This window comes from Martinezella rhizogenes, from assembly GCF_027460065.1.
Taxonomy (GTDB): Bacteria; Pseudomonadota; Alphaproteobacteria; order Rhizobiales; family Rhizobiaceae; genus Agrobacterium; species Agrobacterium rhizogenes_C.
The window spans coordinates 113582-227260 of sequence record NZ_JAPYZZ010000002.1 but is presented as its reverse complement, the minus strand read 5'-3'; the positions used below and the strand labels follow the sequence as shown (position 1 = coordinate 227260).

General features: G+C 60.4%; 107 protein-coding genes and 1 pseudogene (1 of these 108 running past the window's edge). 63 read left to right on the top strand and 45 right to left on the bottom strand.

Annotated elements, in window-relative coordinates; translation table 11 throughout:
• The 7 genes and pseudogenes from O8B93_RS05830 to O8B93_RS05800 form a co-directional block, all read left to right on the top strand.
• Positions 1-652, top strand: the 3' portion of a protein-coding gene (locus tag O8B93_RS05830) for a DUF2189 domain-containing protein (protein WP_269708883.1). Its footprint begins 164 nt before the window's first position; 652 of the gene's 816 nt are visible here — the last part of the coding sequence; its start codon lies beyond the left edge, outside the window; the stop codon is at positions 650-652.
• A 104-nt stretch (positions 653-756) separates the two neighbouring features.
• Complete coding sequence (locus O8B93_RS05825) at positions 757-1143, top strand: c-type cytochrome (RefSeq protein ID WP_006315939.1); 387 nt, start codon at positions 757-759, stop codon at positions 1141-1143.
• Between the two features lie 127 nt (positions 1144-1270).
• A complete protein-coding gene (locus O8B93_RS05820; protein ID WP_269708882.1) occupies positions 1271-2086 on the top strand; it encodes a cytochrome c oxidase subunit II in 816 nt (271 codons plus the stop codon).
• Between the two features lie 56 nt (positions 2087-2142).
• Positions 2143-3921 carry a cytochrome c oxidase subunit I gene (locus O8B93_RS05815; RefSeq protein ID WP_269708880.1) on the top strand — a complete coding sequence of 593 codons (1779 nt, stop codon included), beginning with the start codon at positions 2143-2145 and terminating at the stop codon, positions 3919-3921.
• Positions 3918-4622, top strand: coding sequence for a cytochrome c oxidase subunit 3 (locus O8B93_RS05810; protein WP_269708879.1), 705 nt, complete (start codon positions 3918-3920; stop codon positions 4620-4622). Before O8B93_RS05815 ends, O8B93_RS05810 begins: the two co-directional genes overlap by 4 nt.
• Positions 4623-4632: 10 nt before the next feature.
• A pseudogene (locus O8B93_RS05805) lies at positions 4633-5354 on the top strand (heme-copper oxidase subunit III family protein).
• 14 nt (positions 5355-5368) lie between these two features.
• Positions 5369-5701 carry a cytochrome C oxidase subunit IV family protein gene (locus tag O8B93_RS05800; protein WP_269708878.1) on the top strand — a complete coding sequence of 111 codons (333 nt, stop codon included), beginning with the start codon at positions 5369-5371 and terminating at the stop codon, positions 5699-5701.
• Positions 5702-5712: 11 nt separating this feature from the next.
• On the opposite strand, the gene O8B93_RS05795 is transcribed toward O8B93_RS05800, so the two are convergent.
• Positions 5713-6759: a GlxA family transcriptional regulator gene (locus O8B93_RS05795; RefSeq protein WP_269708877.1), complete on the bottom strand. Its 1047-nt coding sequence runs from the start codon at positions 6757-6759 to the stop codon at positions 5713-5715.
• An 85-nt stretch (positions 6760-6844) separates the two neighbouring features.
• Here O8B93_RS05795 and O8B93_RS05790 point away from each other — a divergent pair, with 85 nt between their 5' ends.
• The 6 genes from O8B93_RS05790 (at position 6845) to purU (ending at position 14283) form a co-directional block, all read left to right on the top strand.
• Positions 6845-8098 carry a sarcosine oxidase subunit beta family protein gene (locus O8B93_RS05790; RefSeq protein ID WP_269708876.1) on the top strand — a complete coding sequence of 418 codons (1254 nt, stop codon included), beginning with the start codon at positions 6845-6847 and terminating at the stop codon, positions 8096-8098.
• 12 nt (positions 8099-8110) lie between these two features.
• Positions 8111-8431, top strand: a complete 321-nt coding sequence (locus tag O8B93_RS05785; protein ID WP_269708875.1) for a sarcosine oxidase subunit delta — start codon at positions 8111-8113, stop codon at positions 8429-8431.
• Positions 8428-11418, top strand: a complete 2991-nt coding sequence (locus O8B93_RS05780; RefSeq protein WP_269708874.1) for a sarcosine oxidase subunit alpha — start codon at positions 8428-8430, stop codon at positions 11416-11418. Before O8B93_RS05785 ends, O8B93_RS05780 begins: the two co-directional genes overlap by 4 nt.
• 13 nt (positions 11419-11431) lie before the next feature.
• The gene (locus O8B93_RS05775) at positions 11432-11986 is read left to right on the top strand and encodes a sarcosine oxidase subunit gamma (protein WP_269708873.1); all 555 of its coding nucleotides are present in this window, start codon (positions 11432-11434) and stop codon (positions 11984-11986) included.
• A gap of 17 nt (positions 11987-12003) precedes the next feature.
• A complete protein-coding gene (glyA, locus tag O8B93_RS05770; RefSeq protein ID WP_269708872.1) occupies positions 12004-13272 on the top strand; it encodes a serine hydroxymethyltransferase in 1269 nt (422 codons plus the stop codon).
• 126 nt (positions 13273-13398) lie between these two features.
• Entirely contained in the window at positions 13399-14283 is an 885-nt protein-coding gene (purU, locus tag O8B93_RS05765) for a formyltetrahydrofolate deformylase (protein ID WP_269708871.1), read from the top strand.
• Between the two features lie 73 nt (positions 14284-14356).
• On the opposite strand, the gene O8B93_RS05760 is transcribed toward purU, so the two are convergent.
• On the bottom strand, positions 14357-15586 hold the full coding sequence (locus O8B93_RS05760) for an MFS transporter (RefSeq protein WP_269708870.1): 1230 nt from the start codon (positions 15584-15586) through the stop codon (positions 14357-14359).
• 123 nt (positions 15587-15709) lie between these two features.
• Here O8B93_RS05760 and O8B93_RS05755 point away from each other — a divergent pair, with 123 nt between their 5' ends.
• The 6 genes from O8B93_RS05755 (at position 15710) to O8B93_RS05730 (ending at position 22144) form a co-directional block, all read left to right on the top strand.
• Positions 15710-16303, top strand: a complete 594-nt coding sequence (locus tag O8B93_RS05755) for a TetR/AcrR family transcriptional regulator (RefSeq protein ID WP_269708869.1) — start codon at positions 15710-15712, stop codon at positions 16301-16303.
• Positions 16304-16425: 122 nt separating this feature from the next.
• Entirely contained in the window at positions 16426-18180 is a 1755-nt protein-coding gene (locus tag O8B93_RS05750) for an alkaline phosphatase (RefSeq protein ID WP_269708868.1), read from the top strand.
• A 115-nt stretch (positions 18181-18295) separates the two neighbouring features.
• Entirely contained in the window at positions 18296-18760 is a 465-nt protein-coding gene (locus O8B93_RS05745; protein WP_269708867.1) for a hypothetical protein, read from the top strand.
• A 4-nt stretch (positions 18761-18764) separates the two neighbouring features.
• Complete coding sequence (locus O8B93_RS05740) at positions 18765-19454, top strand: ABC transporter ATP-binding protein (protein ID WP_269708866.1); 690 nt, start codon at positions 18765-18767, stop codon at positions 19452-19454.
• Positions 19451-20743, top strand: coding sequence for an ABC transporter permease (locus O8B93_RS05735; RefSeq protein ID WP_269708865.1), 1293 nt, complete (start codon positions 19451-19453; stop codon positions 20741-20743). The genes O8B93_RS05740 and O8B93_RS05735 overlap by 4 nt, the downstream gene beginning before the upstream one ends.
• Positions 20744-21091: 348 nt before the next feature.
• Positions 21092-22144 carry an NAD(P)-dependent alcohol dehydrogenase gene (locus O8B93_RS05730; protein WP_269708864.1) on the top strand — a complete coding sequence of 351 codons (1053 nt, stop codon included), beginning with the start codon at positions 21092-21094 and terminating at the stop codon, positions 22142-22144.
• Here O8B93_RS05730 and O8B93_RS05725 read toward each other — a convergent pair.
• On the bottom strand, positions 22116-22427 hold the full coding sequence (locus tag O8B93_RS05725; protein WP_269708863.1) for a hypothetical protein: 312 nt from the start codon (positions 22425-22427) through the stop codon (positions 22116-22118). The genes O8B93_RS05730 and O8B93_RS05725 overlap by 29 nt on opposite strands.
• Before the next feature lie 89 nt (positions 22428-22516).
• Here O8B93_RS05725 and O8B93_RS05720 point away from each other — a divergent pair, with 89 nt between their 5' ends.
• The 7 genes from O8B93_RS05720 (at position 22517) to O8B93_RS05690 (ending at position 30204) form a co-directional block, all read left to right on the top strand.
• Positions 22517-23401, top strand: coding sequence for a helix-turn-helix domain-containing protein (locus tag O8B93_RS05720; protein WP_269709030.1), 885 nt, complete (start codon positions 22517-22519; stop codon positions 23399-23401).
• Between the two features lie 97 nt (positions 23402-23498).
• Positions 23499-24410 carry an ABC transporter substrate-binding protein gene (locus O8B93_RS05715; protein ID WP_080820364.1) on the top strand — a complete coding sequence of 304 codons (912 nt, stop codon included), beginning with the start codon at positions 23499-23501 and terminating at the stop codon, positions 24408-24410.
• A 71-nt stretch (positions 24411-24481) separates the two neighbouring features.
• Entirely contained in the window at positions 24482-25984 is a 1503-nt protein-coding gene (locus tag O8B93_RS05710) for a sugar ABC transporter ATP-binding protein (RefSeq protein ID WP_269708862.1), read from the top strand.
• Entirely contained in the window at positions 25974-26951 is a 978-nt protein-coding gene (locus tag O8B93_RS05705) for an ABC transporter permease (protein ID WP_269708861.1), read from the top strand. Before O8B93_RS05710 ends, O8B93_RS05705 begins: the two co-directional genes overlap by 11 nt.
• A gap of 39 nt (positions 26952-26990) precedes the next feature.
• Positions 26991-27722, top strand: coding sequence for an SDR family oxidoreductase (locus O8B93_RS05700; protein WP_269708860.1), 732 nt, complete (start codon positions 26991-26993; stop codon positions 27720-27722).
• Positions 27723-27810: 88 nt separating this feature from the next.
• Positions 27811-29421 carry an FGGY-family carbohydrate kinase gene (locus O8B93_RS05695; protein ID WP_269708859.1) on the top strand — a complete coding sequence of 537 codons (1611 nt, stop codon included), beginning with the start codon at positions 27811-27813 and terminating at the stop codon, positions 29419-29421.
• A gap of 57 nt (positions 29422-29478) precedes the next feature.
• Entirely contained in the window at positions 29479-30204 is a 726-nt protein-coding gene (locus O8B93_RS05690) for an SDR family oxidoreductase (protein ID WP_269708857.1), read from the top strand.
• Positions 30205-30519: 315 nt separating this feature from the next.
• Here the strand turns inward: O8B93_RS05690 and O8B93_RS05685 are convergent, their stop codons facing one another.
• Positions 30520-30816 carry a PRC-barrel domain-containing protein gene (locus O8B93_RS05685; RefSeq protein ID WP_269708855.1) on the bottom strand — a complete coding sequence of 99 codons (297 nt, stop codon included), beginning with the start codon at positions 30814-30816 and terminating at the stop codon, positions 30520-30522.
• 264 nt (positions 30817-31080) lie between these two features.
• On the opposite strand from O8B93_RS05685, the gene O8B93_RS05680 reads away from it, so the two are divergent.
• On the top strand, positions 31081-32217 hold the full coding sequence (locus tag O8B93_RS05680; RefSeq protein WP_269708853.1) for a polysaccharide biosynthesis/export family protein: 1137 nt from the start codon (positions 31081-31083) through the stop codon (positions 32215-32217).
• Between the two features lie 8 nt (positions 32218-32225).
• Here the strand turns inward: O8B93_RS05680 and O8B93_RS05675 are convergent, their stop codons facing one another.
• The 14 genes from O8B93_RS05675 to tssA all read right to left on the bottom strand — a co-directional run bounded on the left by O8B93_RS05675 (position 32226) and on the right by tssA (position 50930).
• The gene (locus tag O8B93_RS05675; protein WP_269708851.1) at positions 32226-33131 is read right to left on the bottom strand and encodes a protein kinase domain-containing protein; all 906 of its coding nucleotides are present in this window, start codon (positions 33129-33131) and stop codon (positions 32226-32228) included.
• The gene (tagF, locus tag O8B93_RS05670; RefSeq protein WP_269708849.1) at positions 33118-34533 is read right to left on the bottom strand and encodes a type VI secretion system-associated protein TagF; all 1416 of its coding nucleotides are present in this window, start codon (positions 34531-34533) and stop codon (positions 33118-33120) included. The genes O8B93_RS05675 and tagF overlap by 14 nt, the downstream gene beginning before the upstream one ends.
• 82 nt (positions 34534-34615) lie before the next feature.
• Positions 34616-38125, bottom strand: coding sequence for a type VI secretion system membrane subunit TssM (gene tssM, locus O8B93_RS05665; protein ID WP_269708847.1), 3510 nt, complete (start codon positions 38123-38125; stop codon positions 34616-34618).
• Positions 38122-39627 carry a type VI secretion system protein TssL, long form gene (gene tssL / locus O8B93_RS05660; RefSeq protein WP_269708846.1) on the bottom strand — a complete coding sequence of 502 codons (1506 nt, stop codon included), beginning with the start codon at positions 39625-39627 and terminating at the stop codon, positions 38122-38124. The genes tssM and tssL overlap by 4 nt, the downstream gene beginning before the upstream one ends.
• On the bottom strand, positions 39624-40964 hold the full coding sequence (tssK, locus tag O8B93_RS05655) for a type VI secretion system baseplate subunit TssK (RefSeq protein ID WP_269708845.1): 1341 nt from the start codon (positions 40962-40964) through the stop codon (positions 39624-39626). Before tssK ends, tssL begins: the two co-directional genes overlap by 4 nt.
• Positions 40954-42153 carry a type VI secretion system-associated FHA domain protein gene (locus tag O8B93_RS05650; protein WP_269708844.1) on the bottom strand — a complete coding sequence of 400 codons (1200 nt, stop codon included), beginning with the start codon at positions 42151-42153 and terminating at the stop codon, positions 40954-40956. The genes tssK and O8B93_RS05650 overlap by 11 nt, the downstream gene beginning before the upstream one ends.
• A gap of 10 nt (positions 42154-42163) precedes the next feature.
• On the bottom strand, positions 42164-43168 hold the full coding sequence (tssG, locus tag O8B93_RS05645; RefSeq protein WP_269708843.1) for a type VI secretion system baseplate subunit TssG: 1005 nt from the start codon (positions 43166-43168) through the stop codon (positions 42164-42166).
• A gap of 9 nt (positions 43169-43177) precedes the next feature.
• Positions 43178-44959 (bottom strand): type VI secretion system baseplate subunit TssF, encoded by a 1782-nt coding sequence (gene tssF / locus O8B93_RS05640; protein ID WP_269708842.1) that lies wholly within the window; start codon positions 44957-44959, stop codon positions 43178-43180.
• Complete coding sequence (gene tssE / locus O8B93_RS05635) at positions 44952-45461, bottom strand: type VI secretion system baseplate subunit TssE (RefSeq protein ID WP_269708841.1); 510 nt, start codon at positions 45459-45461, stop codon at positions 44952-44954. The genes tssF and tssE overlap by 8 nt, the downstream gene beginning before the upstream one ends.
• Positions 45454-46278 (bottom strand): type VI secretion system accessory protein TagJ, encoded by an 825-nt coding sequence (locus tag O8B93_RS05630; protein ID WP_269708839.1) that lies wholly within the window; start codon positions 46276-46278, stop codon positions 45454-45456. The genes tssE and O8B93_RS05630 overlap by 8 nt, the downstream gene beginning before the upstream one ends.
• Entirely contained in the window at positions 46275-47669 is a 1395-nt protein-coding gene (gene tssC, locus O8B93_RS05625; protein WP_269708838.1) for a type VI secretion system contractile sheath large subunit, read from the bottom strand. Before tssC (O8B93_RS05625) ends, O8B93_RS05630 begins: the two co-directional genes overlap by 4 nt.
• A 55-nt stretch (positions 47670-47724) precedes the next feature.
• A complete protein-coding gene (gene tssC / locus O8B93_RS05620) occupies positions 47725-49206 on the bottom strand; it encodes a type VI secretion system contractile sheath large subunit (RefSeq protein WP_269708837.1) in 1482 nt (493 codons plus the stop codon).
• A gap of 93 nt (positions 49207-49299) precedes the next feature.
• Positions 49300-49809, bottom strand: coding sequence for a type VI secretion system contractile sheath small subunit (tssB, locus tag O8B93_RS05615; protein ID WP_010973761.1), 510 nt, complete (start codon positions 49807-49809; stop codon positions 49300-49302).
• Between the two features lie 65 nt (positions 49810-49874).
• The gene (tssA, locus tag O8B93_RS05610; RefSeq protein ID WP_269708835.1) at positions 49875-50930 is read right to left on the bottom strand and encodes a type VI secretion system protein TssA; all 1056 of its coding nucleotides are present in this window, start codon (positions 50928-50930) and stop codon (positions 49875-49877) included.
• Between the two features lie 219 nt (positions 50931-51149).
• Between tssA and tssH the strand changes: the two genes are divergently transcribed.
• From tssH to O8B93_RS05565, 9 genes are all read left to right on the top strand, one after another.
• A complete protein-coding gene (tssH, locus tag O8B93_RS05605) occupies positions 51150-53828 on the top strand; it encodes a type VI secretion system ATPase TssH (RefSeq protein WP_269708834.1) in 2679 nt (892 codons plus the stop codon).
• Positions 53829-53885: 57 nt separating this feature from the next.
• Positions 53886-54362: an Hcp family type VI secretion system effector gene (locus O8B93_RS05600; RefSeq protein ID WP_003504561.1), complete on the top strand. Its 477-nt coding sequence runs from the start codon at positions 53886-53888 to the stop codon at positions 54360-54362.
• 106 nt (positions 54363-54468) lie between these two features.
• A complete protein-coding gene (locus tag O8B93_RS05595) occupies positions 54469-54858 on the top strand; it encodes a Rap1a/Tai family immunity protein (protein ID WP_269708828.1) in 390 nt (129 codons plus the stop codon).
• An 11-nt stretch (positions 54859-54869) separates the two neighbouring features.
• The gene (locus O8B93_RS05590; RefSeq protein ID WP_269708826.1) at positions 54870-55370 is read left to right on the top strand and encodes a type VI secretion system amidase effector protein Tae4; all 501 of its coding nucleotides are present in this window, start codon (positions 54870-54872) and stop codon (positions 55368-55370) included.
• 14 nt (positions 55371-55384) lie between these two features.
• Entirely contained in the window at positions 55385-57835 is a 2451-nt protein-coding gene (gene tssI / locus O8B93_RS05585) for a type VI secretion system tip protein TssI/VgrG (RefSeq protein ID WP_269708825.1), read from the top strand.
• 2 nt (positions 57836-57837) lie between these two features.
• Positions 57838-58794: a DUF4123 domain-containing protein gene (locus O8B93_RS05580; protein WP_269708824.1), complete on the top strand. Its 957-nt coding sequence runs from the start codon at positions 57838-57840 to the stop codon at positions 58792-58794.
• Positions 58795-58934: 140 nt separating this feature from the next.
• Complete coding sequence (locus O8B93_RS05575) at positions 58935-59627, top strand: polymorphic toxin type 15 domain-containing protein (protein ID WP_269708822.1); 693 nt, start codon at positions 58935-58937, stop codon at positions 59625-59627.
• Between the two features lie 27 nt (positions 59628-59654).
• Complete coding sequence (locus tag O8B93_RS05570; protein WP_269708820.1) at positions 59655-60329, top strand: GAD-like domain-containing protein; 675 nt, start codon at positions 59655-59657, stop codon at positions 60327-60329.
• A gap of 12 nt (positions 60330-60341) precedes the next feature.
• A complete protein-coding gene (locus tag O8B93_RS05565) occupies positions 60342-60647 on the top strand; it encodes a PAAR domain-containing protein (protein ID WP_269708817.1) in 306 nt (101 codons plus the stop codon).
• Positions 60648-60785: 138 nt separating this feature from the next.
• Here the strand turns inward: O8B93_RS05565 and O8B93_RS05560 are convergent, their stop codons facing one another.
• Positions 60786-62732, bottom strand: coding sequence for a putative bifunctional diguanylate cyclase/phosphodiesterase (locus O8B93_RS05560; RefSeq protein WP_269708815.1), 1947 nt, complete (start codon positions 62730-62732; stop codon positions 60786-60788).
• A 262-nt stretch (positions 62733-62994) separates the two neighbouring features.
• On the opposite strand from O8B93_RS05560, the gene O8B93_RS05555 reads away from it, so the two are divergent.
• The gene (locus tag O8B93_RS05555) at positions 62995-64665 is read left to right on the top strand and encodes a metallophosphoesterase family protein (protein ID WP_269708814.1); all 1671 of its coding nucleotides are present in this window, start codon (positions 62995-62997) and stop codon (positions 64663-64665) included.
• A 3-nt stretch (positions 64666-64668) separates the two neighbouring features.
• On the opposite strand, the gene O8B93_RS05550 is transcribed toward O8B93_RS05555, so the two are convergent.
• Positions 64669-66225 (bottom strand): TerC family protein, encoded by a 1557-nt coding sequence (locus O8B93_RS05550; RefSeq protein ID WP_269708812.1) that lies wholly within the window; start codon positions 66223-66225, stop codon positions 64669-64671.
• Positions 66226-66600: 375 nt separating this feature from the next.
• Positions 66601-67617 carry a DUF1402 family protein gene (locus O8B93_RS05545; protein ID WP_269708811.1) on the bottom strand — a complete coding sequence of 339 codons (1017 nt, stop codon included), beginning with the start codon at positions 67615-67617 and terminating at the stop codon, positions 66601-66603.
• A gap of 233 nt (positions 67618-67850) precedes the next feature.
• On the opposite strand from O8B93_RS05545, the gene O8B93_RS05540 reads away from it, so the two are divergent.
• Positions 67851-68519 carry a transglutaminase-like cysteine peptidase gene (locus O8B93_RS05540; protein ID WP_269708810.1) on the top strand — a complete coding sequence of 223 codons (669 nt, stop codon included), beginning with the start codon at positions 67851-67853 and terminating at the stop codon, positions 68517-68519.
• A gap of 46 nt (positions 68520-68565) precedes the next feature.
• Here O8B93_RS05540 and O8B93_RS05535 read toward each other — a convergent pair whose 3' ends face one another.
• Both O8B93_RS05535 and phnF read right to left on the bottom strand, forming a co-directional pair.
• Entirely contained in the window at positions 68566-68790 is a 225-nt protein-coding gene (locus O8B93_RS05535) for a hypothetical protein (protein ID WP_269708809.1), read from the bottom strand.
• Between the two features lie 16 nt (positions 68791-68806).
• The gene (gene phnF, locus O8B93_RS05530) at positions 68807-69529 is read right to left on the bottom strand and encodes a phosphonate metabolism transcriptional regulator PhnF (protein WP_269708808.1); all 723 of its coding nucleotides are present in this window, start codon (positions 69527-69529) and stop codon (positions 68807-68809) included.
• Positions 69530-69635: 106 nt separating this feature from the next.
• On the opposite strand from phnF, the gene O8B93_RS05525 reads away from it, so the two are divergent.
• Both O8B93_RS05525 and O8B93_RS05520 read left to right on the top strand, forming a co-directional pair.
• A complete protein-coding gene (locus O8B93_RS05525) occupies positions 69636-70355 on the top strand; it encodes an HAD family hydrolase (protein WP_269708807.1) in 720 nt (239 codons plus the stop codon).
• The gene (locus O8B93_RS05520) at positions 70352-71032 is read left to right on the top strand and encodes a pyridoxine/pyridoxamine 5'-phosphate oxidase (RefSeq protein WP_269708806.1); all 681 of its coding nucleotides are present in this window, start codon (positions 70352-70354) and stop codon (positions 71030-71032) included. Before O8B93_RS05525 ends, O8B93_RS05520 begins: the two co-directional genes overlap by 4 nt.
• Positions 71033-71085: 53 nt before the next feature.
• Here the strand turns inward: O8B93_RS05520 and O8B93_RS05515 are convergent, their stop codons facing one another.
• The 6 genes from O8B93_RS05515 to O8B93_RS05490 all read right to left on the bottom strand — a co-directional run bounded on the left by O8B93_RS05515 (position 71086) and on the right by O8B93_RS05490 (position 77255).
• Positions 71086-72171 carry an ABC transporter ATP-binding protein gene (locus tag O8B93_RS05515; protein ID WP_269708805.1) on the bottom strand — a complete coding sequence of 362 codons (1086 nt, stop codon included), beginning with the start codon at positions 72169-72171 and terminating at the stop codon, positions 71086-71088.
• Positions 72168-72995: a carbohydrate ABC transporter permease gene (locus tag O8B93_RS05510; protein WP_269708804.1), complete on the bottom strand. Its 828-nt coding sequence runs from the start codon at positions 72993-72995 to the stop codon at positions 72168-72170. Before O8B93_RS05510 ends, O8B93_RS05515 begins: the two co-directional genes overlap by 4 nt.
• Positions 72992-73894 carry a carbohydrate ABC transporter permease gene (locus tag O8B93_RS05505; protein ID WP_269708802.1) on the bottom strand — a complete coding sequence of 301 codons (903 nt, stop codon included), beginning with the start codon at positions 73892-73894 and terminating at the stop codon, positions 72992-72994. The genes O8B93_RS05510 and O8B93_RS05505 overlap by 4 nt, the downstream gene beginning before the upstream one ends.
• A 115-nt stretch (positions 73895-74009) precedes the next feature.
• Positions 74010-75242, bottom strand: coding sequence for an ABC transporter substrate-binding protein (locus O8B93_RS05500; RefSeq protein ID WP_269708801.1), 1233 nt, complete (start codon positions 75240-75242; stop codon positions 74010-74012).
• A 63-nt stretch (positions 75243-75305) separates the two neighbouring features.
• Positions 75306-76208 (bottom strand): sugar phosphate isomerase/epimerase family protein, encoded by a 903-nt coding sequence (locus tag O8B93_RS05495; protein ID WP_269708799.1) that lies wholly within the window; start codon positions 76206-76208, stop codon positions 75306-75308.
• A 12-nt stretch (positions 76209-76220) separates the two neighbouring features.
• Positions 76221-77255, bottom strand: a complete 1035-nt coding sequence (locus O8B93_RS05490) for a Gfo/Idh/MocA family protein (protein ID WP_269708798.1) — start codon at positions 77253-77255, stop codon at positions 76221-76223.
• 139 nt (positions 77256-77394) lie between these two features.
• On the opposite strand from O8B93_RS05490, the gene O8B93_RS05485 reads away from it, so the two are divergent.
• Entirely contained in the window at positions 77395-78459 is a 1065-nt protein-coding gene (locus tag O8B93_RS05485) for a LacI family DNA-binding transcriptional regulator (protein ID WP_269708797.1), read from the top strand.
• On the opposite strand, the gene O8B93_RS05480 is transcribed toward O8B93_RS05485, so the two are convergent.
• A complete protein-coding gene (locus O8B93_RS05480) occupies positions 78449-79324 on the bottom strand; it encodes a hypothetical protein (protein ID WP_269708796.1) in 876 nt (291 codons plus the stop codon). The genes O8B93_RS05485 and O8B93_RS05480 overlap by 11 nt on opposite strands.
• A gap of 158 nt (positions 79325-79482) precedes the next feature.
• Complete coding sequence (locus tag O8B93_RS05475) at positions 79483-79878, bottom strand: (R)-mandelonitrile lyase (protein WP_269708795.1); 396 nt, start codon at positions 79876-79878, stop codon at positions 79483-79485.
• A 295-nt stretch (positions 79879-80173) separates the two neighbouring features.
• Here O8B93_RS05475 and O8B93_RS05470 point away from each other — a divergent pair, with 295 nt between their 5' ends.
• The 11 genes from O8B93_RS05470 to O8B93_RS05420 all read left to right on the top strand — a co-directional run bounded on the left by O8B93_RS05470 (position 80174) and on the right by O8B93_RS05420 (position 91838).
• A complete protein-coding gene (locus tag O8B93_RS05470; RefSeq protein ID WP_269708794.1) occupies positions 80174-81196 on the top strand; it encodes a substrate-binding domain-containing protein in 1023 nt (340 codons plus the stop codon).
• A 103-nt stretch (positions 81197-81299) separates the two neighbouring features.
• A complete protein-coding gene (locus O8B93_RS05465) occupies positions 81300-82793 on the top strand; it encodes a sugar ABC transporter ATP-binding protein (RefSeq protein WP_269708792.1) in 1494 nt (497 codons plus the stop codon).
• Positions 82790-83734, top strand: coding sequence for an ABC transporter permease (locus tag O8B93_RS05460; RefSeq protein ID WP_065117787.1), 945 nt, complete (start codon positions 82790-82792; stop codon positions 83732-83734). The genes O8B93_RS05465 and O8B93_RS05460 overlap by 4 nt, the downstream gene beginning before the upstream one ends.
• 1 nt (position 83735) lies before the next feature.
• Positions 83736-84704 carry an ABC transporter permease gene (locus tag O8B93_RS05455; RefSeq protein ID WP_080820458.1) on the top strand — a complete coding sequence of 323 codons (969 nt, stop codon included), beginning with the start codon at positions 83736-83738 and terminating at the stop codon, positions 84702-84704.
• Positions 84705-84707: 3 nt separating this feature from the next.
• Positions 84708-85730 (top strand): LacI family DNA-binding transcriptional regulator, encoded by a 1023-nt coding sequence (locus O8B93_RS05450; protein WP_174032376.1) that lies wholly within the window; start codon positions 84708-84710, stop codon positions 85728-85730.
• Between the two features lie 33 nt (positions 85731-85763).
• On the top strand, positions 85764-86813 hold the full coding sequence (locus O8B93_RS05445; RefSeq protein ID WP_269708791.1) for a sugar phosphate isomerase/epimerase family protein: 1050 nt from the start codon (positions 85764-85766) through the stop codon (positions 86811-86813).
• Between the two features lie 11 nt (positions 86814-86824).
• Positions 86825-87994, top strand: a complete 1170-nt coding sequence (locus O8B93_RS05440; RefSeq protein ID WP_269708790.1) for a Gfo/Idh/MocA family protein — start codon at positions 86825-86827, stop codon at positions 87992-87994.
• A gap of 129 nt (positions 87995-88123) precedes the next feature.
• A complete protein-coding gene (locus O8B93_RS05435) occupies positions 88124-88978 on the top strand; it encodes a sugar phosphate isomerase/epimerase family protein (protein WP_309568493.1) in 855 nt (284 codons plus the stop codon).
• Between the two features lie 148 nt (positions 88979-89126).
• Positions 89127-90812, top strand: a complete 1686-nt coding sequence (locus tag O8B93_RS05430; protein ID WP_269708788.1) for a GMC oxidoreductase — start codon at positions 89127-89129, stop codon at positions 90810-90812.
• Positions 90812-91372 carry a gluconate 2-dehydrogenase subunit 3 family protein gene (locus tag O8B93_RS05425; RefSeq protein ID WP_269708787.1) on the top strand — a complete coding sequence of 187 codons (561 nt, stop codon included), beginning with the start codon at positions 90812-90814 and terminating at the stop codon, positions 91370-91372. Before O8B93_RS05430 ends, O8B93_RS05425 begins: the two co-directional genes overlap by 1 nt.
• A 70-nt stretch (positions 91373-91442) precedes the next feature.
• Positions 91443-91838 carry a c-type cytochrome gene (locus tag O8B93_RS05420; RefSeq protein ID WP_269708786.1) on the top strand — a complete coding sequence of 132 codons (396 nt, stop codon included), beginning with the start codon at positions 91443-91445 and terminating at the stop codon, positions 91836-91838.
• A 33-nt stretch (positions 91839-91871) separates the two neighbouring features.
• Here the strand turns inward: O8B93_RS05420 and O8B93_RS05415 are convergent, their stop codons facing one another.
• The 3 genes from O8B93_RS05415 to nirK all read right to left on the bottom strand — a co-directional run bounded on the left by O8B93_RS05415 (position 91872) and on the right by nirK (position 94892).
• A complete protein-coding gene (locus tag O8B93_RS05415; RefSeq protein ID WP_080820468.1) occupies positions 91872-92573 on the bottom strand; it encodes a Crp/Fnr family transcriptional regulator in 702 nt (233 codons plus the stop codon).
• 149 nt (positions 92574-92722) lie between these two features.
• A complete protein-coding gene (locus O8B93_RS05410) occupies positions 92723-93640 on the bottom strand; it encodes a formylglycine-generating enzyme family protein (RefSeq protein ID WP_269708785.1) in 918 nt (305 codons plus the stop codon).
• A gap of 109 nt (positions 93641-93749) precedes the next feature.
• A complete protein-coding gene (nirK, locus tag O8B93_RS05405) occupies positions 93750-94892 on the bottom strand; it encodes a copper-containing nitrite reductase (protein WP_269708783.1) in 1143 nt (380 codons plus the stop codon).
• 236 nt (positions 94893-95128) lie between these two features.
• Here nirK and O8B93_RS05400 point away from each other — a divergent pair, with 236 nt between their 5' ends.
• Positions 95129-96361: an NnrS family protein gene (locus O8B93_RS05400; protein ID WP_269708782.1), complete on the top strand. Its 1233-nt coding sequence runs from the start codon at positions 95129-95131 to the stop codon at positions 96359-96361.
• Positions 96362-96444: 83 nt separating this feature from the next.
• Here the strand turns inward: O8B93_RS05400 and O8B93_RS05395 are convergent, their stop codons facing one another.
• The 8 genes from O8B93_RS05395 to O8B93_RS05360 form a co-directional block, all read right to left on the bottom strand.
• Positions 96445-96978, bottom strand: coding sequence for a DUF2249 domain-containing protein (locus tag O8B93_RS05395; RefSeq protein WP_269708780.1), 534 nt, complete (start codon positions 96976-96978; stop codon positions 96445-96447).
• Between the two features lie 78 nt (positions 96979-97056).
• Positions 97057-97362: a DUF2249 domain-containing protein gene (locus tag O8B93_RS05390; RefSeq protein ID WP_269708779.1), complete on the bottom strand. Its 306-nt coding sequence runs from the start codon at positions 97360-97362 to the stop codon at positions 97057-97059.
• A gap of 145 nt (positions 97363-97507) precedes the next feature.
• On the bottom strand, positions 97508-99406 hold the full coding sequence (locus O8B93_RS05385; protein ID WP_269708778.1) for a nitric oxide reductase activation protein NorD: 1899 nt from the start codon (positions 99404-99406) through the stop codon (positions 97508-97510).
• Between the two features lie 67 nt (positions 99407-99473).
• Positions 99474-100286 (bottom strand): CbbQ/NirQ/NorQ/GpvN family protein, encoded by an 813-nt coding sequence (locus O8B93_RS05380; protein ID WP_269708777.1) that lies wholly within the window; start codon positions 100284-100286, stop codon positions 99474-99476.
• Positions 100287-100351: 65 nt separating this feature from the next.
• Positions 100352-101698, bottom strand: a complete 1347-nt coding sequence (locus O8B93_RS05375; RefSeq protein ID WP_065117772.1) for a nitric-oxide reductase large subunit — start codon at positions 101696-101698, stop codon at positions 100352-100354.
• 24 nt (positions 101699-101722) lie between these two features.
• Positions 101723-102175: a c-type cytochrome gene (locus tag O8B93_RS05370; RefSeq protein WP_046800955.1), complete on the bottom strand. Its 453-nt coding sequence runs from the start codon at positions 102173-102175 to the stop codon at positions 101723-101725.
• A 178-nt stretch (positions 102176-102353) separates the two neighbouring features.
• Complete coding sequence (locus O8B93_RS05365) at positions 102354-102644, bottom strand: hypothetical protein (RefSeq protein WP_269708776.1); 291 nt, start codon at positions 102642-102644, stop codon at positions 102354-102356.
• A gap of 5 nt (positions 102645-102649) precedes the next feature.
• Complete coding sequence (locus tag O8B93_RS05360; RefSeq protein ID WP_269708775.1) at positions 102650-103183, bottom strand: cytochrome c oxidase subunit 3; 534 nt, start codon at positions 103181-103183, stop codon at positions 102650-102652.
• Positions 103184-103320: 137 nt separating this feature from the next.
• Between O8B93_RS05360 and O8B93_RS05355 the strand changes: the two genes are divergently transcribed.
• On the top strand, positions 103321-103476 hold the full coding sequence (locus O8B93_RS05355) for a hypothetical protein (RefSeq protein WP_003520964.1): 156 nt from the start codon (positions 103321-103323) through the stop codon (positions 103474-103476).
• Positions 103477-103488: 12 nt separating this feature from the next.
• Positions 103489-104166: an NnrU family protein gene (locus O8B93_RS05350; RefSeq protein WP_269708774.1), complete on the top strand. Its 678-nt coding sequence runs from the start codon at positions 103489-103491 to the stop codon at positions 104164-104166.
• Between the two features lie 4 nt (positions 104167-104170).
• On the opposite strand, the gene O8B93_RS05345 is transcribed toward O8B93_RS05350, so the two are convergent.
• From O8B93_RS05345 to O8B93_RS05335, 3 genes are read right to left on the bottom strand one after another with little or no spacing between them, the layout of a single operon-like run.
• Positions 104171-104761, bottom strand: a complete 591-nt coding sequence (locus O8B93_RS05345) for a UbiX family flavin prenyltransferase (protein ID WP_269708773.1) — start codon at positions 104759-104761, stop codon at positions 104171-104173.
• Positions 104758-106284, bottom strand: coding sequence for a UbiD family decarboxylase (locus O8B93_RS05340; protein ID WP_269708772.1), 1527 nt, complete (start codon positions 106282-106284; stop codon positions 104758-104760). The genes O8B93_RS05345 and O8B93_RS05340 overlap by 4 nt, the downstream gene beginning before the upstream one ends.
• Positions 106285-106340: 56 nt before the next feature.
• Positions 106341-106691: a DUF488 domain-containing protein gene (locus O8B93_RS05335; protein WP_269708771.1), complete on the bottom strand. Its 351-nt coding sequence runs from the start codon at positions 106689-106691 to the stop codon at positions 106341-106343.
• A gap of 149 nt (positions 106692-106840) precedes the next feature.
• On the opposite strand from O8B93_RS05335, the gene ubiT reads away from it, so the two are divergent.
• From ubiT to O8B93_RS05295, 8 genes are all read left to right on the top strand, one after another.
• A complete protein-coding gene (gene ubiT / locus O8B93_RS05330; protein WP_269708770.1) occupies positions 106841-107356 on the top strand; it encodes a ubiquinone anaerobic biosynthesis accessory factor UbiT in 516 nt (171 codons plus the stop codon).
• Positions 107347-108324, top strand: a complete 978-nt coding sequence (gene ubiU / locus O8B93_RS05325; RefSeq protein WP_269708769.1) for a ubiquinone anaerobic biosynthesis protein UbiU — start codon at positions 107347-107349, stop codon at positions 108322-108324. Before ubiT ends, ubiU begins: the two co-directional genes overlap by 10 nt.
• A 5-nt stretch (positions 108325-108329) precedes the next feature.
• The gene (ubiV, locus tag O8B93_RS05320; RefSeq protein WP_269708768.1) at positions 108330-109268 is read left to right on the top strand and encodes a ubiquinone anaerobic biosynthesis protein UbiV; all 939 of its coding nucleotides are present in this window, start codon (positions 108330-108332) and stop codon (positions 109266-109268) included.
• Positions 109265-109642, top strand: a complete 378-nt coding sequence (locus O8B93_RS05315; RefSeq protein WP_269708767.1) for a hypothetical protein — start codon at positions 109265-109267, stop codon at positions 109640-109642. The genes ubiV and O8B93_RS05315 overlap by 4 nt, the downstream gene beginning before the upstream one ends.
• Before the next feature lie 150 nt (positions 109643-109792).
• The gene (locus O8B93_RS05310; RefSeq protein WP_269708766.1) at positions 109793-110776 is read left to right on the top strand and encodes an ABC transporter substrate-binding protein; all 984 of its coding nucleotides are present in this window, start codon (positions 109793-109795) and stop codon (positions 110774-110776) included.
• A 5-nt stretch (positions 110777-110781) separates the two neighbouring features.
• Entirely contained in the window at positions 110782-111591 is an 810-nt protein-coding gene (locus tag O8B93_RS05305) for an ABC transporter permease (RefSeq protein ID WP_269708765.1), read from the top strand.
• Positions 111588-112340 (top strand): ATP-binding cassette domain-containing protein, encoded by a 753-nt coding sequence (locus O8B93_RS05300; RefSeq protein WP_269708763.1) that lies wholly within the window; start codon positions 111588-111590, stop codon positions 112338-112340. Before O8B93_RS05305 ends, O8B93_RS05300 begins: the two co-directional genes overlap by 4 nt.
• On the top strand, positions 112337-113524 hold the full coding sequence (locus O8B93_RS05295) for an NnrS family protein (protein ID WP_269708762.1): 1188 nt from the start codon (positions 112337-112339) through the stop codon (positions 113522-113524). The genes O8B93_RS05300 and O8B93_RS05295 overlap by 4 nt, the downstream gene beginning before the upstream one ends.
• Positions 113525-113679: the final 155 nt, after the last annotated feature.

Here is a 113679-nt window from a genome sequence, read left to right as displayed (position 1 = left end):
CGGTGTTTTTCTGGTGATGTGGAGCTCTGGAGCAAATCTGCTGCCGCTGATTTATCCGCTGATGTCGGGTTTTGCGCTGATCGGGCCGATCGCGGCCATCGGTCTTTACGAGATCAGCCGGCGGCGCGAGCAGGGGCTGGATAGCTCTTGGCGCCACGCGCTGGAGGTTCGTCACTCTCCGGCCATGCCGTCGATCATTGCGGTCGCCGTCATGCTGCTTGCGCTTTTCGTGGTGTGGCTGATTGTTGCGCAAAGCATCTATACCGCGACTTTCGATGCGGCTGGTCCCGCCTCGCTCTCGACATTTGTGTCGGATGTGATGACCACTTCGCAGGGTCTTTCCCTCATCATCTGGGGCAATCTGGCCGGTTTCGTGTTCGCGGTCATCGTGCTGGCGACAACGGTAGTGACGTTCCCGCTGCTGCTTGACCGGGATGTCGGTGCAGTCGCAGCGGTGGATGCGAGCATACGCGCCACCCTTGCCAATCCGGTTCCGGTGGCACTTTGGGGCCTGATCGTCGCAGCACTGCTTTTCGTGGGCACGATTCCAGCCTTTGTCGGCCTTGCGGTCGTCATGCCCATCCTCGGACATTCGACCTGGCACCTCTATCGAAAATTGATCGTTCCAGGTTATCCAGGCCATAGGCCTTGAATTCATAAAGGAAATCTATCCGTAGATCATCCTCCTTGCCGTTACGGTCCCCACTCAAAGGGAGCCGTCACGGTCGGGATGGCCATGAAGAGTGCGAGGATGTCATGTGGTATCGTTTTCTTCCGATCTGTCTGCTTTTCGCCATTGCTTTCCCGATCGAGGTCGGCGCACAGGAGGGCGATCCTGCCGCCGGGGCCACCGTTTTCAAAAAATGCGGCATCTGCCATGTCGCTGAAACGGACCAGAACAAGGTCGGCCCCTCGCTGAACGGCCTGTTCGGCAGAACTGCCGGCACCCACCCGAACTTCGCCTATTCGCAGGCGATGCAGGATGTGGGAAAGGCTGGTCTGGTCTGGAACGAGACGTCGCTGCGTGATTATCTGCACGACCCCAAGGCGAAGGTGAAGGGCACGAAAATGGCTTTTGTCGGACTGAAGGACGACACCGACATTACCAATCTGATCGCCTATCTGAAGCAATATTCGAAGTAGCGGGATAAAATGGGCAGGACGAGCCGCTGCCTACCGCAATTGCCCGTCTGGCCAGTTAATGAGATAATGCTAATATACTTCGCGACAGGCTCGTGGAGATATTCGCGGCCGGGTCAGGGAGGAGACGATGGCTGTCGTTGTGGTTCTCGTTCTGCTGGTGGTGGGATCGATCGCATTCCACCTGCTGAGCCCCTGGTGGTGGACGCCGATCGCCTCCAACTGGAGCTATATCGACAATACGATCATCATCACTTTCTGGATCACCGGCTTTGTTTTCTCCGCCATCGTCCTGTTCGTAGCCTATTGCGTGTTTCGCTTCAGGCACCGCGCCGGAAACCGGGCGGCATACCAACCGGAGAACAGGCGACTGGAAGCATGGCTCGCGGGCGGCACCGGGGTCGGGGTGGCCGCAATGCTTCTGCCTGGCCTTTTCGTGTGGAACCAGTTCGTAACGGTGCCTGATGGTGCCAGCGAGGTGGAAGTTGTCGGCCAGCAATGGCAATGGAGTTTCCGGCTGCCAGGCGCGGACGGTCGGCTCGGGCGGGCGGATACGCGGGCGATCACGTCGGAAAATCCGCTCGGTTTGAACAAAAACGATCCCGCCGGAATGGACGATGTCATCGTTGAAGGCGGTGAGTTGCATTTGCCCGTCGGCAGGCCGGTGAAAATGCTGCTGCGGGCGATTGATGTCGTCCATGATTTTTACGTGCCGGAGTTCCGGGCCAAGATGGACATGATCCCCGGTTCGGTCACCTATTATTGGTTCACCCCCACACGGACGGGAACCTTTGAGGTTCTCTGCGTGGAATTGTGCGGCGTCGGACATCCGCAGATGCGTGGCACCGTCATCGTAGATACCGAGGTCGACTATCAGGCCTGGCTGGAGCAGCAGCCGACTTTTTCGAAATTGCTGGCCTCGGTGGAAATACCGGCGGCGAGATGAGCACCATGCATATCGGAAGGAAAAAGCCGTATCGGAGGGAATAGGGAGGATGGAATATGGTCGAGACTGGTTCCGTTGCCGGGCAGGTCATCGAGCCCGCTGAAGTCGAGGACGTCGAGCTTTATCACCCGAAAAGCTGGTGGACGAAATATGTCTTCAGCCAGGATGCCAAGATCATCGCCATTCAATATTTCCTGACGGCGACGGCAATTGGCCTGGTGGCGCTGGTGCTGTCTTGGCTGATGCGGCTGCAGCTCGGCTTTCCCGGCTATTTCTCCTTCATCGACGCGGAGCATTATTATCAGTTCATCACCATGCACGGCATGATCATGGTGATCTACCTGCTCACCGCGCTCTTTCTCGGCGGTTTCGGCAATTACCTGATCCCGCTGATGCTCGGCGCCCGCGACATGGTCTTTCCTTATGCGAACATGCTGAGCTACTGGCTCTATCTCTGCGCAGTCCTCGTGCTGGTTGCCGGTTTCTTCGCGCCCGGTGGGCCGACGGGGGCCGGCTGGACGCTTTATCCGCCGCAGTCGCTCCTGTCGGGAACGCCCGGCGGGCGCGACTGGGGCATCATCCTGATGCTGTCTTCCTTGATCCTGTTCATCATCGGCTTCACGCTGGGCGGGCTGAATTACGTCGTCACCGTGTTGCAGGGCCGCACGCGCGGCATGACGCTGATGCGTATGCCGCTCACGATCTGGGGCATTTTCACGGCGACCGCCATGGCGCTGCTCGCCTTTCCCGCACTCCTCGTCGCCGCCGTCATGATGTTGTTCGACCGGCTGCTCGGCACCAGCTTCTTCATGCCCTCCATCGTCGAGATGGGCGAACAGTTAAAGCAGGGCGGCGGCAGCCCCATCCTGTTCCAGCACCTGTTCTGGTTCTTCGGCCATCCGGAAGTCTATATCGTCGCGCTTCCGGCGTTCGGCATTGTCTCGGACCTCATAAGCACCCATGCGCGCAAGAATATCTTCGGTTACCGGATGATGGTCTGGGCGATTGTCATCATCGCGGCGCTGAGCTTCGTCGTCTGGGCGCATCACATGTATGTCAGCGGCATGAACCCGAATTTCGGCTTCTTTTTCGCAACCACGACGCTGATCATCGCCGTCCCGACGGCGATCAAGGTCTATAATTGGGTGCTGACGCTGTGGCGCGGCGATATCCATCTGAACCTGCCGATGCTGTTTGCGCTCGCCTTCATCGTCACCTTCATCAATGGCGGCTTGACCGGTCTCTTCCTCGGAAACGTCGTTGTCGACGTGCCGCTTTCCGATACCATGTTCGTCGTCGCCCATTTTCATATGGTGATGGGGGTCGCGCCGATCATGGTGATCTTCGGGGCGATCCACCATTGGTATCCGAAAGTCACGGGCCGGATGCTGAATACGGCGATGGGGCATATCCATTTCTGGATCACCTTTCTCGGCGCCTATGCCATCTTTTTCCCGATGCATTATCTCGGGCTGATGGGCGTGCCGCGCCGCTATTACGAGCTGGGCGAAACCGCTTTCATTCCACCATCTGCGCATACCCTGAACATGTTCATTTCCGTTGCAGCACTCATCGTCGGCGCAGCGCAGCTGTTGTTCCTGTTCAATCTCGCCTGGAGCCTGCGCTCAGGCAAACCGGCGGGCGGCAATCCATGGCGGGCAACGACGCTGGAATGGCAGACGCCGCAGACCCCGCCCGTCCACGGAAACTGGGGCAGGGACCTGCCTGTCGTTTATCGCTGGCCCTATGATTACAGCGTGCCCGGCGCGGATGAGGACTTCCTGCCGCAAAACCAGCCGGTGGCAACCGGGCCGTCCGCGAGGGCCTCGCCATGATCGCCATTCTCATTTTCATGTCAGGGATCGCCGGCATCATCGGCTGGTGGATGGCAGGACAGCGGTTGACCTCCAAACCCTGGCTGGAGGCGGGATCGGCAGGCGATACGCCGCAGCTGCAGGGATCGCCTGTTGTGATCGCCAAGCTCGGGCTCGGCGTTTTTCTGGGTGTCGTCGGTGCGTTATTCGCGCTGCTCATCAGCGCCTATCTCGGCCGCATGGGCGGCGCAGACTGGTGGGGTATCCCGATCCCCGGACTGTTATGGGCAAACACCGCCGCTCTTGCCGCCAGTAGTCTGGCGTTGCAATGGGCTAAGACCGGAGCCGGTGCCATTCACCGCGACAGGCTGAACGCGGCGCTTGCGATGGCTTTCGTCACGGGCCTTCTCTTCGTCGCCGGACAGTTCATGGCCTGGCGGCAACTGACCTCCGCAGGTTACGTACTGGCGGATAATCCATCAAATAGCTTCTTCTACATGATAACGGGGCTCCATGGCCTGCATATAGTGGGTGGGCTTTTCGTGCTTGGACGCGTCGCGATCCGTGCCCGGGTCGCGCCCCTATCGGCACGGATACGCCTCAGCGTGGAGCTGTGCGCCATCTACTGGCATTTCATGCTGGTCGTCTGGCTCATCCTTTTTGCGCTTTTCACCGGCTGGGCGAACAGTTTCGTCGATCTCTGCCGTCAACTGGTCAGTTAAGGAGCCGATCATGACCGTATCCGTGGAAAGACCAGCAAGCGATCCGCATCTGCGGCCCACGGGACTGCGCGGCGTCGCCGCCGATCTGTCGTCGGACCAGCGGGCGTTCAAGAACGTCTCCTGGGGCAAGGCGATGATGTGGATCTTCATCCTGAGCGATATCTTCATTTTCGGCTGCTTTCTGCTGGCCTATATGGCGGCACGCATGTCGACCACCGTCACCTGGCCCAATCCGAGCGAGGTTTTCGCCCTGACGATCGGCGGCAGGGAGATTCCGCTGATCCTGATCGCCATCATGACCTTCGTCCTCATCAGCAGCAGCGGCACGATGGCCATGGCCGTCAACTTCGGATACCGCCGCGATCGCCGCAAAACCGCGGCGCTGATGGTCGTCACGGCCGCACTCGGTGCGACATTTGTCGGAATGCAGGCCTTCGAATGGAGCAAGCTGATCGCAGAGGGCGTGCACCCTGGGAAAACCCGTGGGGTGCGGCGCAATTCGGCTCGTCCTTTTTCATGATCACCGGCTTTCACGGCACCCATGTCTCGATTGGCGTGCTGTTCCTCCTCATCATCGCGCGAAAGGTATGGCGGGGAGATTTCGATGAGGGAAGGCGCGGATTTTTCACCAGCCGCAAGGGGCACTACGAGGTCGTCGAGATCATGGGGCTCTATTGGCACTTCGTGGATCTGGTGTGGGTCTTCATCTTTGCATTCTTTTATCTGTGGTGAGTGAGGATGGCATCATGGCGGAGCAACAGACACAACAGGGACAGCAGCATCCGATCAGGCTTTATATGGTGGCCTGGGGACTGCTTTTCGTCCTCAGCACCTTCTCCTACCTGGTCGATTATCTCGGCATTCAGAGCTATCCCCGATGGTCGCTGATCATCCTGTTCATGCTGCTGAAGGCGGGGCTCATCATCGCGATCTTCATGCATCTGGCCTGGGAAAGGCTGGTCCTGATCTATGCCATCCTGCTTCCCCCGGTCCTCGTGCTCGTCTTCGCCGCCTTGATGGCCTCGGAATCGAGCTATACCGTCCTTACCCGGCTGACCTTCATGGGCACCGGTTCGTAGAACCCGGCCACTCAGGACTGGGGAAGCAGCACGCCGACGGCGAATTCCTCATCGGTTGCCGTGTGGCCCGCCTGGGTCTTGCGATATTCGCTGGGAGTAAAACCGCGCTCGGTCCGCAGTGTGCGGGAAAGATGCGGCGCGTCGCAGAAACCGGTGGCGAGAGCGATCTGGGTGATCGGATCATGCGTCGTGCGCAGCAGTGACAGGGCACGGTCCAGCCGCAGTTCGAGATAGACCTTTGATGGTGTCGCCTTCAGGTCATTGAGAAAACGACGTTCGAGGCTGCGGCGGCCGAGGCCAAGGTCATGGGCCAGTTCCAGCACGGTCCTCGGAACCTCGATATTCTGCTGCATCCGCAGGATCGCCTTCTTGACCAGCGGGTCATTGGCCTTGCGCGCGCTCTGCTGGCCGGGCTGAGGCTTTTCACCGCTCAGAGCGCTGTCGATCATCATGATGTTGAGGCTTTTGATGGCGGCGGACTGGCCGACATGGCGCTCGACAAGGAAGGCGGCCAGATGCGCGGCGCCATGGCCACCGGAACAGGTCAACCGGTCGCGGTCGATGACGAAAATCTGGTCGGAGACCATTTGCACGGTGTCGAAACGGTCCAGAAAATCCTGGCGATGGAACCAGCTAACACAGCAGCGATAGCCGTCGAGCAGACCCGCTTCGTGCAGAATGAAGACGCCGGTGCAGAGCCCGACAATGGGAATGCCCGCCGCGGCGCGATCCTTCAGGAAACGCAGCGCTTCCGGCGGCAGGGCACTATGGTCGCTGATCAACCCGCCGACAACGACAATATAATCGTAGTGCCCGGCATCGATCAGCCGTGTATCGGGCTGCACCTTCACGCCGCAACTCGATTGCACGTTTGCGAGTGTTGCCGAGAGCACCGACCATTCGCACAGGATCGGCCGGGAGCGGTCCGCCTCGTCGGCGGCAAGGCGCAGTACATCGACGAAATTCGCGAAGGCCGACAGCGTGAAGCGGTCAGCAAGCAGGAAGGCGACGCTGAGGCGTTTTCTGGTTCGATGTGAGGTCATGGCGCAAATATTCATGCAAACAGACGCGATTGTCCAGCCGGGGTGCGACAAATGCTCTTAGCTTTTATGACACGAGATTTTCCAACCATCGGGTCCGCTCATGACGCGTTTTAATGCTTTCAATCTTTTGAAGAACGCCCTGACCGGCCACAAGAACTGGGACGAGCAATGGCCCGATAGCCAGCCGAAAGCCGAATATGACGTGGTCATCGTCGGCGCCGGCGGCCATGGTCTGGGTGCGGCCTATTATCTGGCCAGCCAACACGGTATCACCAATGTCGCCGTCATCGACAAGGGCTGGCTCGGCGGCGGCAATACCGGCCGCAACACGACGATCATCCGCTCCAACTATCTCTACGACGAGAGTGCCCGTCTTTATGACCACGCCGTCGATCTGTGGGAAAATCTCAGCCAGGAACTGAACTACAACGTCATGTACTCCCGGCGCGGCGTGCTGATGCTGGCGCATAATGTGCACGACGTGCAGAGCTTCAAGCGCCATATCCATTCCAACCGCCTGAACGGCGTCGACAATCGCTGGCTCACCCCACAAGAATGCAAGGACTATTGCCCGCCCTTGAGCCTTGCGCCTGGCGCCCGTTACCCTGTCATGGGCGGCGCATTGCAGGAACGTGCGGGCACGGCGCGCCACGATGCGGTCGCCTGGGGTTATGCGCGCGGCGCCGCTGCCCGTGGTGTCGATATCATCCAGAACTGCCCGGTCACCGCCATTCGCCGTAATGCCGATGGTTCCGTGGCAGGTGTCGAAACGGCGCGCGGCTTCATCAAGGCGAAGAAGGTCGCGGTCTCCGCCGCTGGTCACACATCTGTCGTCATGGATACGGCCGGCGTCCGTCTGCCGCTCGAAAGCTATCCGCTGCAGGCGTTGGTGTCGGAGCCGATCAAGCCGATCTTCCCCTGCGTCGTCATGTCGAATGCGGTTCACGCCTATATCAGCCAGTCCGACAAGGGCGAACTGGTGATCGGTTCGGGCACGGACCAATATACCTCCTATTCGCAGCGCGGCGGCCTGCCGCTGATCGAACATACGATCGCGGCCATCGTCGAGATTTTCCCGATCTTCAACCGCATGCGGATGCTGCGTAAATGGGGCGGCATCGTTGATGTCACGCCGGATCGTTCGGCTATTCTCGGCAAGACGCCGGTCGACGGGCTTTACGTCAATTGCGGCTGGGGCACGGGCGGCTTCAAGGCCACGCCGGGCGCGGCACACACCTTCGCCTGGACCATCGCCAAAAACGAACCGCACCCGATCAACGCGCCGTTCACGCTGGAACGCTTCCGCTCCGGCCGCCTGATCGACGAGGCCGCCGCCGCCGCCGTGGCGCATTGAGGAGCTGACCCCATGCTTTTGATCCGCTGCCCCTATTGCAACGAAACGCTGCCCGAAGCCGAATTCACCTATGCCGGACAGGCTCATGTCGTCCGCGCCGCCGAGCCGTCTTCGCAGACCGATGAACAATGGGAGGAATTCCTGTTCATCCGCGAAAACGTCAAAGGTCCGCATTTCGAGCGCTGGCGGCACCTGCATGGTTGCGGTCGCTTCTTCAACGCCGTGCGCGATACGGTGAGCGACCGTTTCCTCACGACCTATCGCGCGGGGGAGCCGCGCCCTGAACTGTCTTCCCTGACACGCGCACCAGCAAGCTCCGAGGTGTCGAAATGAACTCCTATCGCGTTTCCGGCCGTGGCCGGGTGGATGCTTCCCGCTCCGTGAGCTTCACCTTCGACGGCAAGACCTATCGCGGCGTCAAGGGCGACACCGTCGCTTCCGCGCTTCTTGCCAATGGCGTACATCTGATGGGCCGCTCGTTCAAATACCACCGCCCGCGCGGCCCGGTGGCGGCGGGTTCCGAAGAGCCGAATGCGCTGATCGGCACCCGCCGCAGCGCCGGCCGATTCGAGCCGAATACCCGCGCCACGGTGCAGGAAATCTGGAACGGGCTGGAAACCACCTCGCAGAACAAATATCCGAGCCTGAAATTCGATATCGGCGCCGTCAACGACATGGCCTATATGCTGTTTTCGGCCGGTTTCTACTACAAGACCTTCATGTGGCCGACGAGCTTCTGGAACAAGGTCTATGAGCCTTTTATCCGCGCGGCCGCAGGTCTAGGCGTGTCTCCGACAGAAGAAGACCCCGATACCTATGCCTCGCGCAACCTGCATTGCGACGTGCTGATCGTCGGTGCCGGTCCCGCGGGTCTTGCAGCCGCGCGCGCGGCGGCGGTCGATGGCCTCAAAGTCGTGCTGGTCGATGAAAATGCAGAAGCCGGCGGCACGCTGCTGTCCGAACCCCAGGCAAAGATCGACGGCAAGCCCGCATGGACTTGGCTTGCGGATGAATTGAAGACGCTGAAGGATCAGGGCGTCAAGGTGATGACGCGCACGACGGCGATTGCCTATTATCACCAGAACATGATCGGCCTTTGCGAAAAGCTGACCGACCATCTCGAAACCGTGCCGAAGGATACGCCGCGCGAGCGCCTGTGGCGCGTTCGGGCGCGTCAGGTGGTGCTGGCGCAGGGCGCACTGGAAAAACCGCTGGTTTTCCACGGCAATGACCGGCCGGGCGTGATGCTTGCAGGTGCGGCCCAGACCTATCTCAACCGCTATGGTGTCAAGGTCGGCAACCGCCCGGTGATCGTGACGAGCCATGACAGCGCCTGGTATGCCGCTTTCGATCTTCAAGGCGCCGGCGCGCGTGTTCAGGCGATTGTCGATACCCGTGCCAGGGTGCGCGAGGAACTGGTGAATGAGGCGCGTGCGCTCGGCATTCCGGTCAAGCTGTCGCATACCGTCACGGCGACGTCGGGACGGCTGCGCGTCAAGTCGGCTCGCGTCAATCCGGTGAATGGTTCCACCGTCGCTGCGGGACAGGAGATCGCCTGCGACGCGGTGCTGATGTCGGGCGGCTGGACACCGTCGCTGCATCTCTTTTCCCACACGCAGGGCAAGCTTGCCTGGGACGACGAGCGGACGACCTTCCTGCCCGCCCTCACGAATGAGGATTGCTTGATTGCCGGCGCCGGGCGCGGGCTCTGGGGCCTCGCGGCCGCGCTGAAGGATGGCGCAGAACGGGGCCGCGAAGTCGTCGCGGCACTCGGCAAGACCGCTAACGCTTCCAGCCATGCGGTGGATCATGATCGCACCGGCAGCGGCGTCTCGCATACGGAGCTTCCGAGTGACCGCGATGCCGGTAAGGCCAAGGCTTTCGTCGATTACCAGAATGACGTGACCGCGAAGGATCTACGGCTCGCCGTGCGTGAAGGCATGCGCTCCATCGAACACGTCAAGCGTTATACGACCAACGGCATGGCCACCGATCAGGGCAAGATGTCCAATATCAACGGCCTGAACATCGCGGCGGAAGCGCTTGGCAAACCCCAACCGCAGGTGGGGCTGACCACCTTCCGCCCGCCTTACACGCCGACAACCTTCGGAGCCTTTGCCGGCTATCATCGCGGCGAGCATTTCGAGGTGACGCGCAAGACGCAGATCGACAGCTGGGCGAAGGAGCATGGCGCGGTCTATGAGCCCGTCGGGCAATGGCGTCGCGCCTGGTATTTCCCGAAGCCGGGCGAAGACATGGATGCGGCCGTCGGCCGCGAATGCCGGGCGGTGCGCCAGAGCGTCGGCATTTTCGACGCCTCGACGCTCGGCAAGATCGAGGTGGTCGGTCCCGACGCGGTCGAGTTCATGAACCGCATGTATACCAACCCATGGACGAAGCTCGCGCCCGGCCGCTGCCGTTATGGCCTGCTGCTCGGTGATGACGGCTTCATCCGTGATGACGGCGTCATCGGCCGCATGACCGAGGACCGTTTCCATGTCACCACCACGACGGGCGGTGCAGCCCGCGTGCTGAACATGATGGAGGATTACCTCCAGACGGAATGGCCCGATCTCAATGTCTGGCTGACCTCGACAACAGAACAATGGTCGACCATCGCGCTCAACGGTCCGAATGCGGCCAAGCTGCTCGCACCGCTGGTGGAAGGCATCGAGCTGACGGAAGAGGCCTTCCCGCATATGTCCTGCGTGGAATGCACGGTGGCCGGCATGCCGGCGCGGCTGTTCCGCGTCAGCTTCACCGGTGAGATCGGCTTCGAGGTCAACGTGCAGGCACCTCTCGGCCGCAAGCTCTGGGAAATCCTGTGGGAAGCCGGCCAGCAATATGGCATCACGCCCTATGGCACCGAAACCATGCATGTGCTGCGCGCCGAAAAGGGCTATATCATCGTCGGTCAGGATACTGACGGCACGGTCACGCCTTATGACGCCGCGATGGGCTGGGCCGTGGGCAAGAGCAAACCCGATTTTGTCGGCAAGCGCGGCCTTGCCCGCCCTGATCTCGTCGCCAAGGACCGCCGCCACCTCGTCGGCCTTCTGACCGAAGACCGCTCGAAGCTCGAAGAGGGCGCGCAGATCGTCTTCGATGCGAAACAACCGATCCCGATGAAAATGGTGGGACATGTGACCTCGTCCTATCATTCGGATGCGGCCGGCCAGCCGATCGCGCTGGCGCTGGTCGAAGGCGGGCATGAGCGGATGGGCGAAACCGTCTATATTCCGATGCTCGACCGCACCATCGCCGCGAAAATCACCGGGATGGTCTTTGTCGATCCCGAAAACACCCGCCTGAAAATCTGACCCGGAGATGACAATGAACATGCGCGTTTCCTCCCCCGTTGCCGGCACGCTGGCCGAGAGCAAAGCAGCCCGGGTCAGCATCCTGGCCGCGCAGGCGCGGCTGTCGCTGCGCGCGCGCGGCGATCTGGTGACGCTCAACGCCGCCCTTGGCCTCACCTTGCCCGACCGCATCGGTGCCCGCGCCGCTTCCGGTGAAAACGAGGTGCTGCGGCTCGGTCCCGATGAGTGGACCATCCTTGCTCCAGTTGGTGAGATCGACCGGCTGATCGCCGCCTGCGCGGGCGTCTATGCGAGCTATCCGCATAGCCTCGTCGATATTTCCGGACGCGAGGTGACACTTCTGATCGAAGGCCCGCAGGCCGCCGAACTGCTGACGCTAGGCTGCGCCCGCGACATCGAGACGATTGGCGTCGGCGAGGGACGCCGGACGATTTTCGACGGCGTGACCGTGGTGCTGTGGCGCGATGCGGAGAACCGTTTCCGCATGGATGTCTGGAACAGTTTCGTATCGCATCTTGGCCATTTGCTTGAAACCGGCTGCAAGGAACTTGCAGCCGACATCACTTGATCCTGGAGGGGAAAACAATGCTCAACCGCCTGTCACACAATACAGTTTCGGACACGGTGATCGCCGACGCCATCGCCGAGGAACTTGACCGCCAGAAGACGCAGATCGAGCTGATCGCCTCGGAAAACATCGTTTCCGCCGATGTTCTGGCCGCGCAAGGATCGGTGCTGACCAACAAATATGCCGAAGGTTATCCCGGCAAGCGTTACTACGGCGGCTGCGAATTTGTCGACAAGGTTGAACAGGTCGCCATCGACCGGTTGAAGCAGCTGTTTGGCGCGGAATTCGCCAATGTGCAGCCGCATTCCGGCGCACAGGCCAACCAGGCAGTGTTTCTGGCGCTGTTGCAGCCAGGCGATCGGATCATGGGCATGTCGCTCGCCCATGGCGGCCACCTGACCCACGGTTCGCCGGTGACGATGTCGGGCAAGTGGTTCGACGTCGTTTCCTACGAGGTCGATGCCGATACGCATCTGATCGACATGGAAAAGGTGCGCGCGCGGGCGTTGGAAACCAAGCCGAAGCTGATCGTGGCGGGCGCATCGGCCTATCCGCGCCAGATCGATTTTGCCGGTTTCCGTGAGATCGCCGATGAAGTCGGCGCCTATCTGATGGTCGACATGGCCCACTATGCCGGCCTGATCGCCGGCGGCAAATATCCGAACCCGGTGCCGCATGCCCATGTCGTTACCTCGACCACACACAAGACCCTGCGCGGCCCGCGCGGCGGCGTTATCCTGACCAATGATGCCGATCTCGCCAAGAAGCTGAACTCGGCCGTCTTCCCCGGCAATCAGGGAGGCCCGCTGATGCATGTCATCGCTGCCAAGGCCGTGGCTTTCGGTGAGGCGCTGCGCCCGGAATTTTCCGACTACGCCGGTCAGGTCATCGCCAATGCACAGGCGCTGGCCAAGGTGCTGACGCAAGGTGGTCTCGGCATCGTCTCGGGCGGAACCGACAGCCATATGGTGCTGGTCGATCTGCGCCCGAAAGGCGTCACCGGCAAAATTGCTGAAATCGCCCTGGAACGGGCAGGCCTCACCTGCAACAAGAACGCCATTCCCAATGACCCGGAAAAGCCGTTCGTCACCTCGGGCATCCGTCTCGGCAGCTCGGCCGGCACCACACGCGGCTTCGGCGTGGCCGAATTTGAGCAGATCGGCACGCTGATCCTGCGTGTCATCGACGCACTGGCGGTGAATGCCGAGGGCGACAGCGCGGTCGAGGCTGAGGTGCGGGGAGAGGTTGCCGCTCTTTGTGAAGCCTTCCCGATCTACGTCTCGTAAATCACTTTGCCGGTCCTGAATGTAGTCGGGACCGGCATCCAGTTTACGGCCGCAGCGCCGTTTTTGGACGATCTGCGCCGCGGCGCGGGCGATCTGTCCGTGCGTGCATCAGTCAGGGAGCAGGATTTGAACACCTATATCATGAAAGTTTCATGCCCGGCCCGCAGCGGCATCGTTGCCGCCGTCTCAGGTTATCTCGCCAGGTCCGGCTGCAACATCAACGACAGTTCGCAATTCACCGATCAGGAGACCGGTCGGTTTTTCATGCGGCTGAGCTTCGTTTCCGAGCAGGGATCGGGACGGGAAGCGCTGCTTGACGGGTTCGGTCCCGTCGCGGCCGATTTCGACATGGACTATGACATTCACGATCTTTCGCAAAAAAAGAAGGTCGTGATCATGGTCTCGCGGTTTGGTCATTGCCTGAACGATCTGCTTTATCGCTCCCGCATCGGCGCGTTGCCGGTAGAGATCGTCGCAGTGATATCCAATCACCTCGACTACCAGAAACAGGTGGTGAACGAGGATATTCCTTTCCATCACATTCGCGTCACGCCGGAAACCAAGCCCGAGGCGGAAGGGGCGATCCTGCAGGTGGTGCGGGATACGGGCGCCGAACTCGTGGTGCTTGCGCGCTACATGCAGGTTCTGTCGGACCGGCTGTGTCAGGAGATGTCGGGTCGCATCATCAATATCCACCATTCCTTCCTGCCGTCTTTCAAGGGTGCCAACCCATACAAGCAGGCCTATGAACGCGGGGTGAGACTGATCGGCGCGACCGCGCATTATGTCACCGCCGATCTCGATGAAGGGCCAATCATCGAGCAGGATACGATCCGCGTGACCCATGCCCAGAGCGCAATGGATTATGTGAGCCTGGGACGGGATGTGGAAAGCCAGGTTCTGGCCCGTGCCATTCACGCCCATATTCATCAGCGGGTCTTCCTCAACGGCAACAGGACGGTCGTCTTTCCCGCATCACCCGGGGAACATGTGTCCGAGCGAATGGGCTGATCGCGCAGCATCAGCCCATACAGTTCCGGTTGTTTGCGGGGCTCTTTGCCCGGCAGACTTCAATTGTCTCTTCTTATTCCGCAGGCTGCTGTACGGCAGGTGCCGAGCCCGAATCCCGTGTTTCTCCCGACAGGATGCGCTGACCAAGGCCGATGATGGCGACTGTGGTCAGGCTCGCGACAACCGATACCCAGAAGCCGTTGTTGGGGCCGAAATTGTCGATCACCCAGCCGGAGATGAAGGCGCCGAACGCCATGCCGATGCCAATGCCGGTCATGACCCAGGTGACACCCTCCGTCAGCATCGATTCCGGCACGCGGCGCTCGATCAGGCCGAATGAGGTGATGAAGATCGGCGAGATTGCCACGCCGCTGAGGAAGACTGCAAAGGCGAGCAGCGCGACGCTGGTATTGGCGACGAGAAGTGGCAGCGCGGTGAGCGCGAGTATGCTGACGGCGATCAGCAGTTGCCGCTGCAGCGGCATTTTCGGATTGATCGCGCCGAGAATGAGGCCAACCACGAAGGATCCGATGGCATAAACGCCGATGACGAGGCTGGCGGCTTCCGGCTGGCCAAGCTGCTTGGTGATCGCGACGGCGCTCACTTCGGCCGTGGCGAAGGTTGAACCGACGCAGATCAGGGCGAGCGTGATGATCTGAACCGGACGCAGGAATATGGCCGAACGCTGGCTGTGTCCGCTTTCGATCGGCCGCACTTTCGGTTCGGTCGAGCGTTGCAGCAGGAAGGCGAAGCTACCAAGTGCCAGGAAGGTGGTGCTGATCATCATGCCGGCTTCCGGAAAGAGGGAAACCGCAAGGCCGACGGAAAGCGAAGCGCCGGCGATATAAACAAGTTCGTCGGCGGCGGATTCAAAGGCGAAAGCCGTATTGAGTTCCGGCCGGTCGCGGAAGATTTCCGTCCAGCGGGCGCGCATCATGGCTGGAATGCTCGGCATGGCAGCCGCGAGGAAGGCGGAAAGGAACAATGTCCAGGCCGGCCATCTCTGATTTGTCGCGATGATCAATGCGGCAAAGGCGATGACCGAGACGATGGTGGCGGGGATGAGGACGCGGCTCTGCCCCATGCGATCCACCAGCCGGGAGATTTGTGGTGCCACGGCGGCATTGGTCAAGGCGAAGGTGGCCGAAACGGCGCCGGCCAGCCAATATTCCCCATGGGTCTGCGAAAGCATGGCGACGATACCGATCGGGGCCATGGCGATGGGAAGACGGGCGAAGAAACCGGCGGCGGAAAAGCCTTTTGCACCTGGAGCGCGGAAAATTTCTCTATATGGATTAGACATCGGGATGCACCTTGTTCAACGGGTGTCCGCCACATACATACGTGACGTATGTGAATGAGATAATTGCATACGGAGCGTATGTCAACTAATATACGCCTCGTATGTAAAGATTGGAGAAAAAGAGTGCGTAAACCTCGCAGTGAAATGATTGCCGAGACGCGGGCGAAGCTTCTGGCTGCTGGCCGTGAGGCCTTTGGCAGCATCGGTTATGCCGAAGCCTCGATGGACGACTTCACCGCCGGGGCAGGTCTCACGCGCGGCGCGCTCTATCATCATTTTGGCGACAAAAAGGGCCTGCTGATGGCCGTTGTGGCCGAGATCGACGCGGAGATGACAAAGAGACTCTGTGACATCTCCTCAAGTGCCGAGACCCGGTGGGAGGGTTTTGTCGAAGAGAATGTCGGTTATGTACGCATGGCGCTCGAACCGGAAATCCAGCGGATCATGTTTCGCGACGGGCCGGCGGTGCTCGGCGATCCATCCCGCTGGCCAAATGCCAATGGCTGTCTCTCGGCCGTTGCGCGCAGCCTCAGCGCGCTGAAGGAGGAGGGCACCATCGGTGACATCGATCCGGAGGCATGCGCCCGCTTTATCAATGCGGCAAGCAGCAGCGCCGCTCAATGGATCGCAAACTCCGACGATCCCGAAACGACCTCGAAACGTGCGGTGAAGAGTTTCCGGACTTTTCTGGAGGGACTGCGGATCAGGAAAGGCTGATCCGGGGCGCTGCGATATCCCCGAATTCCTGCAACGCACAATATGGCTGTCTGCAAGTCATGCAACTGTCATCTGGCGGGTCTAGGACAGGACGTGGTTTTCACACGTCTTGAGAGGGGAATATGCGCAAAATCGTTGCTGCTTTGGTCGCCACGACCGTTCTTGCCGGCGCCGTTCAGGCTGCCGAGGTTTATCCGCTTGATCGTGCTACGATCCTGACCGGTTCGCCGTTCGATTTCAAAGTCGAGTTCGCTTCCGTCGTGAAGCCGGAAGACGTCAAGGTCACCGTCAATGGCCAGGATTACAAGGCTGCTCTCGGCAAGGACGCAGAATTCGTCGCCGAGGAAAAGAACAAGGACAAGGTGCTCGGTTCGGCCGTCATCCTGCGCGGCGTCACGCTCGCCAATGCCGGTGACTACAAGGTCGAAGTTTCGGCCGGTGCCGAAACGAAGAACGTCACCTGGACCGTTTACGGCACGCCTGCCCAGGCGAAGGCAAAGAACGTCATCTTCATGCTCGGCGATGGTCTGTCGGTCGCCCACCGCACCGCCGCCCGCATCATGTCCAAGGGCATGACCGAGGGCAAGGCCAATGGCCGTCTCAACATGGACGACGTGCCGCCGGTCGCGTTCATCGGCACCTCCGCCACCGACGCCGTCGCCACCGACAGCGCCAACACCATGTCGGCCTACATGACCGGTCACAAGACCGCCGTGAACGCCATCGGCGTTTATGCCGACCGCACGCCGGCCTCGCTCGACGATCCGAAGGTGGAAACGCTGGCCGAAGCGCTGCGCCGCCAGACCAAGAAATCGATCGGCATCGTCACCACCGCCGAAGTGCAGGATGCGACGCCGGCCGCCGTCGTTGCCCACACCCGCAAGCGTGGCGACAAGGCCGAAATCAACGGCATGCTGTTCGACGTGAAGCCGGATGTTCTTCTTGGCGGCGGTTCCGCTTATTTCCTGCCGCAGGCCACGGCCGGCTCCAAGCGCAAGGATGACAAGGACTATATCGCCCTGTTCAAGGAAGCCGGATACTCGCTGGCGACCAGCAAGGCGGAACTCGCAACGGCTGCCGGCACCAATACCGGCAAGATCCTCGGCCTGTTCCACACTGGTAACATGGACGCTGTGCTCGATCGCGAGTTCCTGAAGAAGGGCACCACCGCCAAATTCCCGGACCAGCCTGGTCTCGTCGACATGACCAAGGTGGCACTCGACAACCTGTCGAAGAACCCGGAAGGTTTCTTCCTGATGGTTGAAGCAGCCAGCATCGACAAGATGTCGCACCCGCTCGATTGGGACCGCGCCATCTTCGAAACGATTGAATTCGACAAGACCATCGGCATTGCCCGCGAATTTGCGGCGAAAAACCCCGATACGCTGATCATCGTCACTGGCGACCACACGCACGGCGTTTCCATCATCGGCACCGTCGATGACAACAAACCCGGCACCGAAATGCGCGAAAAGGTCGGCACCTATGCCGAAGCCGGTTTCCCGAACTACGAAGACAAGGACGGCGACGGTTATCCGGATAAGGTCGACGTTTCCCGTCGCCTGTTCCTGAACGCCAATAACGGTCCTGACCATTACGAAACCTTCCGTCCGAAGCTCGATGGACCGTTCACGCCGGCCGTTCAGAACGAAAAGAAGGAATATGTCGCCAACGAGCAGTACAAGGATGTTCCCGGTGCCGTGCTCGTTACCGGCATCATCCCGAAGAGCTCGGACAGCGGTGTCCACGCGGTTGACGACGTCGTGCTGCAGGCCGAAGGCCCCGGTGCAGAAGGCTTCCGTGGCTACATGGAACAGAGCGACGTCTACAAGGGTCTTGCCGAAGCTTTCGCACTCGGCGCGAAGCAGACCAACTAAGATATGAACCGGGCAGGGGCGCGCCGTCATGGCGTGCCCTTGCCGTCACTTCCGGTCTTGTATTGCCCGTCGAAAGCAGCTGGCGATGAAAGACCTTTCGAACAGGAGAATGGTCATGGGCAAGCCTGATCAGGCGCGGTTCAACCGCCGCCAGACATTGGGTCTCATTGCCGGTCTGCCGCTACTGGCCGCCGGTACGCGCGCGCAGGCGACAAGCGATCTCACCTTTGGCGAACTCTACGGCAAGGTCAGCGTCCTCGGGCTAGAATTTTCCGAGAAGGTCAAGCAGCTGAATGGCAAGGAAATCGCCATGCGCGGTTTCATGGCACCGCCGCTGAAGGCCGAAGCGCAATTTTTCGTGCTGACCGAAATACCCATGTCGATCTGCCCGTTCTGCTCCACGGATGCCGACTGGCCGGACAATATCGTCGTTGTTTATCTCGGCGAGAAACAGACCTTTACCCAGCCCGGCCAGACGATAGAAGTGCGCGGCACGCTGGAAACGGGCTCGTGGACCGATCCCGAGACCGGTTTCGTCAGCTTGTTGCGCATTCGCCAGGCGGAATACGCGACGGTTTGAGATCATGCTTTCCCTGAAAATAGATCATCTTGCCGTCTCCTTTCCGGGGCTTGCGACGCCGGTCCTCGTTCTCGACCATCTGCACATCGCCGCCGGCAGCCGCGTTGCGCTGACGGGCGGTTCCGGCTCGGGCAAGAGCACCCTTATCAACATTATCGCCGGTCTTGAGCGCGTGCAGGCCGGCAGCGTCGTCTGGGGCGAGCAGAATATCGCTGACCTGTCGGAGGGGCGTCGCGACCGCTGGCGGGCCGCCAATATCGGCCTCGTCATGCAGGAATTTCATCTGTTTCCCGGCCTGTCCGCTCTGGATAATATCCTGCTGCCCGCCCGCCTGTCGCGTGTGGCGGATGCGGACCTCACGAAACGTGCCGAATCCCTGTTTGCGACCGTCGGCCTCAAACGCCCCGGGCAGCACGTCGAAACCATGTCCCGCGGTGAAATGCAACGTGTCGCCATTGCACGGGCCTTGCTGCGCAGCCCCGGCGTCATCATCGCTGACGAGCCGACCGCAAGCCTCGATCTCGAAAGCGGCGAGGCCGTCGGCGACCTGCTTCTATCGGTCGCCGCCTGCACCGGCAGCACGCTGATCGTCGCCAGCCACGACCAGCATCTGATCGGTCGTCTACACCGCCGTCTGACCCTCAGCGGCGGCCGCATCGTTGCGGATAGCGAGCGCAAGGAGATCGCGGCATGATCGGTTTCATCCTCGCCGATTTGCGTCGCCTGTGGCTGGGTGGGGCCGTTGTGGTTCTGCTCGTCGCGCTGGCCACGGCGCTAGGTGTGGCGGTCACGCTGCAGGAACGATCGCTGCGTCTCGGCAGTGCTCGCGCCGCCGATAAATTCGATCTCGTCATCGGCGCGGCCGGCAGCGAAACCCAGTTGATTCTTTCATCCATCTTTTTGCAGGCAGCGCCCCTGCCGCTCGTGGATGGCGCCGTTCTCACCAGGCTTGCTGCCGATCCACGCGTTGCCTGGGCCGCGCCGGTGGGGTTCGGCGATTCCTTTGCCGGTTACCCCATTGTCGGCACGACGACGAGCCTCGTCAGCAATACGACGCCGGGTTTTGCCGAGGGCAAAATGTTTGCTCTGGAAGGTGAGGCCGTGCTTGGGGCCGCCGTCAATCTCTCCGTCGGCGCTGAGATCAAGCCGATGCATGGCAGCGCCGAGACCGGCGGCCACACCCATACTGAGATCGCCTATACGGTTGTCGGCAGATTGCAGCCGACCGGCACGCCCTGGGATCGCGCCATTCTCGTGCCAATCCAGGCCGTCTGGCACGTTCATGGTCTCGGTACGGAGCATGAGCAAGGCCTTGGTGAGGGCGATGCGGATGCGCATGCCGGCGAACATCAACATGCGGACGGTCACGATCACGCCCGTGAAGATGGTGAACATCACGGCGGTATCGATCCCGATGCGCCGATCGTCGAAAGCTTTGGCGACGACCTGCCCGGCCTGCCGGCCATTCTCGTCAAGCCGAGAACCATCGCTGATGCCTATCGCCTGCGGCAGGAATATCGCAGCGGCAATACGCTCGGCGTATTTCCGGGCGAGGTGCTGACCGGCCTATATGCGACTCTTGGCGACGCCAAGACGGTGTTGAGCGCGGTTGCCGCCGGTTCGCAAGGGCTTGTGGCGGCGGCGCTGATGCTGGTCACAGTCATTCATGTCGGGCAACGGCGTCGGCAGATCGGCGCGTTGCGGGCATTCGGAGCGCCCCGTGCCTCTGTCTTCGCCATCGTCTGGCTGGAGCTCTTCTTTCTCGTGGCCCTTGGCGTCGGCATCGGTTTTCTGCTGGGATTGGGAGCCGCCCATATTGGTGCTCAGCTCTTCACCGCAAAAAGCGGTGTGATCCTGCCTGTTGGCTTCACCGGAGAGGATCTGCGTCTTGCGTTCTTCCTCATGGGCTTTGCCGCTGTGCTGGCGGCGATACCGGCGCTGCTCGCCTATCGCCAGTCTCCCGCTGCCGCACTTCGTGCGTGAGACAACGATACTGGCGTGTCTCAACGCCACAGGTAGATCGCGCTACGTGCACAATTGCTGCCGATACCGCGCGATTCCATGCAGCGAATTGCTGGCAGGCGCGGCCGACAAGCCGTGTGGGAATGTAATGCCGTACCGTACCGGCAGGCGAATCATGCCCTCTGTCCCGCTCCCGAAAGACCATTGCATCCCGCCAGTGATGAGAAATCGCAGGCGTCTCGATACAGTTTTTCCGTCGCGAAGAAAAACCGGCCGATCCGGCGGATTTCTATTTACTTTTGCCGAAGTTGCACGCCATCACGCTTACTGAATTCGCTGCCAGGCGTATCGCAAACCACGGAGGATGAGATGAAGGCACTGGTGCTGGAAGAAAAAGGCAAGCTCTCGCTCAGGGATTTCGACATTCCCGGAGGCGCCGGGTACGGTGAACTCGGACCGAAGGATGTGCGCATCCGCACCCATACGGTCGGCATCTGCGGCTCGGACGTTCATTATTACACCCATGGCAAGATCGGCCACTTCGTCGTCAACGCGCCCATGGTGCTCGGCCATGAAGCCTCCGGTACGGTGATCGAAACCGGTTCCGACGTCACCCATCTGAAGGCCGGTGACCGTGTCTGCATGGAGCCGGGTATTCCCGATGCCACATCGCGGGCCTCTAAGCTCGGTATCTATAATGTTGATCCCGCTGTGCGCTTCTGGGCGACGCCGCCGATCCATGGTTGCCTGACGCCTGAGGTCATCCACCCCGCGGCCTTCACCTACAAGCTGCCAGACAATGTGTCCTTTGCCGAAGGCGCGATGGTCGAACCCTTCGCCATTGGCATGCAGGCGGCGCTCAGGGCGCGCATCCAGCCCGGCGATATCGCCGTCGTCACAGGCGCCGGTCCGATCGGCATGATGGTGGCGCTGGCAGCACTCGCCGGCGGTTGCGCCAAGGTCATCGTTGCCGATCTCGCCCAGCCGAAGCTCGATATCATCGCCGCTTATGACGGCATCGAGACTGTCAACATACGCGAGCGCAACCTCGCCGAAGCGGTTTCGGCCGCAACGGATGGCTGGGGCTGCGATATCGTCTTCGAATGCTCAGGTGCTGCGCCCGCCGTGCTCGGCGTGGCGAAACTGGCGCGGCCGGGTGGCGCCATCGTGCTCGTTGGCATGCCGGTCGATCCGGTTCCGGTCGATATTGTCGGCCTGCAGGCAAAGGAGCTGCGGGTGGAAACGGTTTTCCGTTACGCCAATGTCTATGACCGCGCCGTAGCGCTCATCGCCTCCGGCAAGGTCGACCTCAAGCCATTGATTTCGGCGACGATTCCCTTTGAAGACAGCATCGCCGGCTTCGACCGTGCGGTGGAAGCGCGGGAAACGGATGTTAAACTGCAGATCGTGATGCCGCAGTAACGGACGAAGCCTGCTGCTGATGATTGAGCGGCAGATACATTGCGGAAAAGTATGAGTGCGGCCTGCTGGCATCCGGCAGGCCGTACGTCAAAATTTCACCTGAAATCGCTTCCGGTTGCGCATTGTCTGGGCGCATCACGGCAAATTGAGCGCAAAAATTGGCGCCATCGCCGCCTTTATAGTCATCCCTGTCGGGCGACTCTCCAATTCCTGACAAAAAAGAGTCAAAAAAGTATCGGCAATTTCTCCGGCGTGATGTGGATGCAGGGATGCCGCACGCCATATGCTCCTCATCAACGCCTGGGACGAGCCATAAAGAGGAAATGGCTCTCTCCGCAAATGCGGCGGACGCGACTGATGGGAGGAACCATGATGCAGCCCGATCTGGAACTGGTGCACATCCGCAAGGGCGAATCCTTCGCTGCCTGGCGGCATGGCTATCCGTTCCGCACCGTGCGCTGGCATTACCATCCCGAATATGAAATCCATCTGGTCGTCGCCACCTCAGGCACGTTTTATATCGGTGATTTCGTCGGTCGCTTCAGCCCCGGTCAGCTCATCATGACCGGTCCCAATCTCCCCCAGAACTGGATCAGCGAGATCGAGCCGGACGAGATCGTGCCGACACGCTCTCTCGTGATCCAGTTTCCGGAGAGCTTTATCGAAGATGCCTGCACCTCCATGGCCGAGATGGATGTGGTGCGGGCACTGCTGGATCGCAGCCGCCGCGGTATTCTGTTCGACGAGGAAACGAGCGACCGGGTTCGCCCGCTGGTGCTTCGTCTGATCGAGGCGCAGGGGCTGACGCGTCTGGCGCTTTTCTGGGAAATTCTCGATCTGCTGGTCAATGCGCCGTCTTCAGAAGTGCTGGCGAGCCTGAGCTACGAGCTTGATCTGACCGGCATTGGCGATAGCGGCATCAACCGCGCCCTATCACATCTGCGCCAGCATCTGACGGAACAGGTCGAGGAAATCGATCTTGCCGACATGGTGGGCCAGAGCCCGAGCGCCTTTTCCCGCGCCTTCAAGCGTCATACGGGAACGACGCTGGTGCGCTATCGCAATCAATTACGCATCGATCTCGCCTGCCAGATGCTCTTGGCGGATCAGGACGTGAAGGTGGCGGAGGTCTGCTACGATGTGGGCTTTTCCAACCTTTCGAATTTCAACCGGCATTTCCTGAAACTGAAGGGAATGTCGCCGTCGAGGTTCCGGACCATTTTCGCAGCCCAGAAGGCAGCGGTCATGGCGGATTAAACCAGCGACACATCGCCGATTTTTACCAATTCGGGCAGAGGGCTGTCCGGAAACGGGCACTTGTTGCCCCAACTTTCCAAACGGGAGGAATAGTGAGATGAAAATGAAATCCAAGTTTCTGATGGCAACAGCTGCAATCGCAATGATGGCTGCTCCGGCGCTGGCGCAGGAAAAGCTGAAGATCGGCATGACCTTCCAGGAACTCAACAACCCTTATTTCGTGTCGATGCAGGAAGCGCTGAAGGAAGCCGCCGCAAGCATCGGTGCTGACGTTGTCGTGACCGATGCCGGTCACGATGTCGCAAAGCAGATTTCCGACGTTGAAGACATGCTTCAGCAGAAGATCGACATCCTGCTTCTGAACCCGACGGACAGCGCCGGCATCGAAGCTGCCGTGCACGCTGCCAAGGCTGCCGGCGTGATTGTCGTTGCTGTTGACGCCAACGCAAACGGCCCGGTCGACACCTTCGTCGGCTCGAAGAACCGTGACGCGGGCTACAAGTCGTGCAAACATCTCGGTGACGCGCTCGGCGGCAAGGGTGAAGTCGCAATCCTCGACGGTATCCCGGTCGTGCCGATCCTTCAGCGCGTTGAAGGCTGCAAGGCGGCTCTCGCAGAATTCGCCGACATCAAGCTGGTCGATACGCAGAACGGCCGTCAGGACCGCTCCGTTGCTCTCGGCGTCGTTGAAAACATGATCCAGTCGCGTCCGAACCTCGCCGGTATCTTCTCGGTGAATGACGGCGGTGCGATGGGTGCACTCGCTGCTATTCAGGGTTCCGGTAAGGACATCAAGCTGACCTCGGTAGACGGCGCTCCGGAAGCAGTGAAGGCGATTGCTGAGGGTGGTCCTTTCATCGAAACCACCGCGCAGTTCCCGCGTGACCAGGTCCGTGTCGGCCTTGCCATGGCGCTTGCCCAGAAGTGGGGCGCACGCGTGGTGCCGAAGGAAGTCCCGATCGACGTTATGGTCGTCGACAGCAAAAACGCCGGCGAGTTCAGCTGGTAAGAACTCCTCCCAGGCCCCGTCCCTATCTAGTATGGGGGCGGGGTTAAATCCCGACCATTGAGGAGGGTGACATGCTGGAACTGAATGGAATAAGAAAAAGCTTTGGCAAGATCGAAGTCCTGCGCGGCGTCGACCTTGAGGCGCGCGCCGGCGAGGTGCATGCGCTTCTGGGCGAAAACGGTGCCGGCAAGTCGACTTTGATGAAGATCCTGTGCGGCATTTTGCAGCCATCGGATGGGACGATCCGCATTGACGGCAAGGATCGCCGCTTCTCCAATTATGACGAGGCGATTGCCGCGGGCGTCGGCATCGTGTTTCAGGAATTCAGCCTGATCCCCTATCTCAATGCCGTTGAAAACATGTTTCTTGCCCGCGAGATCCGCGGGCCATTTCGCCTTTTGAACAAGGGCGCCATGCGCAAGCGCGCGGCCGAAATCATGGGCCGGCTGGCCGTGGATGTGCCGCTCGACGTGCCGGTGCACCGCCTGTCGGTTGCCCAGCAGCAGTTCGTCGAAATCGCCAAGGCATTGTCGCTGGATGCCCGCATCCTCGTGCTCGACGAGCCGACCGCGACGCTGACGCCCTCCGAGACAGAACACCTGTTCAATGTCATGCGCGAGCTGCGCCGTCAGGGCGTGGCGATCATTTTCATTTCGCATCACCTCGAAGAAATATTCGAGATTTGCGACCGCATCACCGTTCTTCGCGATGGCGAGTTGATCGGCTCCTGCCTGACGTCGGAGGTCGACAACGACCGTCTGGTGGAGATGATGGTCGGCCGGCGCATCGAAGCCAGCTTCCCGCCCAAGCCGCAGCTCGATCCTTCTGCCGCAAAGGTGATCGAAGTCGAAGAACTGCAATTGAAGAAGGGCGGCCCCGTCTCACGCTTTGCGCTGCGGAAGGGCGAAATTCTCGGCTTTGCCGGGCTTGTCGGCTCGGGCCGCACGGAAACGGTTCTCGCCATGCTGGGCGCGCATTCCGCCTCGCGCCGCAAGATCAAGGTCGACGGCGTGGACACGCGTTTTTCCGGGCCTGATGAAGCGCTGATGCGCGGCATTGGCTTGCTTCCGGAAAGCCGCAAGGAGGAGGGGTTGATCACCAGCTTCTCCATCCTGCAGAATATTTCGCTGAATAATTACCGCAAATACCGCAAGGCCCACTGGTTCCTCGATCTCAAGAAGGAACTGGAGCACACGACAAAGGCCATGGCGCAGGTGCAGGTGAAGGCGCAGGGGCCTTATGCCCGCGTCGACACGCTATCGGGCGGCAACCAGCAGAAGATCGTCATCGCCCGCTGGCTGAACCATGACATGCGCGTGCTGATCTTCGACGAGCCGACACGCGGCATCGATGTCGGCGCGAAGGCGGAAATCTACTCGCTGATGCGCGAATTCGCTGCCAAGGGATACTCGATCATCATGATCTCCTCGGAGCTGCCGGAAGTGATCGGCATGTCCGACAGGGTCTGCGTCTTCCGCTCCGGCGGCATCGTCGCCACGGTCGAGGGCGAAGATATCAATTCAGAAACAATAATGACAAACGCCACCACCGGGAGAGTTGAACATGTCGCTTGATGCAAACACCGGCGTTGCCGCGAAAACGGGCGGTTTTAGTCTCGGCAACCTGCTGCGTTCGCCGCTCGCCCTGCCTCTGGCGGGCCTGATTGTCGTATCGATCCTGATGGGGCTTGCGAGCGACAATTTCTTCAGCGTCAACAATATTATGAACGTGCTGCGGCAGGTTTCCGTCGTCGGCATTCTCGCTGTCGGCATGACCTTCGTCATCCTCACCGGCGGCATCGATCTTTCGGTCGGTGCGGTCATGGCGCTTGTCGGCACACTGTCGGCCGGGCTTATGGTGAATACCGGCCTGTCTCCCGCGGTTGCCTTGCCGGCCGGCCTGTTCATCGGTCTCGGCATCGGCATCTTCAACGGCGCGCTCGTCGCCTGGGGCAAGATGCCGGCCATCATCGTCACGCTCGCCACCATGGGCATGGCACGTGGCCTCGGCCTCATCTATTCCGGCGGTTATCCGGTCAGCGGCATTCCGAGCTGGATTTCCTGGTTCGGCGTCGGTCGCGTCGGTGTCGTTCCCGTACCGGTCATCATCATGGTGGTGATTTATGCCATTGCCTGGGTGCTGTTGCAGCGCACGGCTTTTGGCCGCCACGTTTATGCACTCGGTGGCAACGAACTTGCCGCCCGCCTTTCGGGTGTAAAGACCCAGCGTGTCAAACTTGCCGTCTACGGCATTTCGGGTGTCACCGCAGCACTTGCCGCCCTCATTCTCACCGGCCGCCTGATGAGTGGCCAGCCCAATGCCGGCGTCGGCTTCGAACTGGATGCCATCGCAGCGGTCGTTCTCGGCGGCACGGCGATTGCAGGGGGCAGGGGTCTCATCCTCGGCACGCTGATTGGCGCAGTGCTGCTCGGCATTCTCAATAACGGCCTCAACCTGATGGGCATCAACCCCTATCTGCAGGATGTCATCAAGGGCGGCATCATTCTGCTGGCCATCTATATCGGGCGCGAATGGCGCTGAGCCGGCCCGGAAATATCTTCATAAACGCAGGAGAATTAAATGTCTGAATCGCTGCAAGGCAAGATCGCGGTCATCACCGGTGCCGCATCCGGCATCGGGCTTGCCACAACGGAAGCGCTTTTGGAACAGGGCGCAACCGTGGTCATGGTCGACTGGAACGAGAAAGCCTTGAATGATCTGGCCGCCAAGCTTGGTGACCGCGCCATTTCGCAGGTGACGAACCTGCTCGATGCCGACAGCTGCAATGCCATGATCCCGGAAATCCTCGGGAAGGTCGATCATATCGACATCCTCTATTGCAATGCCGGCACCTATATCGGCGGTGAGCTGACCGAAACGACGCCTGAAGCCATCGACAAGATGCTGAACCTCAACGTCAACGCCGTGATGAAGAATGTGCAGGCCGTCGTGCCGCACATGTCGGAGCGCAAGACGGGTGATATCATCGTCACCTGCTCGATCGCCGGTCATTTCCCGACCTATTGGGAGCCGGTCTATTCGGGCTCGAAATGGGCGATCACCAGCTTCGTGCAGGGCATGCGCCGCCAGATGATCCCGCACGGCGTGCGCGTGGCGCAGGTCTCTCCCGGCCCGGTCGTCTCCGCACTTCTGGCGGACTGGCCGGAGGAAAACCTCCGCAAGGCCAAGGAATCGGGCAGCCTCATCGATGCAAGCGAAGTGGCCGATGCCGTTATCTACATGCTGACGCGCAAGCGCACCGTCACCATCCGCGACATGCTGGTCTTGCCGACCAACTTCGACCGCGTCTAAGACTTCAGGAGCGGCGGGAAAATCTAAAACGGTCCCGCCGCTTCAACCAGTTCAAGCACCGGATGATCCGCTCCGAGGAGTATCGCAAATGGCTTCCTATCTTGTTGGCGTCGATGTCGGGACAGGCTCGGCGCGGGCCGGTGTCTTCGATGTCGCGGGCAAGCTTCTGGCTACCGCCAAGCGCCCGATCAGCATGCACCGCGAGGATGGCGGCATTGCCGAACAATCGAGCGGTGAGGTGTGGCAGGCGGTTTGCGACAGCGTGCGCGAAAGCGTTTCCCGCGCCGGCATTAATCCGGCCGAAGTTGCCGGCATCGGTTTTGACGCGACCTGCTCGCTGGTTGTTCGCGGGCCTGATGATGAGACCCTGCCGGTCGGCGCTGCCGATCATCCCGAACGCGATATCGTCGTCTGGATGGATCACCGCGCCGTCGAACAGGCGGAGCGCATCAATGCTGGAGAGCATGCCGTCCTGAAATATGTTGGCGGCCGCATCTCTCCCGAAATGCAGACGCCGAAGCTGTTGTGGCTCAGCGAAAACCGGCCGGATATCTATGCCCGTGCCGAACACTTCTTCGACCTGACGGATTTTCTGACCTGGAAGGCTTCCGGCGCGCTTGATCGCTCCGCATGCACGGTCACCTGCAAATGGACCTATCTCGCCCATGAAAACCGCTGGGATGCGGAATATTTCACCAAGATCGGGCTTGCTGATCTGGCCGAGCAGGGCTTTCGCCGCATCGGTGAAAACGTCGTCGATCCCGGCACGGCGCTGGGTGCAGGCCTGACGGAAGACGCGGCAAAAGCCATGGGGCTGGTTGCGGGCACCGCCGTTGCCGCAGGCCTGATCGATGCCCATGCCGGCGGTGTCGGCACGGTTGCTGCCGGTGGCGATGCCTCGCGATGCCTCGGTTATGTCTTCGGCACATCGTCCTGCACCATGACCACCACCACCGAACCCGCCTTCGTGCCGGGTGTCTGGGGTCCCTATTATTCCGCCATGGTTCCAGGTGCATGGCTCAATGAAGGCGGACAGTCCGCCGCCGGCGCGGCGATCGACTACCTCGTGCAATTGCACCCGGCCTTTGCCGAGGCGAAGGCGCTTGCCGGGAAGGAAGGCAAAGCCTTGCCGGTTTGGCTTGCCGACCGCGCGCTCAGACTTGCCGCAGCCGCTTCCGCCGCAGCTGAGATCGCCGAGGATTTTCATGTGGTGCCGGAGTTTCTCGGTAACCGTGCTCCCTTTGCCGATCCCCATGCCCGCGCGGTCATTGCCGGTTATGGCATGGAGACGGGTGTGGATTCGCTCGTCGCGCTCTACGTCGCGGGGCTTCTCGGCCTCGGTTACGGGCTTCGCCAGATCATCGAAACGCAGGCCCGCAACGGCGCACCGGTGGAAACCATCAGTGTCAGCGGTGGGGCCGGCGCTCATCCGCTTGCCCGGCAGTTGCTGGCCGATGCGACTGGCCTCCCGGTCGAACTCACCGAATGCGAAGAGCCGGTGCTTCTCGGATCTGCGATGCTTGGCGCGGTTGCCGCCGGAACCTATCCGGACCTGATGGCGGCGATGCCCGCCATGTCGCGGATCGCCAGCTGTGCTTCGCCTGATCCTGCTTTTCAAAAGGTTCATCAGTCGCGGTACGACGCATTTCTGGCCCTGCAAAATGCGGCGCGCGCCATTCGATCCGCCAGCCATTCCTGAGCCGCGTTACAAGTTTAGATCATCCGGCCGTATTGGCCGCAAAATAACGAGGATTCCATGCAGTTTTCCGGAAAGTCCGTCATCATCACCGGCGCAGGAAAAGGTATCGGCCGCGCCTGTGCGCAGCTGATGGCCTTACGCGGTGCGGAAGTGGTGGCGATCAGCCGCACGCAGTCCGATCTCGACAGCCTGAAAAGCGAAATCGGTGGCCGTTCGATCCGCGTCGATCTTGCCGATGTTGCCGCCACCCGTGCCGCCATGGCGGAAGCTGGCCCGTGCGACTTCCTGATCAACAGTGCCGGCATCAATGTGCTGGAAAGCGTGCTCGACATGAGCGATGCGGGTTATGAAGCCGTTCTCGGCATCAACCTGCGCGCCGCGCTCGTCACCTGCCAGGAATTCGCCCGCGCTCGTGTCGCAAAGGGCGGCGGTGGCGCCATCGTCAACATCACCTCCATCGCCGGCCATCGCGGTTTTCAGGATCATCTTTGTTATGCGGCGTCGAAGGCCGGGCTTGAAGGTGCAACCCGTGTTCTCGCCAAGGAGCTTGGCGCGCACGGTATCCGCGTCAACGCCGTCGCGCCCACCATTACGTTGACTGAACTCGCCGCCGAAGCGTGGAATGATCCCCAGAAGAGCCAGCCGATGATGGTTCGTCATCCGCTCAACCGCTTTGCGGAAGCGGAAGAGGTGGCACAGAGCATCGCGCTGCTGCTATCTGACGACAGCAAGATGATTTCCGGCGCCGTATTGCCTGTTGATGGCGGTTTCCTCGCCGTTTGAGATGGGTCCAGCTGGTCTTAAATCGGATCGCTGAAATCCGCTAAAACGAATGCGTGGCGTGCAAGATGCACTGCCGCGCAACCTTCTCGTCATCGATGACGGTTACGTCGTCAATGCTCAGCAGGCTGGCCTGAACTCGACTGTTCAATTGTTGCCCCTTGAATGCCTTGCAACCAATTATTGCGCGTCATGGAAAATGTCTAATAGGCGCATGCGTTCCATTTGGCGGCGGAAGCGGAGTGGGGGCGGGGAGCGACCCCTATAAACGAACGCCCGGCACATGGCCGGGCGTTGATGAAGTGTGGTGGCAGGGGTTCAGTGACGATGTTCGGGCATGTCCTTCAACTGATCCTTCGTCCATGACGTAACCGCGTGGACATCACCGTCCTCATCCCGCATGAAATCGAGATCGCTGAGCGGCACGGCGACCGGCTTCGCGCCGATGCCAAGAAAGCCGCCGACATCGATGATCGCGGTGCTGCCGGCTCCAACACCATGGACATGGTCGACCTTGCCGACCTTGTGGTCGTCTGCGCCATAAACGGTTGCTCCTTCGAGCACCGAGGTGGTGAGTTCCGTTTCAACCAGGCGTACGTGATTGGTATGGTCCATTGTTCTTCCTCCTGTCTTGGGTTGCACAAGACAAACTCCCGCACTGCAAAACCGTTCCATCCAATATTGCAGTCGGCGGAGGCGGGTTATTTCTCATCGGTGCATTGTTGGGGTTGGCGAGGTAACGCTTCGGAAAAGGTTGCGGAATGGTCACACCTTTTCTTTGGAAGACAAGTTTTCGCTAAATTGCAACCGCTAAAGTTGTTGCGATGACGTGTCGGGATGTTATCTCTGCGTCAGGTTGAATCATCGAGGGGATGAGGGATGAAAAAGTTGGGTACGGTTTTGCTGATGGCTCTTTTGAGCGCCTGTGCAAAGCCATCTGACGGGCCGACCGCGGGCAATATCCGGTCTGCTACCTTCCCTCGAACCAACGAGAAAATCCCCGTCATCGAACTGGCCAATGCACCGGCGGCCACGGTCTCCGCCGGCAGCCTGCAAAGCGCATCCGGTCCCGGCCTCACCGCGCTTCGCAACACCGGTTACAACGCCCAGAGACTGCGGCGTGGCGACGTGATCGACATCACCGTGCTGGATACGGGTGAAGACGGTCTTTTCTCCCCGACGCAGAGCAAGACCCTCAATCTCGGCCGCTTTACCGTCGATCAAAGCGGTTCAGTCAATATTCCCTTCGTCGGCAAGCAGAGGGTTATTGATTCCACGCCCGAAGGGCTGCAATCCCAGGTCGTCGCCGGGCTCAAGGGCTCTGCCGTGAACCCGCAGGCCGTGGTCACCGTCGTCGACAAGCCGACGAGCGCCGTCATGCTCAGCGGTGCGGTGAAGACCCCCGGAAAAATCGTGCTCACCGCCCGTCAGGAGCGGGTGCTCGACGCGCTCAATCAGGCTGGCGGTCCGACTGTCGCTCCGGGCGCGGTCAACGTCACGGTCGTTCGCGGCTCGCAGAGAGCCAGCGCGCCGCTTGACCGCGTCATGCGGGAAGACCGTCAGAACATCCGCCTTTCACCGGATGATCAGATCATGATCGATGGCGATGCGGCAAGTTACACGGCGCTTGGCGCCTTCAAGAGCGCCGGTGAATTCCAGTTCGAGGCCGGAAAGCTGACCCTGGCGCAGGCTGTCGGCCGCGCCGGCGGTTTGCTGGATGACCGCGCCGATGCGCGCAATGTCTATGTATTCCGCAACGAGATCATTCAGGTTCCGTCTGCAACGGCAGCGGGCGCGAAAGGCCCGGTAGCGACGGCCACCAGCATGCGGCCGGTGATTTATCACGTCAACATGCGCGATGCTTCGAGCATTGCACTCATGCAGCTCTTCCAGATGCAGAAGGGCGACGTGCTTTATGCCAGCAATGCACCGCTGGTGGATTCCGCCAAGCTGCTGACCGTGTTCCAGAAGAGTGTGCCGACGGCGGCAGCCCCGCTTCCCGGCAGTGGCAACTGACACCCGTGCTACAGAAGCTGTAGCGCTTCCGTCGCCGTTTGCGGGCGTAGGGCAGGATCGTCATGACAACAGGCCTGCGCAAAATCTGCGAGGCGTTGCGGTAACTGCGCCTCATCCGTGGCGATCAGCCGCCGGGCGAGCCGTCCCACGGCATATACGTCGTGATCCGGCTTTGCGGGTGCGCCTTGCCTCTGTTCCGGTGACGCAAATTCAGGCGAGGCGGCAAAGTGCAGGCCCTGTTCCGCGTGTTTGTGGCCGATCCGCAGGGCGATGCCGAAATCACCCAGCCTCGCCGTTTCGAAGCTACCCTCCGCCAGCAGAATATTGGCTGGCGTGACATCGCAATGCACATATCCAAATGCATGCATGACACTCAACCCTTCCAGCACGCGGCGAAGGATCACGCTCGCCTGCGAGGCGGTAATCGGTTGTGTAGATACGATCAATGCCAGTGAGTGCGCGAACCATGGCTGTAACAGGCCCGGCCGGCCGTCTGGCAGCCGCAGAAACGCGGATGTTTCCGCAAGGCAGGGATGGCGCAGCGCGAGCCCGATCTCGGCCTCGTCCCTCAAGCGTTGCAGCAGAACGGCGTCGTCACGACTGCCTGGTGGAACGGTTTTCAGCGCGTGCAGCGAACCGAGATCGCGGTGGCGCAATTGCAGCAGAAGTGTCGTCTCGCTCTGGTAAGCTTTGCAATTTACGGCAAAGCTGTCCGCGATCCAGACCGGTTTTTCGCCGGAAACATCAGGTGTTTTTCGATCCAGCGCATTTCGGATCTGGTCGATCAGGTCTTTTTGCTCCTGATCGCTTCTTTCCCGCGTGCCATCATGGCGAATGCTCCGCCACAGGTCGGAAAAACGCGCTGCGACCTCCGGATAGGCAGGCTCATCAAGTGGATGTCTAGCCTTGCTCACGCCGGTTTCCAATCACGATGGTGCTGACATTCTCGCGGGCGTTTTCGATCAGCGCTTCCTGGACCAGGACATTGGCGCAATCCTTGACCGGGGTGTTGAAGACGATCTCGGCAATGGCGCGTTCTCGGAGGATTTGCACCAGCGGGTAGCTGCACAGCAGCAGCCTGTCCTGCAAACCCCACTCATCAAAGACGATGTCCGGTCGGAATTGCTGGGAAAGGCCGACACATTGCGAGAGCTGTTTTTTCATGCCGACAACGACGTGATCGCGCGACAGCTGGTGCATGGTGCCGTTTTTCAGGAGATAGGCGCGCGCATCACCGGACCACAGGACGCTCAGCCTGCGGGCGATGATCGAGGCTATGACGACGCTGGCCGTCGGCCTGCCATCCGCACCGGTCGCCTGGCGGGAAAGGAGCAGGCTGTTGACCGTGCCGAGCTTTCCCCTGATCTGCTGTGCCATCATCTCCGGGTTTTCGGCATCTGGCGTTTCGGCGAGAATATTCGTGGCGAGGCGCGCGGCCTCCGCGGCGCTATGCGTATCGCCCTGTCCATCCGCTATGGCGAAGAGGGAAGGCGTCTGGGAAACGAATAGCGCGTCCGCATTCAGGGAAAGCCGCGTTCCCGGATGTGTGGCATAGCTGTAGATGACAGATGACGGCTGCTCTGCTGGCGGTGCTGGCGCGGGTGCCACGGGCGGCATTTGCTGTTTTGTCTTCTCCTGTGCCCTTGATGGAGCCGGCGCTGACGCTGAACCGTCCTCGTCGCCTTTGCCTGTCATGTCGCTGAAGAGGCGCAGGAAATCGGACGCTTTCGGCTTGCCGTCGAATTTGAGGCCGCGCGCGCGGCGGCTGACGGGATCGATGTGCCACCAGAGGCTCGTCGGTGTGCGGCTGCGCACCATTTCCGGCGCGTCATCCTCTTCCCGCGGCTTCGGCAGACGCAGTTTCTTGATCGAGGCATTAAACCGGGACATGTCGAAATCGCCGGTCATCGATGTCTCGGCCAATGCCTCTACGGCCATGAACCAGGTGTCGTCGAGATAGAGTGTTCGCGGATGTCTACGGAAGCCGTTGAGCTGGGCGATAATGGCAAGCGGATATTTACGCCCCACCCGGTCGGCGCTCGGCACCAGCACGCCGGCATAGGCGGAGTTTCCCCATATGCCGCTTTCGACGATGAAGCGTATGGGCGGCGACGACGAGAATATTTCGGGCCATCGGCCTGCAAACATATCCGCACAGGCGTGCATGCCCGATCGCATCCAGTCGTCGAAGGTACCAATCAGTTCCCGCTCGAGCCCATCGGAGATGAAATCGCCATGGCTGGGGAGCTTGCCGAAGAAACCGATGCGATCGCTCTCTGCCGCTGTTTGCGTAAGCCTCGATGCCTGATCGGCCATCAGTTGCGATTGCCCAAGGTGTTTTTCGTGCTTGCCTTCATCATAATCCCCTCTTTTGAAACACCACCGCCTCGTTCCGTCACTAGAACTGCGCAGGGCAGGCGAAGCTGGCAATCGCATCCAGCTTGAATGGATTGAGAACCGAGCCGAACTGAATATCGAATTCGGCAGCCTGGCCGCCATTTTCAAACCGCACCCGCAACAGCTCGCCCGACTGGTTTTCGATATTCGCACCGTCAAACAGCCGGAAGGGCGACCAGTCGCCATTTTCGGTCTTCGCCTGCTGCCAGCCGCCCGGCTGGAAGGCGATGCGCGACAGGCTTGCCGTGTTTTCGCGCGAGGGCCAGGTGATCGATTTCGCCTGGATCGGGCCATGGTAATAAACCACCCGCTCGCCTTCGATTTCCAGCATCACCGCGCTGGAGGCATTGGTTAGCGAGACGGGTTTGACATTGATCGAAACCGTCGGCGTTTCGCTGCCATTCGGGAAAAAGGCGCGTGAAATCTTGTCGGCATTTTCGAACTGGGCGACGGCGCTGCTGGGAATGCCGGTAGCACCGAAGGTGCCCTTCCAGCTCCACGGGGTCGTCGTTTTGTCGACAAACGGTTCCATGCGCTGTTTGAAGAAGCTCTGGAAAACCCCCGCCGGCCCGAAGAGGCGCGTGAAATCCGCAATGGCGACATCGCGGGAGGAGGTCCGGTCGAAAGGATAACGACCGGTCACGACCGAGGAGCACAGGGAGGCTGAATCGGCCGTCCAGAGTTCTGCGATGCGGCTGCGTGCGGACTTGACCGCGAGCGAGCCGACATCCGCCGCCACGCCTGCGACCCAGACGTCGAGCGGTGCCGGCAATTCACGTGCCTGCTGCAATAGATCCTGATTGGCCTTGGTGAGCTGGCTGTCCACGTCGAACACCTTGGCGACCTCATCGGAGGTGGTGGCCGAGCGGGCGAGCTGTTCGTTCAGCATCTTGAAATTTGCGAGCAGCTGTTCTCTCGGTGAGCCTCCGGCCTTTCCGCCATTGGCCTGTTCGCTGGCCGCCGCCGCGCCTTTTGCCGCCAGCATGTCGCGCAATCTCGCATAGGGATCCGCCGCACTCACGGTGGCGGCAAGAACGGCCGCCGTTGCATCACTTTCGGTGGCGGTGGCGGTGGCGGAGGCGGTGGCGGAGGCGAGGCTGGTCGGATTTGCTCCCGCGCCGAGGCGCAGATCGGTTGCCTCCGCTATCGATTTGGCGGCTTCCGCAAGAATGTTGCGCTCATTGGCAAGGGCACGGGTCGTCTCCACCGCGTCCCCCAGGCTCTGGGATGGTTTGACACGTAGATCGGACAGCGTGTCGGCCCATATTTTCTCGAACCGGTCGAAATAGATCTGTAGCGCGGCCTGTGCCACCTGCTCGACAGTGGCACCCTTGATGGCATCGTCAGAACCGCGCACCCAGTCTTCGGAAAGCGCGACGCGGGCCGCATGCGCGACCTGCGGAATGACGACGCGGCGATACCCATCCGCGGTGAAGAGGCCCTCTATCCCCTCAGCCATCGGCGCTTTGCTGCGACGCTCGAAAGCACGCTCCCCCAGCGGGCCGAAAGCCGTGGCGGGTGTCCATTCCATCAATTCCCGCACTTGCGGAAGGCCGGCGAGAATATCATAGGCGCGTGTGCCGATCGCCTGATCGCGGATCGTTTCGCGGGCGGTGGCGATGAGCCGCGCATCGAGCTCGATCGGGGCGAGCACGCCGTCGGCGAGCGCCTTTGCGTGCTGGTCAAGCGCCTCTCTCGCTGCCGCCCGTCCGTCGCCGGGATAAAGGGATGCGAACATCTGATGTGTCTGCACGGTCAGGAAATCGCGATCCAACGCACCCATTCCGCCCAGCATCCCATAGAGTTTCAGAGAATTGAAGGTGCGGGTGACATCCTTTTCATCCTTCAGCTGCTTTTGTAGCTGTACGATCATGCGCGGCAGCAGAAGGGCGTTGAGCGCGCGCTGATAGGCGTCACGCTGCCGGCCGGCAATCTTGTCTTCCTGATCGAGACCGAAGCTGACATTCCACACGCGTTCGCGGGCAAAGCCGGAATTGACATCGCGCAGATTGTCGAGCGCGGGGAGGATGCGCAGGAAATCGGCATCCGCGACCTCGCGCACGGGAATTCCCTGAACGAGCTGCTCATAAGCGCCAAGTTTGCGATCCGCTTCGGCCAGCGCCTGCGTATTGGCGAAATAGGTGAAAATCCAGCCAGTGAAGACGATGGCGACCGCCGCGGCGGATACGGCATAAGCAATGCGCCGCACCAGCAATTGCCGCCGGGAAAGCCGCTTGTCACGCATCACCAGCGCGGCTTCGGGGAAGATGACGTCCTTGAACAGCCGCGACAGGAAATAGCTGCGGCGGATTCTGGGTGCTGCGGGAGATTTTTCCTTTTCCGGCTGCGTTCCCGACGCGAAATAAACGCCGCGCAGAAGCGGTGCCTCGATGAGAGGCGAACTTGCGCAAAGTTCGGCCAGGGCCTCATGGAGCCGGTCTTTCAGCCGCGCGAGTTCGGCCGGGAAACGGAAGATGCGTCCGCGTATCTCCGCATTCTGCTCCTGCTGCAGGCGCTCGATCAGCATGGCATCAACCCGCTGCTGCAGCAGTTCGAATTCTTCCGTCAGACGCTGCGGCAGGTTTTCGGCGGAGTAGCTCTCATCCAGCTTGAAGGTCGTGCCCCACACCTGCTGTCGGTCGGTCTTGTTGAAACCATCGAAGAATTCCACGAAACCATGCAGCAGGTCGGCTTTCGTCAGGACGATATAGACCGGAACGCGGGCATGCAGATATTCGTCAAGTTCCGAAAGACGCTGGCGGATGGAGCGCAGTTCCTGCCGCTGTTCTTCGGGATCGCGGTTGAGCAGATCGGGAATGGACAGGGTGACCAATGCGCCGTTGATCGGCTGCGAACGGCGATACCGCCTCAAAAGGCCAAGAAAACCTTCCCATCCAGCTTTCGAGGAGCCGTCGAGATCGTCCTGCGTGGTATAGCGGCCGGCGGTGTCGATCAGGATCGCCTCGTCGGCGAACCACCAGTTGCAGTTACGCGTACCGCCGATGCCCTTCAGCGCATTTTCGCCGAGCGCATCGCCAAGCGGAAATTGCAGGCCGGAATTGGTGAGCGCCGTCGTCTTGCCGGAGCCGGGTGCGCCGAAGATCACGTACCAGGGCAGGTCGTAAATGTAACCGAAGCGCTTTTTTGTAACCCGCCGCAGGAGCGCGAGCGCCTCTTTCAGGCGGGTCTGAATTTCGCCGATTTCCGCCTGCCGATTGGCCAGCGCCTCACGCTCGATACTGTCGACGAGTTCCTTGTCCTGTTTACGGCCGCGGTAGATCGTGACGATGATGTAGACCAGCCAGACGGCGACGATGATGCCGATGGCGATGAGCCGCGCCTGCACCGTTCCAAGCGGTTTGAAATCGCCGAGCGCGATCAGATAGCCGTAGAACCAGATGACGACGCAGAGCGCGATCACCCATAAAAGCGAGAGGAAACGCCGGCCGACGAGGGCCGCATAGCTCTCGACATAGGAACGGATCGTATAAAAATAGCTCAATGGATTCATGGCTGCGCCTCTCCCGGCTGCTGTCCCGAACTGTTCTCTATGGTCGGCGAGAGAATGCCGGCGTCGCTCAGTTTTTCATCGGGATTGGTCAGGACCATGATTTCTGTTCTGCGGTTTATCTGGCGGCCTTCTTCCGTTTTGTTATCGGCGATCGGGTCGCTGTCGGCCCGGCCTTCGGTCAGGATCGCGTCAGGGCCGGTGAATTGCGAAAGAATGTCTCCGACCGCCTTGGCGCGCGCTTCGGAAAGGTGCCAGTTCGAGGGAAACTCCACCGTTTTGATCGGCACGGTGTCCGTATAGCCGATGACGACGGCGCGGAATTTTTCAGCCGCAAGCGCACCGCCGATGCGCTGGATGAGATCGCGGAATTGCGGGCTGACATCGGCGCTGCCTGTCGTGAACAGGCCCGAATTGTTGATGCGAACCCGCAGCCGTCCGTTCACATCCGCAAGGGTCACAAGCTTCTTGTCGACTTCCGGCTGCAGGAAGGCCATCAGCTTTTCAAGCCGGGAAGGTTGTCTCGGCTCCACCGTCTTCGGGGGCTCGACAACCCTGGGAATTTCGACTTGCGCCGGTGGCTGGGGCGGCGGGGTTGCTATCAGCACGCTCGGCGTCTCGTTCGGCGGCAGATGGGCAAGCCTTTCGAAAGTGACATCGGATGCGGTGTTGAGCGATAGCGTGAAGAAGAGATAACCAAGTGCGAAGGCGAGTGCCATCAACGACAGCAGGGTCCAGAGCGCGGTCATCGTGCGCAAGGGCGTATGCCGGGCATCGACGCCTTTCCAATGTGGAGAAAGCTCCCGCTCGAAGGCGCCATATTGGCCGATCAGCGTCTTGTAGAGGCTATCGCGGATGCGTGAAAGCTCCAGTGCCCCTTTCGATGAAACGCGGGTGCGCCCTTCAAAAGCCAGCGACAGGCACAGATAGATCAGCAGCAGCAGATCCTTGTTGGCGCCGGGCGACTGGTGGAAATGGTCGAGAATATCGAAAACCCGGTCGCCACCGGTGACATCATTGTGGAAGGTGGAAACGAGGCCGGAGCGCGCCCAGCCTGCACGCACACCCCAGGGCTTGCTGAGAACGACATCATCCACCGTTGCGCAGACGACGTAATGCGCCGCTCTTGCCCGCTCGGGGCTGATGCGGGCGGAAGCGAGATCGCGCTCGTAACGGGTGATCGCCTCAACGCAGGCGCGGCGAAGCTGGTCGGGTTCTGGCTCGGCATCGCTGAAACGCAGCAGATGTGCGAGGTTGAGAAGGGGAGCCGCCGATTGAACAAGTGTCGGCACCTCCTCTCCGCCGAAGTGGAAACCGGTCAGCAATTGCTCGACCGGCAGGGTGGCCACTTTCCCCCTGGCGGGGCGGGCCTGCTCGTCGGTCTCGACGATGTCTTCGAGGATCGCCGCCATGTTGCGGGCGTTCTGGTTGCGCCGGCGGCTTTCCTCGGTGATCTCGACAACCGTCGGTAAATCCTGCCAGGAAGAGGGGTTTTCCGTGCTCATTCGCGTAACGCCCACATTTCCATTTCAAGCCCGGGGAACTCGCCCGCCAGATGCAGGGCAATGGCACCTGAGGTATCAAGCTGTTTCCAGAGTGGCGACTGCGTGTCGATCTCGAAATAAACGGTGCCGGATCGATAGGGCAATTGCCGCGGCAGGACCGGCAGGGACCGCACGGGAATGCCCGGCAGCGCCACATTGACCAGTTCGGAAATCCGTTCCACCGGTCCGACCTTGATCTGTGCCGGCAGGCGGCGGCGAATATCCTCGGCGGCCATATCCGCCCGCACGGCCAGCACGAAACCGGCATCGCGCAGAAGCGTGCGGTCGTGGATGGTGCCGACGCGGACGCCATGGCGGCGTTCCACCAGTTCGATTGCCACGGCTGCCTGTTCCAGAACCGCTGACAGCGAGGTGCGCAGATCATCAAAAACAGCACCGAAGGTGGCCTTCAGATCTTCGTGTCGATAGGGCGGGAAATCCGTTGCCCGCTTCCTGTCCGTGGTGAAGGTGGCAAGCTCTCCGGCAAGCTGGATGCAGTCTTCATAAAAGCGGATGGGGTGAAAACGTGTGGCGTTGGCACCGCGGTGCGCGAGCAGCGGATCGGCCCGGTTGAGAATCTGCAGCAGGAAATAATCGCCCACTTCCGCCGTTCCCCGGATCGTCGGATCGCCGATGCGTTCGGCAATCGCCTGGGCGCGGTGGCGGACGATCCCCAGAAGCTCCGTCAGCAATTCGTAGAGGCGGGGCGCGGCTGCACAGCTGAGGCTTGGAGGAATGAAATCCGGATCAAGAATGACCGCACGGTCGGAGCGGACTTCGATCACCCGCGCCAGCCCGATGAGATCGTAACCGGAAAGATCGTCACCGGTTTTGAGGAATTTCAGGCTGAGACGGCCGACATCGATCGGGGCCACGAAATCCGTCTCGATATTGGTGTCAGTGACTTCATAGCTCGAGGCGGTGAAGCGCACATTGTTCGTGTCATTGCGGCCGCTGGCGGACATATCCGCCTTGCCCGGCTGCCGGGCCGGCAGGGCAAGATAGATGATGGCGTTCTTGACGCTTTCATCGAGATCGAGCGGCGGAGGCAGGTCGGAATCCTCAGGGGCCTCGAAGGGCGTTCCATCGGGAAGCACACCGCGCAGGTTCGACAGCGCGAATTGTCCTATCGACAATGCGCTGCGGTCGACCCCGATCTCGGCGATGCCCCAGGGGTAGGGTGAAAGGTTGCGCGTGGTGTTGCGCACCAGGCGTTCGGTCCAGCGGTCGGATTGCTGAAAATGCTGAACGCGAAGAAACATGCCTTCGCTCCAGGCAACACGGTTCTCATGTCTCATCGTGGTTGTTTACCCCCTTGGCATCGGCCGTGGCCGCGTCAGTCTCCCGTGCGGGCGCGGCTTCACCACGCGCCGCCCGCTGGAGGAACTGCCTGACCGGCAATGGACGGCCGTTTTCTTCGAATTGTTTTTTGTAAGCCGACCAGTAGTCGGTCTTCATGACCAGCCCCCGCCAGTCCCTGCGCCCGATCTTCGCGCGAAAATCGTTGCCGGCATCGACAGCGGCCTCAAGAAGCCGGGGCTCGAGTTTCTGCGTGCAGCTGTGCATCAGGGTTTCGAGCGCGGCGGCAAGACGCCGTTGCTGGCCAATGAGCGTTCCCATCCGCTCGCTGAGGGATGGTACCGGGCCTTGGCCGGCATGATCGCTCTCTATGTCGAGAATGGCCATGCAATCGGCACTTTCCCTTTCCAATGCCGTCAGAAGATCGCCGATTTCCTGTACGGTAGCCGTGTTCGCGGGCAATCTGTCCTGCCGGCTCGGGTCTTCGTCCGCATCCGGGAAAACGCTGTCGAAATCCCCGACATGCGGAGCCGAGACCGGACGTGAGATCATGACCGGCGTGTTCAGCGCATCGGTGTGCTCGTGTTCACTGCTTGCAGCAGGCTCTGCATCCCAGTCATCAGGCAGAACAGTGCCGATTCCCTGTGCCGAGGGCGGTTCGTTCCAGCCGATCTCGACGTTGCGCGAAATGGACTTCGCCTTGCGGCCCGGGCCCTCGCGCCGTGTTTCCGGCCAGTCATCGGCGGTGGCGGTGTTGCCCAGCAGGCCGCCGGCCGAACGGCCGTTCGGGGCGATATCGGCAAGGATCGCCGAAATGGTCAGCGGCTCGTCACTCATCTTCAACGAGGCGTCGGGATCGGAAAAATCAAGCTCCGCATTGCCGCTGATGGCGACCTCGAAAATCTGTCCGCCGATATTGATCTGCGAACCGTCCCGAAGACGCGCGCTTTCGCCCTCAAGCAACAGGTGGCCATCGACCAGCGTGCCATTTGCGCTCTGGTCAAGGATGATGAAACCTTCGCCATCGCGGCTCAGCGTGCAATGCAGCTTGGAAACGCGCCGCTCGTTGTCATCGATCTGCCAGTCGCAATCACGAGACCGACCAATTGCGCGGCGGCCCCGCTCGAAGCTCCACTGGCCGGCTTTTCCCGCCCCGATGTTCCGTGTGTCCTTGAGTGCAAGCTTCATGTCCTGGCCCTCACACGGAAATCGCCGAGCCTTCCCGCTCGGTCACTACAGCGTCGGCGCTGTCTTTTTCTGCGGGTGCCACGCGAGCCCAGCTGTTCCAGCCGAGACGGGCGGGCGCGTCGGACTGGCCGAGGCGGCAAAAGGGAATGTCCTCCTTTTTCAGGATCACCTGCACATCGAAATGCAGCGCGCTGCCAACGAACAGACGCGTCAGCGCGAATATTTCCGCAAGTCGTTTCGATCCGGGCGTCAAGGCCAGATAATCGGCATAGCCGACGGGGCCGATCACGACCCGGAAGCCGCCGCTCATATCTTCGACAGCGCTTCCTGCCGTCGTGTTCTGCCCCAGCCTCAGTCCGGAGGCTTGCCCGAGTTGGCTTTGTTCGTGAAGCGGCAAAGCCACCCAGCGCCGCCGAAACTGTTCGACCGTAACCGGAAGCGCGGTAAACTCGCACAACATGGAGGTGAGCGCGCTGACATTGCGGTTGCGGCTGGCCAACAGCCCGCTGAAACGCAGAAGCGTGTCTTCGGCAACGCCGGCCTTCTGCACCAGTCCCGTCGTCCTGAACCCCGTCAGCGCCAGCAGGGTTTTGCGAAAGCCATTGTCCTGTTCCCTGGCCGACCAGCGCAGGCCTCTTGCGAGGCGATATTTCTCCGTTGCGGAGACGAAAAGCTCGCTGAACCTTGCCGCGAACAGATTAAAGAAGCTTGCGAGCGGCCCGGAACGATTGCGTTCTTCCCGTTGCAGCAATTCGCCATAGGCCGGCGGCAGCGAGCCAAGCGGCCCGACGATCGGGGCGAAGGCGGATTTCAGTTCGGCATGGCCGCGCTTGTGATTAAAACCGCTGACCGCGAGCGGCGTTGGCTGTGTGCCGCCATGCGCACCGATGACGACCCCGTCATCTGCCGCGACGAATTGGGCGACGCGAAAAGCGGTGGCAGGTTCAAAACGGCCGGGATCGTCGCTGAGAAGCGCGGCCTGCCGGTCTTTCATGGTTGGCATTTGCTGGTCCATCCCGATCTCCTAGAGCAACGGCCGGTCAGCGGCGCGGGCCGGCCAGCGGGCAATTGGTTTGGAATGGCCACGCATCGTCGCCGTCAGCCGCGTGAAGCTGTTGATCGAGGTGTAAAGCCCGAAGAAATGGTTGAGGACGCCGGCGAATACAAATGCCGCAGGCCGTGCTATCAGCGCGGGATCGAACTCCACGGTTATGTCGGTGCCGGGTACCATCGTTGCGCCGATGCGGGCGTGGGAATTCTGCGCTTCGACCTTGCTGATCGCCTCCACGAGCTGCCGGGTTTCCGGGCTGTCCCGGAAGGAATAAAGCGACAGAATATCCTTCAGCGGTGCGCCGCCGCTATCGGTGAGGGAAAGATGGTTGAGCAGAAGATGCGATATCAGCCGCCACTCGCGCGCCGAGCGTTCGTTGACGCGGATCGCCGCCGTCGGCGGCATCAGCGCATGGACCGATTTCACCGCTTCATTGCCGGTCGAAAGCTGCAGGAAGGGATGCCCGCCGCCAAACGGAAGCTGGCTCGGCAGCTCGCGGTTGATACAGAGCGTGTCGATGCTCGCCACCACGTCAAGCGGCCCCAGCGGTCCGCGCTTTTCGTCCACGAAGGCGATGTCGGTATCGGATGAGCCGTCGTCGTCGAAGCGCCGCTGGATCTGCCAGAACACATTCGCACCATTGTTGCGCTGGGTGCGGCCGAAGAAGGGAGAGGTTTTCTCGCTCTGCCCGGAACGGCTGGTCAGCTGGACGTTTTCGACCGCGTATATCTCACGGGTCCGCTGCCGCCGTGCATCCGGCAGCAGGCGGTATTCGGTCCGGGTTCCATCCAGGCTGAGCGGTTCGCAGCTTTGCTTGAAGAGGTTGATGATCGGAGAGGCGTTCAGCACGAAATCCTTGACCGACACCATGCGCTCAAGCTGCGCATCGGCGGCATCCAGGTAGATATAAAGCTCGCAATCACCGCCGCTCCATCTGTGCAGCCCGTCAATATCGAGAAAGAGAAACTTCTGTGGCAGCGCGAAGAATTCGGTGAGAAGCCGGTATCCGTCAAAGCTGTTGGCCGGATAGGGCAGCATGGCCTGATCGCGGGTGAAGCCGGAAGGCCTGAGATTGCCGGCCGGCAGGAAGATGGCTTCCTTGTCCTCGGAATGACGGGCAAGCGCCATGCCGACGCAATGGTTGGTCAAAAGCTCGTAAAGTGCTGTCGCCTGCTGCCATGCGGCGGACAGGAATATCTGGAGTTTCGTCAGTCCCATTTCCGGGAATGTGCCGCCGCGCGGTGCCGTGCTGCGCAACGAAAGCCGCAGGCAGCTGGCCGTGCCGGCAAAGGATGCCGAAAAAGGCGCATCGATCGGCTGGCCGGCAAGCGTCGCTGCTGCGATCTGCAGTGGCGCGATCTCCACCTCCTGCGTGGTGCGGAAACGGCAGCTTTCGCCGCCCACCGGTTCGGCGAGGATTTCGCTGTGACGGGCAAGCGTCTGGACGGTCGCCAGAGCCGGGCTCGGAGCGAATTGCACGACGCTCATGGACGGGATCGGCGCAAGATAATGCGGATAGAGCGTTTCCAGCAGGCTGTCCGACAGTTCCGGAAATTCGTCATCCAGTTTCTGGCGCACGCGGGCGGCGGAATAGGCAAAGCTCTGGATCAGCCGCTCGACATGCGGATCGTCGGCGACATCGCCGGTCATGCGCAGCCTGCCGGCGATCTTCGGAAACGCCGCCGCAAAGCGGGATGCGCGTTTTCGCAGCGCGAAAAGCTCGTCATTGTATTTTTCGAGGAAGCCGTCAGCCATTCGTCGCCTCCACCAGGAAACGTTGCGTGGACGGATCGATCCGGGATTCAAAGCTGATCGGCGGCATGCCTTCCTGAAGACGGAAGCTTGCCTGTATGCGCATGCGAAGCGCCCGGTCGCCATCCGTGCGGTTCTTCAGGATGGTCACATGCACATCGGCAAGGCGGGTTTCGAACAGGGAAATCCGCCGCTCGATGCTGCGTGCGAGCTGCGCCTTGGAGGCATCCGTCACGAGATTGGCCGAAAGAATGCCGTCCACGCCATAGCTCACCAGCGCATCTGCCAATTCCTTCAACGCGGCCGGCGGGCCGGCGGGGTTACGGCGGGTATTGAGCAATGCCTCGAGATCGCGGCGGATCACCTCGCGCATCTCGCTGGCCTGATCCTTCAGGCTGACAAGCGTGTCCGTTTCCGCATCCGGTGCGTCATCGAGCAGCCGGTCCAGAACGGAGCGCGACAGCGTCCTTTGCCGTGCGCGATATTGCTCGAGCGGATCAACCACGGGCGACCTGCCTCTCTTCGTCGGAGAGCGCGGAAAGCGCGCCGATCTCGTGGAAAGGCACCACATCGTCGCCAATCAGCAGGCAGCGTTGGCCGAAGCCGGTCGCCAGCGGCTGGTCGCCTCCGCTCCAGCGGGTTTCCCGGCCGAGAAGGAGTCCGACATCATCTCCCGGGCCGTGATAGATCGCCGGAAGCAGCACGGATGCGACCGCGCCGTCACGCAGCGTCAGTTCGGCACCACGAAAAGCGAGATCGCGCGGGCGGCTCATGGGGTCGATGCTGAGACTCTCGATGCGCCCGTAATCGATCCAGAGGTAGCGGCCGCCATTGGTCAGGACCTCCAGCGCATGCGGAATCCTGTCGTCCAGATCGCGGATGTCACCGGCGCTCCTGCCATCGTGGCCGATCGGCACATTGCCGCGTTTTTCGTCGAGTTCAGCCAGTGCGGTTCTGGCGGTATCCGCGTCGCCGCTGCGAGCGGCAATATTCGCGCGGATGGCCAGCTGGTCGAGCTCGGAGGGGCCGCCGGGGAAATCCGGCACCGCACCGTTCTCGAACCACGCATTGCGTGCGGCCATGGCGCGCAGCTGGTGGCGAAAGAGGGAAAAGCCGACGCTGTCCTGCGGCGAAAATGTTGCGGCCAGATTGCACTGTGCATCGGCCTTTTCATAGTCGCCGGCAAGCACCAGCAGGTCGATGTAGAAATGGCGGCCATCCTTGTCGGTCGGCCTGGCTTTCACATGGTCCCGCGCGAGCTCTATTGCGTCTTGCAGCTGGTTGTCATCAAGGAGGCGGGAAATATCGTCGCGCAGCGTCATGCGGATATCCTTTGCGGCTCGGCGGAAGACCGGGATGCGGCAGTGGCCGGTATCATGGTTTCGGCAATGAGGTGGAAGCTCGTGGAGACGTCATCGAGCTGGAAATGCGGCTGGAGGCGCACGGTGCAGGAGAATGTTCCGGGCTTGCCGGGAACCTCGAAGACATTGATCCCGGCAGAGCGCAGCGGATAGCGCGTGCGCAACGACGCTTCCGCATCGTCATTGCCGAGCGTGTAGGAGGATAGCCAGCTTTCCAGTTTGCGCTCGATCGTCGAGGCGTCGCTCAGCTGGCCGATGTCATCACGCATGATGACTTTGAGATAATGCGAGAACCGGGAAGCGCACAGCACATATTGCAGCATGGCGGCAAGGCGGGCGTTCTGCCTCGCCGCTTCGGTTGAATAATGGCCGGGCGCATGCAGGGACTGGTTGGCGTTGAAGATCGCCATGCCGGAAAGATAGGTGGTGGAGACGGGCACGATGCCGAGATCGGAAAACTGCTGTTCCTGTCCCGTCGTCAGTTGTACCTCGACGGGCGGCTGGGCGGAAAGGCCGTTGCTCTCGATGCCAAGATCGAACGGCGGCAATTGCCGGGGCGAGAGCATGCCGCCATCCACGGCGTCCTGTGTCACACCGCGCAGATCCGCAAACCAGCCGGAATCGACGAAGTTGCGCACGACCACCGTTGCAAAGGCGAAGGCGGCGTTGCCCCAAAGGAGTGTATCGCCACTTTCGGCCACATGTTCGCGGAACGGAAATCCATCATCCCGTTCACGCGCATAGGGCCTGTAGGGAGAGCGCAGCAAAACACGCGGCGCGACAAGGCCGACGAAGCGGGAATCATCGCGCGCGCGAAGCGCATTCCAGCGAAGCCGCGATTTATCCTGCTTCAGCGAGGAAAAGTCGTGAACCCGGCTGAGTTCGGAAAAATCCTGCAGGCCGACGGCGGAAGGTGCCGCCGCCGCCACGAAAGGGCAGAAGGCCGCAGCGGCCACCATCCCGATCTGCGACAGCGTGGTGATGGAATCTGCACCCTGAAGATCATCGGGAGAAAAGGCGTAGTCACCGATCATCAGTCCCACCGGTTCGCCGCCGGGCATGCCGAATTCGCGGTTATAGACGACTTCGAAAAGATGGCTCTGGTCGAAGTCGGTGGCGCGCTCCGTGTTCCGGGCAAGGTCACGCCAGCTGGCGTTCAGCAGTTTCACCTTCACGTCGGTGCTGCGGCCCGCCTCGCGCACGACCATGGCAAGCCCGCGCCATCTCGCCTCCATCGCCTGAAAATCAGGGTGATGGAGAATGGCGTTCACCTGACCGGTCAGCGCATCGTCGATGAGGGCGATGAGCTGGTCGGCGAAAATGCGGGCGTCCGGAAAGGACAGATGCGCCATGAGCGGGCTCCGGGTGATGAACGGGGCCGGGGTGGCGGACCACCCCGGTCCGGGCTCAGTTCTTGGACGGAATACGGGCGACCATGCGCAGCGAGGTCGTCAGTTCTTCCATCTGCAACCAGGGCCGCATCCATGCGACCGCATTATAGGCGCCGGGTTTGCCGGGCACTTCCTGCACGGTCACCTTGGCATCGCGCAGCGGATATTTCGCCCGGCTTTCTTCGCCCGCCTCGTCATTGGCGTTGACGTAGTTGGCGATCCAGCGGTTGAGCCAGACTTCGCAATCGGACGCTTCCATGAAGGAGCCGATCTTGTCGCGGCCCATGACCTTGAGATAATGCGCGAAGCGCGAGGTGGCCATGATGTAGGGCAGGCGGGCCGAGACGGCGGCGTTGGCCGTGGCTTCCGGTTTGTCGTAAAGCTTCGGCTTGTGCGCGGTCTGGGCACCGAAGAACACCGCATAATCCGTGTTCTTGTAGTGGCAGAGCGGCAGGAAGCCGAGCTTGCCGAGTTCCGCATCGCGGCGGTCGGTAATGCCGACTTCGGTCGGGCATTTCAGGTCGAGATCGCCGTCGTCGCTGGAGAAGACATGCATGGGCAGGTTTTCAACCCGGCCGCCATTTTCCGCGCCACGGATCGCCGTGCACCAGCCGCTCTTTACAAAAGCGTCGGTCAGCTTGGTGCCCATGACATAGGCGGCGTTCATCCAGCAATATTCGTCATGCTGCAGGTCGCCATTCACCGCACCCCTGGTTTCGTCATAGGCGAAATCATCGATGGGGTTCGTCTTCGGACCATAGGGCATGCGGGCCAGTACACGCGGCAAGGCGAGCGTGACGAAACGGGAATCGTCGCTTTCGCGGAAGCTGCGCCACTTGGCATATTCCACCGTGTCGAAAATCTTCTCCAGATCGCGCGGACGGGCGAGATCGCGATAATCCTCGAAGCCGAACATGTGCGGGCTGGCAGCGGAGATGAATGGTGCGAAAGCCGCCGCCGCAATCGACGAGACGCCCTGCAGCAGCTGCACGTCATCGAAGGAATTGTCGAATTCATAGTCACCGATGATGGCGCCGAGCGGCTCGCCGCCGGGGGTGCCGAATTCGTCTTCGTAGATCGCCTTGAAGAGGCGGGACTGGTCGAATTCGACGGCCTTTTCCAGATCGCGAGCCAGTTCCCGCTTGCCGGCATTCATCACACGGATCTTGAGGTTGACGCTCGTCTCGGAATTCTTGACGAGATAGTTCAGCCCGCGCCAGGTGCCTTCCAGCTTGGCGAATTCCGGCGCCTGCATGATGGCGGCGAGCTGTTCGGAAATGGTCCGGTCCAGCTCGGCAATCGCATGGTTGAGGGTGACGGTGAGGTTGCGGTCATATTTGACCGTTCCCTTCAGCGCCTGATCGGTCAGCGTGCGCAGGAGGTTCTGCGCGCGGTCCGGTTCGGTCTGGCGGGTTGCGGAAACCACCTTGGACAGCAGTCCCTGGTCTTCGGCGGTCGTTGCCTGTGCTTCGCTTTTCATCAGGCTTTCAGCGCTCATGTTTCAGTCCTTCCACATGCGGCTTTGAAAATGCCGCTTGAACAGTTGAAGCCCTAACGGGCCGTTCGGGGAGGTTCTCCTCCGCACAGGCGATTATTCGCTCGCGCCGTTCTTTTCCTTCAGTTCGGAAACCAGCGTTGCGAGGTCGGTTTTGTTCTGCAGAATATCTTCGAGCATCCGCTCCAGATCTTCCGAGCGGTCGGCCTTGGAAAGCAGGTCACGCAGCTCGTTGCGGGCATCCAGAAGCGCCTTGAGCGCCGGAACCTGCTGCACGACGGCGCCGGGTTCGAAATCGTCCATGCTCTCGAACTTGAGGTTGACCTGCATGTCCGTGCCGTCTTTCTGCAGCGTGTTGGCAACGGAAATGTTGAGGCCCGGCGTCATGCGGCGCATGACTTCGTCGAAATTGTCGCGGTCGATCTGAACGAATTTGCGCTCGCCGAACGGCTTGAGCGGCTGGGTGGGATTGCCGGAGAAATCACCGAGCACGCCGACCACGAAAGGCAGTTCCTTGACCACCATCGCGCCTTCGGTTTCGACTTCGTATTTGATGTGAACGCGTGGTTTGCGAACCCGCTCCAGCTTTTCATGTACACTTGCCATTTCAACCTCCTTGATGCCCCTTGGCATGGATGACTGTTGCGGGGCGTCGTCTCGCCCCGAGTTGCTTATTTCCCGTTATTGTCTCCGCCGGGTTTGATGCCGGCGGCCGTCAGAACGGCGTTACGGGCCTGCGCTTCCGGCAGAAGCTCCGCCAGCAGTTCCGAAAAATCCATGCGCCCCCTGCGAACCAGCGTTTCGATGGAGAGCGAGATCGGTGAGTGCGGTTCGGTTCGGCGAAAGTAACGCGCAACCGAAAGAAGAGTTTCAAACGCCTCATCGCGCGAAGATATGCCTTCCGGGGATGCCGGGGATGGCCGCACGGCCGGCTGCCCGCTTTCATCGGTGCCCGCAGCAATGGGCGGCGCCTGTTCTACCGGTGCCGGTTCCTGGTCGCGCCCACCCAGCGTGCGAATTGCCGCGGCCGCTTCGATAAGCGTGTTGCGGATATTGGAACTCGGGGGGGCGGCCTGGCCGCAACGTTCGGAAAGAACGGCCGTGATGGCGTCAAAAGAGGAGAGACAGGCATTCACCGCCGCCAGATGGGAAGACATGGCGGCAACACCGGCTTCGGACGCTATCCGGTACAGTTCTTCGCGGCGTTTGCTCTCGTTCGGACGCTGCGCCAGCTGGAAATCCCAGAGACTGTGTTCTCCGAATTTCCCTCCGGGGATCAATGACGCGAGCCGGAGCGGCTGAACAAGTGTCCCCTCGCTGCCAATGCCATTCAATCCCGCAAAAGGTGCAAATTTTTCCTCGTCATTATCATCGCTGATCGAGCGCAACGAGTCCCAGTGGTTGCAAAAAAGATCACCACAAAGCTCGTAGATTTCGCGCAGTCCATGGAAGCCGCGCAGTCGCAGGCTTGCTTCCGCGAGCCATGCCAATATTTCAACATCCTTGCTTTCGGAATATATAATCTGCAATCCAAGATTGCTGACACTGTCCCAACTGTTGGAGATCTTCAGGTTATCCTGAGGGGACGCAGCCCGCTCTTCTGCCCGTGCCTGGTTTCTTTCGTCCTTAATTCTATAGTATATTTCACGCGTTCTTGAATCGTTGCGGATGTTATCTCCGCAATTCCCCAAAAACTCTATATCTTTCTTAACATGCTGCGTATCCAAGAGTAGTCTATCCCCAGAAAATAGTAATGGATTTTTCGTAGTTACTTCCCTTACGTGAGGCTATTGATCAGACAGACTTATTCAAAATGTGTCTAAATTGTGGCGTCTATTGTCTAATCTAACCCGATAAAAAATAAACTTCGGGGTGGACAACCCGGTTTCATCATCATAGTTATTCCACGTCACGTTGTGGAATGAACCGGGCAGGAGGCTCATTGCATGTCGCATATCGATCTCAATCGCCTCGTTGGAGCGCTTGAGCCAGACCTGCGCGTTACCCTTGAAGCTGCGGCTTCCATTGCGGTGCGCATGGGGCACAGGTACGTGGATATCCCGCATTGGCTGCTGGCGGTTGTAGATGCCGGTATCTATGCGGAAACATTCGAGGAATTAAAAATTCCACTTCCGGTACTGAAGGCTGAAATCGGCCGCAGTCTGGGGGAGGCCATTATCGGCGACGGCGAGGCTTTGTCGCTCTCCCAGAACATCCTCACGGCAGCCCGGGAGGCATGGATTCTTGCTTCGCTGGAGGCTGGCCGTGACCGCGTGACGCTTTGCGACCTCCTGTTGGCGATGGATGAGGAAACCTCACTTCGCTCCTTCGTCCGCTCGGCATTTCCGTCTCTCAAGACGATGGATCGCACGGCGCTTGAGCGTCTTCGCAGCTCAGCCGACAATGGTGCAAGCGTGGATGTTCCTTCCGCGCCGGCAGGCTCAGGGCAGGCGGGTGCGGGACAGGCCGCCGGCCAGAATGATTTCTTGCGCCTTTACACCCAGGACATGACCGCCGATGCCCGTAACGGCAAGGTCGATCCCGTTATCGGCCGCGATGATGAGTTGCGCCAGCTCGTTGATATTCTGACGCGCCGCAGACAGAACAATCCCATTCTCGTGGGTGAGGCCGGCGTTGGCAAAACGGCGGTCGCTGAAGCGCTGGCGCTGGAGATCGCCTCCGGCAACGTTCCGGAAAAACTGCGCAATGTCCGCCTGCTGAACCTTGATATTTCGCTGCTGCAGGCCGGTGCCGGCGTGAAGGGTGAGTTCGAGCGGCGCCTGCACGGCGTGATCGATGCGGTCAAGCGCTCGGCCGAACCGGTCATCCTGTTTATCGATGAGGCCCATGGCCTTGTCGGCGCGGGTGGTGCGGCGGGCCAGGGTGATGCGGCGAATATTCTTAAACCCGCACTCGCACGAGGCGAAGTGCGGACCGTCGCGGCGACGACGTGGAGCGAATACAAGAAATATTTCGAGAAGGATGCCGCCCTGACGCGTCGTTTCCAGCCCGTGCATGTGCGCGAGCCGGATGAGGTGACCGCGATACGGATGTTGCGCGGTGTGGCCGATAGTTTCGTCAGCCATCACAACGTCACCGTTCGTGACGAGGCGATCGTGGCTGCCGTGCAATTATCCGCGCGCTATATGCCGGCTCGGCAATTGCCGGACAAGGCGGTCAGCCTGCTCGATACCGCCGCCGCGGCCGTTTCGCTGGCACGCCAGACCCTGCCGGAGCGGCTGCGTGCCATGGAAAGCGAGCGGCGCCTTCTGTCGGACGAGTTGAACTGGCTTCTGCGTGAACCGCAGGATGCGGACATGCAAAACCGCATCCAATCGATACGCGACGAGCTTGAACGGCTCGCGGGCGGGATCGATGATCTGCGCAGCCGTTATGACGCGGAAATGGCCGAACTGGGGGCGCTTAGTGCAGAGCAGACGGCCGAAACCGGCACGTCGAATGTATCGCACCTGCGGCCTGCCGCGGATATGCGGCCGGCAAATGCTGAAAGGCTTGTGCCGACAGTGGTTGATCGGGAAGCGATCGCTGCCGTCGTTTCGCGATGGACCGGGATTCCGCTCGGCAAACTTCTGGCGGACCAGATCGAAAGCGCCCGCACGCTGGATGCGCGCATGCGACAGCGGGTGGTTGGGCAGGATGCCGCAATTACCCGGATTGCCGATGCCATGCGCACCGCCCGTGCCGGATTGTCCGATCCGCGCCGCCCGCCGGCCGTGTTTTTCCTTGTCGGCATGTCCGGAACGGGCAAGACCGAAACGGCGCTGTCGCTGGCGGATATGCTCTATGGCGGCAATAGCCATCTGACGACGATCAACATGTCGGAGTTCAAGGAGGAGCATAAGGTTTCGCTGCTTCTCGGCTCACCGCCCGGTTATGTCGGTTTCGGCGAAGGTGGAGTGTTGACGGAAGCGGTGCGCCGCCGGCCGTTCGGCGTTCTGCTTCTCGATGAGATCGACAAGGCTCACCCCGGCGTCCAGGATATTTTCTATCAGGTGTTCGACAAAGGCGTGCTTCGCGATGGCGAAGGCCGCGACGTCGATTTCAAGAACACTACGATCTTCATGACGGCCAATACCGGTTCGGAATTGCTGTCGGCGCTTTCCGCCGATCCCGACACGATGCCGGAAGGTGAGGCGCTGGAAGCGCTTCTGATGCCGGAGCTTACCAAACAGTTCAAGCCCGCATTCCTCGGGCGCACGATCATTCTGCCCTTCATGCCGCTCGGCACGGAGGAGCTTGCAAGGATCGTGGACATGCAGATTGGCAAGATCAGGGACCGTGTGCTCGCAACATATGGCACCGACCTGACATTGTCCGATGCGGCGCGCGATGCCTTGGTGGCGCGCGCCGGTGCAAGTGAAATCGGCGCACGCGCCATCGAAATCATGATCGGCAAGGATCTCCTGCCGCCCCTTTCCAGCTTTTTCCTCGAGAAGGTCATCGCGGGAGAACGCGTCGGGAAGATTGTTGTCGATTTTGGTGAAAACGGGTTCGGCATTCGTGCCGAAGCGGCTGGGGAAGCAGATGAATTCGCCATAACCGAAGAGGTTGGGGTGGATGAAGTTGCCGCGTCGGATGGGGCTACCCGACGCATGCGGCATTAAACGAAGGGTAACGCGGCCTCGAAGCAAGAGGTCATTTCAGCTACAGGAGCTTACAGCATGCCAATTTATCTGCAGATTGACGGTATCCAGGGCGACGCCACCCATGAAGAACATCGCAAGTGGATGGATATTGAAGCCATTCACTGGAATGTGGCTCGCAACATGAACACGTCGGCTGGTTCTGCTGCAAACCGCGAAGCATCCGAGCCGACCATTTCGGAAGTCATTCTGACAAAGGTTAGCGATTCGTCTTCCACGAAGCTTTTCCAGGAAGCCTGCGCCGGCCGCACCGGCAAGCTTGCAACGATCCATCTGGTGACGACCGGCAATCCGGGCAACACCTATATCGAATACCTGCTGACGAACACGCTTATCGCCAGCTACTCGGTGGATTCCAGCGGTGACCGTCCGGTGGAGACCATCAAGCTCAACTTCACGAAAATGGAAGTGAAGTACACGCCGTTCGACGACAACAACTCGCCGCAGTCTCCGATGATCGCTTCCTACGATCTGGCGACGACCAAGGCTGCTTGATAGCCACGCGACCCGGTGCCGGCATTGCCGGCACCGGAACGTTTTCATTGCAGTTTGCAGCTCACGTCGTGATGTTTCTCATCCACGTTGGACGAGGCGGGTTTTCATGCGCTCCCTATATGCGGTTTTTGTCTCCATGCCATTTGTTCTGGCCCTGTCCGGTCTTTCACCGGCCGGTGCGGCGGAACGGACATGGATCTTCTCCGGTGCCGAACTCAAGCAGGCCATCGAGGGGAAGTTTGCTCCGGAAGTATCCGATCCGGAGATGCGGCGGCTGGTTTCCGTCGCAAAATCGAGCGCCTATATCGCCGGTGTGGCCGATCTGACAAGCGGATCGGACTGGTGTGGTGCGGGTGCTGTGGCGCCCCATGAACTCACCGACCGGATCTACACCTATCTTAGCGATATGCCCGCGGAAAAACTGGATGAACAGGCAGCAACTCTCGTGCGGGAGGCGCTCAAGGTCTCCTTTCCCTGTGAGCAGAAAAGTAACTAGTGGGACGAACCATGCGTGTTAACTTTGACACTCTCTATAGCAATTATCCGAGCAGCGATCCGTCGCATCCGAATTATCTCAGCCAGCGTGATCTGTTCACGGAAATCGGCTGGGAGAGCTTCATCGGCAATCCGAACTATCACAATACCTGCGCCATCCGCGTCAGCATCGCTTTCGTGAAGTCGGGCATCAACATCGTGCCCTCCTCGCACCGTATCCAGAAGGGCCCCTATGCCGGAAAGGGCATCGAGGTGAACATGCGCCGCCTCGCCACCCTGATGAAGCGGACGAGTTATCTCGGCGAGCCCGAGCCTTTCACGCCCGCCACGGCCCGCAATGGCATCGGCGCGCGCAATGGCGTCGTGGCCTTCAACAATATCCCCGGCTACACCGGTGGCGGTCATATCGATCTCGTGCGCGGCGGTTCGGAAGCCACCCAATGCGCCTCGGCCTGCTACTACAATTCGGAAACGATCTGGTTCTGGCCGCTGCAGGCCAGCCGCGTGTCCTGATTTAGGAGTGTCCCATGAGCGACCAGCCTTCGGTTTCTGATTTCGTTCAGGCGAGCCGTGTTCTGAAAGTGTCTTCGCCCTTGGGCGAGGACCAGCTTCTGCCGGAGCGCCTGACGGTCGAGGAGGGCGTGTCGCAGCTTTTCGACATCCGCCTGACGGTGCGGGCCAAGAAGGAAGCGGTCAAACCCGAGGAACTGATCGGGCGGCTGGTCGATGTCTCGATCGAGATAAGCCAGGGCGATGGTGATGGCGGCGGTGTTCGCCGTCCCTTCAACGGCCTGGTGACGGAATTGCATGAAGGACCGCCGATTACCCGCGGCCTGCGCTCCTATGCGCTGACCCTCCGGCCACAGATGTGGCTGCTGTCGCGCCGGTCCGATTGCCGCATCTGGATGGATAAGACGGCGGTCGAGATCGTCGAGACGCTGTTTTCCGAACACGGCATTCCGGCCCCCGACACATCGGGCATCATTTCGCCGCCGCCTGCGCAACACTACAGCGTGCAGTTTAACGAGACGGATCTCGATTATCTCACCCGCCGTTTCGAAGAGGACGGCCTGTTTTACTGGTTCAGCCACGAGGACGGTTCCCACAAGCTGCATGTGGCCGATAGCGCCAGCGGCTGGCTCGGGCCATCACCGGCCGCACAGGGCGAGGGAACGGTGCGGCTGGCGCAGGGCTCGTCGGATCGTAACCACATCAATGACTGGGCGCGGCGGTTCTCCTATGTGTCCGGCCAGCGGGCGGGTGCGGACTGGAACTTCGAGACGCCGGGCATGGTGCCGGGCACGATGACGCCATCGCTGGTGCAGATGCCGGATGCGACCAAACGCGAGCTTTACGAATATCCGGCCCGCATCAAGACCGTGGAAGAGGCGGAGCGGGCACAGAAACTCAGAACCCAGTCCATCGAGGCCGATCATGACCGGGTGTTCGGCTCGTCGACCACGCGCATTCTGGAGGCTGGCCGACGTTTCACGCCTTTCGAGGTCGCCCATCCCGACCATGCCTATGAGGAGCATGTGATCGTGAGGGCGAGCCACAGCATCGTTGATCTCTCCTATGAAACGAATAGCAACGAACCGGAATATCGCAATCACTTCGAGGCGATCCCGGCCCGCGTTCCCTTGACGCCCCACCGGTCGACAAAACGCCCTCGCATCGAGGGCACGCAGGTGGCGATCGTCGCCGGCCCCGAAGGCGAGGAAATCCATCCGGATCAATATGGCCGCATCAAGCTGTGGTTCCCCTGGGACCGCAAGGCGAAGAAGGATGGCACGGATACGTGCTGGGTGCGGGTCAGCCAGGCATGGGGTGGCGGCACATGGGGTGCGCAGGTCATTCCGCGCATCGGCATGGAGGTGATGGTCGCCTTTGTCGATGGCGATCCGGACAAGCCGCTCGTTATCGGCGTGGTCAACAATCCCGCCAATTCCGTGCCTTACGACCTGCCCGCCAACAAGACACGTATGGTGCTGCGCTCCAACACGCATAAGGGCGATGGTTTCAACGAAATCACCTTCGACGATGAGGCCGGCAAGGAGAACCAGTTCTTCCATGCCCAGAAGGATCAGACGACGCGGGTGTTGAATGACCGCACCAAGCGCATCGATCGGCATGAGGTCGCCTCGGTCGGGGGCAACCGCGCGGTGGAAGTTTCTGGCAACCAGAAACACGAGATCGGTGGTTCTGTGAACACCGTGGTCGGTGGCACTGGCCCGATGGCGATGATGGCCATGGCGGGCGTGCAGGCGCTTTCAGGACAGACGGCGGGGCTGCTTTCGCAGGCCGCCCAGATCGCCGGCGGCGGTGGTCCTGGTGTCGCAGCTTTCGCCACCACGCTTGCCTCATCCGCACTCGGATTCCTCGGCGCGGGCGGGCTTTCATCGCGTGAGGGTGTCGTCTCGGGCTCAAGCCCGCGGGCGGATGCGGGCACGGCGCTCGCAGGATCGGGCACGGGTGTCGGCTCCGATGCTTCGGGCCTCTTTCCGCTGCCGGGCATCATGAACACGATCATCGGTGCGTTTCAGTCCACGTCCGTTGGAGTGGCGAAGGCTGAGCAGGTCGGGGTCAGCAAGGTCACCAATATTGGTCAGACGGAAGTTCGGCAGGTTGGAAAACAGCAAAATCTCACCATCGGCAAAGAGCAATTCGTCGAGATCGGTACGGGCCAATATACGCGCGTCGGTGAGAAGATCACCGTCAATGTCGGTAAGCTCTACAATCTCGTCTCCGAGGAAAAGTATCACGGCGAGGCGAAGGTCTGGGAGATTTTTGGCGACGACGAAATTCGCCTTTCGACACCCGGCGGATACATCTCCCTGACAAAAAGCGGCATCAAGCTTTTTGCCCTGAAGATCGATATCGAAGGCAACCAGATCAACTTCAAGAAAGGCGGCCCCGGTGAAAGTGGCTCCTGCTTGAAGTCGATGTCGAAGAATTCCACACCGTTCGTCAGGATTTGATTATGAACGACACACCCATAATTGATCTGCCAAATCCAAACGAAACCGCCGAGCTTACAAGAAAAGCCGTGGAGGCGATGACGGGACTGGTGTCCGTCGTTTTAGATGGGGGTGCATTTGATAATCTTCCGCACATCCTTCAGGAAGAAGGCATAAGTGCCCGGTCATTGTTTCTTGAGGGTGCGTCCGCCGATTTTCGTTTGTCAGGACCATGGTTAGTCGATCTATCGGCTATCCCCGTGCGCTCTTATATCGGCTGGTTGGACGCAAAAAATGCTTGCGCTGTCTATTGGTCCTGCCCGTCTGGAGCCGATAATCTTTATCGTCACCTGAGGACTATTAACGAGGTTATGATTCCACTGGAGCAGACCAGTGGCGATCTGCCAACCACGAGTTCACCCCAGTATGAACGCGTATTGTTTCGACACTGGGACCCTAATGTCCTCGGCGCTCTCCTTCCAATTCTGACAAGGCCACAGATTGCCCGGTTCTTGGGCCCTGCGGACTGCGTCGTTTTCAACGCACCGGACTACGGTGGGGTCAAGAGAGTAAAAGCGCCGGCAGACCTTCCTGCTATTCCGCCCGGCCCGCTGCGAATTGAGTGGGACCAAATTGAAAAGCTGAAAGCGGCCATGCTTCACTCCTCTCGACTGAGAATAGCCCGGTTCCTGAAAGCGAATACTCCACCGTATTTTTCTGGCGTCGACGATAACTTCATTTGGGGTGCCACCTTGGCCAGTGAAAAATCTGCTGATGAGCTTGGTATCAAGACGGAACGCGGTCGCGCTCGCTGGGCCTACGTCATGATAATGTCCGATGGAAAGGCGGCGGATGCTCCGGAGGTACGGAACTATGTTGGAGATGGCGGTGACACGCCTGACAACAGAGTCAAATCCTTGATCGACCACACCGTCGATGCCTTGCGTTCTAGTCCATCAGCATCTGGAATGCCCGCATGAGTGCGACGACAACAGTCGCCGGGGCGGGCGGTGCTATCGCAGGAGGTTGGCTCGGCCGTGTTATTGGAGGCTTGGCTGGCAGCCTCGCTGGGCCTGGAGGTACAGCGGTTGGAGCGTGGATAGGTGGACAAGTCGGCGCTATGGCGGGTAGAGCGGCTGCCTCCGCAATCGCATCTTATATGGAAGGTGCGAATGCAGACGCTGACGCCAAGACCAAGGAGAGCGAACAGGCCAAGCCTTGCGTTGATTGCGGGGAAATCGATTGCTTTAGTCCCCCTGACGGGGCTACGCCTAAGCAAGTTGAAGAGTTTAGGCGCCAGTTGAAGGAGCAACAAGACGAAATAAACCGCATGGAGCCTGATGATCTGGTCAGAAATATCGATAAATATAGACAGCAGGGGAGGCCGACTGATGATGCCGCAAACCGTCGGCAGACTAGAGAAGATTATCGCACCGACCGCACACGGGAACTGGAAGAACAGTATTTATCGGAAGGGCGCAATGACTATAAAGAACAGGCTGCGAAAGATGTGACAGAAGAGATGACGAAGTTGGCCGCAACCCATACCTTGGACTTGGTTGCGGGGGGCGATGGATCAATTTCGGGCTTGGGCGACAAGAGTATCAACAGTTCTTTAGGGTCTCAATGGAAGGGAAGAAGGTCGGAGCAATTGCGCTCTCATGCAAAAAAAGCGGCTGAGCAAAAGAAAAAAATGAACGCCAAACTCGAGGAATGTAAACCCGAAGGCGGCGATGATAATTCCCCGGATGCTCAAACTCCTGACAGTGGTACAGGTAAGGGGGATGGTAATCCTGACGTTCCGATGTCTTGAGCAGTTTGATATTTTTGAGGAGTAAAAATGCCAGAGCTTTTTATAACATACGAAAATGCCTTAAAGCGCTTCGGCTTGCCCGAAAATCCTGAAATTATGGGCGAGGCAGATATTGCTCGATATAAAAACAGGATTCCCGAAACCTATTTAGATTTCATTCGGCATGCAGGCTTGGGAATTTGGAAGCAAGGCTATTTTCAGTTTTGTAATCCGGAAAAGTATAAGTCGATAATAGCTCTAGCTTTGGGTGGCGACAAACAGCTGAATCCGGTTCGGACACACGCGTTGGGGTTTTCTGCGTTCGGAAAAATCTTGGCATGGAATGAAGACTATAAAACCACTGAAATTAACATCCTTCTCCACAGAGTGACATGCCGCGGGGTGTTTAAAGAGATCCCTGCTGAGCGATCTGACATCAATTTGGGTATAGCCGTTGAGGGGATTGATGCAGAATCTTTTGATGCTCCTGACGAAAATGGCAAGCTTATGTTCAATCGACTTCTAAAAAGTTTGGGTAAGCTTCAGCTCGGCCAAATCTATTCTCCGAAGCTACATCCATCGCTTGGCGGTCAGCTTACTGTTGAGAATATGCGCCTAGTCGATGCGCTTTCCGCCATGACTATTGCGGCTCAAGCTGGACCGTTTACGCTATACGATACTACAAAGCCATCTACCCCCGCATTTCGTACTATTGGCAGCTAGAGGGATATTTACATGTTCTCCCGTCCGGTCACGCTGAAAGGTCATATGCACGTCTGCCCCATGGTCGATCCCGGGCCGAAACCACACATCGGTGGACCTGTGGTCTCGACGCAGCAGACTTTCGTCACCGTTGACGGTGTGCCTATTTCCACGGTTGGAGACAGCCTGCTCTGTACGGGCGTTCCGACAACGTCGGACAAGATCACAAGTGGCTCCTCTGTTGCCAGTATAGAGGGTAAAAAGATTGCCCGACTGGGTGATTCCTGCGCGCACGGAGGAAAACTGGTGCAAGGCGTTTCGTGGCTGACGTTCGAGTGATGACGATATCCGGCAGCGGCGCGACACTCGGCTGAGCTTGAGTTACGGCATCGCCAGCCGGTCCGTCCACGTTTTACGATACGGCGAAGCCAATTGCTCCTGCTATTCGACGCGTCGGGGCCTAAGCTTGGAGCAATCTCAGCCAGTCCCAACGACCGCTCGCCGTCCTGAAAGAAACTCCGCCACATCCCGCTCCCTCAGCGGCGGCGCATAAATATAGCCCTGCACCAGCGTGGCGCCGAGGCCTTCGAGTGTGGCGAGTTCTGCTGATGTTTCGACCCCTTCGACCACACATTCCAGCTCCATGTCCCGGCTGAGGGCAAGAAGCGATTTCACGATTTTGTAGCTGGCCGGTTTTTCGTGCAGGTCGGTGACGAAGCTGCGGTCGATCTTGATCTTGGTCAGCGGCAATGCGTGCAGCCGCGTGAGACTGGAATAACCGGTACCGAAATCGTCGAGTGAAATGCCGCAGCCGAGATGGCGCAGCATGTCGACGGATTGCCTCACCTGCTCGAAATCATGGGCGAAAGCCGTTTCGGTGATTTCAAGATCGAGACGGCGGGCGTCGAAGCAGCTGTTTTCGATGATGCCGATCAGCGACAGCACGCCTTCGTTGGAGTTGAGGTCCTGAGCCGAAAGGTTAAACGAAAGGCGTAGGGAAGGGTCCCATGTCGATGCCGAGGCCAGTGCCATCTTCAGGAGCGGTCGCGTCAGCGAACTGACGATGCCGGCTCGTTCCGCGATGGCGAAGAATTGCGCAGGCGGTACATGCCCGAGAACCGGGCTGTGCCAGCGCGCCAACGCTTCAAACCCTGCCGTTTTTCCATCGCGTATATCCACGATCGGCTGAAACATGACCGAAAGTTCATTTTTCATCTCGCTTTGCTTGAGCAGATGCTCAATGCGGGCTTCGATATTGATCTGCTTTTCGTGTTCCGCATCGAACAGAACGGCATCGCCTCGCCGGGTTTTCTTGGCATGGTAAAGGGCATAATCCGCCCTGTCGAAAAGTTGCTCCAGGGTGGAGGCGAGGTGTGGAAAGACCGCTATTCCCATGGATGCGGAAACATGCACCGTTCCTTCCGGCATATGGTAAGGCGCCCTCAATTCTTCGGAAATCGCATTGGCGTTTGCGACGAGTTGCGCGTCATCAGGTATGATCGGAGCAACGATGGCGAATTCGTCACCACCCAGTCGAAAGGCCTTGCTGGCTTTCAGGTTGTCGGTGAGACGCTTGCTGACATTGATCAGCAGCCGGTCTCCCACCGAGTGTCCGTAGAGATCGTTGACCGGCTTGAAACCGTCGAGATCGATAACCCCCAGTGCCAGCCGGGTTCCCGCTTCTCTGGCTTTTTCGAGCTCGGCCTCAAGATGGGCGAAAAAGGCGCGGCGGTTGGGCAGTTCCGTCAGGCTGTCGATATTGGCCAGCAGCAGGTTTTCGTTGCTGAGCGCCTCCGTGCGCTGCTGCGAAAGCACCATGCGCTCGAAATTGCGATAATTGGTCAGCAGGATGGACATCATGCCAGCACAGACCAGCAGAACGTTGATCGCGATGGCAATAAATGTCGGCTGCCGTGACGCCACAAAAAAGGCGATGAACGCGCCATTGACGATGACCGTCACCATGAAGGCGGCGGAGCGTACATACATCAGACAGAAGATGCAGGAAATGACGGTGATCGCCATGTAGAAGGCGACATGGGATCGCGTATAGGCATCTCCATAGGGCACCAGCAAAAAAGACCAGAGCGTGAATGCCAGGGCGATGCCGGCGGCGAGGCGGTTGGTCCGGCGAAGGGCGGCGAGTGCAAACTCCGGCCTGGGATCGATACCGCGCGTCCTCCACCAGAAGGTGACCCGAAGCGTGCAGCCTATGGTAAGAAGCGTGGGAACCCCGACGGTGAGCCAAAACGGTGCCAATTGCATATGCGTAGTGGCAAGCGCCCATGTGCTTGACAGCAAAATGAAATACATCATCGGCATCTGCCGGGTGAAGGCTCGGTACTGCGCTTTCAAAAGGTCGGGATTGTCAGACCGGACGGACATGAAATCGAGCATTTTTTGTACGGCGATCAGTATTTTCATTTATGGCTCATCAAATACAGGACGACATCCGTAGCATAAGCCCAGTTACATCATTGGAAATACAAAGGGTTAACCGGGAGACAACTGTATCAACCGCAAGATGCAGCTGTGTATCTTCGCAACATGCCGCTATTTTACGCCGGTAAATGCTTTTCCGGCAGAAACTGGATGACAACGGGCTTAGGTTCGGCAAACTTGAAAACATAAAACGCGCCGTTCCGACAATTATCTTGAACTGCCCAGGCAGAAAGACTGCTTCATCATGCTGACACCTTTGCTTCCCTCCGTTGCCGTCATTGCCGACGCGCATTTCCATGACACGGCCGCGGATTTCGGATTTCCCGGCATCGAGATCGATGGCCAGCGCATCACCATGCGCAGCTGGTCGGAAACGCGCGACTCCACCCGGGTTTTCAACGAGAGCGCCGATGCGCTGCATGCGGCGTTGGAAGAGGTGCGGCAGCGCGGCATTCGCCATGTGGTACTGCTGGGAGATTATACCGATGACGGGCAGCGGGCGACGACACAAACGCTGAAGGGCATTCTTGAGCGTCACCGCGATGCCCATGGTACCGCTATTTATGCGCTGCCCGGAAACCACGATATCTTCGGGCCGTGCGGCCGGCATCAAACCAAGGAGTTCCTGGTCGAGAACGGTGAACGCCTCTCCGTCTCGAGCGATGCGAAGCGGGCAGGGGAACGGGTCGTTATCAGCGAGCGCATGTATTGCGAAGGTTATCCGGAAGGTCTCGGCCCCATGGCCGCCTTCGGTTATTTCCGCCAGCCGGATTACCTGCATTGGGAAACACCCTTCGGCCTTTCCGATGCGCCGCGGGACCGGCTCTACGAGGTGTGCTCACCCGACGGCCGCAATGTCTACACGTTGATGGATGCCTCCTATCTGGTCGAGCCGGAGCCGGGTCTCTGGCTCATGATGATCGACGCCAATATTTTCGAACCGCGCGACGGCAGCTTTGAACGAGGCGAAGAGGCTGCCTTTATCGACAGCACCGGCGCTGGCTGGAATGCGCTTCTGCGCTGCAAACCGTTCATTCTCGACTGGATCGCCGATGTGCATGCCAGGGCAGAGGCGCTCGGCAAGACTTTGCTCGGCTTTTCCCACTATCCGGCGCTCGATCCCTTCGATGGTGCAATGAGTGTGGAAACCGCTCTGTTCGGCGAGACTACCGCCGTGCGGCGCATGCCGCGCAAGGCGGTGGAGGAGGCGCTGATAAAAGCCGGGCTTGCCGTGCATTTCAGCGGGCACCTGCATGTGGAGGGGGTGACACGGCGCGGGGATGGGGGGAGGTCACTCACCAATATCGCCGTCCCGTCTCTCGTCGCTTTCCCGCCGGCCTTCAAGGTCGTCCATCCGTCGCGTCAGGACATCGCCGTGGAAACGGTTGAGATGGCCCATCTGCCGGTGAATGGCCGCATCTGCTGTGGGTATGCGCAGGAAATGGCGCTTGTCGGCGAGGCGCAGGACCGGGCCTTTGCGGCGCGCGACTATGGCGGTTTTCTACGTGACCACCAGCGGGCACTGATCATGCATCGTTATTTCCCCCGCGAGTGGCCGGCGGAAATCGTTGCGGCTATGGCCGGTAAAACCGTGCGGGATGTCGTCGGCCTGCTCGGGGAAAAGACCATCGCCTTCGAACAGGCGGATATGCCAATGATCGAGCTTATCACCGACTGGTATTGCCTGCGCCAGGGCGTTGGTCTGGCCCTGCCGCATATCGCGCCACAGCGGCTTTCCCTTTACCGGATGCTGGCGCAGCGCTTCGGCCGCAAGGCTGATCGCCATGATGGTTCCGTTGAAGGTTTTCTAGAAATCTTCTTTGGTGCACTCGGCCTGTTTCTCGACCGCGCCGAAGCGAGCCCGCGGCGCGTGGAGATTCAGCTTGCACGGAAACAGGAGCCCGCTTCCGTGTAACTGTCAGGCGGCAAGGCTTGTGTTCCATGCCCTGATCTTTTCGATGTTCCTGTCCGAGCAGGAGACGATCTCGAACTCGAAACCGTCGCCGGAAATGCGTTCGCCGATTTCGGGAAGGCGGCTGAGGCGCCAGAGGATGTAGCCGGCAATCGTGGAGTAACGGTCGGCATCATCCACCAGATCGATATCAAGGAGATAGGAGACGCGTCTGATATCGACGGTGCCGTCGATCAGCCAGGAGCCGTCTTCCAACCGTCCGGAAATCTGCGATTCCTCACCCTCGTCCGGAAACTCGCCCGCAATCGCCTCGAGAATGTCGGTGGGCGTGGCGATACCCTGAAGCGTGCCGTATTCGTCGATGATGACCGCCATCTGGAGTGGCGATGTGCGCAGCTGTTCCATGACCTGCAAGGCCGTGGCGCTTTCATGCACGACAAGGGGTTCGCGCAACGAACGTTCGAGGTTCAGTTTTCCGTCATGCAGTAGATCGCGCAGCAGGTCTCTGGTGGCGGCGACGCCCAGGAAGGAGTCCAGCTTGCCCTGCGCCAGCATCAGCCGGGAATGGTCGAGTTCCAGCAGGCGACGCCTCAGAGTGTCGTGATCGGCGTCGATATCCAGCCAGTCGATCTCCGTCCGTGGGGTCATGATGGAGATGACGGGGCGTTCGGCAAGCGTGAGCACGCCGCGGATCATGTCCTTTTCCTCGGATTTGAAAAGTTCGCTTTGCGCAGCCTGCGCGGCAATGACGTCGGCGGTCTCGCCAAGGGACGGCTGTTCGCCGACCCGGCCACCCAGAAGCCGCAGAATGGCATCGGAGGTGCGCTCGCGCATGTCACCGGCGGTGATGCGCTTTTCACGGTTGCGCCGGCCGATCTGGTTTGCCGCCTCGATGAGCACGGAAAAACCGATGGCGGCATAAAGATAGCCCTTGGGCAGGTGGAAACCGAAGCCCTCGACGATCAGGCTGAAGCCGATCATGAGAAGAAAACCAAGGCAGAGAATGACCACGGTCGGGTGTTTCGACACGAAGGCCATCAGCGGCCGCGATGCCGCCATCATCACGGCCATGGCCACGCAGACGGCGGTAATCATCACCCAGAGATTATTGACCATGCCGACGGCGGTGATGACGCTGTCGAGCGAGAAGACGGCATCGAGGACGACGATCTGCACGATGACCTGCCAGAAGACCGCATGCACGACCTTGCCCTGTTTCGGTTTCTGGTCACCCTCCAGCCGTTCGTGCAGTTCCATCGTGCCCTTGGCAAGCAGGAAGGCGCCACCGAGGATGAGGATGAGATCACGACCGGAGAAGGAGAAATCCGCGACGGTGAAAAGCGGCCGCGTCAGCGTGACGATCCACGAAATCGAAAAAAGCAGCAGGAGGCGCATGATGAGCGCAAGCGACAGGCCGACGATCCGCGCCCGGTGGCGCTGGTGCGGCGGCAGCTTGTCGGCAAGGATCGCGATGAAGACGAGATTGTCGATGCCGAGCACGACTTCGAGAACGATAAGGGTGACGAGGCCGATCCATATATTCGGATCTGCGAGGAATTCCATGTTCAGGAGCCTTTATGGGAATGGGTGCAAACGCGCAAAGCCCCGGACCGAACATCCGAGGCTGGAAGCATCTGCTTTGAGGAAAACAAGAAAATCCGAGGCTGGCGTCGCGTTATGCGAGCCAGCCTCGTTCGGTGTCGACTACTGTCGGTACTGTCGCCTTCGTCAGGCATAGGGCGGATTTATCCCACTATCAGTAAATTCTTGTGCCGGTCCAACTAGCAAATTTTCGACGGTTGGAAAAGCGGTTTTCGATTTTTTGCTGCCGAAATGGTGCGGTTTGGCAATCTTGGCGCGTATAATACGTGACAATTGTTCTAAACATCGAATGCTGTGCAATCTGGGCGATTGCTACCTGTTCGTCGGCAAAAAGCCCTATTGCTTCTGCCCGCCAATATCGGAGGTGGTGCGTCGGTCGATGGCCTTGCCGTCGAGAATGTTTTTCAGGGTGTCGAGACGGTCGTTGATCAGCCACCCATAATAGTTTTCCACCGGCAACAGTTTTTTTGCACCCGCATCCACGGCGGTTCGCAGGCGTTCGGCGCGGCGTCTTGGCTGGCCGACATTGTAGAGCGTGGCAGTGATGCCGGGGTTGCCGGAAATGTCGAAGCCCTTTTCCCTGTAGGCGTCGATGGAATCCCTGATGATGGCGGCGATATAGAGGATGCTGCGGTCGGGATCCATGACGTCGCGGTAGATATCCTTCGGCCTGTCCGCCGAGAGTTTCGGAAGGCCGCTCGTTTTGTTCACGAGATCGGTGACTTGCAAAGCCGTCAGCGGGCTGATCTGGCCGAGCCCGAAAGTCTGTCCCGCGTAAAAGGGCTGGAAGAAGGCCCGCTGGAAGGAGATTGCCTCATAGCTGGCGCCATCCACTACCTTGCCACGGAAGCTCTGGTCCCAGACGCTATCGCGGCAGCTCCATTGTTCCGACGTGGTGGCAAGGGCCTCGCAGGAGCGGAATTCCGGCCGCTGGAGAAATGTCTTCAGGGCCACGCCGTTATAGCTGAACTTGATATCGAGTTCGGCATAGGAGATGGCCTTGATATAATAGGTCTGCATGCGATCCACGGCCGAGACGTTGAAGGTATGTTCCCCGACGATGGCGCCAACGATGTGGATCGGGTCGATGCCATAGGCCGCGCCTGCCTTCCTGATATTGCCCAGCAGGCCGGGTTCGCTGTTCAGGAGATCGACCGTCTTGCGAAATTTTTCCTCGTAGGTCGTGGAGAACGCCTTGGTCCTGATGGCGGAGGCCTGCGGTATTTCCGGCTGTTCGGCCGAGCGGTTGCCGGGAGGCACAACGACCATCTGCTGGGCTGCGGCATAAGAAGGCAGGAAGGCCAGCGCCAGAAGGACAGCGGCCGCGCGGGTGGACTTCGCAAACAGGCTCATACAGCGTTCTCTATGATGGGGATCGTGTTGCGGTGAGGGCTCCTTCTTAAGGCAGGCCGCCCACGCGTGGCAAGTTGCCGCCGCTCACTTTACCGTTGTTGCCGCCCCGAATGCTGTTGCTCGCTTCTCTTCGACCCATCCGGGCCGAAATTTTCGGGGTCGTTAAAAGTCGAACATTTTGTTTCATGCGACCTCAAGTCGCCACGGGTAGCTCATGTCGTCAGGAGACGAACATGACCCATCTCATCAAATCGCTGCAAGCATGTTTCATTCTGGCTGTCGTGGGTTTGGCCGCGCCGGCGCAGGCGTCTCCCTCGATGCAGACGGGCAGGATCACGTCACAACCCGTCGGCCACTATGACTTCTGCCAGCGGCATTCGTCCGAGTGCCAGCCGGTAAAATCCATGCCGCCGCTCAATCTCACGCCAGATCTCTGGGCGACCATCGTCTCGGTCAACAATGCCGTCAATGTCGAGATCGACCAGCGGACCGACATGGAAGTGTGGGGTTATGAGGACTATTGGGAATATCCCTATAAGGGCGCGGGAGATTGCGATGATCTCGTGCTGGAAAAACGCAAGCGGCTCATGGATGCGGGTTTGCCTGTTTCCGACCTGCTGATCACGGTGGTGCTGGACGAACAGTCCCAGGGCCATGCCGTGCTGACGGTCAGGACGGATCGCGGCGATTTCATCCTCGACAACATGAAAACCAAGATCTTTCGATGGGATGAAACGCCCTATACCTACCTCAAGCGTCAATCCACAGAACATGCCGGCCGGTGGGTGGATATCGAAGGTTCGGGCGCGCCTGCCATCGCCGCCCGCCAGCTCGAACGCGGTACTGCGGTGCCCGCAACCACCAGCCGCCGCAGCATCCTCGATCTCTTTAAAAACCGCTGATCCGGGCGGTTTCCTCGCGCACCCGCTGCCGAAAGTGCCGCAACGATCAGTCCTGACGTTTCAGGGCATCAGCTGTGGCATCCGCGCGGGCGGCCGCCTCCTCTGCTTCACGCGCGGCCTCGAAGGCTGTATCGGAGCTGGTGGCGGAACCGTCGTAGCCACCCATGGCGCGCTCCCCTATGCCGATGTGAAAATCCTTCAGCTGGTAAGCGGCGAATGCGAGAAGAGCGCCGGCGCCGATGAGCAAACAGGTTCTTATATTCAGCTTCATTCGGCCTCCCTGATGCTCATCCGGTGATGTGCAATTCGATTGCCTGGGACGAGAAGCAGCCGATGAAGCAGGATATCGGGTCGCCCTCGGTAACCTGGTCGATCGCGGTATAGGCGAGGACCGGCAGCGCTTTGGATGATTTCAGGAAATTATGTTCGTGCGGGGCGGGCAGTCTTGCGACAACGACTGTTTTTGCGCGGTGATAATCCGCCACACCGAAGCGTTTGAGCGTTTCGCTGATCGATCCAAGCTCTTCGAAAATCTCCGGAAAGCCGGAAAACCGCGTGGCGCAACAAAACCGCGTGCCGATGCCGATGGGGTGGCCATTGGCATAGGAGCCGATCTCCAGACCGATCAGTGGCGCCTTTACGGCAAGGCCGAGGGCCGCCGCGACGTTTTCCGTGGCGGGCTCCAGCCACCAGCGCAGCAATTTTCGTTCCGGGCGCGCATTCACCGCTTCAAGATTGCGGTCGAAATGAACGCGACGGCCAACGACGTAAGGGATCGGCGCTTCGCTGACGAAAGTGCCGCTGCCATGCAGAATACGGAGCAGCCCTTCTTCTTCCAGCGAGGCAAGCGCCCGGCGTGCGGTCATCCGGTTGACGCTGAACTCCCGGGCGATGTCCTGGCCGGACGGGATTTTTTCGCCGGGCTTCAGTTGCCCCTGTTCGATCCGCCCCCGCAACGCGGCAGCGACCTGCCGCCAGAGCGGCTGTGTTTCCGATGTGTCCTTGTCCATGCGCTGCGTCCGATTGTCTTGCAGATGTCACACAGATGGGATTAAAGGTATATACCTCTTTATAGAGATTTATTCCATTTCAAACTCATCAATCTCGGTCGCCCGCATGAATAGCAGTATTTCGCCTGATCGCTACATTATTTGGGATTTTGAAGGGACGCTTGCTGTCCGCAGGGGACGTTATACCGGCGCGCTGGAGCAAGCGGCGGCAGTCGCGGATCCCGCATTTCTCGGCATGGCTGACGATATTCGTCCGTTTCTCTCCGGTGCGTTTCCCTGGCATCGGGCGGAACTCGCGCATGGCTTCGCGCTGGATGCGGAAGGATGGTGGCGCGCCATTCTCAATGCAGCCGAAACGGCTCTCGTTGCACTGGGCATGGACCGAAGCAGCGCGGCCGAAGTCGCGACGCACTCGCGCGCGATCTATCTCGATCCCGCCGGCTGGGATGTCGATCCACAGGCGATGCCTGTCCTCGCGCAATTGTCCGCCGCCGGCTGGCGCCATGCGATCCTCTCCAATTTCGCACCTGAATTGCCGTCCCTTGCGGCCGCAATCGGGCTCTCCGATTGCGTGGACCATGTTTTTTCGTCGGGAATGATCGGTCTTGAAAAACCCTCGCCCGCGCTTTTTCGTCACGTCGCCGGGGTTCTGGCACCGCATAGGGCCTACTGGATGATCGGCGACAATCCCCATGCCGACATTGCTGGCGGCCGGGCGGCAGGCCTCTCCACCATATTGCTGGGAGCCGAAGGTGCGGAGCACGGGCTCTCGGTTACCAGCCTTTCCGCCATTCCCGCTCTTGTTCTAAAGGAGAACCGACCATGACCGTGTCCAAAACCATTGCCCTGCCGATCAAAGACAGGCTGCGCCAGATACCGTCGCTGAAAGCACCGCTTCCCGATTGTGATCCGCTTGCACTGCCCGCCACGCCGCAGGACGCCTTTATCCTGTGGCTCGACGATGCCCTGGAGGCCGGCATCCGCGAGCCGCATGCCATGACATTGTCCACCGTGGATGAGAGCGGTTCACCGGATGCCCGCGTCCTGATCCTCAAGAATGTCGATCAGCGTGGCTGGCATTTCGCCGTGAAGGCGGAAAGCCCGAAGGGGCGGCAGCTGGAAAAAGCGCCGCATGTCGCGCTGACCTTTTATTGGCCGGCGCTGGGCCGGCAGATCCGTCTGCGTGGCCCGGCGGTCATGCTGTCCGATGAGGAATGTGCTGAGGATTTTGTCGGTCGCCCCGTCAGCTCACGGGTAAGCGCCATCGCCTCGCGGCAGAGCGAGGTTCTGCAAGAAGGCGAGGGCCTCGAAACCCGCATCGCCGAGGCAGAGGCGCTCATCGCTGCCAATCCGGATTATGTCTCGCCGGGATGGCGGGTTTATGCCGTTGCCCCTGTTATGGCCGAGTTCTGGCAAGGGGCGTCCGACCGCAATCACAAGCGGCTGCGATATGCTCTCTCGGGCGATAATGCCACCTGGGAACGGTCTGTTCTCTGGCCCTGAAATGGCTCCGGACCATGGTGAAACCCTCATGGTCCAGCGTTTTTGGCTCGCGCTTACCGATTGCCCAGACCGGCGCCCGTTTCTTCATCGAAGAGGTGCATGTCAGCCGGGTTGATATCGAGGCCGATGACCTCGCCGGCCTTCACCGCGCTGCGTCCCTGCACCGCGATGACCACCTCGGTGGAAGTGCCGAGGGTGAGGAAGGTGGCCGAGCCGGTCGTTTCCACGGCGGACACGTTGAGCGTCAATGCCGCACCTTCTGCCGCTGTGGGCCGGATATGTTCCGGCCGGATGCCGACGATCACATGTTTGCCAGGCGGTAGAGAGGCCGGAGCCCTGATCGATTGCCGGGGCTCGCCTTCGCCGAATTGCAGCAGCAGCGAAGCGCCATCCGGGCTGACCGTTGCCGGAATGAAATTCATCGCCGGTGAGCCGATGAAACCTGCAACGAAACGATTGACCGGGCGGTCGTAGAGTTCCAGCGGCGTTCCCTGCTGTTCGATGACGCCATCGCGCATGACGACGACATGATCGGCCATGGTCATCGCCTCGATCTGATCATGGGTAACATAGACCGAAGTGGCATGCAGGCGATCATGCAGCGCGCGGATTTCCTTGCGCATATGGACGCGCAGGGCGGCATCGAGGTTGGAAAGCGGTTCATCGAACAGGAAAGCCTGGGGATTGCGGATGATCGCCCGGCTCATGGCCACACGCTGGCGCTGGCCGCCGGAAAGTTCGCGCGGATAACGTTTCATCAGCTTTGACAGCCCCGTCGTCGCGGCAACTTCTTCCGCTGCCTTGCGGGCTTCCGCCTTGGCGACGCCGCGCATGCGCAGCGAATAGGTGAGGTTTTCTTCCACCGTCATATGCGGGTAGAGCGCATAGGACTGAAACACCATGGCCACATCGCGCTTGCGCGGCGGCACACCGTTCATGAGTGTGCCGGCAATGCGCATGTCGCCGGCCGATATGGTTTCCAGCCCGGCCAGCGAGCGCAGAAGGGTGGATTTGCCGCAACCGGAAGGACCGACAAGTGCGACGAACGTGCCCTTCTTGATGGAAAGGTCGATATTTTTCAGGGCATGGAAGGCGCCGTAATATTTGTTGACGCCGGAAAGTTCGATCTGAAGGGTCATTTGAGCGCTCCTGATGTCAGGCCGGAAACGATGCGGCGCTGCAAGAGAATGAAGAGGGCGAGAATGGGCGTCACATACATGGTCGCATACGCCATGATGTTGTTCCATTCGCTGGTATTGGGGCCCATGAAGGAATTGAGGCCGACGCTGGCGGGCTGCAATTCCGCCGCCTGGATCATCGATTTCGAATAAACGAATTCCCCGAAGGCCTGCATGAAGATGAGAATGGCGCTGACGAGAATGCCGTTTCTGGCAAGCGGCAGGACGATGTGAAAGAAGGCGCCGACCCGTGAATTGCCGTCCACCAGCGCCGCCTCTTCCAGTTCCTGCGGCACGGCCATGAAGGTGGCGCGCACCAGCACGACAAAGAAGGGCATGCTTTTGGCCGCGATGGCGAGGATGACCGATAGGCGCGGATAATCCAGAAGCCCGAATTGCGAGAAACCGACGAAGATCGGCGTGATCATCAGCGATGCCGGCAGGACCTGCAGCATGAGGATCAGGAACAGGCCGATATCCACCCAGACATTGCGATACCGGGCCAGAACATAGGCGCAGCCGACGCCGAGAATGGTGATCAGCAGCACCGCGCTGGAGGCGATCAGCACCGAATTCCACAGGTAACGCCCCATGTTGCGGCTTTCCCAGACATAGGCATAGGTCTGCCATTGCGGGTCGCTGGGCCAGAAGGCGGGCGGACTGGCGAACATTTCCGAGCCGCTTTTGAGCGAGGTCAGATACATCCAGTACAGCGGAAAGAGATAGATGATCGCGAGAATGATGGCGATGGCCAGCATCAGCCGGTTGCGGTTGGTGATGCTCATCCGCGCACCTCATGCCGTGTCGAGCGCACATAGACGACGGAAGCCAGCATGACGAAAACGATCATGATGACGGATATCGTCGCGCCCTTGGCGAAATCATATTGCCGGAAGGAAAGATCCCAGGCCCAATATTGCGCCACGTTGGAGCTGTTGTTCGGCCCGCCATCGGTAATGGCGGCGAAAAGATCGAATTGTTGCAGCGTGAAGATCAGGCCGAGCGACACGATCGCACCGATGGTGGACCGCATCATCGGCAGCGTGATGGTGTAGAAACGCTGCCAGGCGCTGGCGCCATCCAGTTCTGCCGCCTCATAGAGATCGCCGGGAATGGAGGCGAGGCCCACCGAAAGCAGGATCATGTTAAAGGAGGTGCCGAGCCAGACATTGGCGATGACGACGGCCCAGAGCGAAAAATTCGCATCCGAACGCCAGAAGATATTGCCTGAGATCAGGCCGCTTTCCCGCAGGAAGAAATTCAGGACGCCGAAATCGCCCGACAGGATCCAGTTCCAGATGGCGCCGACGACGAGGCCGGGCATGACCCAGGAGACGAGGAACAGGCCGCGCAGCCAGGTGGCGCCGGGAAAATTCACCCAGAAGAACAGCGCGAGGCCGAAACCTATGGCGAATTGCCCGGCAATGGAGGCGACGACGAAGGTGACGGTGTTCATCAGGATCGGCAGGGTTTCAGGCTGCCGGAACAGATCGACATAATTCTTGAAGCCGACGAACGGGCGCACGAAGGTGCCCAGGCTGAACATGTCGACTTCCTGAAAGCTCATGACGATGTTGTAGATGAGCGGCAGCCCCGCCATGACGAACAGGAAGCCCAAAGGCAAGGCGACAAGGACGATGTCGAACCCGCGACCGTCGCTGACGCTGGAAAACAGTTTTTTCATGAAACATCCTCACAAGCTCCAGTCGGGGCCGCCGCCGCTTGTCGCGACAGGCAGCCCCACCGGGAGGAACCCTTGGGTTGGGACGCAGGAAAAACCTGCCGCCCGCCCGGATAGATCAGCCTTCGACCAGCTTTATCTTTTCAGCGGCCTGATCCAGTGCGACCTTCGGTGTCATCTGACCCGAAAGTGCACCCTGAATGGCGTCCTGAATGGCTTTGGAAATCTTCGGCCATTCTGGCGAAGGGCCACGCGGCTGCGCATATTTCAGCTGTTCGACAAAGGTCTTGAGCGCTTCGTCCTTCAGCACATTTCCGGTCGGCGGAACCGGAATATCGGAACGCGCCGGCAATTGGCCGAAGTTCTTGAACATGTCCTTGTCCTTTGAGGCGAAGAACTCGATCGCCTTGAAGGCTTCGGCCGGATGTTTGGTCTTGGAGAAAATCGCCCAGTTATAGTCGCCCATGGCCGAAGACCGCGGCGCGTCCGGTGTCGGAACCGGCAGCAACGTCACACCCCAATCGAACTTGGCGTCCTTGAGCATGCGGTCGATTTCCCAGGGGCCGGAGATCGCCATGGCCGCGTTGCCGGCGTTGAAGGTGGCGGTGGAGTCCCACTGGCTGCGCGTCAGCGTGTCCGGGGAAGCCAGCTTCTCGTCAAGCAGGGTCTTCCACGTCGCAAGTGCCTTCACAGCGCCATCGGTATTGATGTGTTTGTAGGTAGCGCCCGCCATCTGCGCCCAGGGCAGGAACTGGAAGGTACCTTCCTCGTTGGCCTTGGCGCTGAAGCTGATGCCGTAGACATTCTTGGCGGGGTTGGTGAGCTTGCGGGCAGCATCCACCAGCTCGTCCCAGGTCTGCGGCGGTTTTGCCGCATCGAGACCGGCCGCCTTGAACAGGTCCTTGTTGTAATAAAGCGCAATCGTGTTCGTCGCTTTCGGAACGCCGAAATATTTGCCGTCCCACGTCACCGATTTCAGCGGACCCGGAAAGTAGTTTTCCGTCTTGATGATATCCGATTTCGCAATCATGTCCGTCACGTCAAGAAAGGCGCCGCGTGAGGCGAACATGGCGTGGTTGGGGTTGTCGATGGCGATGATGTCAGGCGCATTGCCGGTCGAATAGGCGCGCATGGATTCGCTCACCACATCATCGAATTGCAGGTAGCGGTATTCGATCTTGATGCCGTTATTGAGCGCGTTGAACTCTTTGATGAGGTTCGGGGCCGGCTGGGTGTCTCTGTCCAGCGACCACAAGGTCAACGTCACATCTTCCGCATGCGCTGTCATCGCACCGGCGGATACGCCTGCCACAACAAGCGCACCGGCCATCATATATTTCGCGATACCCATAATCTCCTCCTCTTTGGTTATCGTCGCTGCATTATCTGGAAACCTTCTCCCGAAAGGCTTCCGTTATGTCGGGTCGACGACGAAATCGCCGCCACGGCATTTTTTCAGATAGTTCAGACCATGCACCTGGCCCGTCATTTCCAGCGCGTCGCGGTAGACGGGGTCATGCCAGCCTTCGATGTCGATCGAGCCGGACCAGCCGGCGAGGCGCAGTTCGGAAATAATGTCCGTCCAGTTGCTGTCGCCGAAGCCCGGCGTGCGCATGAAGACGAATTTCTCCTTGCCGAAAATGCCGTGCTCGCGAATGACATCCCAGCGAATGGTCGCATCCTTGCCGTGCACATGGAAAATCTTGTCCGCCCATTTGCGGATCTGCGGCAGCGGATCGATGAGATAGACCATCTGGTGGCAAGGTTCCCATTCGATACCGATATGCTCATCCGGCGTTTCGTTGAACATCAGTTCCCAGGCGTCGGGATTGTGCGCGATGTTCCAGTCGCCGGTCTGCCAGTTGCCGTCCATGGCACAATTTTCAAAAGCAATCTTTATGCCCTTGTCGGCGGCGCGCTTGGCAAGCTCACTCCAGATTTCCTTGTATCTGGGCAGGCTTTCCGGCAGCGGTTTGCCGCGCAGCCGGCCGGTGAAACCCGCAACGCAGGTGGCGCCGAAATGATGGGCATTGTCGATGCAGTCTTTCCAGCCCTGCAATGTCTCAAGGTCGATCTCGGTTTCCTCAAGCGGATTGCCGAACATGCCGAGCGTGCCGATGGTGATGTCGCGGTCGCCGATTGCGTCAAGGCAGCGTTTGCCCAGATCGGCAAGGTCCTGACCGTTGGTCGTCTGCCAGAAGAACGGCTCGAAGCTTTCGAAGCCGAGATCGGCGATCTGCACGATGCGCTCAGCCGCCTGGCCTTTGCTGGCGCTGACCATGGTGCCGATGCGGATGGATGTTGCCGGATTGCTCACGTCTTTCAGTCCTTATGCTGCAATGGAAACACGCTGGCCGAGGCGGGCGCTTTCAATCGCGCCGATCACCATGGCAAGGCTGTTGATGTTGTCGAAGGAGGCCGTTTCCGGCATCTCACCCGTGCGGATGGAGTCGAGGAACGAGAGAATGACGCTGGCATGGCCGCGCGTATCCTTCTCGGAAACGGCATCGGAAACGTTTACGGTCTTGAATCCACGCAGAAGTCCCTGGTCGTCGCCGGCTACGGAGGCGGAGAAATTGTCTTCGCCGTCCCACAGGATCATGCCCTTCGAGCCGATCAGCCGCCAGCGCGCCTCCCAGCTGGTCCGCTCGCCTTCGGCGCACCATGAACCGCGATAGGTGAAGACGACATCATTCGAGAACTCGAAAATGGCGTTGGCACTTGCTCCATGGGCATACCAGGAGCCGGCCGGGTTCTTCTCCACGCAAAAGACGGAAAGGGGCTTTTCATTGGCAACAAAACGGGCGGCATCGAAGGTGTGGATCGCCATGTCGAGAAGCAGGACGTTCTTCATCTCCTCACGAAAGCCGCCGAAATGCGGGCCGAGGAAGAAATCGCAATGGATGGCCGTGAGATCACCAATGACGCCGTCTTCCAGTGCGCGGCGCAGCCGCCGGATACCGGCAATAAACCGCCGGTTTTGCACCACAGCATGAATTTTGCCGGCTTTTTTTGCCAGCTCCACCAGCGTGGCGGCTTCTTCCATCGAGGCGGCAAGCGGCTTTTCGCTCAGCACGTGGCACCCGGAATCGAGACCGGCTTCAACCACGGCAAAGCGTGCCTGCGGGATGACGATATCAAAAAGGATGTCGGCTTTCGTTTCAGCAATAACCGCGCGAAGATCGGTGCCGATGACCGCGTCGGTGAGGGCGAATTCTTCGGCAAGCGCGCGGGCCGTGTTCTCGTTCAGATCCACCAGACCGGCGATCCTGATCGCGCCGGAAATCTCCGGCGTGGATTGAATGGCGCGCAACCAGCCTTTGGCCATGGCTCCGCACCCGCATAAAACGGCATTAACTGTCATCTCATCTCCCCGGGCTCTTTCGCAAACTCCTCTTTGCGCAGAGCGTCGTAAACGTTTACGAAACTATGCCAATGATGTTAGATATGTCAAGACCGTTAAGGGACGCGTTGATTTCGCGTCAGGCCTGGGAGGGGAATGCATGAAAGGAATCCGTCAGCTTGCCGATTATCTTGACATATCGATAGGCACCGTTTCCCGTGCCCTGAACGGCAAGCCCGATGTGAACGAAGAGACGCGGCGGCGCGTTCTCGAAGCGGCGGAAAAGCTTGGTTACGTCGCCAACCAATCCGGCCGCAGCCTCCGGCAGGGAACCACCAATGTCATCGGCCTGATGACCGGCAGCGACGCGCAGACCGTTGAAAACTCCGACAACTTCTTCCTGGGCGTGACGGATGGCCTGCAAAGCGTGTTTTCCGGCCATAATCTCGACCTCATCGTTCTGCCCTGCCCGGGGGAAGAGGACCCGGATGAATATTTAAAGCGCATGGTGGCGCGGCGCATGGTGGATGCGATGATCATTTCCGCCACCCGGCGTACCGACAAACGCGTGGATTTCCTCAAGCAGACCCGCCTGCCTTTCGTGGCGCTCGGCCGGACCGCTTCCAGCGATAGTCACGCCTGGATCGATCTCGATTTCGACGGTGTGGCGAAAAATGCCGTCGACCGCCTTGTTGCTGCCGGGCATCGTTCAATCGCAGTGGCCGTGCCCGATAACGACATCAATCTCGGTTACGTTTTTCTGGAGGGATACAGGCGCGCGCTGGAAGACAATGGCATCGCCTACGATTCCTCGTTGGTCATCCGCGCGAAATCGAGTGAGCAGGGCGGTTATCACGCCGCCAGCGAATGGCTGCAGATGCGGCCCCGGCCAACGGCGATCGTGCTGATCTACGAGCTGATGGCGGTCGGCCTTTATCGCCGTCTTGCGGAAGCCGGCCAGAAGCCGGGGCGGGATCTCGCCGTCATCGGCTTTCGTGATGGTCCGCGCGGCCAGTTTCTCGAGCCGCGTCTCACCAGTTTCCGCATGTCCCTGCATGATCTCGGCGTGAGGGTGGCCCAGACATTATTGTCGACGATGCCGGCCTATGCGCCGTTTTATCCCGATCAGGCTCGCCATTGCGTCTGGCCCATGCTTCTGGTGCCAGGCGAGAGCGACCCCGCGCCTGCTGCACAGGCCGCGGCGCCCGGGGGCGTTAAAGCTTGACGTCGTTAATGCTCACGACGCCGAAAGGATTGAATTTATATTCGTCTTCCTCATAGCGTGTATCGTCGGCCAGGGTGGCGCGACGATCCTTCACGGTCGCTTCGACGCCGTCACGCGCCATTTGATCGGCGATATCGTCTATCAGCGCGGCGATCTTTAGCTGTTCTGTGTTCGTGGACGGCTGATCGCCGTTTTTGGTAAAGCGCACCTGCACATCTGGCAATCCAATCAGGTGAAACCCGACGCTCATCATCCCGTCGGCATCACCGCCTATGGGGCGGCGTGCGAAAGCCAAACGGCAGGTTCTGGCAAGCGCCATCCCGTCATCGGCAGCAGCTTCGCTGCGCGATTGTTCGAAGAGTTGCTTCCAGCGCCTTGCCCCATGGGCAACGCCGGCACTTTCTCCCTTCACGGCGATGGCGCCGTTATCGAGCATATGCTGTACGAATCTAAGCGCAGTTGCGGATGTCTTCACGGTTGTTTCGGCATCCATGGACGGGCCAAGCACATAAAGAACCGAGCCGTGCCCGGCGACGGCCTCCTCATCGGACAGCTGGTGGGCGTCGGGGTCGACACGGTCCCAGCAGACATTGAAGGAACGGTCCATCCGGTCGTCCGGCTCATCCTGCGAATAATCCTCATCAAGGCTGAAATCGGGCGCGAAATCATCGACCGCGGCCCGGGCACTCTTCTGGAGAGCCGCCAGCCCGTTTTCCGGGCCGAGAAAACAGAGGATATGTCGCGGCTGGTAACTGGAACGGGAGGCGGCAACGGCTGCCGGCTTGCTCGAAGCTGCGCCGAGAGACGGCCTTGCCAGCACAAGACCGCCCAGAAGTGCGAGAACGCCACGACGCTCTGAATTCATCCGATATCCCCGGGGTTTCTATCAACAGGATGGTAGCGTTTTATACAGGCATGGATGATTCAAGCCATATGGCCTTCGCGATCTTTGGCATGATGGTTTAAAAAACTTGTCGCAAGCGGGCGGGGCGAAACGGCATTGAGCCAATTGCAGCTACTTCATCAAATACCATACTGGTCATCCGTCACATGCTCCATCCAGTCCACCACCTTGCCATCTTTCACCTCCTGAAGTGCAATGTGGGTCATGGCGATATTGGGTGCGGCGCCGTGCCAGTGTCTTTCGCCCGGCGCGAACCAGACGATATCGCCGGGGCGAATCTCCTCCACCGGGCCGCCCTCACGCTGGGCGCGGCCGAGGCCGGAAACCACGATCAGGGTCTGGCCAAGGGGATGGGTGTGCCAGGCGGTGCGGGCGCCGGGTTCAAAGGTGACCTGTGCACCCTGCACCCGCTCGGCATCGAAGGGGTTGAAGAGCGGATCGATGCGGACCGTACCGGTAAACCAGCCGTCCGGGCCTTTGGCCGATGCCCGTGTTCCAGCGCGCAATATTTCCATGGTCATTCTCCTGACTTGTCTCGTGCGGCGATTTGATGCGGGAAATCGCCTCTTGTCCACAGGGGAATGAGAAGCCGATCAAGCGGCAGGTGCGGTGCGTCTTTATACCCCGTTTTGAAGGAGATTATCTTTGCTCCTTAATTGGCACTTTCCGCAGCGGCCGGTCGGCATTTCATTCTCTCATACCTATCTCGATAAAAATCATTCTCGGGATTGACTCGAATATGAAACCGGTTACATTTGTCGATGTAAACGGTTTCATCGGTGAGAACCGTGCTTGGAGGAGCAAACTTTCATGTTTAGACATTTGATGGCTGCCGCCGCGATGGTGCTGGCGGCCGGCACGTCCGTGCACGCGCAGGAGCAGAGCTTCAAGATCGGTCTTTCCAATTCTTTCGTCGGCAGCGAATGGCGCACGCAGATGATCGAAGAGGCCCAGGCTGCCGCCAAGGCATGGGGCGAAAAGGGCGTCAAGGTCGAAGTCGTCGTCCAGAGCGGTAATGTCGATGTGCAGGGGCAGATCGGTCATATCCGCAATTTCATGAACCAGGGCGTTGATGCGATCCTGATCAATCCCGGCAGCCCGACCGCTTTCGATCCGATCTTCGCGCAGGCCAAGGCGCGCAACATCCTCGTTATCGCCACCGACGCAGAAGTATCCTCGAAGGATGCACTTTACGTCGGCATCGACCAGAAGGCATGGGCGGCCCAATCCGCACAATGGCTTGCGGATGCGCTGAAGGGCAAGGGAAGCGTCGTCGCCATCAACGGCATCGCCGGCAACCCGGCAAACGAAGCCCGCGTCGCCGGTTACCGCGAAGTGTTCAAGAAATACCCCGATATCAAGGTGCTGAACGAAGCCAATGCGAGCTGGGATCAGGCGCAGGGCCAGCAGGCCATGCAGAACCTGCTTGCCACCTATCCCGATATCAGCGGCGTCTGGGTGCAGGACGGCATGGCGGACGGCGCATGGCGCGCCATCGAAGCCGCCGGCAAGACCAAGGACATTGCCGCGACCGGTGAAATCCGCAAGGACTTCATGACCCGCTGGGAAAAGGAAAAGTTCAATTCCGGCGCTTCGGTCAATCCTCCCGGTGTCATGGCCAGCGCGCTCAACGTTGCTGTCCTGAAGCTGCAGGGCAAGGAATTCAAGGACGGCGTCTTCGGCGGCACCTATGGCAACGCCATCTATATTCCGATCCCCTTCGTCAGCAACGACAACCTTGCCGACAATATCAAGGCCGCCGATGGCAAGCCTGGTTACTGGTCAGTCACGGCAACTGTGACGCCGGAGCAGGCTGGCGAGTTCTTCAAGTAAGACCGCTCTCGGGCTGGCGGCGAACGCCGGCCCGACCCACAATTTCGAGTGCGGAGAGGGCCTTGGCCATCCGCCTGTGACAAGCATTATTCGGGGACTTGCGATGGCGAACGCTTTGGAAGCGGCCGGCATAACGAAGAATTTTGGCGCCGTGCGCGCGCTTTCCGCCGGCAGGTTGACCGTCGGTCGCGGTGAAATTCACGCGCTGCTGGGCGCCAATGGCTGCGGCAAGAGCACGCTTTGCAAGATCGTTGCGGGCGCGGTTGCGCCAACCAGCGGCACGATCAGGTTCAACGGTGCGGAAGTGCGCTTCAAAAGCCCGCGTGACGCAGAAAATGCCGGCATCGCCCTGTTTTATCAGGAGCTGAGCCTCATTCCGCAGCTTTCCGTCGCCGACAATATCTTTCTTGGCCGCGAGCCGAAACGCGGCATTTTTGTTGACGGCAAAGCCCTGAAAGCCGAAGCGGCGAGGCTGATCGCGCTGTTTGACGGCGTGGCGGGCGAGGGGCTGGAGCCGGACGCAATCGTTGGCTATCTGCCGCCCGATCAGCGCCAGCTCGTCGAAATCCTCAAGGTCTTCGCCCAGAATGCCAGCCTGATGATCATGGACGAGGCGACGGCGGCGCTCGATGGCCGTCAGTCCCAGCGTTTTTTCGAGATACTCCGGGCCAAGAAGGCGGACGGTATCTCGACCATCATGATTTCCCACCGTCTCGACGAGGTCTTTGCCGTCTGCGACCGCATTACCGTGATGCGCAACGGCGCGACGATTTCCGAACTCGATACGGCAGCCACCACCCGTGAAGCCGTCGTGCACGACATGGTCGGCGATGTTCGGGCCGCTCCTGCCCGTCAGAACGGGCGTTCGGCTGCTGTGCCGAGCCTGAAGCTGACGGATGTGGCGGGTGAGGGCGTTCGCGGTGTCTCTCTGGACGCCTATCCGGGCGAAATCGTCGGTCTGGCCGGCTTGCAGGGTCAGGGCCAGTCGGCCTTGCTGAAGGGTCTTTTCGGTGCCAGCCCATTTGCTACCGGCCAAATCCGATTTGAGGGCCGTGAAATCATCATCGGCAAGCCTTCGCAGGCGGTTCATAGTGGTTTTGCCTATGTCTCTGGCGACCGTGGCCGTGACGCTTCCCTTCAGGGCCGGTCGATCTTCGAAAATCTCGTCGCGGCGCTGATGGTGCGCGAAAAGATGCGGTTGGTCCGTCCCACGACGCTGAAGCCGCGCGTACAGAAGGTCGCGGATGACATGAAGACGAAGTTTGCCGGCCTCGATATGCCGATCGGCACGCTTTCAGGCGGCAACCAGCAGAAAATCTTCATCTCCCGTTGGCTCGCCACCGCTCCGAAATTGCTGCTGCTCGACGACCCGACCAAGGGTATCGATCTCGGCGCCAAGGCCGATCTTTTTGCGCTGATGCGTCAGCAGGCCGATGCCGGTGCGACCATCCTTCTTTATTCCTCGGAGGATGCGGAAATCCTCGAATATGCCGACCGCATTCTCGTGTTCAACGGCGGACGCATCTCTGCGGAACTGACCGGAGCCGACATGACATCCGTCAACATGACCCGCGCCGCCTATGGAGACGCCGCATGAATTCCCAAGGCGTTCTGCGCAGGCAACCCTGGATCATCACCCTCGTCGTTCTGGCCGTTCTCGTTGCCGTGAATACGTTTCTGCAGCCATCCTTCGTTCAGCCTTCCGTGCTGCAATCGAACCTGACGACGTTTCTGCCGCTGATCCTGGTCGCCATCGGCCAGACCTATGTCATTCTGGCGGGTGATATCGATCTTTCGGTCGGCAGCATCGTGGCGCTCGCCAATGTCGTCACCGTCAGCGTCATCGCCGCACTCGGCGGCACGACGGGTGCTGTCTTCGCCGGTATGGCGGCGGGTGCGGCTGTCGGGCTGCTATGTGGACTGGTCAATGGTTTCTTCATTTCCGGCCTGCGCTTCCAGCCGATCGTCACCACTTTCGCAACCGGTATCATTTTTGCCGGTCTGGCGATCTGGGTCCTGCCGCAGGCAGGTCTTCCGGTGCCGGAAGCCTATTGGCAGACCTATTCCGGCAGCTTCATCGGCCTGCCCTTCGTGCTGTGGGTACTGCTGGCGGGCATCGCTTTCACGCTGATCGTGTCGCGCATTCCTTTCCACACGCATCTGCTTGCCGTCGGCGGCAATCGCACCGGCGCCTTCCAGACGGGTCTGCGCCTTTCCGGCATCCGCATCGGCGCATATATGATCTCCGGTCTGTTTTCGGCGCTGGCAGCGCTGTGCCTGACGGGCGAAACCGCCTCGGGCGACCCGCTGCTCGGCGCAAGTCTGGCGCTGTCTTCCATCTCGGCGGTGGTTTTGGGCGGCACCGCATTGTCCGGCGGCTTCGGCAGCTCGACGGGGTCGATTGCCGGCGCGCTGGTGCTCGGCATGATCGGTAATGTGATTTTCTTTGCGGGTCTGCCTTTCGAGTACCAGACATTGGTGCAGGGTTTGATCGTGCTGACGGCGCTGGCCGGCGGTGTTCTGGTGACGAGGCGTTGATATGACCAATCCCGGCTTGCAAATCAAAACCCTCCTTACCGATCCCCTGACCATCGCCATTGGCGCATCGGCCTTCCTGCTGCTGGTCGGCGAGTTGCTGTCGCCCGGCTTCGCACAGGGCTCGCAGATCGTGCGGCTGCTGACGATTGCCGCCATTCTCGGAATCGTCGCGGCGGGCCAGAACCTCGTCATCCTCGGCGGCCGTGAAGGCATCGACCTTTCCGTCGGCGCGATGATCTCGCTTGGCGCCGTCCTTGCCGGCAATATGATGAACGGCCAGAATGCCGGCATTCCGCTTGCCATTCTCGTTGCCGGCGGCATTCCCTTCCTGATCGGCCTCATCAACGGCCTCGGCATCACCTTCGTGCGCATTCCGCCGCTGGTCATGACGCTTGGCATGACGGCCGTCATTCAGGGCGGGCTGGTCGTTTATTCGCAGGGCGTTCCATCAGGTGCGGCAGCGCCCCTGCTGGCGGGTTTCATCAACCGTCCGCTCATCTTCGGTATTCCCGGCGTGTTGTTCGTCTGGCTGGGCATCGCCGCAATCATGCTGTTCGTGCTGCGCCGCACCGCCTTCGGTTTCGCCATCTACGCCATCGGCTCCAACGAGCGGGCAGCGACGCTCACCGGATTGCCCGTCTCTTTGATCCGCACGCTGCTTTATGGCCTTTCCGGCCTGTTTGCCGGGCTGACCGGGGTGTGCGTCATCGGTTACACCGGCACGTCCTTCATCTCCGTCGGCGACCAATATGTGCTTCCGTCGATCATCGCGGTTGTCATCGGCGGCACCTCGCTTGCCGGCGGTGCGGGCGGATATGTCGGAACGATGGCCGGAGCAGTTGCGCTCACCATTCTGCAAAGCGTACTGATAACGCTCAACCTCGATGTATGGGCCCGGCAGATCATATTCGGTGTCACGTTGCTAGCGCTGATGCTGCTTTATGGCCGCCAAAAGCAGTTGCGTGTGTGACAGATGAGCAAAGACCAAGGTTCGAATATCAGGGAAGTTGCAGCTCTCGCGGGCGTTTCCATCGCGACCGTATCGCGGGCGCTGCAGCAACCCGACAAGGTTCGCCCGGAGACCCGCAAGAAGGTTTTCGACGCCGTGCGGCAGGCGAACTTCGTTCCCAATGCGCAGGCGGCAAGCTTCCGCCGCCAATCCAACAACACCGTCATCCTTCTCGTTCGCGATATCGGCAACCCGTTTTATCTCGAAATCTACAAGGGCGTGGAAGAAGCGGCGGGCGAAGCGGGCTTCAAGGTGCTGATGGGCGATGCCCGCAACGACGAGAACCGCGTAGCGACCCATATCGACATGGTGCGCCAGAAACATGCCGACGGGTTGATCCTGATGACCGGCCAGTTTCCCTCCGAGCTTCTCGATCAGGGCGACGCGCTGCCGCCGATCGTCATCGCGTCGGAGACGGTGCCCGGCCTCGCGCTGCCGACCGTCAAGGTGGACAACCGTGCCGCTTCCATGAATGCCATGCGGCACCTCATCGAGGCGGGGCATAAAGAGATCGTGCATCTGGCCGGTCCCGTTCCGGAAAGTCTGGCGCAGGAGCGTTTCGACGGGTACCGCGCAGCACTTGCCGAGGCTGGCATAACCTACACCGACGAACTGGTGGTGACGGGCGACTACAGCATCGAGGCCGGCCGTCAGGCGATAACCGGCCTTCTCGAAGGCGGCATCACCTTTACCGCGATCTTCGCATCGAGCGACCAGATGGCGATTGGCGCGATCAGCGAGTTGCGGGCGCGTGGGGTTTCGGTTCCGGCCGACGTCTCCGTCATCGGCTTCGACGACATCATCTTCGCCAATGCGTTTGAGCCGCCACTGACGACGGTGCGCCAGCCCCGCCAGGAAATGGGCCGCAGGGCCATGGCGCTGATGGTGGACAGATTGAACGGAAAACGCACGGCTGAAACCATCGTGCTGGATACGGAACTGGTGGTGCGCGGCTCGGTCGCGCCCTGCCGCCCGCCGCATCGGTAGCGGCCAGACTGTGAATGCAAGGAGTGTAAGGACATGAAGACGATCAAAGGCCCGGCAATTTTCCTCGCGCAATTTGCCGGAGACGAGGCCCCTTTCGACACGCTCGACAATCTCGGCCAATGGGCGGCTTCGCTCGGTTACAAGGGCATTCAGGTGCCGACCGATCCCAAACTCTTCGATCTGGAAAAGGCCGCCGCCTCCAAGACCTATTGCGACGATATCAAGGGTCGTCTGGCCGAGATCGGCGTCGAGATCACCGAGCTTTCGACGCATATTCAGGGCCAGCTTGTCGCCGTTCATCCCGTTTATAATGAAATGTTCGACGGTTTCGCGCCGGCCGAACTGCGCGGCAAACCGCAGGCGCGGCAGGAATGGGCCGTCAATCAGCTGAAGTGTGCGGCGAAAGCCTCGCAGCACCTTGGCCTCAAGAGCCATGCGACTTTCTCCGGCGCGCTTGCCTGGCCGTTCGTTTACCCATGGCCACAGCGTCCGGCCGGGCTTGTCGAAATGGCCTTTGCCGAACTCGGCAAGCGCTGGACACCCATTCTCGATGTCTTCGAGGAGAATGGCATCGATCTCTGCTACGAGCTGCATCCGGGTGAGGACCTGCATGACGGCGTCACTTTCGAGCGTTTCCTTGACGCCACCGGTCATCATGCGCGCGCCAACCTTCTCTACGATCCCTCGCATTTCGTGCTGCAGGCGATGGATTATCTCGATTTCATCGATATCTACCACGAGCGAATCCGTGCCTTTCACGTCAAGGATGCCGAGTTCAATCCGACTGGCCGTTCCGGCGTTTATGGCGGTTATCAGAGCTGGGTCGACCGGCCTGGTCGTTTCCGTTCGCTGGGCGACGGGCATGTCGATTTCGGCGCGGTGTTTTCCAAGCTGACCCAATATGACTTTGACGGCTGGGCGGTGCTGGAATGGGAATGCGCGCTGAAACACCCGGAAGACGGCGCGCGTGAAGGCGCAAGCTTAATTGAAAATCACATCATCCGCGTGACCGAGCGGGCTTTCGACGATTTCGCCAAGAGCGGCATCGATGGTGCCGCCAATCGCCGTCTTCTTGGACTTTGAAAGGGATAGCCATGTCCTCCGCTTCAAATAAATTCGATAGCCGCCGTATCCGTCTCGGCATGGTCGGTGGTGGGCAGGGCGCCTTTATCGGTGCGGTGCACCGCATCGCGGCCCGGCTGGATGACCGTTACGAGCTGGTGGCCGGCGCGCTTTCCTCCGATCCCGCGCGTGCTAGCGCTTCGGCAACCCTGCTGGGCATTGCGCCGGAGCGCTCCTATGCCTCGTTCGAGGAAATGGCGGCGGCCGAAGCCGGCCGGGAGGATGGAATCGAGGCGGTCGCCATCGTCACCCCCAACCATCTGCATTTTGCTCCGTCCAAGGCATTTCTCGACGCCGGCATCCACGTCATCTGCGACAAGCCGGTGACTGCGACGCTGGAAGAGGCGAAGGCGCTGGCCGAGATCGTAAGGGCGTCCGACAGGCTGTTCATCCTGACGCATAACTACACCGGCTACGCGATGCTGCGGCAGATGCGCGAGATGATCGCCGATGGATCCATCGGCAAGCTGCGCCACGTTCAGGCCGAATATGCGCAGGACTGGCTGACGGAAGCCGTCGAAAAGACGGGTGCGAAGGGTGCGGAATGGCGCACCGACCCCAGCCGCTCCGGCGCGGGTGGGGCAATCGGCGATATCGGCACCCATGCCTTTAACGCCGCTGCCTTCGTCACGGGCGAAATCCCGACAAGCCTTTATGCCGATCTGACGTCGTTCGTTCCGGGCCGGCAGCTGGATGACAGCGCCAATATTCTTTTGCGTTATGACAGCGGCGCCAAGGGCATGCTCTGGGCAAGCCAGATCGCCGTCGGTAATGAAAACGCGCTGTCGCTCAGGGTCTATGGCGATAGAGGCGGGCTGGAATGGCATCACCGTGTGCCGGACGAGTTGTGGTTCACGCCTTATGGCGAACCGAAGCGGCTCATCACCCGCAACGGGGCGGGCGCGGGTGCTGCCGCCAACCGTGTCAGCCGTGTGCCATCCGGGCACCCGGAAGGATATCTGGAGGGTTTTGCGACAATCTACCGCGAAGCCGCAGATGCAATCATCGCAAAGAGGGAGGGAAAGACAGCAGCCGGGGAGGTGATTTACCCCGGCATAGAGGACGGCCTTGCGGGTCTCGCATTCATCGATGCGGCCGTCCGGTCCAGTCGGACCTCGTCCTGGGTCGGGATCGACATCTAGCTCGCCCATATCGAGGACGGACGACGCAGGGCATTGGAGGCGGTGCCCCGGCATGACCCGGCCAGAGGGCCGGGAAAGGCGAGGGCATGCGTGTCGTCATATTGATCAAACGGAAAGGGAGTTACGCGTTTGAAAACGTTGAAGTCAAAATTCGCAGGCATGGCATTCGTCGTCGCATTGGCGGCCGGTTTCGCAAATCCGGTTTTTGCCGAGGACAGCAAGACGCTGCCGATCGCCGCGCAGATGTTCACGCTGCGCAATTCCGGAACGCTGGAGGAGCAGCTCGCGATCCTCAACCGCGCCGGCGTTTCGGCCGTGGAAACGGTGGACATGCAGAAGGTCAGCGCCAGCGAGCTGAACGCGCTTCTGGAAAAGCACAAGATCAAGGTCATTTCCTCGCATGTGCCGATCGACAAGCTGCGTGGTAACCTCGATGAGGTCATCACCGAACAGAAAGCTGTCGGCAATCCTGTTGTCACCGTGCCTTTCCTGAAGCCGGAAGACCGCCCGAAGGACGCCGCCGGCTGGACCGCCTTCGGCAAGGAGCTGGGCGGCTATGCCGACAAGCTTTCCACGGCAGGCCTCTCCATGGCCTATCACAACCATGACTTCGAGATGGTCAAATTCGACGGCAAGACGGCGCTTGAACTGCTGCTCGACGCGGCAGGCCCGAAGCTGCAGGCCGAAGTCGATGTCGCCTGGGTGGCGCGCAGCGGCAATGATCCGGCCGCGTTCCTCGGCACCTTGAAGGGCCGGGTATTTGCCATCCATGCCAAGGACAATGCGCCTGCGGGCACGGGGGAAAACGAGCGCGGCTTTGCCACACTCGGCACCGGCGTTCTCGACTGGAAGGCAATTCTGCCGGCGGCCAAGCAGGCCGGCGTCAAGTGGTTCATCCTTGAACACGACCTTCCGCTCGATGCCGAAGCTGTCGTGACCAAGGGCAATGCGTTCCTCAATGAGCGCCTGCCGACCATTCAGTAAACACTGCCAGTAAAACCAGAACCGCTCCCCGGCGGCGGGTTTCGCCGGGGCGCATGAGGTTCGACAGACGCATGGCCAGTTTCCGCCGCACCGCGACGGGAAGCGCTTCGTCTTGTCGTTTTTTCCACGTCACATCGGAGGAGTTATCATGGCAAACAATCATTATGATGCGATTGTTGTCGGCTCGGGCATCAGTGGAGGCTGGGCCGCGAAGGAACTCACGCAAAAGGGCCTGAAGGTTCTGATGCTGGAGCGCGGCCGGAACATCGAGCACATCACCGACTATCAGAATGCGGACAAGGAGGCCTGGGATTACCCCCACCGCAACCGCGCCACGCAGGAGATGAAGGCGAAATATCCCGTTCTCAGCCGCGATTACCTGCTGGAAGAAGCAACACTCGGCATGTGGGCCAATGAGCAGGAAACGCCCTATGTCGAAGAAAAGCGCTTCGACTGGTTCCGCGGCTATCACGTGGGCGGTCGCTCGCTGCTCTGGGGACGCCAGACCTATCGCTGGTCGCAGACCGATTTCGAGGCCAATGCGAAAGACGGCATCGCCGTTGACTGGCCCATCCGTTATGAGGATGTTTCTCCCTGGTATGATTATGTCGAGCGTTTTGCAGGCATCTCCGGCAGCCGCGAGGGGCTGGATATTCTTCCCGATGGCGAATTCCTGCCGCCCATTCCGCTCAATTTCGTCGAGCAGGATGTCGCAAGCCGGCTGAAGAAGGCGTTCAATGGTACGCGCCACCTCATCAATTCGCGTTGCGCCAACATCACCCAGGAGCTTCCCGATCAGGAACGCACGCGCTGTCAGTTCCGCAACAAGTGTCGGCTGGGCTGTCCCTTCGGCGGCTATTTCAGTACGCAGGCCTCCACCCTGCCTGCGGCTGTCGCCACCGGCAATCTGACGCTCAGGCCTTTCTCCATCGTCAAGGAAATCTTGTACGACAAGGACAAGAAGAAGGCGCGAGGCGTTGAGATCATCGATGCCGAGACGAACCTGACCTATGAATATACCGCCGACATCATCTTCCTCAACGCCTCGACGCTGAACTCGACCTGGGTGCTGATGAACTCGGCCACCGATGTCTGGGAAGGCGGGCTTGGAAGCAGTTCGGGCGAACTCGGCCACAACGTGATGGACCACCATTTCCGGATGGGCGCCACCGGCCAGGTGGAAGGCTTCGAGGACTTCTACTTCAAGGGTCGCCGCCCGGCGGGCTTCTACATTCCGCGTTTCCGCAACACCGGCGACGACAAGCGCAAATATCTGCGTGGTTTCGGGTATCAGGGCTCGGCCAGCCGTTCGCGCTGGGAGCGGGAAATCGCCGAACTGAACATCGGCGCCGACTATAAGGAGGCCCTGACCGAGCCGGGCGGCTGGACCATCGGCATGACCGCCTTCGGCGAAATGCTGCCCTATCATGAGAACCGCGTGAAACTGGATCAAGACAAGAAAGACAAGTGGGGCCTGCCGGTCCTGTCAATGAATGTCGAGATGAAGCAGAACGAACTCGATATGCGCGAAGACATGGTCAATGACGCCGTCGAGATGTTCGAGGCGGTTGGCATCAAGAACGTCAAACCCTCCAGGGGCAGTTACGCCCCCGGTATGGGTATCCATGAAATGGGAACGGCTCGCATGGGACGCGACCCGAAAACCTCCGTCCTCAACGGCAACAACCAGGTCTGGGATGCGCCCAACGTCTTTGTCACCGATGGCGCCTGCATGACTTCGGCCTCCTGCGTCAACCCGTCCCTGACCTATATGGCGCTGACGGCGCGTGCGGCCGATTTTGCCGTTTCCGAACGCAAGAAGGGGAACCTGTGATGAACAGACGCGAACTGCTGAAACTGATAGCCATTGCCACCGGCCTTCCGCTGATCGGCGCGGATGTTCTGACGGCTGCGGAAAACGCTACCAAACCAGCCGGTGGTGCTCATGTCTTCACCGCGGAAGAAATCCGGTTTCTGGACGAGGTGGCGGAAACCATTATTCCCCGCACTTCCACGCCGGGTGCGAAGGATGCTGAAGTGGGAGCATTCATGGCCGTCTATGCGGCCGATTGCTACACCGACGAACAACGGACGCTCTTCCTTTCGGCAATTTCCGGTATCGAGAAGCGCAGCCAGACCGACCACAAGAAGGGCTTTCTGGAGCTGACGGCAGAACAGCGGCAGGCGCTGCTTGCCAAGCTGGACAAGCAGGCCAAGGCGGAACAGACGCCAGCAAAACCGCACGCTTTCACGCTGGTCAAGCAGCTGACGCTGCTTGGTTTCTTCACCTCGAAGATCGGCGCTACGGAAGTGCTCGTTTATGACGAAATTCCCGGCGGTTTCGAAGATCGCGTTCCCTATAAAAAGGGTACGCCCGCCTGGGGCACGACCTGAACAGAGCAACCTCCGGCCCGTCCGCTTTTGCGGGCGGGCCGTATTTATGCGGCAAGACAAGGATGACACGATGCGCAAGACAATAATCATCGCAGCGGCAATGCTGACTGCAAGTGCCATTCCCGCTCTTTCGGAAGGCGATGTTGCCAAGGGGGAGGCGGTCTTCAAGCGCTGTTTCGCCTGCCACGCCATTGGCGAGGGCGCGAAAAACAGGGTCGGTCCGCAGCTTAACGGCATCCTCGGCCGTGCAGCGGGCGGCGCGCCTGACTATACTTATTCGGCAGCGATGAAAAAAGCGGGCGAGGACGGTCTTGTCTGGACACCCGAAGAATTGCGGGATTTCCTGAGCGCACCGAAAAAGAAAATACCCGGAAACAAGATGGCGCTGGCCGGCATCAGCAAGCCGGAAGATATGGACAATCTCATCGCCTATATCGAAAGCGCGGCTTCGAAGCCGGCCGAGTGACAGCAGCGGGACTGCCCGGCAGGCGTCTGCGCGCTACACCTGGCTGGTTTCGCCCTCTGCCAACTGAGCAAGCCCCGGCAGATTGCAGACAAGAAGCTTCTGCCGCCCGCCCTGCACCAATCCCTTGCTCTCCCAGCTGGAGAGGATGCGGGAGACGGTGTGCAGTGTCGTGCCGGTCATCTCGGCAATATCCTGCCGCGAGATCGGGAAATCGATACGGATGCCGTCTTCCTCCTTGCGGCCCGCCTGCTGCGAAAGGCGCAGTACGGCATGGGCCACCCGGCGCTCCACCTCCTGCGTCGACATTTCGCGGATGCGCGTATGGGCTTCCTCGAGACGCTGGCCGATCGTCTGCATGGCGGAGACGGCAAGATGCGGGTTCTGCTCGACGAATTGCGGCCAGAGGTCCGTCTGCCATGACAGGATGACGCTTTCGGCCGCCGTCGTGGCGGTGCCGGGATAATCTGACCGTTGCAGTGCTCTTGCGAAACCGAAGAGATCACCGGGATGCACCACGCGCACGATGATCTGCTGGCCGTCATGCGTCACCTGCGTCACCTTCAGGCGGCCGTGGATAAGCAGGAAGAAATGCGTTGCCGACTGGCCCTGCTCGAAAATAGCTTCGCCCGGCGGTACCAGCCGGGATGTGGCGTGGGTCAGCAGTCCGTCCAGCTCATCGTCGGCCATCTTGGCAAACAAGGCCAGCGACCGGATGACGCTTCGGTCAATCTTCACTTGCACCCTCTCCGGTGATCGGACGATCCTCAAGGTGATTGCATTGGCAATCGGGGATCGGCCTTTTCTGTATTGTCAGCATACAGCACTATCACCGGCGGCAGAAGATCAAATGATATGAATCAAGCGCTTGTTTTAATTGACGATTATCAAGAAAACAGGGTGGTGGCACGAAGCTTTTCGAGAAGCGGCGCGTACCAGCGCGTGTCTCTCACGAGCCTGAACCCGAGATTATCAGGCGGTACGCCAACGGCGCAGCCACCGCTTTTGGGGTTTTTGACGAAGGCGCTCATCGCCGCCCGGTGTTTTCCCGAAGCGACCGGAATACCGCAGGAGGCGACGGTGTCGACTACCTCGCCATCCTTGCCAAGTGTCACACGGTGGCTGCAGCTCGACGTCCATTCCCAGACATTGCCTCCGAAATCGGCAAGGCCATATTCGTTTTCGCCGAAGCTGCCATAGGATTGCGGAACGGGGTTGCCCGAGGCCTTGCGGCTGGTCTGCCGCTCGTAATCCGCCAACCAGCGCAAAGCGGGATTTTCGCTATCCGCTGCCACACCCAGCGTCTCATCCGGGAAAAGCGAGCCGGCGGCAAAGGCAAGTTCGGCGTCGCTCGGCAGGCGCCAGACCTCGCCTGTCCGCTCGCTCAGCCACTTTGCATAGGCGTGGGCGTCGTCCTGGCTGATACCGGTTGCCGGTATCTCGCCGCCGATCGGAACCGCGAAGCCGGGTTCCGGCTGCTGGCAGCCGCCTTCCGCCACGCAGCGCGCATAATCCGCGCTCGATACCTGATATTTCATGATCGTCAGATTTTTCCGCATCGCCACGTCGACCATCGGCCCATCGACGGCATAACCATTGCGGAAATATTCGCCCTCCGCCCGGTAGCTGAAATGTCCGGCGGGCACTGTAACGACCTGTGGAGCCATCATGGCCGCGCGGTCATCAGCGCCGCTGCGGATGATCCCGGACTGGAAACCGATGGCCGTTGCCAGCAGTGTCGCAATCGAGAGCGGCAAAAGAAGCGAGACGGCATTTGGGAAGTGGCTGTTGCCGGGAATGCTCATGGGAACCTGCCTGCGTCGAGAAGACGCCAAAGTTCGGGCCTGCTTTCAGGCCGCATAGCAGAAGGGGGAGCGCGCCGCGACCGCTGGCGGCGGCGCGCTCCCGTTTGTGTCAGATGCTCGAGGGGGCGAGCACCGCCTGCATCAGGCTGTTGTTCCACTCACCAGTCACCTTGAAATGGGCGGCTGCACCCAGCTCGAAGGCCTCGATGAGGTTGTGATTGACATAAGCGTAAATGCCGGGCTGCTCGAAGGTATAGAAGGCCGCACCCGCCGTACCGCCGGGAATAAACCAAGTTTCCTGGTCGAGATCCGGCGGGTTGCGGAACTTGCCCGTTGCCCAGACATAATCGCCATGGCCGCCGATGAGGTGCGGACGGGTATCACGGTTTGCCTGCGAATGGACGATCAGCACCTTTTCGCCAACGGCGGCCTGGAGGGCATGTTCCCCGGTCAGGGCGCCGACTGCGCCGTTGAAGACGATGTGGGTCGGCGTCAGCTTGCGCATCACCTCCAGCGTGTCGGCCATGGCGTCGCCGGCGCTTTCATATTTCTTGAAATTGCCGTTCTCGTCGCGCGGGATGTAGAAGTCCTGCTCGCCGACATAATAGATCTTGTCATAAACAAGCTCCTTGCCGTGGCCGTCCGTCAGGCCCTCACGCGGCAGCACCATGATCGCGCCGTTCATGCCCGAGGTGACATGCCAGGGCACCATGCCGGGAGGTGCGCAGTGATAAACGAAGACGCCGGCCTTGTTGGCCTTGAAGCGCAGGATCGCCTTTTCACCGGGGTTGACGATGGTGAGCCCGCCGCCGCCGAGCGCGCCGGTGGCCGAGTGGAAATCAATATTGTGCTGCAGCTCATTGGTATCAGGGTTGATGAGGGTCAGTTCGACATAGTCGTCCTGGTGCACCACCATCAGAGGCCCGGGAACCGAACCGTTGAAGGTCATGGCGTGGACCTCGGTGCCCTTGTCGTCGAGGATCATCTTCTGCTCTTTGATCGTGAGCGTGAACTCGACGATCTTCGGTCCGCCTTCGGCTTTCTGCGTGTGGGCATGCACGAAGGGCGGTTTGACGAGATCAACCTTTACGCGAGGCAGCGCTGCAATCTCAGCGCTCGTCAATGGCTTGGCTGCGGCCTTCTTTTCCTCTGCCGCGCTCGCTGCCGATGGCATGATGACGGGAGCTATAGCCCCTGCAAATGCTGCGCCTGCGAGAATATTACGCCGTGTGATGTGGAAGGTTTCCGTCATCATTCTTCTCCTATCCCTCTTGGGGCAGAGCATGTTTCGCTCTGTCACAGCATTTGTAGCGGAGGGGCGGAAATACAATTTGAGATGGAGCAAACTTCGCTTTCGGCACCCTGCGACATTTTGGCAGGCGGCTGAAGGCCGGTGTGGAAGCGTCGCACCGCCTCTTTGCCTGTTCGCAAAGAAGTCGGACGGGCTCGGGTCTAGACATATGTCAAGACCAAGCAAGGAGCATAATAATGAGTGGCAGCGAAACCGTTCTCACAGAAGGGCGCAGCCGGCCAAAGGGCGGCATTCCAAGAGGGCTGGCGCGCACCGGCCCGGTTATCTTTTCTTACGGCTTCCGGCCGTTTTTCCTCGGCGGCGCCCTCTGGGCCATCGTGGCGATGGTGCTGTGGATCGCAGCCCTTTCCGGCTTCATCGATATTGGCGGGGATTATGGCGCGCCGAACTGGCATGCCCATGAGATGCTGTTCGGTTTCGCTTCGGCGGTGCTGGCCGGCTTTCTTCTAACGGCCGTGCCGAACTGGACGGGGCGGCTGCCGGTATCGGGCAAACCCTTGGTGTGGCTGTTTGCGCTCTGGTGTGCCGGCCGGCTTTTCCTGCTTGTGCCGGACCAGGTGGGCGTGGTCACCGCCGCAGCCGTGGACGGGCTTTTCCTGCCGGCACTTCTGGCGATCTGCGCGCGTGAGGTCATTGCCGGGCGCAAATGGAAAGACCTGAAAGTGCTGGGCGGACTACTGGCGCTTTCGGTCGCCAACATCGTATTCCACGTTGCTGCGATTGGGGGCGATCATAGCCAGATCGCGACCCGCCTTGCGGTCTCGGCCTATACCGTGCTCGTCATCATCGTCGGCGGCCGCATCGTGCCGAGTTTCACCCGCAACTGGCTGAACCGTTTCGGCCGCACGGATTTCCCCGTGCCCTATAACGGCTTCGACACCGTCGCCATCCTCACCGGCATCTTGGCGCTCGCTGTCTGGACAATAGACCCCGAGAGCATGCTGGCCGTGCCCACGGCGCTTCTGGCCGCGTTCATGCACGCCGTGCGTCTGATCCGCTGGCGCGGCTGGACGACATGGCCAGAGCAGGTGCTGGTGGTGCTGCATGTGGCCTATGCCTTCATTCCCGTCGGTTTCATCACCATAGCGCTGGCGGCTCTTGACGTGATGGACACGCGCTCCGTCCTGCACATCTTCACCGTCGGCGTCATCGGCTGCATGATGCTTGCAGTGATGACGAGAGCGAGCCTTGGCCATACCGGGCGCAAGCTCGCGGCCAGCAGGGTGACCATTGCAGCTTACGTATCTCTGATCGCCTGTGCACTGCTGAGGCCGGCAGCCGAGTTTTTCCCCGGCGTGATGATGCACCTTTATGGCTGCTCGGCGCTTCTCTGGATCGTGGGTTTCGGTCTCTTCTGCGTCGAATACGGGCCGATCCTGATGCGCGAACGCAAACCGCTGAAAGCCTGAAACGCTCTCTTGCGATACCGTCAAAACGAAACGCCCCGGAAGCAATTTCCGGGGCGTTTCGTTATCAACCATAGCCGATGGTTTTAGTGCGCGCCGGCGCCGGCGCGGATAAAGATGCGAAACGCCGTGCGCGCCTCGTCGAAATTGCCCGCCCACTGATGGCCCCGGGCCAGAAGCTCCGGGTAAAGAAAGGTCGGCTCCTGCGGCATCAGCACGAAGATCACGGCGCCCGGCGGAAGACGGTCAAGCGCGGCAAGCGTGCGGAGCGTCTGGCCTTCGGCCGTCTCGTCGCTGAGATCGAGATAGATGACCGGATCAGGCCATATCTGCGGCTCCTCGGCATTGCCCGCAAGCGCTGGCGAAACAGATATCTGCTCGGTTTCAATGGATTGCGGCGTGAACAGCACTTCCCAGTCGCCGCCGCCGATTTCCCTGACCTGATGGTCGAAACCGCGCTCGGCCATCACCTTGAACAGCGGAACCGGCCGGAAGGTGGCGTATAATCGCAGCGCCTCACCGGGGGCAAGCCCGGCCACCGCCTCCATGATGGCCGGAAAGGGCTCGCCACCGCTCTGCAAAAGCGGCCGGACATCAAGTTCCCTGATCATTTCCGTCATTGCATCACCTCATCTGTCGGCTGGCGGCGGCAAGGGCCGTCCGCCAGAGGTCTTTTCACCATGCCGCAGGCGCTGGGGTCAATGTTCGGATCCGCAGCAGCATTCGCAGCCGGACATATCGTCATCGGAACCTTCGGCCTGTTCTTCCAGCCGGCCGATATCGAGACGCCAGACTTCCGGGCCCTGTTCGAGATATTCCCAGCCGAACTGGCCGGGGAAATTGGTGGCCAGCTGGTAAAGCAGTGGACGGGGATCGTGATCGCTGGTGATCTGCAGCGATTGACCCTCGGTCAATGCACTGAGCGCGCCGAAAATGCGCGGATGGCGTTCGCGATGCGGAATGATGCGCACGTCGATATTGGTTGCGGTCTGGGCTTCGGACATAGGTTGGCTCCACGGCCGCGGATGGAATGATGTCCGGCGGTGCGGCCGGCCGACGGACTGGAAAAACCTATCCGCCGGGCGGTCGGGAGACATTGTCGCCGCGCAAACAAACCTGAGATTCGTCAGGTCCGTTGCGCGACATGCGTCAGCCGGCAAGGCTGCGATAGATTGCCGGCAGTGCCGATGGCAGCTTGGCGATCCTGCTGACGATGGCATAGCCGTTCTGGCCGAACATGGCCGGAATATAGGATTGCGCCTTGCTGTCGACCGTTACGCCGAAGACACTGACGCCTGAGCGTCGCGCCTCGGAGACCGCGCGGCGGCTGTCCTCTATGGCGAAGCGGCCCTCATAGTGGTCGACATCGTTCGGCTTGCCATCCGTCAGCAGCAGAAGCAGCTTCCTCCGCTCCGGCCTTTCACGCAGCTTGGCGCTGGCGTGGCGGATGGCTGGGCCGATGCGGGTGTAGAAGCCGGGCTTCAGTGCCGCGATGCGACGCTCGATAGTGTGCGCCATCGGCTCATCGAAATCCTTCACCGTTTCCACCCGCACCCAGGATCGGCGGCGGGAGGTGAAGGTCAGGATGGAGTGGCTGTCGCCGCAGGCGGAAAGTCCGTGGGCAAGCACCAGCAGGGCTTCCTTCTCCACATCGAGCACCCGGTGATTGTCGAACCACGCATCGGTCGATAGCGACACGTCGACGAGGATCGTTACGGCGAGATCGTGCGCCTGTGGGCGGCTTGCCATATGAATGCGGTCGCTGCCCTGTCCTCCGGCGGCGATATCGCTTCTGGCGCGAACCACCGCGTCAAGATCGAGGTCGTTGCCGTCAAGCTGGGCGCGCAGCATCTCGTGGCGTGGCCGCAGCACCTCGAATTGCCGCCTGACCCGGCGGATGAGGCTTTTTGTGTCCGGGTCGGGTTCCGGTGCCGTCTCGGCGTCTTTCGCTGGACCGGCGATGACCCGGCAATGATTGGCGAGATAGGTACCGCTGCGATAATCCCATTCGGGATAGGTCAGCTCCGCTGTCAGCGGGGTATGGTTCAGTGCTTCAGGCGGCAGGTCGAGATCGAAGCGGAAGCGGGCGGAAGGCCGCCCCTTTCTTTCACCCAGCGTCATATCGTCAAGCTCGTCCGCCGCGCTGCCGTCGGCATCGTCGCTATCGTCACCCGGACGGTCGACATTGACCATCTCGGCCATGGCGAGGATTTTTTCGAAACGGTTGAGGATGAAGGGGCTGCGTTCGGTCTGGCGGTTCTCGGTCTTTTCGCGCACGGCGATATGGCGGGCCGCTTCCGCGCCCTGCGGCGCGGCGCCCGCTGCCGGTTGGTCTTCGCTTTGTCGGGCCTCGGATGTTTCGCGCAGCAGCGTGTCCGGCCATAGCGGCACCGGCAACATCGGCAGGTAGCGCGGCGGCGCTTTTTCCGGAAGACCGGCGGGTGGCGCATGGCCCTCGATCCCTGCCGCATCGGCGAGCATGGAAAGCACCCGTTGTTCCACCTGCTGCTCCGCCTGCGGCAGCGGCCGTTTCTGGCGCACCGCGAGCATGGCGGCGCAAAGCCGGCGATAACGGACCTTCATTCCGGGGAAGGCATGGATGACGGCTTTTGCCAGTTCTGCGGCGCGGTCGAGCCGGGCAAGATCGTTGCCCAACGGGTCGGCCGCCGCTACCGGTTCAAGCGGCATCATCGCCATGGCGGCGGCAAGCCAGAGATAGAGATCGCGGTTGAGGCACCGGTCGGGAAACAGATCGAGCACCGGCGGCAGCATCAGCGTGGCATGATCGCGCCCGGGCTGGGCGAGCTTCTCTTCGCCAAGACCCATGCGCTGGCGCAGCCTCAGCCGGTGGCTGGAAGTGCGGGCGCGGGCCGGAGCGATCTGCACCGCATGTTCACCGCCAAAACCGCGGAAACATATGGCCAGCACGGCCTGCATATCCTCCAGCTTCACGGCATGATCCGGGAAGCGCAGCCATGTGCCGGTTTCGCCGATCAGCCTGTGCCAGGCGCGGCCGACGGTTTCTTCCAGTTCCAGAAAGTCCAGCATGGTTTATCCTCATGGCATCGGACCGGAACGCGCGGGGCCGCGCAATCCGACGTGGATATCAAAGCGCCTATCGAATGATCGCATCCGCGACTTCATGCAGCGCGGCCTTCACATCCGGCTCGTCAGTCAGCGGTTCGATCATGGTCGCGCGCACGGCCTGACGGGCGGGAAGGCCGGTATCGATGAGGCTGGCGCAATAAACGAGCAGACGGGTGGAGACGCCTTCTTCCAGATCGTGGCCTTTCAAACCGCGCAGCCGGTGGGCAAGATCGACGAGCGGCTCGACGTCGCGCGCATCCAGCCCGCTTTCATGCGAAACGACGGCGATTTCCTGCTCCTTGGGCAGAAAATCGAATTCAATGGCGACGAAACGCTGGCGGGTACTGGGTTTCAGGCTCTTTAAAAGATTCTGGTATCCGGGATTATAGGACACGACGAGCATGAAGCCGGAGGGCGCTTCCAGCACTTCGCCGGTGCGCTCCAGCGGCAGGATGCGGCGATCATCGGTGAGGGGATGCAATACGACAGCCACATCCTTGCGCGCCTCAACGATCTCGTCGAGGTAACATATGCCGCCCTGACGCACGGATCGTGTCAGCGGGCCGTCCATCCACACGGTCTCGCCGCCTTTCAGCAGGTAACGGCCGGTCAGATCAGCGGCAGCAAGATCGTCGTGGCACGAAACAGTGGAAAGCGGCAGGCCGAGTTTCGCTGCCATATGGCTGACGAAACGGGTCTTGCCGCAGCCGGTCGGGCCTTTCAGCAGCAGCGGCAATTGCCGCACCCAGGCGCTTTCGAACAGTGTGCATTCATTGCCGATCGGGGTGTAGAACGGCGCGTCCGGCAAAGGCTGCGGCGCGGGGCGGAAAATCGTATTCATGGTCATCTCCATGGTTGGTGGTAAGGAACCGGCTCTCCGGGGGAAAAGGAGAGCCGGTCCGTTTCTCATTCGGCGGGCTGCACGAGGCGGGCAACGTCGCCCTGTTTCTGCTTGCCCGGTACCAGGATTGCCCAGATGAACATGACCGCCGAAATGAGAACCGCGAAACCAGAACCGAGACGGATCCAGTAGAAGATCGCCAGCTGGTCCTGCACATCCATGAAGCTTTCGCCCATGACCCGCTGAAGCTGGATCTGCACCACGCCGGCAAAGGTGAGCGCGAAGGTCATCACCGACATGGCCGTGCACATGACCCAGAAGCTCGTCATCGAAAGCCACTGGTTGTAGGGCGCGCGTTTCTTCATTTCGGGGATGGCATAGGCCATCATCGCAAGGTTCAGCATCACATAGGCGCCGAAGAAGGCGAGGTGCCCGTGGGCGGCGGTGAGCTGCGTGCCGTGGGTGTAATAGTTCACCGACGACAGCGTGTGCAGGAAACCCCAGACGCCGGCGCCGAAGAAGGCCATGACCGAGCAGCCGATCGACCAGAGCAGCGCGGCGCGGTTCTCATGTTTGCGGCCAGCCTTCCAGGTCATGACGAAGGTGAAGATGACCATGGTGAAGAAGGGGGCCACTTCCAGCGTCGAGAACAGCGAGCCGATCCATTGCCAGTAACCCGGCGCGCCGATCCAGTAATAATGGTGGCCGGTGCCGAGAATGCCCGAGAAGAGCGCTAGGCCGACGATGACATAGAGCCATTTTTCCACCACTTCGCGGTCGATGCCGTTGAGCTTGATCATCAGGAAGGCGAGGATCGACGCCATGATCAGTTCCCACACGCCTTCCACCCACAGATGGATGACGTACCACCAGTACATCTTGTCGAGCGCCAGGTTCATGGGGTTGTAAAAGGCGAAGAGGAAGAAGATCGCCAGACCCCAGAGACCGAAGAGCAGGATGTTGATGACGGTGGTCTTGCGGCCCTTCAGCGCTGTCATGGTGATGTTGAACAGGAACATCAAAACGACAAGCACGATGCCGACCTTGATGGCGAAGGGCTGTTCGAGGAATTCGCGGCCTTCATGGATGCGGAACATATAACCGACCACGGCAACGGCGGCGGCCACCAGGAAGATCCAGAACTGCGCGATGGCGAGCTTGGGGCTGTAAAGCTCCGTTTCCGTTTCTTCCGGCAGAAGATAGAAAGTCGAGCCCATGAACCCCATTAACAGCCACACGACCAGCGCATTGGTGTGGATCATGCGCACGATGTTGAAGGGCAGAAGCTCGGAAAGCGTGTTGGGCAGCACGTAGATCGTCGCGGCGATGACGCCGAACAGGATCTGCGCCACGAACAGCCCGATTGCGCCGTAAAAATACAGCATGGCGACTTTTTGCGTCTGGTATTTCATCTCGTCATCTCCTTGCCGTCAACCTCAACCCGCATCGTTCGGCGGCCAGTTCTGCGTCTTGATCCGGCTCGTCCATTCGAGGAAGTCGACGAGATCATCGAGTTCCTGTTCGGTGAGATTGAACTGCGGCATCTGGCGCCGGCCCTCGATGCCGGTGGGCTGGGCGGCCATCCAGGCCTTGATGGAATCGCGCGCCGTCTCCTTGTCTTCCACGCCGCCATAGCGCTTCCAGACATTGCCGAGTTCGGGCGCGAAATAGGCGCCTTCGCCGAGCAGCGTGTGACAGTTGATGCAGGAATTTTTCTCCCACACGTGTTTGCCGCGCGCGACGCTTTCCGTCAGCGTGCTTTCGTCCGTCGAGGTGGTGCGCATGTAATAATGGCTATGGGCGGTCAGCCCGACGAATATGGCGAAGAAGAAGATGGAGCCGCCGTAAAAGACGTTTCGCGCTCCTGTTTTGGTCAGGCGTTCTGCCATGCCAATGGTCCTTTCCATCCGGAAGACCGCTTATGCGGACTGGCTTGATCGAACCCTCTTGCCGGGATTTGCCAGCAGGCTGGCGGAATGCGGTGGGGTCTGAAGCCTTTCTAGCCGCTGGCCGCCGGCGTTCTTTGCCATTTGGCAAACAAGTGGAGAGGTGATGCGGTCCGCCTTTTCAGAGCGACAAAATGCCCTGCAGGAACGCCCGCAAAAGGGCTGCGGCGGCGAAGATTGCGGGCCATGCCAGAAGTGCCGTGCGCAGCAGGCCTCGCTCTTCGCCAAAACCCAGAAAGTCGTCGATGACGCGTCTGGATTTCATGAGCGCGAAAAGCAGCATCAGGCAGGCGACGGCAACCGGCGGCAGAAACGCCGCCTTCCACGATGTGACGACGGCCGTGCCGGCGAGAACAAGAATGGCGAGCATTGCAAAACTTTTTGCGAGCTGGCGGGAGGTGCGGTGGATCATGATTGTCAAACCAGATAGACGATGGGAAAAATGACGATCCAGACCAGATCGATGACATGCCACAGCGTCGTCACCAGCGTGACATTCTCGTTTTTTGGGAAGACTGCGACGAGAAACAGCAGCATGGCCACGAAGACGACATGCAGCAGGTGGAAGCCGGTGAGCAGGAAATAGAGCTCGAAGAACGCGCCATAGGCTGGGTCAGACGCGAAGGCGATTTCGGTGGAATATTCATGGAGCTTCACTCCGACGAAAGCGAAACCCAGCAGGCCGGCAAGGACAAGCGCCCGCCTTTTGCCCGGCAGCGCAGTGTGGCGGCTGGCCGCGACGGCAGCCTGCCAGCCGCTTGCCAGCAAAATCAGGGTGTTGAGGCCGGCAAGTTGTGGCTGCAGATGCTGGCGCGCGGCAGCGAACGCATCGGGATTGAGTGCGAAGGCAATGATGAAGGCGCCGGTCAGCGCGCCGAAGGCGGCAAGTTCGCTCCAGACCAGAATCCACAAAAGCAGGTTTCCGCTTTCCTTTTCCGTATTTATCGCCATGGCCTCGCCCGTAATTGTAAAACAGCAAGCCACGCTTAGGCGTCCTCAAACCCTGCTTCTTTGCGGTCGGTCAAAGAAGGGAGTGCGCAAAGCCCTATTGTCATGACAAAGCGCAACTCTGGAAAATGGAGCTTCCCATGAACGACGCGCAGGTCGGGCTGATTGTCGCAACCCCTATTATCATTGGCTTTGCGGTGCTGTTGTACCGTATGGGAGTGCTGCAGCGCATGGGCGCGGTTTCCGCCGTGCTCGCCTCCGTGGCCATTGCTTCGGTGCTGTTCCTGAACCAGTGAGAAGACAGTCGGATGCTTGAACTCGTCGCCGCTCTTTCGCTCTTCGTGGCGCTGCATTCCATTCCCGCCGTGCCTGCCGTGCGCGGACGGCTGATTGCGGCCATCGGCCGGCCCGCCTATTTCGGGGCTTATTCCTTGGTCTCGCTTCTGACGCTGGGCTGGGTGTTTTATGCCGCGCTGTCGGTTGACTACATACCGCTTTGGGATGTCGCGCCCTGGCAGGCACATGTCACCTTTCTGGCAGCGCCAATTGGTCTGTTTTTCGTGCTGGCCGGCCTTCTCAGCGTCAATCCGCTCTCCATTTCCGTGCGGCAGGGGCAGCAGCCCGGCGCCATCGTGCGCATCACCCGCCATCCCGTGCTTGTCGGTTTCCTGTTCTGGTCGCTCGGCCATGTCGTGCCGAATGGTGACCTGCGCTCCGTCATCCTGTTCGGCGGTTTTGCGCTGTTTTCGATCGGCGGAATGGTGATGACGGAAAAACGCGCCCGCAAAAGACTGGGCAATGCCTGGAACGCGACGGCCGCCGGCAGCGCCACGGTTCCCTTCGCAGCGATTCTCACTGGCAAAACCCGTATCGCCGTGGATGGGCCGATGCTGCTCGCCGCGGTGCTGACAGGCTTGACCGTGTGGTGGCTGCTGGCCGGCGGCCATGCCATGCTCTTCGGCGCTGACCCCATGGCCTATTTCTGACCACTCAAGGCGTCTTCACCACATGCGGCTGCCATATCGGCGCCTGCGGCGCTGGCGCGATGCCGAGCTGATCGATCGCGCGGGCGGCGAGCTGGTCGACAATATCGAAGACGCTTTGCGGCCTGTTATAAAAGGCCGGCACTGGCGGCATGACGATCGCGCCCGCCTCTGTCACCGCGCACATGTTGCGCAGATGGATGAGATGCAGCGGCGTCTCGCGGGTCATCAAAACCAGTTTCCGCCCTTCCTTCAGATGCACATCGGCGGCGCGGGTAAGGAGATTGTCCGAAAGCCCGGTTGCAATGGCCGCGAGCGTTCGCATGGAGCAGGGGGCGACGATCATGCCTGCTGTCGGGAAGGAGCCGCTGGCGATCGCCGCACCAATATCATCGACGGCGTGATTGACGCTGGCGAGCGACAACATCCGCCCCAAGGTTTGCGCACCTTCCTCATGCAGCACGGTGCGTCTGGCGGATTGCGACAGGACGAGATGGATTTCGACGTTTTTCATGTCGGCGAGACGCTCGATGATGCGCAGCGCAATGCCGGCACCCGAAGCACCGGTGACGCCGACCACGACGCGACACGGGTTCATGGTCGTTCTCCAAGGCCAAGATCACGCCACATCAGATCCACCTTTGCGATGACGTCAGGCGTCATCGACAGCACGCGGCCCCATTCGCGCTCCGTCTCAGGCGGCAGCTTGCGGGTAGCGTCCAGACCCATCTTGCCACCAAGGCCGGCTTTCGGTGAGGCGAAGTCGAGATAATCGATGGGCGTATCGTTGATGATCGTTGCATCGCGCGAGGCGTCGAAGCGGGTCGAAAGCGCCCAGATGACATCCGCCCAGTTGCGCACATTGATGTCGGGATCGACCAGAATGATGAGCTTCACATAGCTGAACTGCGGCAGCATCGACCAGAGCCCCATCATCACCCGCTTTGCCTGTCCCGGGTAACGCTTGTCGATGGAGGCGACCATGACGCGGTAGGAACAGGCCTCCGGCGGCATCCACAGATCGACGATTTCCGCAAACTGCCTCTTCACGAGCGGCAGGAAAATCTCGAGCATGGCTTCGCCGAGAACCGAGGGCTCGTCCGGCGGCCGGCCGGTATAGGTGGAAAGATAGATCGGGTCGCGGCGCATGGTGATGGCCGACAGCGTCATGATCGGAAAGGCTTCGACCGAATTATAATAGCCGGTGTGGTCGCTATAGGGGCCTTCCATTGCTGTTTCCGTGGCCGAAACAGTACCTTCCAGCACGATCTCGGCATTGGCAGGCACCGGCATCGGCACCGTCAGTGCCTTTGCGATGCGGCTTTTCGAACCGCGTAGCAGGCCGGAAAAACCAAGCTCGCTGATATGGTCGGGAAGCGGCATCACGGCGGCGAGAATAGTGGCGGGATCGGCCCCGATGGCGACGGTGACGGGCATATCCAGCCCGCGCGCCTGCCACATCAGGTGGTGCTGCGCGCCGCCGCGATGCGCCAGCCAGCGCATGATCACCCTGTCCGGCCCCAGCACCTGCATGCGGTAAATGCCGACATTGATATCGTCGGGATCATCAGGCGAGCGGGTGATGACCAGCGGCCAGGTGATAAGCGGGGCCGGCTCTTCCGGCCAGCACCATTGCACCGGCAGGCGGGCAAGATCGACTGCATCACCCGTCAGTACCTTTTCCTGCACCGGCGCACGGGAAACGTTACGTGGCCGCATGGACAGTGCGGCTTTCAGCAAAGGCAGCTTACCCCATGCCTCGGCCATGGATTTCGGCGGCCGTGGCTCGCGCAATTCGGCGAGCTTTTGTCCAAGTGCTGGCAGGCCGCCCGTTTCCAGCCCCAGCCCCCATTCGATGCGTTGCCGCGTGCCGAAGAGATTGGCAAGCAGCGGCATGTCCCGCACCTTGCCCTCATGGTCGACGGGTTGCTCGAACAGCAGCGCCGGCCCGCCATCGGCGAGCACCCGGCGGTGGATTTCGGTGATTTCGTGCACCAGTGAGACCGGCTGGCGGATTCGCCGCAGCTGCCCGCGTTCTTCCAGCAACCGGACGAAACCGCGCAGATCGGCTGCGTGGGCGGGTTTAGTTTCTGTCTTTGTATCTGTCGGTTCGTCTCTCATGCCGCCTGTTTGCCGGTGGCGGTGCGGCATGTCCTTGCGCTGCCGCAAATGCGGCTTCAGTGCGAACGAAGATAGTCGGCAAGAACAAGGGCGTGGTTGTGTTCGGTATCATGGGCGGCATAAAGCAGCGTGACGCGGCCCTTCGCCATCAGCTCCTTCATGCACGCCACGGCATCGGGATTGGCGGCCAGCTCCTCATGATAGTGCCGGGTGAATTCCGCAAAACGCGACGGCATATGCGAGAAATTCTTGCGCAATTCGTTGCTGGGCGCGATTTCCTTCATCCACAGCGAAAGCTGTGCGGTTTCCTTGCGCATGCCGCGCGGCCACAGCTGGTCCACCAGAATGCGTGCGCCGTCATCATCGCTGGCGGCATCATAAATCCGTTTGATCCTTATATCGGACATGGGCGGCCTCCTTCGCTTCGCAAGTGAATGATTTATAGCGGCTTTTGTGAAGCCGCACCCGAAAATCTCTCTGTCTTTGCGTTCGCTCAAACCGGCGCTGGCGCGCTGCGGTTAGGTTCCTGCCCGCAACTGACCTGACAGGACCATTTATGAGACCGTTTCCCGCCGCCATCGCCCGCCCCATGAATTTTCTGCCCCTTGCCGTGGTGCAGCGAGCGACGGAGGCGATGCTGGCGCAGATCATGAAACGGCACCCGGATATGTTCGGCCGGCTCGGTGAGCATAGCGGCAAACGCTACGCCTTCCTGCCTGTCGATCTCCCCTTCGCCTTCATGGTCGAGCCGGCGCGTCCTGCCATCACCGTCAGCCGAAAGGGCCGTCTGTCGAAGGTGGATGCGGCGGTGGAAGGGCCGCTTTTCATGCTGCTGGCGCTGATGGAGGGGCGGCAGGATGCCGATGCGCTGTTCTTCTCGCGGGATCTCAGCGTGACCGGCGACATGGAGGCGATGTTGGCACTGCGCAATGCGCTTGATGACAGCGGCATTGATCTGCCGCGCGATCTCGGTGCCTTTGCCGGGCCTTTCGCGCCGGTGGTGACTCGTGTTGCGAACCGGTTGCGTGGCCATGTTCTATCCGAAACGCGGGGAGGTGAGGCATGGAACTGATCTGTCCAGCGGGAACGCCCGCCGCCTTCCGCGAGGCCGTGGATGCCGGGGCGGACGCGGTCTATTGCGGCTTTCGCGATGAAACCAATGCCCGCAATTTTCCCGGGCTCAATTTTTCCCGCGAAGAGCTTGCCGAAGCCATCGCCTACGCGAAGAAGCGCGGCGTCCAGACTTTCGTCGCGCTCAACACCTTCATGCGCGCGGGCAATGAGGATATCTGGTATCGCGGTGCGGCCGATGCGGTGAAGGCGGGGGCGGATGCGCTGATCCTTGCCGATTTCGGCCTGATGGCGCATGTGGCGGAAAAACATCCGCAACAGCGCATCCACGTCTCCGTGCAGGCCTCCGCCTCCAATGCGGACGCGGTGAATTTCCTCGTTGATGCCTTCGGCGCAAAACGTGTGGTGCTGCCGCGCACCCTGACGATTCCCGACATCGCCCGGCTGGCGCGGCAAATCCGCTGCGAGATAGAAATCTTCGTGTTCGGCGGTCTCTGCGTCATGGCGGAGGGGCGCTGCTCGCTTTCGTCTTATGCCACAGGCAAGTCACCCAACATGAACGGCGTCTGCTCGCCGGCAAGCCATGTGCATTACCGGCAGGACGGGCAGGAGCTGGTGTCGGAACTCGGCGATTACACCATCAACCGCTTTCCGGACGGCGAGGCGGCGGGTTACCCGACGCTGTGCAAGGGTCGTTTCGAGATTGCCGACGACAAGTCCTATGCCTTCGAGGACCCGGTATCGCTTGATGTGATGGACCAGATCGATGCCTTGCGGGAAGCGGGTGTCAGCGCGCTGAAGATCGAGGGCCGCCAGCGCGGCAAGGCCTATGTGGCGGAAGTGGTTTCCACCCTGCACCGGGCGCTGGCCGCCAGCGCCGAAGAACGGGGACGGCTGCTTTCACGCCTGCGGCTGTTAAGCGAAGGCCAGCGCACCACTGTCGGTGCTTACGAGAAACGCTGGAGATGATGGCGATGGCAAAAACCGCAAAGGCCACATTGGCGCTCGGCCCCGTCCTTTATCTCTGGCAGGGCGAAAAATGGCGTGATTTTTACTTTCGCATCGCCGACGAAGCGCCGGTCAGCCACGTCTATCTCGGCGAGACCGTCTGTTCTAAACGGTTTCATTTTACCGAGCCCCATCTGGCCGAGGTGATCGAGCGGCTGGAAACTGCGGGAAAGAAAGTGATCCTCTCGACCCTTTCCCTGGTGACGCTGGAGCGCGAAAGCCGCCAGCTGCGCGGCCTGATCGCCGACAGCCCCTATCCCGTCGAGGCGAACGATCTTTCCGCACTCGGCATGTTGTACGGCACGCCGCATGTCGTCGGGCCGATGGTGAATGTCTATAATGCAGCCGCCGCACGGCTGCTTTCCTCGCGCGGGGCAAGCGCCATCTGCCTGCCGCCGGAACTACCGGTGACCTCAGTGGAGCGCATCGTGGCGGAAACACCTGACGTGGACTTCGAAATCTTCGCCTTCGGCCGCCTGCCGCTCGCCATTTCGGCGCGCTGCGCCCATGCCCGCGCCAAGGGCAATATCAAGGATAATTGCCAGTTCGTCTGCGGTGACGACCCTGACGGACTACCTGTCCGCACCCTCGACCGGCAGTCGTTTCTAGCGCTGAACGGCGTGCAGACGGTGTCGCACACCTGCCAGTCGCTGCTTGGCGAATTGCAGGATCTGGCCGCTGCCGACATAGCGCGTTTTCGCCTGTCGCCGCAGGATTGCGACATGGTCGCGGTGGCGCGGATCCACGACGACGTTCTTGCCGGCAGGCGAGATGCGGAGGAAAGCATCGCCCTTCTGCAACAAGCCTATCCGGACGTGCCCTTTTCCAATGGTTTTCATCACGGGCAGGAAGGGGCGGCCTGGATCGCCCGCGCGCGCAACACGGCGCATGGAGCTAATCTATGACGATGAGCGGACAGGAACAGCAGGCACACCCGGCACCGGGCGGGGCGGATATCGCGGCGGCGATCCATCTGGTACGCAATGTCGTTCTGGAAAGCGCGCTCGATTGCGGCTGCCGCGACAAGGTGCACGAAGCCCTGCGTGAGCTCGAGGATTTCGAGCGCCAGCGCAACATCGTCAAGCTTCTGGCCGCTGCCCGAGAGGAACGGCGCAAGATCGGGCTTCTGACCGAGATGCTCGCCGATTTCGCCGAGGACGATACGGTCGATGAAGGTGTGGTCGAAACCGCGAGCCTGATGTTTCTCGACATTGCCGCCGCCGCCCAGGAGGGCGCCCGTATCCTGCGAGAGGCCCTGTCACTCAGGACGGGCGAATAGGCCCGGTTTCCGGCGCTGTTTGATCCTGCGCAAAGAGCGGGCGCTTGTAAAATGTCATTTCCAGATTGGTGACGCGTTGTGGCTGGAAGATCGGTTCGAGCGGACGTCACGCCTATCGGGGCGCTTCCGGCGCGAACAAGGATCAGTACCATGGCCCATCTCACCCGCCGTCAGGCGCTTTCGGCCCTTTCGGGTTTGGCGGTCGCGACGCTTGCCACGCCGCATATTCTGATGGCCGACGCGCCGCTCACCTTTTATGGTCCGCCCGCAGCACCTTCTGCCGTGCTTGCCCATGCGGTGAAAGGCGGGTTCCTGAAGGATGTCGCGCCCGAGGCCGTCTTCAAGGCGTGGAAAACGCCGGATGAAATGCGCGCCGCCGTCGCCTCCGGTTCCATGGGTGCGGTGGTGATGCCGAGCTACGGTGCTGCCAATCTACATAATCGCGGTCTCGGCCTTGGGCTTCTGAATGTGCTGACCACCGGTCTGCTCTATGTCGTGTCGAAGGACGAAACGCTGACGTCGCTGGAAGGTCTCTCGGGCAAGACGCTTGCTCTGCCATTCAAGACCGATATGCCCGATTTCGTCTTGCGCCGGCTGGTCGCTGAAAAAGGCTTGAAGCCCGGCGATATCAAGCTGGAATATGCCGCCTCGCCACCGGAGGCCGTACAATTGCTGCTGACGGGCAGGGTGGATGCCGCGCTGCTGAGCGAACCGGCGGCGACCGCTGTGCTGATCAAGGCAAAGTCGTTTTTCATGACCGTTCACCGCACCATCGACATCCAGCAGGACTGGGCAAAGGTGGCGGGCAAGCCGGAAATCCCGCAAGCCGGTCTCGCCCTGACGTCGCAGGTTCAGGAAAAGCTCGGCAAGGCTGGTATTGATGCCTTGCAGGCGGGCATGGAAGCGGCGCTCGCCAGTGCCATGGCCGATCCGCAGAGGGCGGCGGCCGCCGCCGCCGATGCCCTCGGTTTCCCGGCGGAAATCATCGCGGCCTCTTTCCCGACGAGCCATTTGTCGGCGCTGAAGGCGAGCGCCGCACGCGCCGATCTCGAGGCATTTTACGATGAACTCGCCAAGGCGGACCCGGCCATCATCGGCGGTCGGCGGCCGGATGACGGCTTTTATCTGGTGTAGCAGGCATGAACCGCATTCTTGAAAGTCTTGGCTGGACGGGTCGCTATCTCTGGGCGGGCTGGGCCGGGCTATCAGGCATTTTCTGTTTTCTCGCCGCCTGGCAGACCGGGCATGAGATTTATGGCTCTTTCATCCTGCCTTCGCCGGGTGAGACTTTCGCGGCGATCGGGCTTCTGGCGGCGCGGCCGGATTTTTTCGCCATCCTGTCACAGAGCGCCGTCAGGGCCCTGACCGGTTTTGCCATCGCCGCCGGCATCGGCACGGTGGCGGGTGTGCTGGCCGGTTATTCCTTCGCCGCCATGCGGCTGATGAAGCCTGTTGTCACCGTCCTGCTCGGCGTGCCACCCATCGGCTGGATCGTGCTGGCGCTCATCTGGTTCGGTTCGTCCGGTGGCACGGCCATCATGACCGTGGCGATCGCCTCGGCGCCGGTCTCCTTCGCCGGCGCGCTGGAAGGTGTCGCCAAGCGGGACCGGCAGCTGGAGGTGATGGCGCAGGCTTTCGGCGCTCCATGGTTTTACCGCCTGCGCACCGTCACCATGCCGCATGTGCTTTCCTATCTCTTTCCGGCATGGACGACCACGGCCGGCAGCGCCTGGAAAGTGACTGTCATGGCCGAGCTTCTGTCGAATTCCGGCGGCATTGGCGGCGAACTGGCAACCGCGAGGGCGCTGTTCGATATCGCCCAGGTCAGCGCCTGGCTCACCATCACGGTCGGCCTTGCCTTGCTGACCGATTACGGCCTGCTGCATCTGCTGCGCGAGGCGCTGGAACGCTGGCGCGCCGCCGGGCTGCCATGGGGTGTCAAACGATGAGCGACCATTTTGCCCTCAGTTTCGAACAGGTCGGCCACGCTTTTCTCGGCCGCAGCCTGTTTGAGAATTTCAATCTGAGCATCGCGCCGGGGGAAACCGTGGCGCTGCTCGGCCCCTCCGGCAGCGGCAAGACGACGATTTTGCAGATCGCGGCCGGCGTCATCGATCCCGTTCGCGGCCGGGTACAGCGCAATTACCGCCGGCAGGGGCTGGTGTTTCAGGAGCCGCGGCTGCTGCCATGGATGACATTGATCGACAATATCGCTTACGGGCTTGCGGCAGTCGGCATACCGAAACGGTTGCGGCGGGAGATCGCGGCGCAGTTTGCGCTGGAAGTCGGTCTGGAAGAAACGGATTTTCGTAAATATCCGGTCGAGCTTTCCGGCGGCATGCGCCAGCGCGCCGGTGTGGCGCGGGCGCTTGCCGTAGAGCCGGACATGCTGTTTCTGGACGAACCCTTCAGCGCCGTCGATGTGGGCCTGCGCCGCCATTTGCAGGAACTGCTGGTGATAGCTGCCCGTAAACGCGGCTTTTCCACCCTTCTCGTCACCCATGATCTTCACGAAGCGCTGCTGGTGGCCGACCGGCTGATCGTGCTCTCCGGCGTCGACGGCCGTGTCATCGCCGCGCATAGTCCGAACGGTTCGCCGGGCCGGCGCATGGCGCGCGCGGTTTTCGATGAGGCGGAATTGCTGGCCGAAAGCCCGGCCTTCTCCGAATTGTTTTCGGCAAAGGAGCGGATGAGATGAGACAGCCCCCCATCCTTTCGGAAGCTCTGCGGCTGTTTTTCCCTCTGGCGACCCTGCACGGCGCTGTCTGGCCGTTTTTGTGGGTCGTCATCGGCGGTTACGGCCTGCCTTTCGCCGACGCTGTTCCGCCGTCGCAATGGCATGCCCACGAAATGATTTTTGGCACCTATGGCATCGCGCTCGCCGGTTTTCTCGGCTCGGCAGTGCCTGAGTGGACCGATACAAAAACGGCTTCGGGCCGCACGTTGCTTGCTCTCGCCGGCCTCTGGTTGCCGGGTCGCCTGATCGGTTTTGTGGGGGCCGATGCGTGGAGCCTTCCGGGGGGCTTTTTCGATCTAGCATTCCTGCTCGCGCTGTCCGCCCTCATCGGCAGGGCGATGCTGGCGCGGCGAACGACGAAACATCTGGCCTTCCTCGTCTGGCTCATGCTGTTTGCGGCGGCGGAAGCGGGGGTGCGTTATGCCTGGTGGGCTGGCGATCTGGAACTCGCGACCCGCTGTCTGGAGGCGGCGCTGTGCATCTTCATCGTGCTTTTCTCCCTCTCGGCCGCCCGCATCAACGTCGTCGTCATCAATCTGGCGCTCGATCCGAGCGGCGAGACCACGCCTTACCGGCCACATCCCGGCCGCCAGCATATGGCGGGCGCCATGGTGACCCTGTACATGGCAGCAAAACTTCTGTTTCCGGAAAGCGACGTCTGCGCCTGGCTGGCGCTTGCGGCCGGTGCCGCGTTTTTCGACCGGCTGGCCGAATGGTTCATCGGCCGCGCCGCCTTCAGGACCGAGGTTCTGTTGCTGGCGCTCGGCAATGCCTTTGCCGGGGCGGGATTTCTGGTGCTCGGGGCGACGCGGCTCGGTTTTTCCGTTACGTCTGCCGCAGGGCTGCACCTGCTGTCGGTTGGCACGCTTGGCTGCGCCATCATGGCCGTCTTCATCATTGCCGGGCTCCGGCACACGGGCCGCGATCTGAAACATCTGCCCTGGCAGGCGCATGCGGCGACCGCCCTGATGGTGATGGCAGGCCTCATCCGCATCCTGCCCGAATTCGAATTCGCGGCATTCCTGTCACCCTATCATCACGGCCTCAGCGCAATATTGTGGGCCGCGAGTTTCGGCATCTGGCTTCAGGGCTTTCTGCCCTTCATGCGAGCACCTGGCACCGACGAGGCCGGCGCATGTGGTTGAGAACGCAGCTTGCCCCCGGCACCTCCGCCATCCCTTTTTTCTCTCTTGGTATCATTTGTTTATTTTTTCGGCAAAAGCACAACATGAAATCAGTGACTTAGGAGGGCGGTCTTGATGAATGTTAGCTTTGATAAATAATCAATAAAATCAAATTG

Bases quoted from the DNA above. Each gene is read 5' to 3' on its own strand.
- O8B93_RS05825 (WP_006315939.1), top strand. From the start codon at position 757: ATGTGGTATCGTTTTCTTCCGATCTGTCTGCTTTTCGCCATTGCTTTC.
- O8B93_RS05820 (WP_269708882.1), top strand. From the start codon at position 1,271: ATGGCTGTCGTTGTGGTTCTCGTTCTGCTGGTGGTGGGATCGATCGCA.
- O8B93_RS05815 (WP_269708880.1), top strand. From the start codon at position 2,143: ATGGTCGAGACTGGTTCCGTTGCCGGGCAGGTCATCGAGCCCGCTGAA.
- O8B93_RS05810 (WP_269708879.1), top strand. From the start codon at position 3,918: ATGATCGCCATTCTCATTTTCATGTCAGGGATCGCCGGCATCATCGGC.
- O8B93_RS05800 (WP_269708878.1), top strand. From the start codon at position 5,369: ATGGCGGAGCAACAGACACAACAGGGACAGCAGCATCCGATCAGGCTT.
- O8B93_RS05795 (WP_269708877.1), bottom strand. From the start codon at position 6,759: ATGAATATTTGCGCCATGACCTCACATCGAACCAGAAAACGCCTCAGC.
- O8B93_RS05790 (WP_269708876.1), top strand. From the start codon at position 6,845: ATGACGCGTTTTAATGCTTTCAATCTTTTGAAGAACGCCCTGACCGGC.
- O8B93_RS05785 (WP_269708875.1), top strand. From the start codon at position 8,111: ATGCTTTTGATCCGCTGCCCCTATTGCAACGAAACGCTGCCCGAAGCC.
- O8B93_RS05780 (WP_269708874.1), top strand. From the start codon at position 8,428: ATGAACTCCTATCGCGTTTCCGGCCGTGGCCGGGTGGATGCTTCCCGC.
- O8B93_RS05775 (WP_269708873.1), top strand. From the start codon at position 11,432: ATGAACATGCGCGTTTCCTCCCCCGTTGCCGGCACGCTGGCCGAGAGC.
- glyA (WP_269708872.1), top strand. From the start codon at position 12,004: ATGCTCAACCGCCTGTCACACAATACAGTTTCGGACACGGTGATCGCC.
- O8B93_RS05760 (WP_269708870.1), bottom strand. From the start codon at position 15,586: ATGTCTAATCCATATAGAGAAATTTTCCGCGCTCCAGGTGCAAAAGGC.
- O8B93_RS05750 (WP_269708868.1), top strand. From the start codon at position 16,426: ATGCGCAAAATCGTTGCTGCTTTGGTCGCCACGACCGTTCTTGCCGGC.
- O8B93_RS05745 (WP_269708867.1), top strand. From the start codon at position 18,296: ATGGGCAAGCCTGATCAGGCGCGGTTCAACCGCCGCCAGACATTGGGT.
- O8B93_RS05740 (WP_269708866.1), top strand. From the start codon at position 18,765: ATGCTTTCCCTGAAAATAGATCATCTTGCCGTCTCCTTTCCGGGGCTT.
- O8B93_RS05735 (WP_269708865.1), top strand. From the start codon at position 19,451: ATGATCGGTTTCATCCTCGCCGATTTGCGTCGCCTGTGGCTGGGTGGG.
- O8B93_RS05730 (WP_269708864.1), top strand. From the start codon at position 21,092: ATGAAGGCACTGGTGCTGGAAGAAAAAGGCAAGCTCTCGCTCAGGGAT.
- O8B93_RS05725 (WP_269708863.1), bottom strand. From the start codon at position 22,427: ATGGCGTGCGGCATCCCTGCATCCACATCACGCCGGAGAAATTGCCGA.
- O8B93_RS05720 (WP_269709030.1), top strand. From the start codon at position 22,517: ATGCAGCCCGATCTGGAACTGGTGCACATCCGCAAGGGCGAATCCTTC.
- O8B93_RS05715 (WP_080820364.1), top strand. From the start codon at position 23,499: ATGAAAATGAAATCCAAGTTTCTGATGGCAACAGCTGCAATCGCAATG.
- O8B93_RS05710 (WP_269708862.1), top strand. From the start codon at position 24,482: ATGCTGGAACTGAATGGAATAAGAAAAAGCTTTGGCAAGATCGAAGTC.
- O8B93_RS05705 (WP_269708861.1), top strand. From the start codon at position 25,974: ATGTCGCTTGATGCAAACACCGGCGTTGCCGCGAAAACGGGCGGTTTT.
- O8B93_RS05700 (WP_269708860.1), top strand. From the start codon at position 26,991: ATGTCTGAATCGCTGCAAGGCAAGATCGCGGTCATCACCGGTGCCGCA.
- O8B93_RS05695 (WP_269708859.1), top strand. From the start codon at position 27,811: ATGGCTTCCTATCTTGTTGGCGTCGATGTCGGGACAGGCTCGGCGCGG.
- O8B93_RS05690 (WP_269708857.1), top strand. From the start codon at position 29,479: ATGCAGTTTTCCGGAAAGTCCGTCATCATCACCGGCGCAGGAAAAGGT.
- O8B93_RS05685 (WP_269708855.1), bottom strand. From the start codon at position 30,816: ATGGACCATACCAATCACGTACGCCTGGTTGAAACGGAACTCACCACC.
- O8B93_RS05680 (WP_269708853.1), top strand. From the start codon at position 31,081: ATGAAAAAGTTGGGTACGGTTTTGCTGATGGCTCTTTTGAGCGCCTGT.
- tagF (WP_269708849.1), bottom strand. From the start codon at position 34,533: ATGGCCGATCAGGCATCGAGGCTTACGCAAACAGCGGCAGAGAGCGAT.
- tssM (WP_269708847.1), bottom strand. From the start codon at position 38,125: ATGAATCCATTGAGCTATTTTTATACGATCCGTTCCTATGTCGAGAGC.
- tssL (WP_269708846.1), bottom strand. From the start codon at position 39,627: ATGAGCACGGAAAACCCCTCTTCCTGGCAGGATTTACCGACGGTTGTC.
- tssK (WP_269708845.1), bottom strand. From the start codon at position 40,964: ATGAGACATGAGAACCGTGTTGCCTGGAGCGAAGGCATGTTTCTTCGC.
- O8B93_RS05650 (WP_269708844.1), bottom strand. From the start codon at position 42,153: ATGAAGCTTGCACTCAAGGACACACGGAACATCGGGGCGGGAAAAGCC.
- tssG (WP_269708843.1), bottom strand. From the start codon at position 43,168: ATGGACCAGCAAATGCCAACCATGAAAGACCGGCAGGCCGCGCTTCTC.
- tssF (WP_269708842.1), bottom strand. From the start codon at position 44,959: ATGGCTGACGGCTTCCTCGAAAAATACAATGACGAGCTTTTCGCGCTG.
- O8B93_RS05630 (WP_269708839.1), bottom strand. From the start codon at position 46,278: ATGACGCTGCGCGACGATATTTCCCGCCTCCTTGATGACAACCAGCTG.
- tssC (WP_269708838.1), bottom strand. From the start codon at position 47,669: ATGGCGCATCTGTCCTTTCCGGACGCCCGCATTTTCGCCGACCAGCTC.
- tssC (WP_269708837.1), bottom strand. From the start codon at position 49,206: ATGAGCGCTGAAAGCCTGATGAAAAGCGAAGCACAGGCAACGACCGCC.
- tssB (WP_010973761.1), bottom strand. From the start codon at position 49,809: ATGGCAAGTGTACATGAAAAGCTGGAGCGGGTTCGCAAACCACGCGTT.
- tssH (WP_269708834.1), top strand. From the start codon at position 51,150: ATGTCGCATATCGATCTCAATCGCCTCGTTGGAGCGCTTGAGCCAGAC.
- O8B93_RS05600 (WP_003504561.1), top strand. From the start codon at position 53,886: ATGCCAATTTATCTGCAGATTGACGGTATCCAGGGCGACGCCACCCAT.
- O8B93_RS05595 (WP_269708828.1), top strand. From the start codon at position 54,469: ATGCGCTCCCTATATGCGGTTTTTGTCTCCATGCCATTTGTTCTGGCC.
- O8B93_RS05590 (WP_269708826.1), top strand. From the start codon at position 54,870: ATGCGTGTTAACTTTGACACTCTCTATAGCAATTATCCGAGCAGCGAT.
- tssI (WP_269708825.1), top strand. From the start codon at position 55,385: ATGAGCGACCAGCCTTCGGTTTCTGATTTCGTTCAGGCGAGCCGTGTT.
- O8B93_RS05580 (WP_269708824.1), top strand. From the start codon at position 57,838: ATGAACGACACACCCATAATTGATCTGCCAAATCCAAACGAAACCGCC.
- O8B93_RS05575 (WP_269708822.1), top strand. From the start codon at position 58,935: ATGGCGGGTAGAGCGGCTGCCTCCGCAATCGCATCTTATATGGAAGGT.
- O8B93_RS05570 (WP_269708820.1), top strand. From the start codon at position 59,655: ATGCCAGAGCTTTTTATAACATACGAAAATGCCTTAAAGCGCTTCGGC.
- O8B93_RS05565 (WP_269708817.1), top strand. From the start codon at position 60,342: ATGTTCTCCCGTCCGGTCACGCTGAAAGGTCATATGCACGTCTGCCCC.
- O8B93_RS05560 (WP_269708815.1), bottom strand. From the start codon at position 62,732: ATGAAAATACTGATCGCCGTACAAAAAATGCTCGATTTCATGTCCGTC.
- O8B93_RS05555 (WP_269708814.1), top strand. From the start codon at position 62,995: ATGCTGACACCTTTGCTTCCCTCCGTTGCCGTCATTGCCGACGCGCAT.
- O8B93_RS05550 (WP_269708812.1), bottom strand. From the start codon at position 66,225: ATGGAATTCCTCGCAGATCCGAATATATGGATCGGCCTCGTCACCCTT.
- O8B93_RS05545 (WP_269708811.1), bottom strand. From the start codon at position 67,617: ATGAGCCTGTTTGCGAAGTCCACCCGCGCGGCCGCTGTCCTTCTGGCG.
- O8B93_RS05540 (WP_269708810.1), top strand. From the start codon at position 67,851: ATGACCCATCTCATCAAATCGCTGCAAGCATGTTTCATTCTGGCTGTC.
- O8B93_RS05535 (WP_269708809.1), bottom strand. From the start codon at position 68,790: ATGAAGCTGAATATAAGAACCTGTTTGCTCATCGGCGCCGGCGCTCTT.
- phnF (WP_269708808.1), bottom strand. From the start codon at position 69,529: ATGGACAAGGACACATCGGAAACACAGCCGCTCTGGCGGCAGGTCGCT.
- O8B93_RS05525 (WP_269708807.1), top strand. From the start codon at position 69,636: ATGAATAGCAGTATTTCGCCTGATCGCTACATTATTTGGGATTTTGAA.
- O8B93_RS05520 (WP_269708806.1), top strand. From the start codon at position 70,352: ATGACCGTGTCCAAAACCATTGCCCTGCCGATCAAAGACAGGCTGCGC.
- O8B93_RS05515 (WP_269708805.1), bottom strand. From the start codon at position 72,171: ATGACCCTTCAGATCGAACTTTCCGGCGTCAACAAATATTACGGCGCC.
- O8B93_RS05510 (WP_269708804.1), bottom strand. From the start codon at position 72,995: ATGAGCATCACCAACCGCAACCGGCTGATGCTGGCCATCGCCATCATT.
- O8B93_RS05505 (WP_269708802.1), bottom strand. From the start codon at position 73,894: ATGAAAAAACTGTTTTCCAGCGTCAGCGACGGTCGCGGGTTCGACATC.
- O8B93_RS05500 (WP_269708801.1), bottom strand. From the start codon at position 75,242: ATGGGTATCGCGAAATATATGATGGCCGGTGCGCTTGTTGTGGCAGGC.
- O8B93_RS05490 (WP_269708798.1), bottom strand. From the start codon at position 77,255: ATGACAGTTAATGCCGTTTTATGCGGGTGCGGAGCCATGGCCAAAGGC.
- O8B93_RS05485 (WP_269708797.1), top strand. From the start codon at position 77,395: ATGAAAGGAATCCGTCAGCTTGCCGATTATCTTGACATATCGATAGGC.
- O8B93_RS05480 (WP_269708796.1), bottom strand. From the start codon at position 79,324: ATGAATTCAGAGCGTCGTGGCGTTCTCGCACTTCTGGGCGGTCTTGTG.
- O8B93_RS05475 (WP_269708795.1), bottom strand. From the start codon at position 79,878: ATGGAAATATTGCGCGCTGGAACACGGGCATCGGCCAAAGGCCCGGAC.
- O8B93_RS05470 (WP_269708794.1), top strand. From the start codon at position 80,174: ATGTTTAGACATTTGATGGCTGCCGCCGCGATGGTGCTGGCGGCCGGC.
- O8B93_RS05465 (WP_269708792.1), top strand. From the start codon at position 81,300: ATGGCGAACGCTTTGGAAGCGGCCGGCATAACGAAGAATTTTGGCGCC.
- O8B93_RS05460 (WP_065117787.1), top strand. From the start codon at position 82,790: ATGAATTCCCAAGGCGTTCTGCGCAGGCAACCCTGGATCATCACCCTC.
- O8B93_RS05455 (WP_080820458.1), top strand. From the start codon at position 83,736: ATGACCAATCCCGGCTTGCAAATCAAAACCCTCCTTACCGATCCCCTG.
- O8B93_RS05450 (WP_174032376.1), top strand. From the start codon at position 84,708: ATGAGCAAAGACCAAGGTTCGAATATCAGGGAAGTTGCAGCTCTCGCG.
- O8B93_RS05445 (WP_269708791.1), top strand. From the start codon at position 85,764: ATGAAGACGATCAAAGGCCCGGCAATTTTCCTCGCGCAATTTGCCGGA.
- O8B93_RS05440 (WP_269708790.1), top strand. From the start codon at position 86,825: ATGTCCTCCGCTTCAAATAAATTCGATAGCCGCCGTATCCGTCTCGGC.
- O8B93_RS05430 (WP_269708788.1), top strand. From the start codon at position 89,127: ATGGCAAACAATCATTATGATGCGATTGTTGTCGGCTCGGGCATCAGT.
- O8B93_RS05425 (WP_269708787.1), top strand. From the start codon at position 90,812: ATGAACAGACGCGAACTGCTGAAACTGATAGCCATTGCCACCGGCCTT.
- O8B93_RS05420 (WP_269708786.1), top strand. From the start codon at position 91,443: ATGCGCAAGACAATAATCATCGCAGCGGCAATGCTGACTGCAAGTGCC.
- O8B93_RS05410 (WP_269708785.1), bottom strand. From the start codon at position 93,640: ATGAGCATTCCCGGCAACAGCCACTTCCCAAATGCCGTCTCGCTTCTT.
- nirK (WP_269708783.1), bottom strand. From the start codon at position 94,892: ATGACGGAAACCTTCCACATCACACGGCGTAATATTCTCGCAGGCGCA.
- O8B93_RS05400 (WP_269708782.1), top strand. From the start codon at position 95,129: ATGAGTGGCAGCGAAACCGTTCTCACAGAAGGGCGCAGCCGGCCAAAG.
- O8B93_RS05395 (WP_269708780.1), bottom strand. From the start codon at position 96,978: ATGACGGAAATGATCAGGGAACTTGATGTCCGGCCGCTTTTGCAGAGC.
- O8B93_RS05390 (WP_269708779.1), bottom strand. From the start codon at position 97,362: ATGTCCGAAGCCCAGACCGCAACCAATATCGACGTGCGCATCATTCCG.
- O8B93_RS05385 (WP_269708778.1), bottom strand. From the start codon at position 99,406: ATGCTGGACTTTCTGGAACTGGAAGAAACCGTCGGCCGCGCCTGGCAC.
- O8B93_RS05380 (WP_269708777.1), bottom strand. From the start codon at position 100,286: ATGAATACGATTTTCCGCCCCGCGCCGCAGCCTTTGCCGGACGCGCCG.
- O8B93_RS05375 (WP_065117772.1), bottom strand. From the start codon at position 101,698: ATGAAATACCAGACGCAAAAAGTCGCCATGCTGTATTTTTACGGCGCA.
- O8B93_RS05370 (WP_046800955.1), bottom strand. From the start codon at position 102,175: ATGGCAGAACGCCTGACCAAAACAGGAGCGCGAAACGTCTTTTACGGC.
- O8B93_RS05365 (WP_269708776.1), bottom strand. From the start codon at position 102,644: ATGATCCACCGCACCTCCCGCCAGCTCGCAAAAAGTTTTGCAATGCTC.
- O8B93_RS05360 (WP_269708775.1), bottom strand. From the start codon at position 103,183: ATGGCGATAAATACGGAAAAGGAAAGCGGAAACCTGCTTTTGTGGATT.
- O8B93_RS05355 (WP_003520964.1), top strand. From the start codon at position 103,321: ATGAACGACGCGCAGGTCGGGCTGATTGTCGCAACCCCTATTATCATT.
- O8B93_RS05350 (WP_269708774.1), top strand. From the start codon at position 103,489: ATGCTTGAACTCGTCGCCGCTCTTTCGCTCTTCGTGGCGCTGCATTCC.
- O8B93_RS05345 (WP_269708773.1), bottom strand. From the start codon at position 104,761: ATGAACCCGTGTCGCGTCGTGGTCGGCGTCACCGGTGCTTCGGGTGCC.
- O8B93_RS05340 (WP_269708772.1), bottom strand. From the start codon at position 106,284: ATGAGAGACGAACCGACAGATACAAAGACAGAAACTAAACCCGCCCAC.
- O8B93_RS05335 (WP_269708771.1), bottom strand. From the start codon at position 106,691: ATGTCCGATATAAGGATCAAACGGATTTATGATGCCGCCAGCGATGAT.
- ubiT (WP_269708770.1), top strand. From the start codon at position 106,841: ATGAGACCGTTTCCCGCCGCCATCGCCCGCCCCATGAATTTTCTGCCC.
- ubiU (WP_269708769.1), top strand. From the start codon at position 107,347: ATGGAACTGATCTGTCCAGCGGGAACGCCCGCCGCCTTCCGCGAGGCC.
- ubiV (WP_269708768.1), top strand. From the start codon at position 108,330: ATGGCAAAAACCGCAAAGGCCACATTGGCGCTCGGCCCCGTCCTTTAT.
- O8B93_RS05315 (WP_269708767.1), top strand. From the start codon at position 109,265: ATGACGATGAGCGGACAGGAACAGCAGGCACACCCGGCACCGGGCGGG.
- O8B93_RS05310 (WP_269708766.1), top strand. From the start codon at position 109,793: ATGGCCCATCTCACCCGCCGTCAGGCGCTTTCGGCCCTTTCGGGTTTG.
- O8B93_RS05305 (WP_269708765.1), top strand. From the start codon at position 110,782: ATGAACCGCATTCTTGAAAGTCTTGGCTGGACGGGTCGCTATCTCTGG.
- O8B93_RS05300 (WP_269708763.1), top strand. From the start codon at position 111,588: ATGAGCGACCATTTTGCCCTCAGTTTCGAACAGGTCGGCCACGCTTTT.
- O8B93_RS05295 (WP_269708762.1), top strand. From the start codon at position 112,337: ATGAGACAGCCCCCCATCCTTTCGGAAGCTCTGCGGCTGTTTTTCCCT.